Annotated in this window: 124 protein-coding genes, 1 pseudogene and 1 riboswitch (1 of these 126 cut by a window edge); of the genes and pseudogenes, 71 read left to right on the top strand and 54 right to left on the bottom strand. The window is 62.3% G+C overall.

Going from position 1 to position 108,661, the window contains the following annotated elements; translation table 11 throughout:
- The 5 genes in view from atzF to ACT6QG_RS05765 are tightly spaced (at most 32 nt apart) and all read right to left on the bottom strand, a layout consistent with a single transcriptional unit that may run on beyond the window.
- Window positions 1-1,213 carry the 5' portion of an allophanate hydrolase gene (gene atzF, locus ACT6QG_RS05785; RefSeq protein WP_444976623.1) on the bottom strand. Its footprint begins 614 nt before the window's first position, so the window shows 1,213 of its 1,827 coding nt (coding positions 1-1,213); its start codon is at window positions 1,211-1,213; its stop codon lies off the left edge, out of view.
- The gene (locus ACT6QG_RS05780; RefSeq protein ID WP_444976622.1) at window positions 1,203-2,834 is read right to left on the bottom strand and encodes a dipeptide ABC transporter ATP-binding protein; all 1,632 of its coding nucleotides are present in this window, start codon (window positions 2,832-2,834) and stop codon (window positions 1,203-1,205) included. The genes atzF and ACT6QG_RS05780 overlap by 11 nt, the downstream gene beginning before the upstream one ends.
- Before the next feature lie 2 nt (window positions 2,835-2,836).
- Window positions 2,837-3,748 carry an ABC transporter permease gene (locus tag ACT6QG_RS05775; protein ID WP_444976621.1) on the bottom strand — a complete coding sequence of 304 codons (912 nt, stop codon included), beginning with the start codon at window positions 3,746-3,748 and terminating at the stop codon, window positions 2,837-2,839.
- 32 nt (window positions 3,749-3,780) lie between these two features.
- Window positions 3,781-4,806 carry an ABC transporter permease gene (locus ACT6QG_RS05770; protein WP_444976620.1) on the bottom strand — a complete coding sequence of 342 codons (1,026 nt, stop codon included), beginning with the start codon at window positions 4,804-4,806 and terminating at the stop codon, window positions 3,781-3,783.
- Between the two features lie 2 nt (window positions 4,807-4,808).
- On the bottom strand, window positions 4,809-6,413 hold the full coding sequence (locus ACT6QG_RS05765) for an ABC transporter substrate-binding protein (RefSeq protein ID WP_444976619.1): 1,605 nt from the start codon (window positions 6,411-6,413) through the stop codon (window positions 4,809-4,811).
- 128 nt (window positions 6,414-6,541) lie between these two features.
- Between ACT6QG_RS05765 and ACT6QG_RS05760 the strand changes: the two genes are divergently transcribed.
- Window positions 6,542-7,453 (top strand): LysR family transcriptional regulator, encoded by a 912-nt coding sequence (locus ACT6QG_RS05760; RefSeq protein WP_444976618.1) that lies wholly within the window; start codon window positions 6,542-6,544, stop codon window positions 7,451-7,453.
- A gap of 4 nt (window positions 7,454-7,457) precedes the next feature.
- On the opposite strand, the gene ACT6QG_RS05755 is transcribed toward ACT6QG_RS05760, so the two are convergent.
- Window positions 7,458-8,681 (bottom strand): amidase, encoded by a 1,224-nt coding sequence (locus ACT6QG_RS05755; RefSeq protein WP_444976617.1) that lies wholly within the window; start codon window positions 8,679-8,681, stop codon window positions 7,458-7,460.
- Window positions 8,682-8,816: 135 nt separating this feature from the next.
- On the opposite strand from ACT6QG_RS05755, the gene ACT6QG_RS05750 reads away from it, so the two are divergent.
- On the top strand, window positions 8,817-9,488 hold the full coding sequence (locus tag ACT6QG_RS05750; protein WP_444976616.1) for a TetR/AcrR family transcriptional regulator: 672 nt from the start codon (window positions 8,817-8,819) through the stop codon (window positions 9,486-9,488).
- Window positions 9,489-9,504: 16 nt separating this feature from the next.
- Window positions 9,505-11,124, top strand: a complete 1,620-nt coding sequence (locus tag ACT6QG_RS05745; protein WP_444976615.1) for a gamma-glutamyltransferase family protein — start codon at window positions 9,505-9,507, stop codon at window positions 11,122-11,124.
- Between the two features lie 109 nt (window positions 11,125-11,233).
- On the opposite strand, the gene ACT6QG_RS05740 is transcribed toward ACT6QG_RS05745, so the two are convergent.
- Together ACT6QG_RS05740 and ACT6QG_RS05735 are read right to left on the bottom strand one after the other, a co-directional pair.
- Window positions 11,234-11,476 carry a hypothetical protein gene (locus ACT6QG_RS05740; RefSeq protein ID WP_444976614.1) on the bottom strand — a complete coding sequence of 81 codons (243 nt, stop codon included), beginning with the start codon at window positions 11,474-11,476 and terminating at the stop codon, window positions 11,234-11,236.
- A 189-nt stretch (window positions 11,477-11,665) separates the two neighbouring features.
- Window positions 11,666-12,160, bottom strand: a complete 495-nt coding sequence (locus tag ACT6QG_RS05735) for a MarR family winged helix-turn-helix transcriptional regulator (protein ID WP_444976613.1) — start codon at window positions 12,158-12,160, stop codon at window positions 11,666-11,668.
- 159 nt (window positions 12,161-12,319) lie between these two features.
- On the opposite strand from ACT6QG_RS05735, the gene ACT6QG_RS05730 reads away from it, so the two are divergent.
- The 3 genes from ACT6QG_RS05730 to ACT6QG_RS05720 all read left to right on the top strand — a co-directional run bounded on the left by ACT6QG_RS05730 (window position 12,320) and on the right by ACT6QG_RS05720 (window position 15,199).
- On the top strand, window positions 12,320-13,597 hold the full coding sequence (locus ACT6QG_RS05730; RefSeq protein ID WP_444976612.1) for an amidohydrolase/deacetylase family metallohydrolase: 1,278 nt from the start codon (window positions 12,320-12,322) through the stop codon (window positions 13,595-13,597).
- Window positions 13,594-14,451: an alpha/beta hydrolase gene (locus tag ACT6QG_RS05725; protein WP_444976611.1), complete on the top strand. Its 858-nt coding sequence runs from the start codon at window positions 13,594-13,596 to the stop codon at window positions 14,449-14,451. The genes ACT6QG_RS05730 and ACT6QG_RS05725 overlap by 4 nt, the downstream gene beginning before the upstream one ends.
- A 292-nt stretch (window positions 14,452-14,743) precedes the next feature.
- Window positions 14,744-15,199, top strand: a complete 456-nt coding sequence (locus tag ACT6QG_RS05720; protein ID WP_444976610.1) for a flavin reductase family protein — start codon at window positions 14,744-14,746, stop codon at window positions 15,197-15,199.
- A gap of 67 nt (window positions 15,200-15,266) precedes the next feature.
- Here the strand turns inward: ACT6QG_RS05720 and ACT6QG_RS05715 are convergent, their stop codons facing one another.
- Window positions 15,267-16,640, bottom strand: a complete 1,374-nt coding sequence (locus tag ACT6QG_RS05715) for a dicarboxylate/amino acid:cation symporter (protein WP_444976609.1) — start codon at window positions 16,638-16,640, stop codon at window positions 15,267-15,269.
- 281 nt (window positions 16,641-16,921) lie between these two features.
- Here ACT6QG_RS05715 and ACT6QG_RS05710 point away from each other — a divergent pair, with 281 nt between their 5' ends.
- The 5 genes from ACT6QG_RS05710 (at window position 16,922) to ACT6QG_RS05690 (ending at window position 26,832) form a co-directional block, all read left to right on the top strand.
- Window positions 16,922-18,772, top strand: coding sequence for a sensor histidine kinase (locus ACT6QG_RS05710; protein ID WP_444976608.1), 1,851 nt, complete (start codon window positions 16,922-16,924; stop codon window positions 18,770-18,772).
- Window positions 18,772-20,145, top strand: coding sequence for a sigma-54-dependent transcriptional regulator (locus ACT6QG_RS05705; RefSeq protein WP_444976891.1), 1,374 nt, complete (start codon window positions 18,772-18,774; stop codon window positions 20,143-20,145). The genes ACT6QG_RS05710 and ACT6QG_RS05705 overlap by 1 nt, the downstream gene beginning before the upstream one ends.
- A gap of 274 nt (window positions 20,146-20,419) precedes the next feature.
- Window positions 20,420-21,973, top strand: a complete 1,554-nt coding sequence (locus ACT6QG_RS05700) for a TerC family protein (protein ID WP_444976607.1) — start codon at window positions 20,420-20,422, stop codon at window positions 21,971-21,973.
- Between the two features lie 113 nt (window positions 21,974-22,086).
- Window positions 22,087-23,715 (top strand): benzoylformate decarboxylase, encoded by a 1,629-nt coding sequence (gene mdlC / locus ACT6QG_RS05695; protein ID WP_444976606.1) that lies wholly within the window; start codon window positions 22,087-22,089, stop codon window positions 23,713-23,715.
- Between the two features lie 189 nt (window positions 23,716-23,904).
- Entirely contained in the window at window positions 23,905-26,832 is a 2,928-nt protein-coding gene (locus ACT6QG_RS05690) for an HD domain-containing phosphohydrolase (protein ID WP_444976605.1), read from the top strand.
- A gap of 165 nt (window positions 26,833-26,997) precedes the next feature.
- Here ACT6QG_RS05690 and ACT6QG_RS05685 read toward each other — a convergent pair whose 3' ends face one another.
- From ACT6QG_RS05685 to ACT6QG_RS05650, 8 genes are all read right to left on the bottom strand, one after another.
- Window positions 26,998-27,201, bottom strand: coding sequence for a YbdD/YjiX family protein (locus ACT6QG_RS05685; RefSeq protein ID WP_444976890.1), 204 nt, complete (start codon window positions 27,199-27,201; stop codon window positions 26,998-27,000).
- Between the two features lie 212 nt (window positions 27,202-27,413).
- The gene (locus ACT6QG_RS05680; protein WP_444976604.1) at window positions 27,414-29,492 is read right to left on the bottom strand and encodes a carbon starvation CstA family protein; all 2,079 of its coding nucleotides are present in this window, start codon (window positions 29,490-29,492) and stop codon (window positions 27,414-27,416) included.
- A gap of 507 nt (window positions 29,493-29,999) precedes the next feature.
- Window positions 30,000-31,760, bottom strand: coding sequence for an ABC transporter ATP-binding protein (locus ACT6QG_RS05675; RefSeq protein WP_444976603.1), 1,761 nt, complete (start codon window positions 31,758-31,760; stop codon window positions 30,000-30,002).
- Window positions 31,747-32,826 carry an SIP domain-containing protein gene (locus ACT6QG_RS05670; RefSeq protein WP_444976602.1) on the bottom strand — a complete coding sequence of 360 codons (1,080 nt, stop codon included), beginning with the start codon at window positions 32,824-32,826 and terminating at the stop codon, window positions 31,747-31,749. Before ACT6QG_RS05670 ends, ACT6QG_RS05675 begins: the two co-directional genes overlap by 14 nt.
- A complete protein-coding gene (fhuB, locus tag ACT6QG_RS05665) occupies window positions 32,819-34,822 on the bottom strand; it encodes a Fe(3+)-hydroxamate ABC transporter permease FhuB (RefSeq protein WP_444976889.1) in 2,004 nt (667 codons plus the stop codon). The genes ACT6QG_RS05670 and fhuB overlap by 8 nt, the downstream gene beginning before the upstream one ends.
- Before the next feature lie 5 nt (window positions 34,823-34,827).
- Window positions 34,828-35,739: an iron-siderophore ABC transporter substrate-binding protein gene (locus ACT6QG_RS05660; protein ID WP_444976601.1), complete on the bottom strand. Its 912-nt coding sequence runs from the start codon at window positions 35,737-35,739 to the stop codon at window positions 34,828-34,830.
- Window positions 35,736-36,539, bottom strand: a complete 804-nt coding sequence (locus ACT6QG_RS05655) for an ABC transporter ATP-binding protein (protein WP_444976600.1) — start codon at window positions 36,537-36,539, stop codon at window positions 35,736-35,738. Before ACT6QG_RS05655 ends, ACT6QG_RS05660 begins: the two co-directional genes overlap by 4 nt.
- A complete protein-coding gene (locus ACT6QG_RS05650; RefSeq protein ID WP_444976599.1) occupies window positions 36,533-38,719 on the bottom strand; it encodes a TonB-dependent siderophore receptor in 2,187 nt (728 codons plus the stop codon). Before ACT6QG_RS05650 ends, ACT6QG_RS05655 begins: the two co-directional genes overlap by 7 nt.
- 268 nt (window positions 38,720-38,987) lie before the next feature.
- Here ACT6QG_RS05650 and ACT6QG_RS05645 point away from each other — a divergent pair, with 268 nt between their 5' ends.
- From ACT6QG_RS05645 to ACT6QG_RS05635, 3 genes are all read left to right on the top strand, one after another.
- A complete protein-coding gene (locus tag ACT6QG_RS05645) occupies window positions 38,988-39,869 on the top strand; it encodes a helix-turn-helix domain-containing protein (RefSeq protein ID WP_444976598.1) in 882 nt (293 codons plus the stop codon).
- Window positions 39,870-39,987: 118 nt separating this feature from the next.
- Window positions 39,988-40,102, top strand: a riboswitch (TPP riboswitch).
- A gap of 53 nt (window positions 40,103-40,155) precedes the next feature.
- Entirely contained in the window at window positions 40,156-40,803 is a 648-nt protein-coding gene (locus tag ACT6QG_RS05640; RefSeq protein WP_444976597.1) for a TenA family protein, read from the top strand.
- Window positions 40,804-40,805: 2 nt separating this feature from the next.
- Window positions 40,806-41,468: a TenA family protein gene (locus tag ACT6QG_RS05635; RefSeq protein WP_444976596.1), complete on the top strand. Its 663-nt coding sequence runs from the start codon at window positions 40,806-40,808 to the stop codon at window positions 41,466-41,468.
- A 79-nt stretch (window positions 41,469-41,547) separates the two neighbouring features.
- Here the strand turns inward: ACT6QG_RS05635 and ACT6QG_RS05630 are convergent, their stop codons facing one another.
- The 6 genes from ACT6QG_RS05630 to ACT6QG_RS05605 all read right to left on the bottom strand — a co-directional run bounded on the left by ACT6QG_RS05630 (window position 41,548) and on the right by ACT6QG_RS05605 (window position 47,906).
- Window positions 41,548-43,146 (bottom strand): GMC family oxidoreductase, encoded by a 1,599-nt coding sequence (locus tag ACT6QG_RS05630; protein ID WP_444976595.1) that lies wholly within the window; start codon window positions 43,144-43,146, stop codon window positions 41,548-41,550.
- Window positions 43,147-43,250: 104 nt separating this feature from the next.
- Complete coding sequence (locus ACT6QG_RS05625; RefSeq protein WP_444976888.1) at window positions 43,251-44,204, bottom strand: branched-chain amino acid ABC transporter permease; 954 nt, start codon at window positions 44,202-44,204, stop codon at window positions 43,251-43,253.
- 46 nt (window positions 44,205-44,250) lie between these two features.
- Window positions 44,251-45,138 (bottom strand): branched-chain amino acid ABC transporter permease, encoded by an 888-nt coding sequence (locus ACT6QG_RS05620; RefSeq protein WP_444976887.1) that lies wholly within the window; start codon window positions 45,136-45,138, stop codon window positions 44,251-44,253.
- 1 nt (window position 45,139) lies between these two features.
- Window positions 45,140-45,841, bottom strand: coding sequence for an ABC transporter ATP-binding protein (locus tag ACT6QG_RS05615; protein WP_444976594.1), 702 nt, complete (start codon window positions 45,839-45,841; stop codon window positions 45,140-45,142).
- Window positions 45,841-46,620, bottom strand: coding sequence for an ABC transporter ATP-binding protein (locus ACT6QG_RS05610; RefSeq protein WP_444976593.1), 780 nt, complete (start codon window positions 46,618-46,620; stop codon window positions 45,841-45,843). Before ACT6QG_RS05610 ends, ACT6QG_RS05615 begins: the two co-directional genes overlap by 1 nt.
- Before the next feature lie 86 nt (window positions 46,621-46,706).
- Window positions 46,707-47,906, bottom strand: a complete 1,200-nt coding sequence (locus tag ACT6QG_RS05605; RefSeq protein WP_444976592.1) for an ABC transporter substrate-binding protein — start codon at window positions 47,904-47,906, stop codon at window positions 46,707-46,709.
- A 222-nt stretch (window positions 47,907-48,128) separates the two neighbouring features.
- Between ACT6QG_RS05605 and ACT6QG_RS05600 the strand changes: the two genes are divergently transcribed.
- A complete protein-coding gene (locus ACT6QG_RS05600; RefSeq protein ID WP_444976591.1) occupies window positions 48,129-49,028 on the top strand; it encodes a LysR family transcriptional regulator in 900 nt (299 codons plus the stop codon).
- Window positions 49,029-49,119: 91 nt separating this feature from the next.
- Here ACT6QG_RS05600 and ACT6QG_RS05595 read toward each other — a convergent pair whose 3' ends face one another.
- Complete coding sequence (locus ACT6QG_RS05595; protein WP_444976590.1) at window positions 49,120-50,631, bottom strand: CoA-acylating methylmalonate-semialdehyde dehydrogenase; 1,512 nt, start codon at window positions 50,629-50,631, stop codon at window positions 49,120-49,122.
- A gap of 142 nt (window positions 50,632-50,773) precedes the next feature.
- Between ACT6QG_RS05595 and ACT6QG_RS05590 the strand changes: the two genes are divergently transcribed.
- On the top strand, window positions 50,774-51,766 hold the full coding sequence (locus tag ACT6QG_RS05590; protein WP_444976886.1) for a LysR family transcriptional regulator: 993 nt from the start codon (window positions 50,774-50,776) through the stop codon (window positions 51,764-51,766).
- Here ACT6QG_RS05590 and ACT6QG_RS05585 read toward each other — a convergent pair.
- From ACT6QG_RS05585 to ACT6QG_RS05575, 3 genes are read right to left on the bottom strand one after another with little or no spacing between them, the layout of a single operon-like run.
- The gene (locus ACT6QG_RS05585) at window positions 51,681-52,283 is read right to left on the bottom strand and encodes a TetR/AcrR family transcriptional regulator (RefSeq protein ID WP_444976589.1); all 603 of its coding nucleotides are present in this window, start codon (window positions 52,281-52,283) and stop codon (window positions 51,681-51,683) included. The two genes, ACT6QG_RS05590 and ACT6QG_RS05585, sit on opposite strands and share 86 nt — an antisense overlap.
- Window positions 52,284-52,286: 3 nt before the next feature.
- Window positions 52,287-55,412, bottom strand: coding sequence for a multidrug efflux RND transporter permease subunit (locus tag ACT6QG_RS05580; protein ID WP_444976588.1), 3,126 nt, complete (start codon window positions 55,410-55,412; stop codon window positions 52,287-52,289).
- A gap of 9 nt (window positions 55,413-55,421) precedes the next feature.
- Complete coding sequence (locus tag ACT6QG_RS05575) at window positions 55,422-56,627, bottom strand: efflux RND transporter periplasmic adaptor subunit (protein ID WP_444976885.1); 1,206 nt, start codon at window positions 56,625-56,627, stop codon at window positions 55,422-55,424.
- Between the two features lie 318 nt (window positions 56,628-56,945).
- On the opposite strand from ACT6QG_RS05575, the gene ACT6QG_RS05570 reads away from it, so the two are divergent.
- A complete protein-coding gene (locus ACT6QG_RS05570) occupies window positions 56,946-57,749 on the top strand; it encodes an alpha/beta fold hydrolase (protein ID WP_444976587.1) in 804 nt (267 codons plus the stop codon).
- 130 nt (window positions 57,750-57,879) lie between these two features.
- Here the strand turns inward: ACT6QG_RS05570 and ACT6QG_RS05565 are convergent, their stop codons facing one another.
- Window positions 57,880-58,431 carry a hypothetical protein gene (locus tag ACT6QG_RS05565; RefSeq protein WP_444976586.1) on the bottom strand — a complete coding sequence of 184 codons (552 nt, stop codon included), beginning with the start codon at window positions 58,429-58,431 and terminating at the stop codon, window positions 57,880-57,882.
- A 181-nt stretch (window positions 58,432-58,612) separates the two neighbouring features.
- On the opposite strand from ACT6QG_RS05565, the gene ACT6QG_RS05560 reads away from it, so the two are divergent.
- A complete protein-coding gene (locus tag ACT6QG_RS05560) occupies window positions 58,613-59,806 on the top strand; it encodes a BaiN/RdsA family NAD(P)/FAD-dependent oxidoreductase (RefSeq protein ID WP_444976585.1) in 1,194 nt (397 codons plus the stop codon).
- A gap of 6 nt (window positions 59,807-59,812) precedes the next feature.
- Here ACT6QG_RS05560 and ACT6QG_RS05555 read toward each other — a convergent pair whose 3' ends face one another.
- The 4 genes from ACT6QG_RS05555 to ACT6QG_RS05540 all read right to left on the bottom strand — a co-directional run bounded on the left by ACT6QG_RS05555 (window position 59,813) and on the right by ACT6QG_RS05540 (window position 63,486).
- A complete protein-coding gene (locus tag ACT6QG_RS05555; RefSeq protein WP_444976884.1) occupies window positions 59,813-60,805 on the bottom strand; it encodes an LLM class flavin-dependent oxidoreductase in 993 nt (330 codons plus the stop codon).
- Between the two features lie 322 nt (window positions 60,806-61,127).
- Window positions 61,128-61,337, bottom strand: coding sequence for a cold-shock protein (locus ACT6QG_RS05550; protein ID WP_444976584.1), 210 nt, complete (start codon window positions 61,335-61,337; stop codon window positions 61,128-61,130).
- Window positions 61,338-61,705: 368 nt separating this feature from the next.
- Window positions 61,706-62,296: a hypothetical protein gene (locus ACT6QG_RS05545; protein WP_444976583.1), complete on the bottom strand. Its 591-nt coding sequence runs from the start codon at window positions 62,294-62,296 to the stop codon at window positions 61,706-61,708.
- A 533-nt stretch (window positions 62,297-62,829) separates the two neighbouring features.
- A complete protein-coding gene (locus tag ACT6QG_RS05540) occupies window positions 62,830-63,486 on the bottom strand; it encodes a site-specific integrase (RefSeq protein WP_444976883.1) in 657 nt (218 codons plus the stop codon).
- 210 nt (window positions 63,487-63,696) lie between these two features.
- Between ACT6QG_RS05540 and ACT6QG_RS05535 the strand changes: the two genes are divergently transcribed.
- The gene (locus ACT6QG_RS05535; RefSeq protein WP_444976906.1) at window positions 63,697-64,146 is read left to right on the top strand and encodes a hypothetical protein; all 450 of its coding nucleotides are present in this window, start codon (window positions 63,697-63,699) and stop codon (window positions 64,144-64,146) included.
- A gap of 4 nt (window positions 64,147-64,150) precedes the next feature.
- Here the strand turns inward: ACT6QG_RS05535 and ACT6QG_RS05530 are convergent, their stop codons facing one another.
- From ACT6QG_RS05530 to ACT6QG_RS05435, 20 genes are all read right to left on the bottom strand, one after another.
- Window positions 64,151-64,414: a hypothetical protein gene (locus ACT6QG_RS05530; RefSeq protein ID WP_444976582.1), complete on the bottom strand. Its 264-nt coding sequence runs from the start codon at window positions 64,412-64,414 to the stop codon at window positions 64,151-64,153.
- Window positions 64,415-64,495: 81 nt separating this feature from the next.
- Window positions 64,496-65,056, bottom strand: coding sequence for a hypothetical protein (locus ACT6QG_RS05525; RefSeq protein ID WP_444976581.1), 561 nt, complete (start codon window positions 65,054-65,056; stop codon window positions 64,496-64,498).
- Window positions 65,053-65,232 (bottom strand): hypothetical protein, encoded by a 180-nt coding sequence (locus ACT6QG_RS05520; RefSeq protein ID WP_444976580.1) that lies wholly within the window; start codon window positions 65,230-65,232, stop codon window positions 65,053-65,055. The genes ACT6QG_RS05525 and ACT6QG_RS05520 overlap by 4 nt, the downstream gene beginning before the upstream one ends.
- A 156-nt stretch (window positions 65,233-65,388) precedes the next feature.
- Entirely contained in the window at window positions 65,389-65,607 is a 219-nt protein-coding gene (locus ACT6QG_RS05515) for an HNH endonuclease (RefSeq protein ID WP_444976579.1), read from the bottom strand.
- On the bottom strand, window positions 65,576-65,731 hold the full coding sequence (locus ACT6QG_RS05510; RefSeq protein ID WP_444976578.1) for an HNH endonuclease: 156 nt from the start codon (window positions 65,729-65,731) through the stop codon (window positions 65,576-65,578). The genes ACT6QG_RS05515 and ACT6QG_RS05510 overlap by 32 nt, the downstream gene beginning before the upstream one ends.
- The gene (locus ACT6QG_RS05505; RefSeq protein WP_444976577.1) at window positions 65,728-65,901 is read right to left on the bottom strand and encodes a hypothetical protein; all 174 of its coding nucleotides are present in this window, start codon (window positions 65,899-65,901) and stop codon (window positions 65,728-65,730) included. The genes ACT6QG_RS05510 and ACT6QG_RS05505 overlap by 4 nt, the downstream gene beginning before the upstream one ends.
- Before the next feature lie 85 nt (window positions 65,902-65,986).
- Window positions 65,987-66,526, bottom strand: a complete 540-nt coding sequence (locus ACT6QG_RS05500) for a hypothetical protein (RefSeq protein WP_444976576.1) — start codon at window positions 66,524-66,526, stop codon at window positions 65,987-65,989.
- A complete protein-coding gene (locus ACT6QG_RS05495) occupies window positions 66,519-66,833 on the bottom strand; it encodes a hypothetical protein (RefSeq protein WP_444976575.1) in 315 nt (104 codons plus the stop codon). The genes ACT6QG_RS05500 and ACT6QG_RS05495 overlap by 8 nt, the downstream gene beginning before the upstream one ends.
- The gene (locus ACT6QG_RS05490; RefSeq protein ID WP_444976574.1) at window positions 66,826-67,491 is read right to left on the bottom strand and encodes a hypothetical protein; all 666 of its coding nucleotides are present in this window, start codon (window positions 67,489-67,491) and stop codon (window positions 66,826-66,828) included. The genes ACT6QG_RS05495 and ACT6QG_RS05490 overlap by 8 nt, the downstream gene beginning before the upstream one ends.
- Window positions 67,488-67,670, bottom strand: coding sequence for a hypothetical protein (locus ACT6QG_RS05485; protein ID WP_444976573.1), 183 nt, complete (start codon window positions 67,668-67,670; stop codon window positions 67,488-67,490). Before ACT6QG_RS05485 ends, ACT6QG_RS05490 begins: the two co-directional genes overlap by 4 nt.
- On the bottom strand, window positions 67,670-68,341 hold the full coding sequence (locus ACT6QG_RS05480) for an ERF family protein (protein ID WP_444976572.1): 672 nt from the start codon (window positions 68,339-68,341) through the stop codon (window positions 67,670-67,672). Before ACT6QG_RS05480 ends, ACT6QG_RS05485 begins: the two co-directional genes overlap by 1 nt.
- Window positions 68,341-69,084 (bottom strand): hypothetical protein, encoded by a 744-nt coding sequence (locus ACT6QG_RS05475; protein WP_444976571.1) that lies wholly within the window; start codon window positions 69,082-69,084, stop codon window positions 68,341-68,343. Before ACT6QG_RS05475 ends, ACT6QG_RS05480 begins: the two co-directional genes overlap by 1 nt.
- On the bottom strand, window positions 69,081-69,245 hold the full coding sequence (locus ACT6QG_RS05470; RefSeq protein WP_444976570.1) for a hypothetical protein: 165 nt from the start codon (window positions 69,243-69,245) through the stop codon (window positions 69,081-69,083). Before ACT6QG_RS05470 ends, ACT6QG_RS05475 begins: the two co-directional genes overlap by 4 nt.
- On the bottom strand, window positions 69,238-69,555 hold the full coding sequence (locus tag ACT6QG_RS05465; protein WP_444976569.1) for a hypothetical protein: 318 nt from the start codon (window positions 69,553-69,555) through the stop codon (window positions 69,238-69,240). The genes ACT6QG_RS05470 and ACT6QG_RS05465 overlap by 8 nt, the downstream gene beginning before the upstream one ends.
- Entirely contained in the window at window positions 69,552-69,821 is a 270-nt protein-coding gene (locus tag ACT6QG_RS05460; protein WP_444976568.1) for a hypothetical protein, read from the bottom strand. The genes ACT6QG_RS05465 and ACT6QG_RS05460 overlap by 4 nt, the downstream gene beginning before the upstream one ends.
- 99 nt (window positions 69,822-69,920) lie before the next feature.
- Window positions 69,921-70,421 (bottom strand): hypothetical protein, encoded by a 501-nt coding sequence (locus tag ACT6QG_RS05455; RefSeq protein WP_444976567.1) that lies wholly within the window; start codon window positions 70,419-70,421, stop codon window positions 69,921-69,923.
- Entirely contained in the window at window positions 70,418-70,699 is a 282-nt protein-coding gene (locus ACT6QG_RS05450; protein WP_444976566.1) for a DUF6948 domain-containing protein, read from the bottom strand. The genes ACT6QG_RS05455 and ACT6QG_RS05450 overlap by 4 nt, the downstream gene beginning before the upstream one ends.
- 613 nt (window positions 70,700-71,312) lie before the next feature.
- On the bottom strand, window positions 71,313-71,807 hold the full coding sequence (locus ACT6QG_RS05445) for an ImmA/IrrE family metallo-endopeptidase (RefSeq protein ID WP_444976565.1): 495 nt from the start codon (window positions 71,805-71,807) through the stop codon (window positions 71,313-71,315).
- Window positions 71,776-72,147 (bottom strand): hypothetical protein, encoded by a 372-nt coding sequence (locus ACT6QG_RS05440; protein ID WP_444976564.1) that lies wholly within the window; start codon window positions 72,145-72,147, stop codon window positions 71,776-71,778. The genes ACT6QG_RS05445 and ACT6QG_RS05440 overlap by 32 nt, the downstream gene beginning before the upstream one ends.
- Window positions 72,148-72,198: 51 nt before the next feature.
- Window positions 72,199-73,002 carry an XRE family transcriptional regulator gene (locus ACT6QG_RS05435; RefSeq protein WP_444976563.1) on the bottom strand — a complete coding sequence of 268 codons (804 nt, stop codon included), beginning with the start codon at window positions 73,000-73,002 and terminating at the stop codon, window positions 72,199-72,201.
- 85 nt (window positions 73,003-73,087) lie between these two features.
- Here ACT6QG_RS05435 and ACT6QG_RS05430 point away from each other — a divergent pair, with 85 nt between their 5' ends.
- The 51 genes and pseudogenes from ACT6QG_RS05430 (at window position 73,088) to ACT6QG_RS05180 (ending at window position 106,341) form a co-directional block, all read left to right on the top strand.
- Entirely contained in the window at window positions 73,088-73,321 is a 234-nt protein-coding gene (locus tag ACT6QG_RS05430; protein WP_444976562.1) for a transcriptional regulator, read from the top strand.
- On the top strand, window positions 73,318-73,632 hold the full coding sequence (locus tag ACT6QG_RS05425) for a hypothetical protein (RefSeq protein ID WP_444976561.1): 315 nt from the start codon (window positions 73,318-73,320) through the stop codon (window positions 73,630-73,632). The genes ACT6QG_RS05430 and ACT6QG_RS05425 overlap by 4 nt, the downstream gene beginning before the upstream one ends.
- Window positions 73,633-73,926: 294 nt before the next feature.
- Window positions 73,927-74,340: a RusA family crossover junction endodeoxyribonuclease gene (locus ACT6QG_RS05420; protein WP_444976560.1), complete on the top strand. Its 414-nt coding sequence runs from the start codon at window positions 73,927-73,929 to the stop codon at window positions 74,338-74,340.
- Entirely contained in the window at window positions 74,337-74,555 is a 219-nt protein-coding gene (locus tag ACT6QG_RS05415; protein ID WP_444976559.1) for a hypothetical protein, read from the top strand. Before ACT6QG_RS05420 ends, ACT6QG_RS05415 begins: the two co-directional genes overlap by 4 nt.
- Complete coding sequence (locus ACT6QG_RS05410) at window positions 74,555-75,514, top strand: hypothetical protein (RefSeq protein ID WP_444976558.1); 960 nt, start codon at window positions 74,555-74,557, stop codon at window positions 75,512-75,514. The genes ACT6QG_RS05415 and ACT6QG_RS05410 overlap by 1 nt, the downstream gene beginning before the upstream one ends.
- Window positions 75,515-75,567: 53 nt before the next feature.
- Complete coding sequence (locus ACT6QG_RS05405) at window positions 75,568-75,783, top strand: hypothetical protein (RefSeq protein ID WP_444976557.1); 216 nt, start codon at window positions 75,568-75,570, stop codon at window positions 75,781-75,783.
- Window positions 75,771-76,229 (top strand): annotated as a pseudogene (locus tag ACT6QG_RS05400) (DEAD/DEAH box helicase); the annotation flags it as partial. The gene ACT6QG_RS05405 and the pseudogene ACT6QG_RS05400, both read left to right, overlap by 13 nt.
- A gap of 79 nt (window positions 76,230-76,308) precedes the next feature.
- The gene (locus ACT6QG_RS05395; RefSeq protein WP_444976882.1) at window positions 76,309-76,965 is read left to right on the top strand and encodes an endonuclease domain-containing protein; all 657 of its coding nucleotides are present in this window, start codon (window positions 76,309-76,311) and stop codon (window positions 76,963-76,965) included.
- Between the two features lie 95 nt (window positions 76,966-77,060).
- The gene (locus tag ACT6QG_RS05390) at window positions 77,061-78,155 is read left to right on the top strand and encodes a DEAD/DEAH box helicase (protein WP_507237416.1); all 1,095 of its coding nucleotides are present in this window, start codon (window positions 77,061-77,063) and stop codon (window positions 78,153-78,155) included.
- Complete coding sequence (locus ACT6QG_RS05385; RefSeq protein ID WP_444976556.1) at window positions 78,152-79,075, top strand: toprim domain-containing protein; 924 nt, start codon at window positions 78,152-78,154, stop codon at window positions 79,073-79,075. Before ACT6QG_RS05390 ends, ACT6QG_RS05385 begins: the two co-directional genes overlap by 4 nt.
- Window positions 79,076-79,443: 368 nt before the next feature.
- Entirely contained in the window at window positions 79,444-79,920 is a 477-nt protein-coding gene (gene ssb / locus ACT6QG_RS05380) for a single-stranded DNA-binding protein (RefSeq protein ID WP_444976555.1), read from the top strand.
- Entirely contained in the window at window positions 79,920-80,177 is a 258-nt protein-coding gene (locus ACT6QG_RS05375) for a hypothetical protein (RefSeq protein ID WP_444976554.1), read from the top strand. The genes ssb and ACT6QG_RS05375 overlap by 1 nt, the downstream gene beginning before the upstream one ends.
- A complete protein-coding gene (dcd, locus tag ACT6QG_RS05370; RefSeq protein ID WP_444976553.1) occupies window positions 80,174-80,629 on the top strand; it encodes a dCTP deaminase in 456 nt (151 codons plus the stop codon). The genes ACT6QG_RS05375 and dcd overlap by 4 nt, the downstream gene beginning before the upstream one ends.
- Entirely contained in the window at window positions 80,629-81,120 is a 492-nt protein-coding gene (locus tag ACT6QG_RS05365) for a hypothetical protein (RefSeq protein WP_444976552.1), read from the top strand. The genes dcd and ACT6QG_RS05365 overlap by 1 nt, the downstream gene beginning before the upstream one ends.
- Window positions 81,117-81,476 carry a DUF6378 domain-containing protein gene (locus tag ACT6QG_RS05360; protein ID WP_444976551.1) on the top strand — a complete coding sequence of 120 codons (360 nt, stop codon included), beginning with the start codon at window positions 81,117-81,119 and terminating at the stop codon, window positions 81,474-81,476. Before ACT6QG_RS05365 ends, ACT6QG_RS05360 begins: the two co-directional genes overlap by 4 nt.
- Before the next feature lie 278 nt (window positions 81,477-81,754).
- Complete coding sequence (locus ACT6QG_RS05355) at window positions 81,755-81,958, top strand: hypothetical protein (RefSeq protein ID WP_444976550.1); 204 nt, start codon at window positions 81,755-81,757, stop codon at window positions 81,956-81,958.
- Window positions 81,958-82,389, top strand: coding sequence for a hypothetical protein (locus ACT6QG_RS05350; protein ID WP_444976549.1), 432 nt, complete (start codon window positions 81,958-81,960; stop codon window positions 82,387-82,389). Before ACT6QG_RS05355 ends, ACT6QG_RS05350 begins: the two co-directional genes overlap by 1 nt.
- Complete coding sequence (locus ACT6QG_RS05345) at window positions 82,386-82,709, top strand: hypothetical protein (RefSeq protein WP_444976548.1); 324 nt, start codon at window positions 82,386-82,388, stop codon at window positions 82,707-82,709. The genes ACT6QG_RS05350 and ACT6QG_RS05345 overlap by 4 nt, the downstream gene beginning before the upstream one ends.
- 74 nt (window positions 82,710-82,783) lie before the next feature.
- Window positions 82,784-83,329, top strand: coding sequence for a hypothetical protein (locus ACT6QG_RS05340; RefSeq protein WP_444976547.1), 546 nt, complete (start codon window positions 82,784-82,786; stop codon window positions 83,327-83,329).
- Window positions 83,330-83,655: 326 nt separating this feature from the next.
- On the top strand, window positions 83,656-83,874 hold the full coding sequence (locus ACT6QG_RS05335) for an HNH endonuclease signature motif containing protein (protein ID WP_444976546.1): 219 nt from the start codon (window positions 83,656-83,658) through the stop codon (window positions 83,872-83,874).
- A gap of 467 nt (window positions 83,875-84,341) precedes the next feature.
- Entirely contained in the window at window positions 84,342-85,355 is a 1,014-nt protein-coding gene (locus ACT6QG_RS05330; protein ID WP_444976545.1) for a Rha family transcriptional regulator, read from the top strand.
- Window positions 85,356-85,480: 125 nt separating this feature from the next.
- A complete protein-coding gene (locus tag ACT6QG_RS05325; RefSeq protein WP_444976544.1) occupies window positions 85,481-85,750 on the top strand; it encodes a hypothetical protein in 270 nt (89 codons plus the stop codon).
- Window position 85,751: 1 nt separating this feature from the next.
- Complete coding sequence (locus tag ACT6QG_RS05320; RefSeq protein ID WP_444976543.1) at window positions 85,752-86,342, top strand: hypothetical protein; 591 nt, start codon at window positions 85,752-85,754, stop codon at window positions 86,340-86,342.
- A 296-nt stretch (window positions 86,343-86,638) separates the two neighbouring features.
- A complete protein-coding gene (locus tag ACT6QG_RS05315) occupies window positions 86,639-87,181 on the top strand; it encodes a DUF1441 family protein (RefSeq protein ID WP_444976542.1) in 543 nt (180 codons plus the stop codon).
- A complete protein-coding gene (locus ACT6QG_RS05310; protein ID WP_444976541.1) occupies window positions 87,099-89,111 on the top strand; it encodes a phage terminase large subunit family protein in 2,013 nt (670 codons plus the stop codon). Before ACT6QG_RS05315 ends, ACT6QG_RS05310 begins: the two co-directional genes overlap by 83 nt.
- Before the next feature lie 41 nt (window positions 89,112-89,152).
- Complete coding sequence (locus ACT6QG_RS05305; protein ID WP_444976540.1) at window positions 89,153-90,727, top strand: phage portal protein; 1,575 nt, start codon at window positions 89,153-89,155, stop codon at window positions 90,725-90,727.
- Window positions 90,727-90,957 carry a hypothetical protein gene (locus ACT6QG_RS05300; protein WP_444976539.1) on the top strand — a complete coding sequence of 77 codons (231 nt, stop codon included), beginning with the start codon at window positions 90,727-90,729 and terminating at the stop codon, window positions 90,955-90,957. Before ACT6QG_RS05305 ends, ACT6QG_RS05300 begins: the two co-directional genes overlap by 1 nt.
- A gap of 11 nt (window positions 90,958-90,968) precedes the next feature.
- Window positions 90,969-92,033 carry a head maturation protease, ClpP-related gene (locus ACT6QG_RS05295; RefSeq protein ID WP_444976538.1) on the top strand — a complete coding sequence of 355 codons (1,065 nt, stop codon included), beginning with the start codon at window positions 90,969-90,971 and terminating at the stop codon, window positions 92,031-92,033.
- Between the two features lie 8 nt (window positions 92,034-92,041).
- Window positions 92,042-92,416: a head decoration protein gene (locus ACT6QG_RS05290; RefSeq protein WP_444976537.1), complete on the top strand. Its 375-nt coding sequence runs from the start codon at window positions 92,042-92,044 to the stop codon at window positions 92,414-92,416.
- Window positions 92,417-92,427: 11 nt separating this feature from the next.
- Window positions 92,428-93,450: a major capsid protein gene (locus ACT6QG_RS05285; RefSeq protein WP_444976536.1), complete on the top strand. Its 1,023-nt coding sequence runs from the start codon at window positions 92,428-92,430 to the stop codon at window positions 93,448-93,450.
- On the top strand, window positions 93,450-93,608 hold the full coding sequence (locus ACT6QG_RS05280; RefSeq protein ID WP_444976535.1) for a hypothetical protein: 159 nt from the start codon (window positions 93,450-93,452) through the stop codon (window positions 93,606-93,608). Before ACT6QG_RS05285 ends, ACT6QG_RS05280 begins: the two co-directional genes overlap by 1 nt.
- On the top strand, window positions 93,595-93,975 hold the full coding sequence (locus ACT6QG_RS05275; RefSeq protein ID WP_444976534.1) for a hypothetical protein: 381 nt from the start codon (window positions 93,595-93,597) through the stop codon (window positions 93,973-93,975). Before ACT6QG_RS05280 ends, ACT6QG_RS05275 begins: the two co-directional genes overlap by 14 nt.
- Window position 93,976: 1 nt before the next feature.
- Window positions 93,977-94,735 carry a hypothetical protein gene (locus ACT6QG_RS05270; protein ID WP_444976533.1) on the top strand — a complete coding sequence of 253 codons (759 nt, stop codon included), beginning with the start codon at window positions 93,977-93,979 and terminating at the stop codon, window positions 94,733-94,735.
- Window positions 94,713-95,228, top strand: coding sequence for a phage baseplate assembly protein V (locus ACT6QG_RS05265; RefSeq protein WP_444976532.1), 516 nt, complete (start codon window positions 94,713-94,715; stop codon window positions 95,226-95,228). Before ACT6QG_RS05270 ends, ACT6QG_RS05265 begins: the two co-directional genes overlap by 23 nt.
- A complete protein-coding gene (locus ACT6QG_RS05260) occupies window positions 95,225-95,494 on the top strand; it encodes a PAAR domain-containing protein (protein WP_444976531.1) in 270 nt (89 codons plus the stop codon). Before ACT6QG_RS05265 ends, ACT6QG_RS05260 begins: the two co-directional genes overlap by 4 nt.
- A gap of 1 nt (window position 95,495) precedes the next feature.
- The gene (locus ACT6QG_RS05255) at window positions 95,496-95,678 is read left to right on the top strand and encodes a hypothetical protein (protein WP_444976530.1); all 183 of its coding nucleotides are present in this window, start codon (window positions 95,496-95,498) and stop codon (window positions 95,676-95,678) included.
- Window positions 95,678-96,049, top strand: a complete 372-nt coding sequence (locus tag ACT6QG_RS05250) for a GPW/gp25 family protein (protein WP_444976529.1) — start codon at window positions 95,678-95,680, stop codon at window positions 96,047-96,049. The genes ACT6QG_RS05255 and ACT6QG_RS05250 overlap by 1 nt, the downstream gene beginning before the upstream one ends.
- Before the next feature lie 11 nt (window positions 96,050-96,060).
- Window positions 96,061-96,966: a baseplate assembly protein gene (locus tag ACT6QG_RS05245; RefSeq protein WP_444976528.1), complete on the top strand. Its 906-nt coding sequence runs from the start codon at window positions 96,061-96,063 to the stop codon at window positions 96,964-96,966.
- On the top strand, window positions 96,963-97,601 hold the full coding sequence (locus tag ACT6QG_RS05240) for a phage tail protein I (protein ID WP_444976527.1): 639 nt from the start codon (window positions 96,963-96,965) through the stop codon (window positions 97,599-97,601). The genes ACT6QG_RS05245 and ACT6QG_RS05240 overlap by 4 nt, the downstream gene beginning before the upstream one ends.
- Entirely contained in the window at window positions 97,598-99,892 is a 2,295-nt protein-coding gene (locus ACT6QG_RS05235; RefSeq protein ID WP_444976526.1) for a hypothetical protein, read from the top strand. The genes ACT6QG_RS05240 and ACT6QG_RS05235 overlap by 4 nt, the downstream gene beginning before the upstream one ends.
- Before the next feature lie 10 nt (window positions 99,893-99,902).
- Window positions 99,903-100,094: a hypothetical protein gene (locus ACT6QG_RS05230; RefSeq protein ID WP_444976525.1), complete on the top strand. Its 192-nt coding sequence runs from the start codon at window positions 99,903-99,905 to the stop codon at window positions 100,092-100,094.
- Window positions 100,066-100,584, top strand: a complete 519-nt coding sequence (locus ACT6QG_RS05225) for a hypothetical protein (protein WP_444976524.1) — start codon at window positions 100,066-100,068, stop codon at window positions 100,582-100,584. Before ACT6QG_RS05230 ends, ACT6QG_RS05225 begins: the two co-directional genes overlap by 29 nt.
- On the top strand, window positions 100,581-100,976 hold the full coding sequence (locus ACT6QG_RS05220) for a hypothetical protein (protein WP_444976523.1): 396 nt from the start codon (window positions 100,581-100,583) through the stop codon (window positions 100,974-100,976). The genes ACT6QG_RS05225 and ACT6QG_RS05220 overlap by 4 nt, the downstream gene beginning before the upstream one ends.
- A complete protein-coding gene (locus ACT6QG_RS05215) occupies window positions 100,973-101,158 on the top strand; it encodes a hypothetical protein (RefSeq protein WP_444976522.1) in 186 nt (61 codons plus the stop codon). Before ACT6QG_RS05220 ends, ACT6QG_RS05215 begins: the two co-directional genes overlap by 4 nt.
- Entirely contained in the window at window positions 101,158-102,192 is a 1,035-nt protein-coding gene (locus ACT6QG_RS05210; protein WP_444976521.1) for a hypothetical protein, read from the top strand. The genes ACT6QG_RS05215 and ACT6QG_RS05210 overlap by 1 nt, the downstream gene beginning before the upstream one ends.
- 2 nt (window positions 102,193-102,194) lie before the next feature.
- A complete protein-coding gene (locus ACT6QG_RS05205) occupies window positions 102,195-103,085 on the top strand; it encodes a hypothetical protein (RefSeq protein WP_444976520.1) in 891 nt (296 codons plus the stop codon).
- The gene (locus ACT6QG_RS05200; protein WP_444976519.1) at window positions 103,082-103,636 is read left to right on the top strand and encodes a DUF4376 domain-containing protein; all 555 of its coding nucleotides are present in this window, start codon (window positions 103,082-103,084) and stop codon (window positions 103,634-103,636) included. The genes ACT6QG_RS05205 and ACT6QG_RS05200 overlap by 4 nt, the downstream gene beginning before the upstream one ends.
- 240 nt (window positions 103,637-103,876) lie before the next feature.
- Complete coding sequence (locus ACT6QG_RS05195; RefSeq protein WP_444976518.1) at window positions 103,877-105,319, top strand: phage tail sheath family protein; 1,443 nt, start codon at window positions 103,877-103,879, stop codon at window positions 105,317-105,319.
- Between the two features lie 65 nt (window positions 105,320-105,384).
- Complete coding sequence (locus ACT6QG_RS05190; RefSeq protein WP_444976517.1) at window positions 105,385-105,900, top strand: phage major tail tube protein; 516 nt, start codon at window positions 105,385-105,387, stop codon at window positions 105,898-105,900.
- A 7-nt stretch (window positions 105,901-105,907) separates the two neighbouring features.
- On the top strand, window positions 105,908-106,213 hold the full coding sequence (locus ACT6QG_RS05185; protein WP_444976516.1) for a phage tail assembly protein: 306 nt from the start codon (window positions 105,908-105,910) through the stop codon (window positions 106,211-106,213).
- A complete protein-coding gene (locus ACT6QG_RS05180; protein ID WP_444976515.1) occupies window positions 106,213-106,341 on the top strand; it encodes a hypothetical protein in 129 nt (42 codons plus the stop codon). Before ACT6QG_RS05185 ends, ACT6QG_RS05180 begins: the two co-directional genes overlap by 1 nt.
- Before the next feature lie 1,027 nt (window positions 106,342-107,368).
- Here ACT6QG_RS05180 and ACT6QG_RS05175 read toward each other — a convergent pair.
- Complete coding sequence (locus ACT6QG_RS05175) at window positions 107,369-107,902, bottom strand: YccF domain-containing protein (protein WP_444976514.1); 534 nt, start codon at window positions 107,900-107,902, stop codon at window positions 107,369-107,371.
- A gap of 8 nt (window positions 107,903-107,910) precedes the next feature.
- On the bottom strand, window positions 107,911-108,309 hold the full coding sequence (locus ACT6QG_RS05170; RefSeq protein ID WP_444976513.1) for a hypothetical protein: 399 nt from the start codon (window positions 108,307-108,309) through the stop codon (window positions 107,911-107,913).
- Here ACT6QG_RS05170 and ACT6QG_RS05165 point away from each other — a divergent pair.
- On the top strand, window positions 108,284-108,661 hold a 378-nt coding region (locus ACT6QG_RS05165; RefSeq protein WP_444976512.1), incomplete at its 3' end, for a phage tail tape measure protein. The genes ACT6QG_RS05170 and ACT6QG_RS05165 overlap by 26 nt on opposite strands.

The following is a 108,661-nucleotide window of genomic DNA, read 5'->3' as shown; positions in this document are numbered from 1 at the left end:
AATTCGGCCCGATGGGGTCTGCCTCCACCTCGGCGCAGGTGACGAAACGGGGAATGGTGGGCACGCAGATGAAATGCGCATCCGCCATTTCCTCCTCACACCGCGCGCGCAGCTCCGCCAGCCTGTATTGCGCCCTGAAGGCATCCACGGCGGTGAAATGCAGCCCGCCTTCCAGAATGGCCCGGGTGGTGGGGTGGAGAGTCTCCGGCTTTTCCTGCAGGCGCGCGCCCACGGCGGCGATGCGCTCGGCCACCCATGGGCCGTTATAGAGCATGGCCGCAATGTCATGGAACGGCGTGAAGTCGATCTCCATCACCACTGCACCGGACGTACGCAGGCGGGCAATGGTGGTGCGGAAATGCTCGGCCTGCACCGCATCGCCGAAAGTGCGCAGGCTGGCCTCATCCGGCACGGCAATGCGCACGGAGGGCGGCAGGTGGGAAAGGCGCTGCGGCGGCAGTTCGCGCGAATAGGCATCCTTCGGATCATGCGCCGCACATATGCCGAACACCTCCCACGCATCCGCCACGCTTTGTGCGAAGATCGAGATGGTATCCAGCGAACGGCAGGCCGGCACAACGCCGGTCGCGGAAAATGCACCCAGCGTGGGCTTGAGGCCCACAATGTCATTCAGCGCGGCCGGCACCCGGCCGGAGCCGGCCGTATCCGTTCCCAGCGAAAAGACAGCAATGCCCTGCGCCACGGCCACCGCCGAGCCGGAAGACGAGCCCCCCGGCACGATGGCCGGGTCCACCGCATTGCGTGGCGCGGGATAGGGCGTGCGCAGGCCCACAAGGCCGGTGGCGAACTGGTCCAGATTGGCCTTGCCCAGAATGATGGCCCCGGCCGCCCGCAAACGCGCCACGACAAACGCATCCTGCTGGGGTGTATGGGCAAAATCCGGACATGCGGCAGTGGTGGGCATGCCGGCCACATCGATATTGTCCTTCACCGCAAAGGGAATGCCCCAGAGCGGGCGTCCATCCGGCCGCCCCAGGGCCCGGGCGGCGGCCAGTGCTGTCTCGCGCGCCTCATGAATGAAGATGCCGGGATCATCCACCGCATCGAGCCGGCGAAAGGCCTCGGCCACCACATCCTCGGGGCGCGTACCCGCGGCATAGGCCGCACGCAGGGCCGCAAGGGTGAAGGGCAGCTGCGCCAGCGCCGGGGATGCTTCGCGCAAGGCGGCGGAAAGGGAGGGATCACGCTGCATTTTGGCGCTCCGGAGGCTGGGGGGCGGCGGAAAGGAGTTCTCTTGTGTAGGGGTGGCGGGGATGGTCCATCACCTCCGGGGTCGGGCCGGCCTCGACGATCTCGCCACCCTTCATCACGATCACCCGGTCGCACAGCAGCCGCACCACATTGAGATCATGGCTGACGAACAGATAGCTCATGCCAAGCTGGGCCCGCAGGTCTGCCAGCAGGTTGAGCACCACCGCCTGGATGGAGACATCGAGCGCCGCCGTGGGTTCATCCAGCACCAGAAAGTCGGGCTCGGGGGCGATGGCGCGGGCGATGCCGACACGCGCCTTCTGTCCGCCCGAAAGCTGGTGCGGGAAGCGGTCCAGCAGATGGGGCGGCAGGCCGGTGAGATGGGCCAGCTCCTCCACCCGCGCTTCCAGCGCCTTCCCGCGCAACGTGCCCATGCGCTTGAGCGGCTCGGCGATGGACTGGCGGGCCGTGTGGCGCGGGTTCAGGCTGTCGGTGGCATCCTGAAACACCATCTGGATACGCCCGCGCAGGGGGTTGCGGGCAAAGCCCGCGGCCGGCATCTCGGCAATGTCCTGCCCCTTGAACAGGATCTGTCCGGAGGTGGGATCGAGCAACCGCACCAGCATGGCAGAGGTGGTGGACTTGCCGCAGCCGCTCTCGCCCACAAGGCCCACGCTCTCGCCCTGATGCACGGTGAAGCTCACCCCCTTCACCGCATGCACGGGGCCGGATTTGCCCTGATAGGTCTTGCGCAGATTGTTCACCTCCAGCAGGGGCGTCGCGCTGACGGTGTGGGGCGCGAGCGGGCGGCGCTCATCCTCCGGCAACAGGGCGCGCAGGGTGGCGTCGCGCCGGGGCGTGGCGTCCACCAGCTTGCGGGTATAGGGATGCTCGGGCCGGGTGAAGAGCACCTCTGGCGCCCCCTCCTCCACGATCAGCCCGTCCTTCATCACAACGATGCGGTCGCAGTAATCGGAGGCGAGGCCCAGATCATGGGTGATGAGGATGGAGGACATGCCGCGCGCCCGCACCAGATCATCCACCAGATCCATCACTACCTTCTGGGTGGTGATGTCGAGGCCGGTGGTCGGCTCGTCGGCGATCAGCAGCTTGGGGTTGCAGGCCAGCGCGATGGCGATGACGATGCGCTGGCACATGCCGCCGGAAAGCTCGAACGGATAGGCGTCATAGCGCTTTTCCGCATCATTGATCTTCACCGCCTCCAGCGCGGCAATGGCCTTTTCACGCGCATCATGGCTGCTGGCCTGATTGTGCCGGCGCAGCACATCCTCGATCTGGTGCCCCACCTTGCGGATGGGGTTGAGCGCGGCGCGCGGGTTCTGGAAGATCATGCTGATCTCCCGGCCGCGAATGTCCCGCATCTCGCTTTCGCTGGCCCGGCGCAGGTCGATGCCGGAATAGACCGCATCGCCCGCCTTGATCCGCCCGTTCGCATCCAGAATGCGCATCAGCGCATAGGAGGTGACGGACTTGCCCGAGCCGCTCTCCCCCACAATGCCCAGCCGCTCTCCCTTGGCCAGCTCGAAGCTGATGCCCTTGACCGCGTTGACCTCACCCCTCCGCGTGCGGAAGGAAACCGAGAAATCCTTGACCGAGAGCATGTTCAGGTCCTCCGGCGCGGATCGACGATGTCACGCAGACCATCGCCCATCAGGTTGAAGGTGAAGACGGCCAGCATCAGCCACAGGCCGGGGAAGAAGGCGAGCCACCACTCGCCGGAGACGATATAGTTCGCCCCCTCGGCCACCATGATCCCCCATTCCGGGGTGGGCGGGCGCACGCCAAGACCGATGAAGGACAGGCCCGCCGCATTCAGGATGGCCCAGCCGAGATTCAGCGACACCTGCACCATCATCGGCGGCAGGGCATTGGGGAAGATGTGGAAGGCCAGCACCCGGGCATCCGAGTTTCCGGCGATCTTGGCGGCCTGGGTGAAGCCGGCCTCGCGGCGGATATTCACCTCGGCGCGCACCACCCGGGCATAGAAGGGAACATTGATGATGGCGGTGGCATAGATGATGTTGGCCACCGAATTGCCCAGCGCCGCCACGATGCCCATGGCCAGCACGAACAGCGGAAAGGCCATGATGATGTCGAGCCCGCGGTTCAGCACCGTATCCAGCCAGCCGCCGCGATAGCCCGCCACCGCCCCGATGAGGGAGCCGATGACGAAGGACAGCGCCACCGCCGCCACCGAGATGACCAGATCCAGCCGTGTCGCCACGATCACCCGGCTGAACACGTCCCGCCCCAGATTGTCCGTACCGAACCAGTGGGCCGCGGAAGGCGGCTGGAGGGACATCGCCGAATTGGTCGCCAGAGGATCATAGGGCACGAGATATGGCCCCACCACCGCCGAGGCGATGAAGAAGGCGCACAGGCCGAAGGAGAGCGCGGTGACCGGGTTTTCGCGCAGGACATAAAGGGTATGCGCCAGCACGCCGGACTTCACCGCAACAGGGGCCGCCTTGGGCGGTTGCGCGGAGGCCGCGGGGGCGTCGATCAGTGTCGCCATGGGGCCTTTCCTTTCCGTGACGGGTTGCGCGTTCATCGGGCACCCGTGCCGAAGCGCGGGTCGATGGCCGAATAGGCAAGGTCGATGATGAGATTGAGGGCCACGAACAGCAGCGCCATGGTGAGCACGAAGCCCTGCACCGCCGCATAATCGGAGGCCACCAGCGCCTCCACGGCATAGGAGCCGATGCCGGGCCAGGCGAACACCTTCTCCACCAGCACATTGGCGCCGAGCACGAAGGAGAACACCATGCCGAGCGTGGTCACCACCGGCAGCAGGGCATTGCGGAAGGCATAGGTGAACAGCACCTGCCGCGTGCCCAGCCCCGCCGCCTTCGCTGTGCGCACATAATCTGCCGAGAGGGCGGAGAGCATGGCCGCGCGGGTCATGCGGGCGATGGGGGCCAGCGTGAACAGCATCAGCGTGACGGCGGGCAGGATGAGCTGCTTGAGCGCGCCCGTCCATGTTTCCCCGTCGCCCGCAAGAGCGGCATCAATGAGGAAGAAGCCCGTGACCCGTTCCGGCTCGATATAGACGAAATCCAGCCGGCCAAGGGGGGAAGGCGCCCAGCCCAGAAGATAATAGAAGACATAGACCAGCACGAGGCCGGTAAAGAAGGTGGGCAGGGAGACACCCGCCGTCACCAGCAGCCGGCAAAGCTGGTCCACCCAGCTTCCCGGCCGGGTGGCGGCCAGTACCCCCAGCGGAATGGCGATGAGGCAGGAGAGCGCCAGCGCCACCAGGGTGAGTTCGAGCGAGGCCGGAAGCCGGCTGGCCAGATCCTCCGCCACCGGCCTGCCGGTGGCGACGGATTGCCCAAGATCACCCTGCGCCAGTTGCCCCACATAGATGAGGAACTGCTCCGGCAGGGGCTTGTCGAGGCCAAGCTTGACCCGCACCTGCTCGATGGATTCGGGCGTTGCGGCCAGCCCTGCAAACTGCACCGCCGGGTCTCCCGGCAGGGCGCGGGTGAGGATGAAGGAGATCACCACCACCCCGATGATGACCGGCACCGCCTGCGCGATGCGCCCGAGAATTGCCGCGGAACGCCCTGCCATGCTCAGTCCTCCAGCTTCAGCGTGCGCAGGTCGAGCTGGCGGTGGAACCAGAACTCGTACCCGCTGGCCCCGTTGAGCGCGACATTGAGCGCCGGCTGCCAGAGCGGGATGCGCGGCAGATCCTCGAACACGATGTCGATGATGCGCTCGATCTTCGGGGCATATTCGGGATCGCTCATGGACATGTGCAGGGTCTCGTCCACCAGCCTGTTCACCTCCGGATTGTCATAGTTGGAGGAGTTGAACAGGTGGCCGGCCTGATAGGCCCAGAAGAAGTAGTAATCCGGCGTGTTCAGCCAGCCGCCGAAGTTTTCCAGATGCAGCGGCAGGCGCTTTTCCACCAGCGAGGCGGTACGCCAGTTCGCGCCCGGAATCTTCTCGATGGTCGTCTTGATGCCGATCTTGGCCAGCGCCTCCTGAATGAGCAGCGCGGTCGGCTCCATCCATGCCGAAAGATCGGTGGCGATGGAAAGGGTGGTCTCGAAACCATTGGCAAAGCCGGACTTCGCCATGAACGCCTTCGCCTTCTCAAGGTCCGTGTCATAAGGCGACTTCTGCGGCCAGGCGATGCTCTTCACCTCACCGGCCCCGCCCCACATGGGCGCGCCCCGCTCGAAGGCGGCGGTCTTGAAAATCGCCTCGTAAGGCACGGCATAGGCCACGGCCTTGCGCACATTGGCGTCCCGGAAGGGCTCGAACTTCGTGTTCAGCGCCAGCACATGCAGACAGTTCTCGATGGGGGTGGAATAGACGGTGACCTTGCTGGCCAGCTCGGCGGCGTCCTTGTCGGGAATGTCAAAGGCGACCTGCACATCGCCCCGCTCGATCAGCGCGCGGCTGGTGGCGGTGGAAGGCACCTCCCGCATGATGACCCGGCGCACGGAGGGCAAGGGCCCGCCAACCCACTTGTCATTGCGCTCCAGCACGATCTGCTGGCCATTGTCCCAGCGCGTCACCTTGAACGCACCGGAGCCGATGGTGTTCTTGTGCAGATATTCGGTCGCCCACGGGTCTTCCGCCGTCGCATGCTGCCTGGCGAGCCGGGAGTTGATGACGAAGGGCACCGGCACGGCCAGATCCGGCAGGGCGAGCTTCGAGGCGCGATCGAGCGTGATCTGGAAGGTCTCGTCATCCAGCGCCTTGAACTGGTCGGGGCGCTCGAAGCCGCCGGCCTTCATCTGTGTGGTGGGAAAGCCGCCAACCGAAACGGCGCGATCGAACGACCATTTCACATCATGGGCGGTGACGGGCGTGCCATCGAAGAACACCGCATTCTTCTTCAGCTTGAAGGTGAGCACCTTGCCGTCATCGGAGATGGTCCAGCTTTCGGCCAGTTCCGGCTCGATCTTCGCATAGTCATAGGAGAGCTCGCCGCTCGGCAATGTCTTGCTGCCGAAGGTCACAAGGCGGTCATAGCAGTTCACCGCCACCTGATAGCTGGCGCGATTGGTGCCCACGCGGTGCAGATCGAGACTGTTGATGGTCTGGCTGATGACTGCCACCAGCGTGTCACGCGGGGCTGCGGAGGCGGGAATGGCACGGGCCAGAGGCAGCGCGCCGAGCAGAACGCCAGTGGTCTTCAGGAAATCACGCCGGGAGAAAGACATGCCGTGCCTCATCTGAGCAAAGGGAAGTGGTGTTGACCTAACCCTGCGCCCGGACACGCGTTCGATAAATTGCTATCATTTCACCGACCCGTTGCATTTTATGCAACGCCTCCATAAAATCACACATCATGAAGCACTTGCAGACCTTCCGCCTGATTGAGGCTGTCGCCCGAGCGGGCTCCATGCGGCGTGCGGCGGAGGATATGAACATCACCGCATCGGCCCTGAACCGGCGGATTCGCGGCTTTGAGGAAGAGTTCGGCTCGGAACTGTTCGAGCGTCTGCCCGGCGGTGTGCGGCTGAACCCGGCGGGCGAGCTGCTGCTGCACCATTATCGCGCCACCCTTTCAGACCTGGCCCGGGTGCAGGGGCAGGTGGCGGACCTGACCGGAGAGCGGCGCGGCCATGTCTCCCTGGCCTGTTCGCAGGCGCTGCTGCCCTATTTCCTGCCCGAGCAGATCGCCGCCTATCGCGCCGAACATCCGCGCGTGACCTTCTCCGTGAAGGTGCGGGACAGGGCCGAGGCCGAGCAGGAACTGGCAACCTATGACAGTGATCTGGCGCTGGTGTTCGAGCCCATCTATCTGGTGGATTTTGAGGTGATCCAGATCGTGCCGCAGACCGTGCATGCGGTGATGGCGGCCAGCCATCCACTGGCACAGAAGGCCGAGCTGCGCCTGCGGGATTGTCTGGATACACCCCATATCGCCCCATCCGCGCGCTATGGGGTGCGCCACCTTCTCGATTTTGCGGCCCGCAAGGGATCGCGGCAGGTCTCTCCGGTCATCGAGACGGAGAGCTTCGAATATATGCGCAATTATGTGCTGCATGAGCAGCTTCTGGGGTTTCAGATTCCCATTGGCCTGCAGGCCCCCGGCGATGGCTCTCTCGTTTTCCGGCCCATTTCGGCGCGCGACGTGCCGGCAGGCAGCCTCATTCTGGGCCAGCGGCGCGGGCGCTCCCTGCCCGTGGCTTCAGCCCGCTTCGCCCTGAGCCTTGCGGCGGCGCTGAAAGCCAGATACGGGCCGGAAATCGTCTGAGCCCTCAGGGGGTGGTGCAGATGCGTGTGGCCAGCGCCAGAAGCTCCAGATCGCTTCCCCGCCCCCCAACGATGGACAGGCCGAACGGAGCGCCATCGAGCATGGCCAGCGGCATGGAGATCTGCGGCAGGCCGGCCAGCCCGGCAATGCACAGCAGGTTTATGGCCAGATGGCGATATGTCACCTCTGTTTCCGCCGCTGCCGACCCCCGCAGGGGGGCGATGCGCGGCGTGGAGGGCAGCAGCATGAATGTGTCCGTGGGCAGAAGGGCATCCATGCGCGCCCGCACGGCCTGCCGCACCATTTGCGCCGCCGCGATCGCCGCGGGGTCCTGATGCGCCGCCGCCTCGAAACGCTCCCGGACACCGGGGCCGAACTGCGGCTTCACCTCCTCCACCCATGCCCCCACACTCGCCCAGATTTCCGCGGCCTGAAGCGTGCGGAAAGCGGCGGACCACAGGGCCAGCCCGTCCGGTGAGACCACCAGCGGCCCGGCCTGCCCGGCCAGCGCCTCCACGCGCGCCAGCGCCGGGCGCAGGGCTGCCCGCGCATCATCCGTCAGCAGATTGAAGGCATCTGTCGCAAGGATCAGGCGGGGAGCGGCAGGGAGCGTCATTTTCCCGCCCAGCAAAACCTCACCAACCGCGGCGAAGACATCCGCCTTCCGGGCAAACCAGCCCACGCAATCGAAACTCGGGGCGAAAGGGGCGATCCCCTCTTCCGGTACCCGGCCATGGGTGGGGCGCATGCCCAGCAGGCCACAATAGCTGGCCGGCACCCGCACGGAGCCGCCACAGTCAGACCCCAGCGCGAAATCCACCAGCCCGGCTGCAACCGCCGCCGCCGAGCCACTGGAAGAGCCCCCCGGCACCCGTTCCGGCGCGGCGCTGTTCAGGGGCGTGCCATAATGGGCATTCTCCCCTGTCAGCGAATAGGCCAGCTCATCCGATATGGTCTTGCCCACCACATCGGCTCCCGCCGCCAGAACCCGTGCCACAGAGGCGGCATGCCGGGTGGCGGGCGCATGGGTGCGGGCCCATTGCGGATTGCCGTTTCCGGTCACCGTGCCAGCCACATCCAGAACATCCTTCACCGCGCAGCGAAGCCCGGACAGGGGACCGCCCGGCACGCCCGCCACATGCACGCGCGGCCCCGGCACGAAAGCGCCGACACCATCTTCAACGCCGCTGGCAGGGGAGGAGGCCGTGGGGCCGAGTGGTGCGGACATGGCGGTTCCAATCTCTGGCTGAAGAGGAAAACGGGCTATTCCCTGATCGCAATATCATGTAAGTAAATTTTTGCATACTGAAAACGCCGCACCAGATCCACCCCTTCCGCGCCTGCAGAACATTGAGCATTCCCGGTGAAAACAACCGCAACGCCCCCCTCTTCCGCACGCAGGCGTGATGCCGCCGCCACCCGCACCCATATTCTGGATGCCGCCCGCGCCTCCTTCGCCAGAGACGGCTTTTCCGGCGCAAGGGTGGAGCGCATCGCCGCCAATGCCGGCACCAATGTGCAGATGCTCTACCGCTATTTCGGCAACAAGAACGGCCTGTATCGCGCGGTTCTGGAAGACACCTACACGCATATCCGCACGCTGGAACAGGGGCTGGACCTGACCGCCGCCCCCCCGCTGGAAGGATTGAGGCGGCTGGTGGAATTCACCTTCGATTATATGAACGATACGCCGGAATTCGTCGCCATCATCCGCAACGAGAACATGTCGGGCGCAACATTTGCGCGCGACATGCCGGAAATCCGCACCCGCGCGCAACCGCTCATGGACATGATCGAAGCGCTCTTGGAGCGTGGCGTGGCGGCGGGGATATTCACCATTCGCCCGCCTGCGATGGATCTCTATCTCACCATTCTGGCGCTGTGCATCACCCATGTCGCCCAGCGCGAGACGCTTTCGGTGCTGTTCGCGCAGGATCTTGGCGATGCCGCATGGCTCACCGGCCGCCGCGCGCAGGTGGCGGATGTGGTGTGCACCTGGCTCACCGCTCCGCGCAACTCCTCCTCTTTGCCCTGAAGCCCTGGATCCTCACATGCCCTCCCTTGACTGGACTGCCGGTTATGCCTCCCGCCGCCTGCCGGTATTCGGCAATAATGGCGTGAGCACCTCTCACCCGCTGGGCAGCCAGGCAGGGCTGCGCATGCTGCTGAAAGGGGGCAATGCGGTGGATGCCGCCATTGCCGCCGCCGCTGCCATGACCATTCTGGAGCCGAACAATAACGGCCTCGGCTCGGATGCCTTCTGCATTCTGTGGGATGGCCGGCAGCTGCATGGCCTCAATGCCTCTGGCCGCGCCCCGGCGGCATGGACGCCGGACTATTTCAAAAGCCGCTATGGCGCCGATGCCCGGCGCCCGCCCCAGCGCGGCTGGGATGCGGTGAGCGTGCCGGGCGCGGTTGGCGGCTGGGTCGCCCTCTGGGAGCGTTTCGGCCGCCTGCCCTTTGCCGATCTGCTGGAGCCGGCCATGGAGATTGCGGAGCACGGCTCGGCCGTGCCTCCTGTCATTCAGGCCAAATGGGCGGCGGCGGCCCGCCAGCCGGCCATTGCCGGCCAGCCCGGTTTTGCCGAAACCTTCCTGCCCCATGGCCGCGCCCCGGATGTGGGAGAGCGCTTCCGCCTGCCGGGCGCCGCGCGCACGCTGCGCGCCATTGCGGAAACAAAAGGGGAGGCTTTCTACCGGGGCGAGATTGCCGCCGCGCTGGAGGCGGCCGCCCGCACCCATGGGGCAGCGCTCACGGCCACGGATATGGCCGCCTGCGCCCCGGAATGGGTGCAGCCCGTCTCCCGCACCTATCGCGGCTATACCCTCCACGAGATTCCGCCGAACGGGCAAGGGCTCACCGCCCTCATGGCCCTTGGCATTCTCGGGCAGTTCGATCTTACCGCCCATGAGATGGATGGCGCGGATGCCCATCATCTGATGATCGAGGCGGTGAAGCTCGCCTTTGCCGATGTCTATCGCTATGTGGCCGATCCCGCATCCATGGAGCTGGATGCGGCAGACCTGCTGGATGACGCCTATCTCGCCCGGCGCGCCCGCCTGATCGACATGCGCCATGCCCGGCCCTTCGCCCCCGGAAACCCGGTGAAAGGCGGCACCATCTATATCTCCGCGGCCGATGCCTCTGGCATGATGGTGAGTTTCATCCAGAGCAATTTCAATGGCTTCGGCTCCGGCGTGGTGCTGCCGGAATGGGGGCTCTCGCTCCAGAACCGGGGCCATGGCTTCGTGCTGGACCCCGCCAGCCCCAATGTGGTGGCGCCGCGCAAGCGCCCCTTCCACACCATCATTCCCGGCTTCCTCACCCGCGCCGGCGCACCGGTGATGAGCTTTGGCGTGGTGGGCGCCAACATGCAGCCGCAGGGGCAGGTGCAGGTGCTCTCGCGCATGCTGGACCACGGGCTGAACCCGCAGGCCGCCTGCGATGCCCCGCGCTGGCGCTTCAATGCCGGGCTGGATCTGGATATCGAGGCCACCATGCCCCGCGCCACCCTCAGCGCCCTTGCCGCGCGCGGCCATGTGCTGAATGTGGATGCAAACCCTTATGAGAATTTCGGCGCCGGCCAGTTCATCTGGCGTCAGCCGGGTGATGATGCAGCCTATGTGCTGGCCAGCGACCCGCGCCGGGATGGACAGGCGGCAGCGTTCTGACCCACCCCTGATGCCAGACATGAAGAAGGCGCGCGGAACACTCACGCGCGCCTTCTTCATGCTGGATGCGGCCTACCGGCAGAGCGGATCAGCCATCAGACAGGTGATCTCACTTCAGCTCGTCCAGCAGCTTGTCGTAAAACTTGCAGGCGCCTTCAAGATCGCTGGTCATATTGGCCTGCGCTTCCTGGAGCTTGCTGGTCAGCTCGGCCATGCGGGAGGGGTCCTTCATCGCGATCTCCTGCACCTTCTGGGAGACTGCGGTCATCTTTTCCTCCAGCTCATCCTCCGTGCAGGCCAGTGCGGGGGTGGCGAAGGAAAACAGAAGGGCCACTGCAAGAATCTTCTTCACGAGATCACTCCTCTTTGGGGCAGACATATCCAGACGGACACTCCGCCTGAACATCGGGGCATGACACCCACAAACAAAGGCATGCCTGTGACTCCGCCCAAAAACCATGGGGATGCAGCCCGCCCCTGTGGACAGCGCCGGCGGACAAGAGCAGGCCGCCTGACAAAACATGAAGCATACTGCGCAATTTTAGAGCATGTTCAGGCTGGCGTCGCGCCCCTCATGAAAGGACACGATTTTCTTCATGGCCTCAATGAGTTGGGCCTGCTCTTGCGGGGAAAGCATCTCGACAGTCGCCCGATGGGCGCGCCGGGCGGCCTCCTCCATCCCGGCCAGAATGGCGCGCCCCTCATCCGTCAGACGGCAGCTCTGGGCGCGGCGATCCTCGGACGATGGGGCACGCCGCACGAAGCCGCGCGATTCCAGCCGTTTCAATGCCCCGGTGGTGGTGGTGCGGTCCAGCGCCACGGTGCGGGCAAGGGTGGTCTGGTCTGCCTCTTCCAGCGTATCGAGGGCCGATAGAAGACTGTATTGCACCGGCGTCACCGCGAAACTGCCGCACAGCTCAGAAAACAGGCTGACATGAATCTGGTGCACCCGCCGCGCCAGAAAGCCGGGGCGCTCAAAAAGCCCCCATGCCTCCCCTTCCCCACAATCCGGGGAAACAGCGCATCCTTTTGACATCTCGTCACTTTCCATCTGCTCTCCCCATCCACACCAGCGGTTCAGCGCGTCTTTCCCGTGAGCCGGAGCGCATTCTGGCACGCCATCTGCATCAGCAAATACGAAGCATACTTCGCATTTCCCGCAATGGAAATCGCACACAGCAGGATGGAGAGCCTTATGGCTGAACATGCAGGTTACGATACCCTCCTGAAAGGCGGGCGCCTTCTTTGCCCCGCCACGGATCTGGACGGCATTTACGATATTGCCGTACGGGACGGGCAGATCGCGGCGATAGAAAGGGATATTCCCCCCTCCGCCGCGCTGGAGACACTGGATGTGACCGGCAAGCTGGTGCTGCCGGGCATGATCGATACCCATGGCCACATCTACCAGTATGTCACCGGCCGTTTCGGCATGAACCCGGACATGGTGGGCGTGCATTCCGCTGTCACCACTGTGGTGGATCAGGGCGGGGCATCGTGCATGACCCTGCCCGGTTTCCGCAAGTTCATGGTGGAGCCCTCCCGGACCCGGGTCTATTCCTTCCTTTCCGCCTATCTGGTCGGCGGGCTGGAGGGCCACTATTACCCCAATCTCTACAGCCCCGAATGCGTGGATGTGGATGCAACCGTGCGCTCCGCCATCGCCAACCGTGATCTGGTGCGCGGCATCAAGGGCCATGCCGAAATCGGCGGGTTCGCGCGCTGGGGCATTGCCGTGATGGTGATGGCGGCGGAAATCGCCCGCCGTGCCGAAATCCCGCTCTATGTGCATTTCGGCACATTGTGGGGCCTGCCGGAGAGCGGGGCCAATGGCGAGGATGCCGATACCATTCTGGAGCGCGTCATTCCGCTGCTGAAGGAGGGGGACATTCTCGCCCACCCCTTCACCCGCCACCCCGGCGGCTTCATCAATCGTGATGGGGAAATCCATGATGTGATCAAGGCGGCGCTGGACCGGGGGCTGAAGATCGATGTGGGCCATGGCAGCCACTTTTCCTACCGTATCGCCAGAAAAGGCATCGCCGCCGGCGTTGTGCCCCACACTCTGGGCGCGGACATGCATGGCTACAACACCCATGTGCCCGCCCCCGCCGGCACCCCGGCAGAACATCCCGATGATGAGAACCACCCCTTTCTCGGCCAGGCGCGCTTCAGCCTCACCCAGGCCATGAGCTCCATGATGGCGCTGGGCCTGCCGCTGAGACAGGTGGTGGAGATGGTGACCGCCAATCCCGCGCGGATGCTGGGCCTGTCAGACCGTCTCGGGGCGCTGAAGGTGGGGTACACCGCCGACATCTCGGTGCTGGATGAAAACCATGGCCGCTTCATCCTGCGCGACAATGAGGACACAAGGGTGGAAACGGACAATCTGCTGACCCCCGCCTTCTGCCTGCGGGCCGGCACATATTACAGGGCGGATGCCCCCATCCTGCCCGCACCGGTGCCGGCATGAGCGCCGTCATCCCCCTGCCCCCGCAACGGGTCTGGGAGAAGCTCTCCCCGGACCAGCGGGATGGCGCCTATAACAACACTGCCGCGGTGGCCAACAGCGCGGCATGGGCTGCAACGCGCGATGCGGCGGCGGCGGCCTTCCGCAAGGCCCATCCCAAGGGGCTGGACGTGGCCTATGGCCCCGCCGAACGCCAGAAGATGGATATCTACCCGGCAGCAGACCCCGCCGCCCCCTGTCTCGTCTTCATTCATGGCGGCTATTGGCAGAAGAACAGCCGGGAGGTGTTCGCCCATTATGCCGCGGGGCTTCTGGCCCATGGCTGGTCGGTGGTCATGCCCGGCCATACGCTGGCGCCCGAGGCCCGGCTGACGGACATCGTCGCCGAGATCGGCAGCGCGCTGGATTTTCTGGCAATCAAAGGGCCGGCCCATGGGGTGGCGGGACCGCTGGTGGTGGGGGGCTGGTCTGCCGGCGCCCTGCTGGCGGTGCAGCATCTGCACCATCCGGCGGTGAGGGCCGGGCTGGCCATATCCGGCATCTATGAGCTGGGACCGCTGCGCGACACCTTTCTCAATGATGCCCTGAAGCTGGACAGCGCGGAAATTGCGGCCTTCTCACCCCTGCGTCAGGCCCCCTGCCAGAAACCGCTGCTGGTGAGCTATGGCGCCCTGGAGCTGCCCGCCCTGGTGCATGAATCGCGCACCCTTTCCGCCCACCGCACCACAGCCCGCGCGCCCGGCCGGCTGCTGCCGATTGCACAGGCCGACCATTTCTCCATTCTGGAAGAGCTGCGGCGGGCAGACGGGCAGATCACCCGCGCATTATGTGCGCTCCTGCCCGCGGGCGCGGCCTGACAGCTCCGGCATGGGCCTTGAGATGGTGGCGGGAGCCGCCATTTCATTAATATATAAATTCAGTAGAATTTATTGACTTAACAAAATCCGTGCTTTAATATTTTCATACATTTTAATTGTGTTAATTGGCATGGCGTGGGCAGGAAAGTTACAGCCACGGCATGGCCGTCTTCCCAGGTGCAGTATGAACGCGCATTCACCCCTTACCGCTTCTGAAACCGCGTCCTCATCCGCCCGGTCGCCCTCCTCCCCCGCACCCCTTTCCCCGTCCGCGCTTGCCTACCGGGCTGCCATGCGCAAGCTTGCCGGTGCCGTGAGCATTCTCACCGTCGGCACCGGGGAGCACCGCACGGGGCTGACAGCGACATCCCTCTCCTCGCTCTCGGTTGAGCCGCCGACCCTGATCATCGCGGTCAACCGCACCGCCTCGGCGCTCGAGGCTCTGGCCACGCACCGGCATTTCGCGATCAATGTGCTGCGCGCCCATCACCAGCCCCTTGCCGACCAGTTTGCCGGAAAGGATGGGCTGAAGGGACACCACCGCTATCAGGGTGCGGAATGGACACGGCTGGAAACCGGCGCGCCGGTGCTGGCCGATGCGCTCGCCTCCTTTGATTGCGAACTGGAAGAGGCCATTACCCGCCACTCCCATGTCATCGTTCTGGGGCGCGTTGTCGCCACCCGCGTCACGGAATCCGCGGAGCCCCTGCTCTATTGGGCGGGCGCCTATCGCAATCTCGTCGCCTGACAAGGGCAGACATCACCGGATACAGAAAAGGCGGGAACAATCCCGCCTTTTCCATGTCAGCTCATTATCAGGCCGCCGGGCGGTGGGGTGCAAGGCCGGCCTGCGCCTCGTCAATATTCACCACCAGATCCTCCAGCTCATCCTCCACCGGGATCTTGCCGGAGAGCACGTCCGCAAGGCGCGTTTCATCCAGCTCCCCTTCCCAGCGCGCCACGACGATGGTGGCGACGGCATTGCCGATGAAGTTGGTGAGCGCACGGCATTCGGACATGAAACGGTCAATGCCGAGAATGAGCGCCATGCCCGCCACCGGCACGGCAGGCACCACGGAGAGCGTCGCCGCCAGCGTGATGAAGCCCGCCCCGGTAATGCCCGCCGCACCCTTGGAAGAGAGCATCGCCACCAGCAGCAGCAGGATCTGGTCCCAGATGCTCAGATCGATGCCCGTGGCCTGCGCGATGAACAGCGCCGCCATGGTCATATAGATGTTGGTGCCATCCAGATTGAAGGAATAGCCGGTGGGAATGACAAGACCCACGACGGATTTGGAGCAGCCCGCCAGCTCCATCTTTTCCATCAGGCTGGGCAGGGCGGATTCGGAAGACGAGGTGCCCAGCACCAGCAGCAGCTCTTCCTTGATGTAGCGGATGAGCGCGATGATGGAAAAGCCATTGTAGCGCGCCACGGCCCCCAGAACGATCAGGATGAACAGCAGCGCCGTGACATAGAAGGTGACGATCAACAGCGCCAGATTGGCCACCGAGCTGATGCCATATTTGCCGATGGTGAAAGCCATGGCGCCGAATGCGCCGATGGGCGCGGCCTTCATCAGGATGGCGACAAGGCGGAACACGCCCTGGGCCAGGGAATCCAGCACCTTCATCAGCGGGTCGGCCTTCTCGCCCACGCCGGCCAGCGCAATGCCCAGCATCACCGAGAAGAACAGCACCTGAAGAATATCGCCGCTGGCGAAAGCCTCGGTCGGGGTCGAGGGAATGATGTGCATCAGGAAGCCGACGAGCGTCTGCTCATGTGCCTTGCTGGTGTAGTTGGCCACCGCCTGCGGGTCCAGCGTCGCCGGGTCGATGTTCAGACCCGCGCCCGGCTGCACCACATTGGCAACAATCATGCCGATGACGAGGGCGAAGGAGGAGAAAACGAAGAAATACAGCAGCGCCTTGCCCGCCACGCGCCCGACCTTGCCGAGATCGCGCATGCCGGCAATGCCGGAAACAACCGTGAGGAAGATGACCGGTGCGATGATCATCTTCACCAGCTTGATGAAGGCATCACCCAGCGGCTTCATGTCCGTGCCGACATCGGGGTAAAAATGTCCAAGCGCAATGCCTGCTATGATGGCGACGATGACCTGGAAATAGAGATGCTGCCACAGCTTGCGTGGCTTGCGGGGCACGGCGGCGACAGGAATGGAGGTTGCCATTGACGTTTCCTTCCTCCGGGACGCCGCGCCTCATTTGAGCGGGCAACGCGTCGACACCCGGATGGGTTGGGTGGATCAGAACCCGAGCTTGCACAGCGGGCCTCCACCCTGCGCAAGATCCATGCCAGACCCGGCGCCCATCACGTAATTTTTTAATGAACTGGAAAGCTTTCACTATTCCGAAGGCGGGCCGATCATGATCTCGACAAATTGTGTGGGATTTCGCACAATGCCACCACAGGTCGTGCGAGATTTCGCCCATTTTCCGCCAAGGTTGCTCCGTGCCTACACGCGCTTTGCCGCTCCGGCTTCGTCTTCTGGCCATGCTGCCGCGCCGCTGGCGCCAGCACATGGTGCTGGCCGGAACGGTGACGGCGATGCTTCTGGCCATTGCCACCATCGACCAGATCAGCATCCAGGTGACCCGCGCGCTGGTGCTGGACAAGATCAGGGCTGAAGCCTCGGCGGCCGCGGACCTGCGGGTGGCGATGCTGCGCAGCGAGATCGAGAAGCAGCGCTCCCTGCCCGTGGTGCTGGCGCAGGACCCGGACCTGCGCAGTGCCCTGACGGACCCGAACAGCACTGCGGTGGCCGCCCTCAACGCCAAGCTGGAAACACTCGCCAGGGCCACCCGCGCCAGCGTGATCTATCTGATGACCCCGGATGGCGACACCATCGCCGCCTCCAACTATCGACAGCCGGACAGCTTCATCGGCAACAGCTACAGCTTCCGCCCCTATTTCCAGCAGGCCCTTCACAAGGGCGAGGCCGAGCATTTCGCCCTTGGCACGGTGAGCCACCAGCCCGGCCTCTATCTGGCGCAGAGGGTGAACCGTGGCAAGAAGGTGCTGGGCGTCATCGTGGTCAAGACCGAGTTCGACGGCGTGGAGGCGGACTGGCGGCGGCAGAGCGAGCCCACCTTCATCACCGATGCCCGCGATATCGTGCTGGTGAGCAGCATTCCCCAATGGCTGTTCCACACCACGCACCCCATCCATGAGACGCTCAAGGCGGCCCTGCGCACCAGCCTGCAGTTTGGCAATGCGCCGCTGGACCTGCTGCCCATCACCCCGGCGGCCGATGGTGCGGTCGAGGCCATCGTGCCGCCCTCGAACAGGAAGCAGATGTTCATGGATGTGGTCGCGCCGGTGCCCACCACCGGCTGGAGCATGCATGTGCTGGCGCCTGTCTCCCCCACCCTGCACCTTGCCGAGGCCACCATTCATGCCCTTGTCCTTCTGGGCAGCGCGCTGGTGGTTGGCGGGGGCACCTTCCTGCTCTCGCGCCGCCAGAGGCTGGCCCATGAGCGCCGGCGCGAGCAACAGGTCATGCGGCATCTGGAGGCCCGTGTCGCGGAGCGCACGGCGGAGCTTCAGATCGCCAATGCACAGCTCCGCACGGAAATGGCCGCCCGCCGCCGCGCCCGTGAAGCGGCGGATGCGCTGCAGGATGAGCTGGTGCAGGCCAGCAAGCTGGCCATGCTGGGCCAGATCGCCGCCGGTGTCGCCCATGAGGTGAACCAGCCGGTGGCCGCCATCCGCGCCTTCTCGGACAATGCGCAAACCTTTCTGGAGCGCGGACAGGCGCAGGCGGCCCATGAGAACCTGAAAACCATTGGCGCGCTGACCGAGCGCATCGGCTCCATCACCAGCGAATTGCGGGCCTTCTCGCGCAAGGCGCCGCGGGAAGCCAGCAGCGTGAGCGTGCAGGATGTGATGGAGGGCGCGCTCCTGCTGGTGGGCCACCGCCTGCGCCTGCAGGGGGTGGATCTGCAGATGGACCTGCCCGCCGGGGCGGTGATGGTCAAATCGGACCGCATCCGGCTGGAACAGGTGGTGATCAATCTCTTCCAGAACGCCATGGAGGTTCTGGCGGACCGGAAGGATGCCCGCATCACCATCTCGGTTCAGGCGGCGGGAGAGCAGGTGCACATCACCTTTGCCGATAACGGGCCCGGCCTGCCGCCTGCCGTGATGGAAACGCTGTTCACCCCCTTCACCACCACCAAGCCCCACGGCCTCGGCCTCGGGCTGGTGATCTGCCATGACATCATCGCCGAATGCGGCGGCACCCTTGCCGTGCGCAATGAGGGCGGTGCCGTCTTCACCATCACCCTTCCGGGAGCCCCATGATGGATGTCGCCTTTATCGATGATGACCCGATCCTGCGCGCCGCCAATGTGCAGGCGCTGATGCTGGCGGGCCTGGATGTCGCCTCCTTTGGCTCGGCTGGCGCCGCGCTGGAGCGGCTCGACTCCGGCTTTCCCGGCGTGGTGGTCAGCGATGTGCGCATGCCCGGCATGGACGGGCTGACCCTGTTCCGCCATCTGAAAAGCATCGATCCCGGCCTGCCGGTGGTGCTCATCACCGGCCATGGGGACATTGCCATGGCGGTGGATGCCATGCGCGAGGGTGCCTATGATTTCCTTGCCAAGCCCTATCCCATGGAACGGCTTCTGGGCACGGTGCGCCATGCGCTGGAAAAGCGCCGTCTGGTGCTGGAAAACCGCGCCCTGCGCCAGCAGGCTGAAAATGCCGGGGAAAAGATGCCGCTCATCGGCGCCGCTCCGGTGATGGAGCGCCTCCGGCAGAGCATACGCCAGCTTGCCGATGCCGAGATCGATGTCCTCATCCAGGGCGAGACCGGCAGCGGCAAGGAGGTGGTGGCCAATGCCCTGCACCGCTGGAGCCCGCGCGCCAGCCACCCTCTGGTGGTGGTCAATTGCGGCGCCCTGCCGGAAACCATGATTGAAAGCGAGCTTTTCGGCCATGAGGCCGGGGCCTTCACCAGCGCCCAGAAGAGGCGCATCGGCCGTATCGAGCATGCCAATGGCGGCACGCTGTTTCTGGATGAGATCGAGGCCATGCCCATGGCCCTGCAGGTGAAGCTGCTGCGGGTACTGGAGGCGCGGGAGGTGATGCCGCTCGGAACCAATGAGGTGCGGCGGGTGGATATCCGCGTCGTCGCCGCGGCCAAGGTGGACCTGCATGAACTGGTGCGGCGGGGGGATTTCCGTGAGGATCTCTATTATCGCCTGCATGTGGCAACGCTCCACATCCCGCCCCTGCGGGAGCGGCGGGAGGATATTCCCCTGCTGTTCGGCCATTTTCTCACCGAGGCCGCCCGCCGCTTCCGTCGTGAGCCGCCCCTGCTCCCGCAGCAGGTGCGCCATCGCCTCGAAACCCATGAATGGCCGGGCAATGTGCGCGAGCTGGCCCATTTTGCCGAGCGTGTGGCCCTCGGTCTGGTGAGCGATCAGGACCGGGTGGACGGCCAGATGGCCACGCCCTCCCCCCTCTGCCTGCCGGAACGGATGGATGCCTTCGAGGCCGGGGAGATCCGCGCCGCCCTGGCCATGACCCAGGGTGATGTTCAGGCCGCAGTCCAGGCTCTCGGCATTCCCCGCAAGACCTTTTATGACAAGCTGCGCCGCCATAATATCGACCAGAATGCCTATCGGGCCGCAGCGAAAGTCAATGCCCCCACCTCCCCGTCCGGGATATAGAAAAGAGTTGCGAAACCCTCGGCCTGTGTTCTTTCACATGACACGCAGATGTGATACGCACCTGTGCGCTATTATCATCCTAGCTTGGGAAAAGACCTGCGACCATGCCGGACGAAGGCGACAGTACAAGCGATAGTCGAGACCGATTCTGGCTGACCTCTCCCTTTGGATGTCAGCCTGCCCCTTCCCTTTTCATTGATATGACGCAGATGCGCGCCTCGGATCCGTTCCGGGGCTTTTTGCGTTCGCTAGTTTCACTCTGACAGGCTGTCCCATGGAATTTCTTGCAGATCCGAACATCTGGGTCGGTCTTGTCACCCTGATCGTTCTTGAGGTTGTCCTTGGTATCGACAACCTCGTCTTCATCGCGATTCTGGCAGACAAGCTGCCCCCCCACCAGCGCAACAAGGCGCGCATTATCGGCCTGTCCTGCGCGCTTGTCATGCGCATCGCGCTGCTGTTCTCGATCTCATGGATCGTGACCCTCACCCAGCCGCTGTTCTCCGTCGCCGACATGTCCTTCTCGGGGCGCGATCTCATTCTCATCGTCGGTGGCGTGTTCCTTCTGGCCAAGGGCACGATGGAACTGCATGAGAGGCTGGAAGGCGCCCAGAAGCCGAAGGGCGGGCGCGTGGTCCATGCCGTTTTCTGGCAGGTGGTGGTCCAGATCGTCGTGCTCGACGCCGTGTTCTCGCTCGACAGCGTGATCACTGCCGTTGGCATGGTGAAGGAACTCTGGGTCATGATCGCGGCCGTCTGCATTGCCATGGCGGTGATGATGATGGCTTCCAAGCCGCTGATGACCTTCGTCTCGCGGCACCCCACCGTCATCATATTGTGCCTCGGCTTCCTGCTGATGATCGGCTTCTCGCTGGTGGTGGAAGGCTTCGGCTTCCATATCCCGAAGGGCTATCTCTATGCCGCCATCGGCTTCTCGGTGCTGATCGAGGCCGCCAACCAGTTCGGCCGGCACAATCGCGAGAAATACATCACCACCGGCGATCTGCGCGAGCGCACCTCGGAGGCGGTTCTGCGCCTGCTGGGCGGGCGCGTGGGCAGCGAGCCGTTGGGCGAAACGGTGGATGTGATCGCCGAACAGGCGGCCCAGGGCGACCTGTTCAACCCCAAGGAAAAGGAAATGATCCGCGGGGTGCTGGATCTGGGCGAGCGCCCTGTCAGCTCCATCATGTCGCCCCGCAACGAGGTGGAATGGCTGGACCTGAACGAAAGCCCGGAAGAGCTTCTGGCCGAAATCCGCACCCTCAATCACAGCCGGGTCGTTCTGGCGCGTGAACATGTGGACGAGTTCGTCGGTGTCGCCATCACCAAGGAGCTGCTCAACCTGATGATCGACGGCAAGCCGATCGACTGGGCCAAGGTGACCCGCCAGCCTGTGATCGTGCATGAGACCACCGATGTGCTGAAGGTGATGGAGCAGCTGCGCCGCTCACCCGTGCAGATGGCGATGATCGTGGACGAGCATGGCTCCCTGGAAGGCATCGCCACGCCGACCGACATTCTCGAAGCCATTGCCGGCGACTTCCCGGACGAGGACGAGGATGCCGCCCAGTTCCTGCAACAGGCAGATGGCACATGGCTGGTGGACGGCTTCATGGATGTGCGCCAGCTCTCCGGCCTGATCGAACACGATCTCGTTGATGATGCGGATCGCTATTCCACCCTTGGCGGCTATATCCTGACCGAGCTTGGCCACCTGCCGACGGAAGGGGAAACCTTCGAGGCGGATGGCCTGCGCTTCGAGATCCTCTCTCTGGACAAGCGCAGCGTGGGCAAGGTCCGCATTTCCGCTCTGGAAAGCCTTTTCTGAGGAGCGGGAGTGACAGGGCCGGTACATCTGCTTTCAACCGCCATGAAAGACCAGTTGTACCGGCCACACATATCGGGCAAATGAAACCTTGCCCATTCTGCAAGGAGATGGCCATGGCTGGTCAGTCCATTCGTGATGTCACGTTCCAGTTGCTTCGCGAACTCGGTGTCACCACGGTCTTTGGCAATCCGGGATCGACCGAGGAAACCTTCCTCAAGGACTTTCCCGCCGATTTCACCTATATCCAGACCTTGCAGGAGGCCTCCGCCGTGGCGGCGGCAGATGGCTATGCACAGGCCACCCGCAAGCCCGCTTTGGTGAATGTCCATACCTCCGCCGGCCTGTGCAACGGCATGAGCGGCATTCTCACCGCCGCCATGAACAGGACCCCGCTCATCATCACCGCCGGCAACCAGACCCGCGAGATGCTGCTGATGGAACCCTGGCTCACCAATGTGAAGCCCGCCCATCTGCCCGAGCCCTGGGCAAAATGGGCTTATGAGCCGGTGCGGGCGGAAGATGTGCCGGCCGCCTTCATGCGCGCCTATGCCATGGCGCTGCAGCCCCCGGCCGGGCCGGTCTTCCTCTCCATTCCGCTGGATGACTGGGACAAGCCAGCCACCGGCCCCGCCGTTGTGCGCACCGTGGCCTCACGCATCGGGCCTGATCCGGCGCGGATACAGGAATTTGCGGACGCCCTCTCGCAGGCGAAGAACCCGGCCCTCATCTATGGCGGCGCAATCGCCCGCGGGCAGGGCTGGAAACAGGCGATCGCACTGGCGGAAAAGCTGAATGCGGATGTCTGGTCGGCACCCGCCTGCGAGCGCCCGCCCATGCCGGAAACCCATCCGCTCTATATTGGCGGCCTGCCCTTCGCCACCGGCCCTCTGGCCGAGAAGCTCGAAGGCTATGATGTCGCCATCGTCATCGGCGCGCCGGTCTTCCGCTATTATCCCTATGTGCCCGGTCCCTATGTGCCGGAGGGCCTGCGCCTGCTGCACATTACCGATGACGCCGCCGAGGCCGGCCGCGCCCCGGTGGGAGAGAGCCTGCTGTGCGATGCCATTCTGGCGCTTGAGGAACTCACCAGCCGGGTTTCCGCGCGCCCGGCCAATCCCGGCCGCAAGGCGCGGATCGCGCACCGCATGGCGCCCCACCCGGCCTCCCATCCCGTCACGGAAGGCGAAGGCATTTCCGCGCTTGAGCTGTTCCAGACCCTGCGCCAGGCCCTGCCGCAAGAGACCGTTCTGGTGGAGGAATCCCCGTCCAATCTGGGAGACCTGCATACCGCATGGCCGGTGGAGCATGAGGATTCCTTCTACACCTTTGCCAGCGGCAGCCTCGGCTGGGGCTTGCCCGCCGCTGTCGGCATCGCCCTTGCGGAGCGCGAGAGCGGGCGCAACCGTCCGGTGCTCGCCATCATAGGCGATGGCTCGTTCCAGTATTCGATACAGGCGCTCTATACGGCGGCACGGCACAAGCTGCCCATCCTGTTCGTCGTGCCCTGCAATGGCGAATATGGAATCCTCAAATCCTTCGCCCTTCTGGAAAAGACCCCCGGCGTGCCGGGGCTCGACATTCCCGGTCTGGACATTGCGGCGCTGGGGCGTGGCTATGGATGCACCTCGCTGCGCGTGGACACGCTCGAAGGCGTGCAGGCGGCCTGCGCTGATGCCATCCGGCGCGAGGGGCCAACGGTGCTGGAAGTGCCCATCCTGCCTTCCATTCCCCCGCTGATCTGACCCCGGGCCTGCCCCGGTGATCTGACGCATCTCCCGCATTTGCGCCAGATCATACCATCAGATGCAAAGCGGACCTTTCCTTCCAATCATCACCCATAGCCGGGATGCAGATCCGGCAGAACATGTCCGGGAGTCTGCCCGGAACCGGATGGACTGATCTGCGCCATCCCGCACGAAAGGGAAAACCGCGTGACCGATTCCGCCAAGGCGCGCCCTCACCTTTCGGGCAAGACGACGCAGATTTCGCTTCCCGTCCTGTTTGCCAGCCTCATGGTGGCGGCCCTGTTCCTCTCCAGCTCCCTGCTCATCTGGCAGGGCTGGCAGGCATCGCAGCGCGCTCTGGTCCATTCGGCAGAGGCCATGACCCACAGCATGGGCCAGCTGGTGGATGAGCGTGCCCGCCATTTCCTGTCCACCGCCAGCAACACCCTGCACCGGCTGACGCATGATCCGCCACGGATCGGGCCGGATCTGGAACGGCGCAATCTGCGGGTGATGCATCTCATCAACGCCCTCAGAAGCACGCCGCTGATCTCGACGGTGTATGTGGCCTATGAGAATGGCGATTTCATCATCGCGCGCCAGCTTTCCGGCAAGGCGGCGCGAGAGAAGTATGGCGCCCCGCCACGGGCCGATTATCTCCTCAGCGTCCACACCCATTGGCCGGATGGAGAGGGGAAGCTGCTGCATTATTACTATGATGCTCAGATCCACTTTCTGGCCAAGAACACCGCCATCAGCGACAATTATGACCCGCGCGAGCGGGAGTGGTACCGGCAGGCCATGGTGCGCCCGGGCCAGTATCTGAGCAACCCCTACAGTTTCTTCAGCAACAACCAGATCGGCATCACCCTGAGCGAGAGGTCGAACCATGAGAATATCGTGGTCGGCCTTGACGCCAATCTCTCGGATCTGGATGCCCAGTTGCGGGACCTGCGCCCGACACCGCATGCCGAGTTCGCCATCGTGGCCGATGGCGCCGGGCTCATCGCCCGTACCATCGCCCTGCGCATGCCCGATCAGGGCGACCATGCCCCCGGCGCGTATCACAGCCCCTCCACGGGGCTGGAGGCGCTCTCCATACTCGACAAACACAATCCACCGCTCAACCAGGTCGTGCCTTTCGAGATGAATGGCGAGACATGGTTCGGCTCGCGCATTTCGCTCACCTCTCTGGGCCAGCGCAAGCTCAACATGCTCATCGCCATCCCGGATGATGACCTGACCTCCCAGATCCGCGACGACCTCTCGCAGATGACGATCAGCGCCATCATCATCACCATCTGCCTGATGGTTGCGAGCTGGTTCATCGGCAAATGGGTGGGCGGCAGCGTGGAACGTGTCACCCGCTATGCCCATCGCCTTTCAGGCTTCGACTTCTCGCCCTCGAACGATGCGCCGAGCCGGATCGCCGAATTCCAGCAGATGAACGAGGTTCTGGCAAAGATGAGTCAGGCGGTCCGCGCCTTTCTCTCCACCATGAACGCCATCGGCAGCGAACCGCGCACGGATCTGATGCTGGAAAAGGTGCTGCAGGAAACCGTGATGGCGACGGGCGGCATCTATGGCGCGGTCTATCTGCTGAACGAACAGGGAGACCAGCTGGAACTCAGCGCGGCGACGCAGGGTGCTGTCGCACCGGGGAGCCCGGTTCATTTTTCATATCCCCGCCTGCCCCGTGATGTGCTTCGCGCACCCCATCCCCTGATCGGCGAGCGGCTGGCCGGTGTCGCCCAGCTGTCGGTGCCGCTCAATGACCGGGAAGGCAAGCCCCTCGGCCTGCTGCTGCTGAACTACCCCTCCAACCAGCAGCACCGGCATGGAGAGTTCCGCGCCTTTGTCACCCAGCTCTCCGGCGCGCTGTCCGCGGCCATTGAAACCCGCAACCTGCTGGAAACACGCCGCCGCCTGTTTGATGGCTTCGTGCATTTGATTGCCGATGCGATTGACGCCAAGAGCCCCTATACCGGCAGCCATTGCCGCCGCGTGCCGGAACTCGCCATCATGATGGCGGACAGGATGAGCGCCGAGGGCCACAGCCCCTATGGCCCCTATCACCTCAGTGAGGCGGAGCGTTACGCCTTCCGGCTCGGCGCATGGCTGCACGATTGCGGCAAGATCACCAGCCCCGACCATATCATCGACAAGGCCACCAAGCTCGAAAGCGTTCATAACCGCATCCACGATATCCGCACCCGCTTCGAGGTGCTCTGGCGCGATGCAGAGATTGCCCATCTGCGGCGCATGATGGATGGCGCCAATCAGGCCGCCTCGCTGGAGCAGCGCGATGAGGAACAGGCCGCCCTTCAGGAGGATTTTGCCTTCATCGCCCGCTGCAATATTGGCGGCGAGTTCATGGAGGACGCGGATATCGAGCGCCTTTCGCAGATTGCCGAACGCGAGTGGATGCGCCACTTCAGCGATCGCATCGGCCTTTCACGCGAGGAGGAGGCGCGGCTCGGCAGCAGCCCCGAAATGCCGCTTCCCGCCCCCGAGCGTCTGCTGGCCGACAAGCCGGAGCACAGGATTGCATGGGACAGGAACCGCCCGCCCGTGGAGAAGAACGACCCGGACAATCATCTCGGCTTCGACATGGCGCTGCCGGCACTGGCCGAGAACCGGGGAGAACTGCACAATCTCACCATCCGGCGGGGCACCCTTGCACCCGAAGACCGCTTCCGCATCAATGACCATGTGGTGCAGACCTTCATCATGCTCAACACCCTGCCCTGGCCGGATGATCTGCGCCGGGTGCCGGAGATTGCCGCAACCCACCATGAGCGCATGGATGGCACCGGCTATCCCAGACGTCTGGATGCCAGCCGGCTGACGCTGGAGGACCGGGTGATGGCGATCGCCGATGTGTTTGAGGCGCTGACAGCCGCAGACAGGCCCTACAAACCGGCAAAACCGCTGACAGCCACCCTCGCCATCATGACCGGCATGGCCTGTGAGGGACATCTGGACCCGTTGCTGATGCGCTACTTCCTCGAAGCACGCATGTGGGAGAATTACGGAGCCCACTATCTGCGGCCGGAGCAGCGTGACGAGGTGGATATCGCAGCCCTTGTCAGCCGGCTTCCGCAGACCGCCCCACCTCCTCCGCAGCCCCAATAGGAGGGCGGATTTCCGGCCGACCAGAACAATGCGCCTGAAAATGCCCAGGTATTTTCAGGCGCAGAGCCGTATCAGGGGGAATGACGGCTGCCATGCAAAAGGCCGAAGCCCCTACCCGCAATAGGCCCCCACTGAAGCGGGGCAGCGCGGCCAGCGGCCAGCACCCTAGCAGCAGCGGAAGCCGCCCTTCCCGCTCTCGCCGAAACGGGCATTCTGCCGCTCGCGAAAGAATTCCTTGTAGGTCATCGGCTCCTGATCAGGATGCGTGCGCCGGATATGGGCGACATAGGTATCGTAATCAGGAATACCGACCATGAGTCGCGCGCCCTGACACACACATTTGCTGAAGGCGGCGATCCGCTCCCGCAGGGACGCCGGCGCCTCTTCCGTGAGAGATGGCTCAACCGTCTCCTGAGAGGGCTCAAGGCTGGCCGCGCCACCAAATGATTTCAGAACGGACATGGCATGTCTCCGGTCCCTGTTCGGCCAGACTATTTCGCCCGGCACCAAGCGGCAAGACATATGAGACCCGCCCGGCCTTCCGCCGGGCGGGTTCGTGATGATGATCAGCCGGGCAGCCTTCAGGCCGCGCGACCCGCCGGGGAGGAACCGGCCGCAGGTCCGTCAACCTCATGGGCTGTCCACCTGCGCGCCTTCAGCGCATTCCACGAACTGACGACGCCATAGATCATGATGCTGATAACCACGAGGACGAAGAAGCCCGCCAGTGCCGCATCGATGATGTCATTCCTGACGATCTGGTGCATCTGGTCCATCGTCTTGGCGGGGGCCAGAATCTCTCCACGGGCAATCGCGTCGCCAAACCGCTCCGCATGGGAGAGGAAGCCGATACGCGGATTGGGATGGAAGATCTTCTGCAGGCCAGCCGTCATGGTGCAGATGACGAGCCACACCATGGGCACGATGGTCACCCACGCATAACGCTCACGCTTCATGCGGAAGATGACGACCGTGCAGAGCATGAGCGCAATGGCGGCCAGCATCTGGTTGGCGATACCGAACAGCGGCCACAGCGTGTTCACGCCGCCGAGCGGATCGGTCACACCCTGGTACAGGAAGAAGCCCCACAGCGCCACGCACAGGCCGGTGGCCACGATATTGCTGGCCCATGAGGTGGTATCGCGCATCTTCGGCACCACAAGGCCCAGCAGGTCCTGCAGCATGAAGCGGCCCGCACGGGTACCCGCATCCACGGCGGTGAGGATGAAGAGTGCCTCGAACAGAATGGCGAAGTGGTACCAGAAAGCCATCATGGCCTTGCCACCCACCGCATTGGCGAAGATCTGCGCCATGCCGACAGCAAGGGTCGGTGCGCCGCCGGTGCGGGAGATGATGGTATGCTCGCCCACATCCGCCGCCACTTCGCGAATGGTGTCGGGTGTGATCGGGAAGCCCATGGCGGTTACCGCCGCGGCCGCGCTCTCCGGCGTGGTGCCGATGACGGCGCCCGGGCTGTTCATGGTGAAATACACGCCGGGATCAATGATGGAGGCGGCAATCAGCGCCATGATCGCGACGAAGGACTCCATCAGCATGCCGCCATAGCCGATATAGCGCACATCGACTTCATTCTCGATCAGCTTCGGCGTGGTGCCGGAGGAGATGAGCGAGTGGAAGCCGGAGACCGCGCCACAGGCAATGGTGATGAACAGGAACGGGAAGAGCGAACCCGACCACACCGGGCCGGTGCCATCCACGAACTTGGTCAGCGCCGGCATCTGCATCTGCGGCGCCACCGCGACAATGCCGAGCGCGAGGCAGATGATCGCGCCGATCTTCAGGAAGGTGGAGAGATAGTCACGCGGGGCCAGCAGCAGCCAGACCGGCAGGATGGAGGCGACGAAACCGTAGCCGATCAGCATCCATGTGAGTTCCACGCCCGTGAAGGTGAAGATGGCCGACCAGGTGGGGTCCTCGGCGACATTGCGGCCATAGACGATGGCCAGAATGAGCAGCACGAAGCCGATGACAGACACTTCCGAAATCGCGCCAGGCCGGAAATAGCGCGTGTACAACCCCATGAAGATCGCGATCGGAATGGTGCAGGCCACGGTGAAGGTGCCCCACGGGCTTTCCGCCAGCGCCTTGACCACGATCAGCGCGAGCACGGCCAGAATGATGACCATGATCATGAAGGCACCGATGAGCGCGATCACCCCCGGAACCGGCCCGAGCTCGGAGCGGATCAGCTCGCCCAGCGAGCGCCCGTCGCGCCGCATGGAGACGAACAGGACCATCGAGTCCTGCACCGCTCCGGCAATGACCACGCCGGCCAGAATCCACAAGGTGCCGGGCAGATAGCCCATCTGGGCCGCAAGCACCGGGCCGACCAGGGGGCCCGCGCCCGCAATGGCCGCGAAATGATGGCCGAACAGCACATGCCGCTGGGTGGGCACATAATCAAGGCCATCATTATGCCGCACCGCCGGAGTTGCGCGCCTGGCATCAAGCTGCATCACATTGCGGGCGATGAAAAGGCTATAGTAACGATATGCAATGAGGTAGACTGCGACAGCTACCGCAAGAATCCACAAGGCATTCACATTTTCGCCGCGTTGTGTTGCAATAACAGCGAAAGCGATAGCACCGAAGATACCAAGGACCGCCCACGGTCCGTGTCGGCGTATTGCGCCTGTCATGAGACATACTCCCTGAACGGATGGCGCACGCTTTTTTCTTCAGGCTGTTCCGCGCGCCAGAGCTGCCTTCCTAACGGAAAGCGCCAAACTCTCCGACACCTTTAAAGAACCGTCAACAACTTCTCTGGACTTATACTTTAGTCACATCTTGAATGCAGTGCATTCACTTGCGTTGTTGCATGGCAAAATATGCCGAGTGGCGGCCACATGATACCGCCATCTTTTTTCTCCGGCTGAATATTTCATAATGGATACAAGAGCTAACAATAATCACCAAAAAATGATACATTGCATCTCATATAAATACTTACCCTAGGTAATATGAAGCCCCCGCAGTACTGTTCGCGGTCGCAACACTGAGGACAACGGGCCGGGCATGTGCGGAGACGGGCCGTAAAACGGCCTCCATTCCGGCTCGAATCTCCGCGATGCCCCCGTTTCAGGATCGCGCCTGCGCATGTTCCGGCGCCACGGCGGCGCCGGAACAGCAGATGGCCGGCTCGCCCCTCACACCGCCAGCTGGGTATGCACCAGTTGCGCATAAAGCCCGCCGGCGGAAACCAGATCCTGATGCGCGCCCTGCTCGGCCACCCCCTCCGGGGTCACCACCACAATCCGGTCGGCACTGCGCACGGTGGAGAGGCGATGGGCGATAACCAGCGTTGTCCGCCCCCGGGCCAGCGCGGCCAGTGCCTGCTGGATTTCCCATTCCGTCGCCGCATCCAGTGCGGATGTGGCTTCATCCAGAATGAGAATGGCCGGGTCCTTCAGAAACATGCGCGCGATGGAAAGGCGCTGCTTCTGCCCGCCTGAAAGCTTCACACCCCGCTCGCCAATCACCGTATCGAGGCCCATCGGGAGGGATACGATCAAATCATCCAGCCGTGCCCGATGCGCCGCCGCGCGGATCTGCTCATCCGTTGCATCGAGGCAGCCATAGGCGATATTCTCGCGAATGGTGCCCGCGAACAGGAACACATCCTGCTGCACAATGCCGATGGCCTTGCGCAGGGAGGCCAGCGTCACATCACGCACATCCATGCCATCAATGGTGATGCGCCCGGAACTGACCTCATAGAAGCGCGGCAGAAGCGAGCACAGCGTGGTCTTCCCCGCACCGGAGGGGCCGACAAAGGCCACAGTCTCCCCTGCGGGAATATGCAGGGAGAAATTGCGCAGCACCGGCTTTTCGGCGCTATAGCCGAAGCTCACATTCTCATAGCATATCTCGCCGCGCACATGCCCGCTCTCCCCGCCAAGCACTCTTGCGCCGGGGCGGTCGGCAATATCCGGGTCCGTATTCAGGAATTCGAGATAGGAGCGGAACCCCGCCAGCCCCTTGGGATAGATCTCCACCACCGCGGCGATCTTCTCCAGCGGGCGGAAGAACACCCCCACCAGCAGCAGGAAGCTGACAAAGCCGCCATTCGAGAGTTCGCCACGAATGACGAACCAGGTGCCGGCAATCATCACCACCACCTGCGTGAAGCGCATGCCGATATAGCCCAGGGACATGTGGGCCGCCATCAGCTTGTAGGCCTCCAGCTTGGTTTGGCGATAACTGGCGTTCTCGCTGGCGAAGAGGGTGCGCTCATGGTCTTCATTGGCGAAGGCCTGCACCACGCGCATGCCGCCCACATTCTCCTCTATCCGCGCATTGAAAGCGCCGATGCGCTGGAACAGGGCCCGGAAATTCCGGGTCATGGCCGCGCCATAATAGGCGGTGGTCCAGCCCACGGCCGGCACGATGATGCAGGCGATGAGCGCCAGCGGCACATTGATATAGAGCATCAGCGCAAAGGCGCCGAGGAAGGTCATCACCGCCAGAAACACATCCTCCGGCCCGTGATGGGCCACCTCGCCCACCTCTTCCAGATTGCTGGTGAGGCGCGCCACCAGATGGCCTGTCTTATTGTTGTCGAAGAAGGAGAAGGAGAGTTTCTGCAGATGCTCGAAGGCCCGGGCGCGCATATCCGTTTCGATATTGATGCCCAGCATGTGGCCCCAATAGGTGACCACCACCATGAGGATGGTATTGAGAACATAGATGGCCAGCAGCACCAGCGCGGCCAGAAAAATATAGTTCCAGTCCTGTGCCGGCAGCAGATGGTCCACAAAGGCGGCCACCGCCATGGGAAAGCCCAGCTCCAGCAGGCCCGCAAGAATAGCGCAGGAAAAATCCAGAATGAAAAGCCCCTTATAGGGGGCATAATAGGCAAAGAACTGCTTCAGGGTATTCATCTCGGGCTGCTCATCATTCCCCGACATCCACGCCTTCATGACCAAGACGCCAATAGGCCGCGATGGAGGTGTTTTTCTTTTCAATGCCAAGGGTTTTTGTGGCGTGCTGGCGAAGACGGCGGGCGGTCGCCTGCTCACATCCGGCAAAGATTTGAGCAGACGCCATATCATCCGGGAACGTCACCTGCCGCAAGGCCTCTTCCAGCAGGGAGGAAAGGCCGGCAGGGGTATCGCCACGATGCAGCCAGCGCAAATCGAGCGTGGCGGCCGTGGGCAGATGCTGTTCCTCTTTCGGGCTGTCCACCTCGATACGCACCACGGCATGCGCATCCTTCGGCAGCTTTTCCAGCAGACGCGCGATTGCGGGCAGCGCGGTTTCATCGCCCATATAGAGTTGCCACGACCCCGGCTCAGGCGCGCCGCCGCCGGGGCCAAGCAGGCCCACAATATCGCCCGCCCGCGCATTGCGCGCCCATGTCGCACCCGGTGTGGATGCGCCGTCATGCAGGGCGACATCAATCCCCACCTCACCGCATGCCAGATCGACCGTGCGTACCGTATAGACCCGGGCGATGAGCGCATCCTCGCCCTTCGGCATCACCATCCGCCCGCCTTCATCGGCATGCGGCCATACGGGCGCGCGACCCTGCGGGGGAATGAGCACGCGCGCATGCAGGCCGGGTCCCTCGAAATGGGCGGCATCCCCCTTCAGCACCACACGTCGCATCAGCGGCGTCACATTCCATGCGCGCACCACCTGCATCTCGCGGAAGAAGGGCAGGCTGCGGGCGCCGGCATCATCGCCCTGCCAGATCAGGCCGGCGGGGGCCTTCCCGCCCATCCCCGCCAGCGCTTCGGCCAGCGCCATCTTGCCAAGGCTGAGCGCGGTGGAGGTCGGGGCCATGCAGGTCATCGCCAGACCATCCGCCCTGGGGCTGAGCGAAATGACACCGAACCGGGCATGGGTGAACTGCACATCCCCTGCCCGCTCCGTCACCTCGGCATAATCCGTGAAACGGGTGCGCAGGGCATCCAGGGCCTCTGCCGGATTGGGCAGGGACACGCTCGCCTCCGCCTTCAAGGATTCAGCCACGTGATGTTCCTCCCCTTTGCAGCAGCCAGATGAGATAGGGCCCGCCCACCAGTGCCGCGAAAAAGCCGACCGGAATCTGGTAGGGAAATGTCACCGTGCGGCCCAGCCAGTCCGCAAGCATCAGCAGGTCTGCGCCAATGATGGCGGAGGCGAACAGGAAAACGGGACCGCCCGAAAACCCTGCCAGCCGGGCCATGTGTGGGGCCAGCAGGCCCGCAAGGCTGAGAGGGCCGACGAAAAGGGTCGCCGCAGCTGTCATCAGGGCCGCGAGCACCGAGAGCACCAGGCGGCTCAGGCGCACCGGCACACCCAGGGCGCTGGCCACCGCCGGGCCAAGGGCGAGAAGATCGATCCACCGCCCCAGCCATGGCAATGGGGCAAGCAGCACCAGCACGCACAGGGTCAGCAACACGGCATCGGAGGCCACCACCCGGTCTGTGGAGCCGCTGAGCCAGCCCAGCAGGAGAAAGGTGTTCCAGCCCCCGGCGGCGTAAACGGCGGAGAGAAGGGCAAGGCACATGCAGCCCAGCGCCACGCCGGCCAGCAGCATCCTTTCCGGGCCAAAGCCGGTGCGCGCGCCCATGGCGAGAATGAACAGCAGCGCACCCAGCGCCCCCACGCCACTGGCCGCCATACGGATGCCCGTATCCGGCATATCAAAGAAGATGAGCGCGGCGGCAATGCCAACACCAGCCCCCGCCCCCACGCCCAGCACCTCCGGCCCCGCCAGCGGATTGCCCGTGAGGCGCTGCATCAGTGCGCCGGCAACCCCGAGCAGGGCCCCGGCCGCGGCCGCCACCACCGTGCGGGGCGCACGAAACGGCATCAGCTCGGCCAGGATCCGCCCGGTGGCGAACGACCATCCATCCGGCCCCGCACCCAGAGAAAGCACGACAAAACCCAGCACCACCCCTGCCCCGGCCAGCATGACGAGCGCCCGCCATGGATGCCCGAGCCGCCGGGCATGAGAGGCGGAAACCGGGGCGGGCGGGGTGATGGACTTCACACGGGGCAACAGCCACAGCAACAAGGGCCCACCCAGCAGGCCGACCATTGCGCCGGTGGGAATCAGGTCTCCGCTTTCACCCGCGCTCACCTGCACCAGTCCATCCGCAACCGCCAGCAGAACCGCGCCAATCAGCGGCGCCTTCAGCAGCATCTCCTTCGGCGTGCGTGCACCGGAAAGGCGGGCAAAGGCCGGCGCGGCAAGGCCGATGAAGCCGATGACGCCCACCTCCGCGATCACGCTCGCGGCCAGCCACACGCCAATGGCAATGATGCCAGAGCGCAGCGCCAGCAGCGCCACGCCGAGGCTGCGCGCGCCCACATCATCCAGCGCCAGCATGGCCAGCGGGCGAAGCAGAAATGCCGCAAGGCCGGCGCAGATCACAAGACGCGTGCCGATGGTGATCGCGCCCTGCCAGTTCTGCTGATGGAGGGAACCGCCACCCCAGATGAAAACGGAAAGCACATATTCGCCCTGCGCCAGCACAATGGCCGCGCTGGCTGCCCCGGCCATGAGCGAGACTGTCATGCCCGCCACCACCACCGTGACGGGATCAAGCCCCCGTCTCCAGCTCAGGGCCAGCACGATGAGCACCGCCGCCGCGCCACCGGCCAGCGCCACGCCTTCGCGCGACCATGCCAACAGCGCCGGTGCGAAAGCCAGTGCCACGGTGAGCGCAAGCTGGGCGCCGGCCGCAATGCCAAGGGTGGAAGGGTCTGCAATCGGGTTGCGCAGAACGCGCTGCAACAAAGCCCCGGAAAGCCCCAGCGCCGCACCGGCCAGAATGGCTGTCACCATGCGCGGCAACAGCCCGTGCCACAGCAGGGCCGCCTCCAGCGCGCGCATGGTTTCCGCATCACCGGAAAGGGCCGGCTGCCGCAGCAGGGCCGTGAGGAACAGCACCAGCGCGAAGATGCCCAGCGCCCACCACAGGCCATTCGTGCCACGCCGTGTATCGGGGGAGGATTGCGGGGCAGAAGGCAGGCTCATCTCACTCACAATCCGCCTCCAGGCCCACCCAGCAATGCGGTGCTGACAAGCCGTGCGCATCGCATTGCTGTCGGCAATCCACCAAACGGATTCATCGCGCCGATGAGATACACCCGCCCCTCGCGCACATTCGGCAGCGCCCGCCAGAGCGCGCTTTGCGGCAGCACGCGGCCGGCATCCGGAGGCACCGGCGGCACGATGATGATGTCCGCCTCGGCAAAGCGCGCCAGCATCTCCAGCCCCACCGGAGCGGAGGCAGAATAGGAGGTGCCGTCTGTCCAGGCATTCTTCAGGCCGATGCGTTCAAGAACCTCGCCGAACATGCTGTCTGGACCGAAGACGCGGAAATGGCGGGCATCACCCAGATTGATGATGAGGACAGGGCGCGTGCCATGCCCGGCCAGTTCACCGCGTGTATGCGCCAGCAGGGCATCGGTGCGCGCGATCAGTTCCGGCCCGGCCTGCGGCTGCCCCACAGCCTGTGCGAGCAGCTCGGCCGCCTTCTGCGCCATGACAAATGGCATCTGCCCGTTCTTGTAGATGGAGATGGTCTTCACCGGGGCGATCAGGCGCAGGTTCGGGTCTGCGGCGACATAATAGCTGGAATTGAAGATGAGGCTGGGGCGGGCCCGCAGGATGGCCTCGAAATTCGGGGTGCCGCGCAGGCCGATATCCACCACCTGTGGCGGCACCGCCGGCTCCACCACCACCTGCCGGTACAGCACCAGTTCCGGGGCGGCGACCGGGATGACACCCATGGCCAGCAGGGTTTCCAGCAGGCCCCAGTCCATGGTCGCCACACGCGGCAGGGTGAAGCCGCCTTGCATGGGAAAGCGTGTTTCGCTCGCCTCCAAAGCCCCGCCCGCCGCCAGCATGGCCCCGCCCGCGAGAAATGCACGGCGCGAAAGCCCCCTCATAGAACGAACCCCATCGGCTCGCCGCTGAGGGGATGGGGCACCACCCCCATCTCGATGCCATAAATGGCCTTCAGCGTTTCCGGCGTCATCATCTCGCGCGAGGGACCATGCGCCACCAGATGCCCGGCCCGGATCGCCACCAGCGCATCACAGGTGCGCGCGGCGAGATTGATGTCATGCAGCACCACCAGCACGGTCATGTCGCCGCCATCGGCGGCCAGTTCGCGCACGATGTTGAGAACCTCGATCTGGTGCGCGATGTCGAGGGCGGAGGTCGGCTCATCGAGCAACAGGCAGCGTGTGCCCTGCGCCAGCATCAGGGCCAGCCATGCCCGCTGGCGCTCGCCGCCGGAAAGGCTGTCCACCATCCGGCTCTCATAGGTCTTCAGGCCGGTGCGCTGGATGGCGGCTTCCACCGCGGCCTCATCCTCCCCGCCGAAACGGCCCAGCGCGCCATGCCAGGGATAGCGCCCCAGAGCCACCAGCTCGCGCACCGTCATCGCCTCGGCTGGCGGGGTGAACTGGGGCATATAGGCCACCTTGCGCGAGAAGGCGCGCCCACCCCATTCCCCGAGCGGCACCCCCTCGAAACGCACAACGCCCTTGCCCGGCATCAACTGCCGGGCCAGGATTTTCAGCAGCGTGCTCTTGCCGGACCCGTTCGGCCCGATGAGCCCATAGACCTGCCCGGCGGCGAGCGAGAGGGTGAGCGGCGCGAGAATTTCGCGCGTGCCGATATGCACGCCCAGATCCTCGATCTCCCACAGCGCACCACCGCCCTTTATGCCAGGGCTCACCATTTATAGATGACCTGTGCGAGCAGGCTGCGGCCATCACCATAATAGCAGCCAAAGGAACCGCAGCCGGAAACATAGGTTTCGTCCGCAATATTGTTGATATTCAGCTGGGCCTTGAAGGGGCCCTTCTCATAGCTGACCATCGCATCGAACAGTGTATTGGCCCCAAGGAACAGGTTGTTGTTGTCCAGCGTATAGCGCGAGCCCATGTAGCGCATGCCACCACCCAGGGCGAAGCCGGCAAGCGGACCATTCCTGAAGGTGTAGTTGAGCCAGAGATTGGCCATGTTCTGAGGCACACCGCCGGGGCGGTTTCCGGCATACTGGCCTTCCATGATCTCGGCATTCATGTAGGTGTAATTGGCGAGGAGATCGAGACCTTCAGCAAGACTGGCCGTGGCCGCAAGCTCCAGCCCCCTCACCCGCACCTCGCCCATCTGGGTCTGGTAGTCGACACCGCCGATCAGCTGGTTGGTGAGCACGTTTTTCTGCCGCAGATCATAGACGGCCGCCGTGAGGAAGCCTCTCCAGTCCAGGGGCTGGTACTTGACGCCGGCTTCCCACTGCTCGCCCTTGGAAGGCTGGAACGGCGCGCCGCCAAGCACCACCGGCATGGTGCCGATGACCGGATCGAAGGAAGTGGAATAGCTGACATAAGGCGCAATGCCATTATCGAACAGATAGGTGAGCCCCAGACGCCCGGTCAGCGCCTCATCATCCTGATCCTGTTCCGTGATGCCGAAATTGGTCACATTGGTGGTATCGACCGAGGCCCAGTCCTGCCGCAGACCGGCAGTGAGCACCCATTTGTCGAGCTTCACCTGGTCCTGCACATACAGGCCCATCTGGCTCATGTCACCGCTGAGGTGCGACATGTACCAAGGCTGGTGCATGATCGGCATGCCGGTATTGGGGAACAGCAGGCTGATATTCGGCGCGGTGCCGAATTCGACAGTCCGCGTCTGGTCGAAATAGCGATAATCAAAGCCCACCAGCAAGGTGTGAGACAGCGGGCCGGTCTCGAACCGGCCCTCAAGCTGGTTATCGATGGAAATCGTGTCCTGGTTCTCATAGTTGGGCGAGGTTCCGCGCGCCACCTGGGTCGGGGCGCCCGGCACAAGAGAACTGTAATAGATGTTCTTATAATCCCAGGTCAGCTTCATATACTGGGCGTTCTGGCGCACTTCCCAGTTGTCGTTCAGCTTGTGGCTGAACTCATAGCCGATGGTGGCCATGGTGCGGTGCGAGCTGTCATAGTTGGTGTCGCCCAGAAACATGCTGCGCGGCAGCAGGTTGCGGAACGGCTTGACCGTATATTCCACCGGCAGCCCCACCGGCGTGCCGGCCTCATCATACTGGATGTTCGCCAACACCGTGAAGGAGGTCTGGTCATTCGGCCGCCAGGTGAATGTGGGCGCGAAGAACAGACGATTGTCGCTCACATCATCCGTCTGCATGCCGCTGGAACGCGCCAGACCGGTCAGGCGGTAGGAGAATTCCGGCGACAGCAGCCCGCCCACATCGAACGCCCCGACATAACGCTCAAAACTGCCGATTTCCCCGCGCACCTCGGCAAAATTCGTGAAGGTGGCGCGCTTGGACACCAGATCAATCAGGCCGCCGGGGTTCCCCTGCCCGTACAGCACCGATGCCGGACCGAGCAGAATATCAATACGCTCAAGACCATAAGGCTCGAATGCAATGGCCCCGAAATCCCGCATGAACTTGAGACTGTTGAGATACACGCTCTTGGAAGCTGAAAACCCTCTGATGAGTGGCGAATCGAACCGCGGGTCCGTGCCAAGCGTATGGCCCACCACACCCACGGAATAATCCAGCGCCTGACCGATATTCTGCACGCCGCGCACGTCCATCTGATCCCGCGTGACCACGGAAACGGACTGCGGAATTTCAATCAGCGGCGTTTCGGTCTTGGAGCCGGCCTGCGTGATGCGCGCGACAAAGCCATCGACAGGGCCGGTCGCGGTTTCGCCCGCGCCCTCCACATCGACCTGCTGAAGCTCGATGACATTGCCATTCTGATCGACCGCCTGCCCGGCAGACTGCGCCATGGCCGGCCCGGATATCATCGCCGCGCCCACAACTGCCCCCATGGCAACGCCACAGAACAGCACAGACCTGTGCAGCAAGTGCCTGTCTAGCGGATCGCCGATCTTGTTCATGTCATCACCTGCACGCCATTGCGCTCAATTAAGAACTATTAAAAAGTAACAGTCTGGTCTTGCAGACGTCGACTACTGCCCTCATAGCAATGGCTTGTGCGAACGGATTGTCTGTTCCTCTTGCGCTTTGACAATTTTTGTCATGATATTGCATCGGATTTCCATATTGAACAGGCCTTGTGCCTGAAATGGACCGCTTCAAAACTACTCTGGGCAGGACACGGCACGCGCAACCGGATGGAGGCGCGCAACGCAGAGAATGCAGCACATGACCTTTCAACCGCGCATGACCTCCTCGATTGAAGGCATCACAATCCTTGAGGATTTGCGCTGGCGGCGCTGGAACGGCGTGGTTGCGGATGTGTGGCATGTACACTGCGCGGCCGGTGCGCGCGGGGAATATATCTCGCACGATGCCCGCCTGTTTGTCGTGCTCGACCAGAGCGAAACGGGCACCCAGGTACGACTGACCGGGCCGGATACCAATCTCAGCGCCAGCCGCGCGCCCCGCCACATGAGCTTCGTGCCCGCCGGCATGCCGCTCTGGTCCCGCATCGAGAAACCGGGCCAGTTGCGCCATCTCGACCTGCATTTCGATATTGACACCCTCTCCCGCCGCCTTGGCGAGGATCTCGATGAGGATGTGCTCTCCACTCCCCGGCTCGATTTCACTGACAACCGCATCCATGGCCTTGCCCGCCTGATCGCGCAGGAGTGCATGGAGCCGGACAGCCGCCATGACCTGTATGGTGACGGGCTGATGCTGGCCCTGTTCATTGACCTTATGAAACTGGGCCCCACCCCGTCCTCGCGCCGTTCCGCTCTCTCCCCCCGGCAGCTCAAGCGGGTACAGGGCTTCATCGAGGACAACTGCATGCGCAACATCCGCATGCAGGAACTGGCGGAACTGACAGAGCTGTCGCAGTCCTATTTCAGCCATGCCTTCAAGGCCGCCACCGGCCTGCCGCCGCACCAGTGGCACATGAAAGTGCGGATGAAGCGCGTGCAGGACATGTTGACGCGCGAAGAGCTTTCGCTGGCAGATATCGCGGCATCCGCCGGCTTTGCCGATCAGGCCCACTTCACCCGCGCCTTCCGCCGCGCCTGCGGCATAACGCCGGCGGCATGGCGGCGGACCCACCGGGGCTGACCCGTCCTTCAGCTTGCGAATGGCCGGGAATCCCAGAAAAATCAGCATTCTGGAACCATTCTCCAAAGCCCGGGTCAAACGTGCGGCGGGTGACAAAGCCCGGGCGATTGCCTACAACAGCCAGACCAAGGGGAGCCCTGCCAAGGGGCTGAGAGACCGCTGGCCCTGCAGCGCGGTGACCCTTCGCACCTGATCCGGATCATGCCGGCGAAGGGATGGGGTTTTTCAGCCAGCCCGGCTTTCTCCCGCCTTCTCGTCGGCCTCACCTTGCTGAGGAAGGAAAACCATGAGCGCGCGCTTCACCGAAACCCTGAGACAGGACAATGCGCAGCTGTGGGCGCAGGCGGTGGACCACCGCTTCGTGCGGGAACTGCTCGACGGCTCCATCGCCAACCCTGTCATGGCACGCTATCTGGTGCAGGATCACCGCTTTCTGGACAGTTTCCTCACCCTGCTGGGCGCCGCCATGGCAACGGCGGACAGTTTCGAGGCGCGGCTGCGCTTTGGCCGCTTTGCCGGCATGGTTTCCAGTGAGGAAAACACCTATTTCCTGCGCGCGTTCGAGGCGCTGGGCGTGGATGAGGCCACCCGGAACAACACACCCGACACCGCACCCACCGCCGGTTTCAAGGCCATCATGCAGGAAGCCGCCACCACCCGCTCCTATGCTGCGGTGCTCTCCGTCCTGAATGTGGCGGAAGGGCTGTATCTGGACTGGGCGGTGAAGGCGAAGCAGCCCCTGCCCGCCAGCTTTGTACATGCCGAATGGATCATCCTGCATGACAACCCGGACTTCCGCGCTTTCGTCGCCTTCCTGCGCGATGAGCTGGACCGGGTGGGGCCGGCGGAGGCTGATGTGAGCCACGATTTCTTCCGCCGTGCTGTCCGTCTGGAGCGTGATTTCTTCGATGCAGCCTATGAGGGCGAGAACTAGACATGGACATTTTCGACCGTCTGAAAGCCGCGGCGGCGGATGACTGGCGCAGCTATGTGGACCATTCCTTCGTCCGCCAATTGGGTGCGGGCACCCTGCCGCAGGACGCCTTCCGCACATATCTGGTGCAGGACTATCTGTTCCTCATCCAGTTCTCCCGCGCCTGGGCGCTGGCGGCCTACAAGAGCCGCACGCTTGAGGATATCCGCGCGGCGCAGGCGGCCCTTGAAGGCATATTGAACGAAACGGAGCTGCATGTGCGCCTGTGCGGGCGCTGGGGGCTTTCCCCGGCCGATATTGCCGCTGCGCCCGAGCATCAGGCCACCATTGCCTATACCCGCTATGTGCTGGATTGCGGGGCGGCCGGAGACCTGCTCGAACTGCATGTGGCGCTGGCTCCCTGCGTCATCGGCTATGCCGAGATTGGCAATGCGCTCACCGCCAATGGACGCGAATTGCCGGGAGATCATCCCTATCGGGAATGGATTCTTGAATATGCGGGTGAGGCCTATCAGGGTGTGGCCTCTGCCGCGCGCCGCCATCTGGATCAACTGGCCGCCCGCTCCATGACAGAACAGCGCTTCAGCGAACTGGCCGCGATCTTCGCCAAGGCCACGCGACTGGAGGCGGACTTCTGGCAAATGGGGCTGGATCTGGGCCGCTGACAACGACGGACCACTGAAAACAGAAAGGCCACACCGGGGCAACGGCGCGGCCTTTTTCTTCATCCACCTGCCCCATGCCTCAGCTTCTGGCATCCTCCAGAATCATCTGCGCGGCCTTTTCGGCAATCATCAGGGTGGGGGAGTTGGTGTTGCCGGAGGTGATGGTCGGCATCACGGAAGCATCGGCAATACGCAAGCCCCCCAGCGCCTTCATCCGCAGGCGGGCATCCACCACCGCGCCGTCATCGGCCCCCATCCGGCAGGTGCCGACAGGATGGAAGATGGTGGTGCCGATATCCCCGGCCGCCTTCACCAGATCCGCATCGGTCTGATACTCCGGTCCCGGACGATATTCTTCCGGCTGGAACTTGCGGAAGGCCGGCTGCGCGGCAATGTGACGGGTGAGGCGAATGGCCCGCACCGCGACCTCCTGATCGCTCCTCGCCGACAGATAATTGGGACGGATGGAAGGTCCATTGCGGAAATCCGCATTGCGCAGATGAATGGAGCCCCGGCTGTCCGGCCGCAGATTGCACACGCTGGCCGTCATCGCCGGGAAGGGATGAACCCCGCCACCAAACTTGTCGAGGCTCACCGGCTGCACATGATATTGCAGATCCGGCGTGGCCTTCTCCGGGCCGGAGCGGGTGAAGATGCCCACCTGGCTCGGCGCCATCGCCATCGGCCCGGAACGGTTGAACAGATATTCAAGACCGATGGAGGCCTTGCCGATCAGGCTGGAGGCCTTCTCATTCAGGGTGGCCACCCCCTGCACCTTGTAGATCAGGCGCAGTTGCAGATGGTCCTGAAGGTTCTCGCCAATGGAGGGCACATTCACCCGTGGCGTGATGCCGGCTGCCTGCAACACATCCGCCTGCCCCACGCCGGACAGTTCCAGCACATGGGGTGAATTCACCGCGCCGGCCGAAAGCACCACCTCCCGGGCGGCCCGCACCTCGCGCGGCTGCCCGTTGTGATGGTAGCGCACGCCCACCACCTCACCATTCTCGATCAGCAGCCGCTCCACCTGCGCATGGGTGCGCACCTCCAGGTTCGGCCGCTTCATGGCGGGGCGCAGGAAGGCCTTGGTGGCGTTCCAGCGAATGCCATGACGCTGGTTCACATCGAAATAGCCGCCACCTTCATTGGTCCCGGTATTGAAATCCGGCGTGCGCGGAATGCCGGCCTCCACTGCCGCCTCAAGGAAGGCATCCAGCACATCCCAGCGCACACGGGCCTTTTCCACCCGCCACTCGCCGCGCGCGCCATGCAGCTCGCTTTCACCGAGATGGAAGTCCTCCTGCCGGCGGAACAGCGGCAGCACATCATCCCAGCCCCAGCCGGTGCAGCCCAGCTGCCGCCAGTGGTCATAATCCGCCGCCTGCCCCCGCATGTAGATCATGCCATTGATGGAGGAGCAGCCGCCCAGAACCTTGCCGCGCGGATAGGCCAGTGAACGGTTGTTCAGCCCCGGCTCCTCCTCGGTGGAGAAGCACCAGTCCGTACGCGGATTGCCGATGCAGTAGAGATAGCCCACCGGAATATGGATCCAGTGGTAATTGTCATTCCCACCTGCCTCAAGCACCAGCACCCGGTTGCGCGGATTTTCAGAGAGGCGGTTGGCCAGCACGCATCCGGCGCTGCCCGCGCCGATGATGATGTAATCAAAGTTTTCCATACTGGATATCTCTAATGCCCGCCATGATGCCGGGCGCAGGCCACGGACATCAGCATGGGTGACAGGGGGCCGGGAGGGAGGCTGCGGGCCGCCCTCCCGACTTTTCAGCGATCCAGCCTGAAGCCGAACTTCTGTCCCAGTTTCGAGGCGTAAAACTCGCCGACAATGCCTTTGCGGAACAGCAGCACGCAGACCATGAAGACAATGCCGGTGATGATGGTGACCGGGAAATCGGACGTGGCGAAGTAGTTCTGCAACGATACCACAAGTCCTGCGCCCACCAGCGGCCCGGCCAGTGTGCCAATGCCACCCAGAAGGGTCATCAGCACCACCTCACCGGACATCTGCCAGCCCACATCGGTCAGGGTGGCGAACTGGAACACCAGGGCCTTCAGCCCGCCCGCCAGCCCGGCCAGGGCCGCCGACATGACGAATGCGCCAAGCCGGTAGCCATGCACGGAGTAACCCAGCGAAATGGCACGGCTTTCATTCTCGCGAATGGACTTCAGGATCATGCCGAAGGGCGAGTTGACGAACCGCCAGATGATGAGCAGGCCGACCACGAACACGAACGCCACGAAATAGTACATGTTGATCGTGTTGTTGAGATCGATCATGCCCAGAACATAGCCGCGCGGAACGGACTGGATACCATCCTCACCATGGGTGAACTTGGCCTGCAGGCAGAAGAAGAAGAACATCTGCGCCAGAGCCAGCGTGATCATGGTGAAATAGATGCCCTGCCGGCGCAGCGCGATGAGGCCGATGATGAGCCCCAGAACGGATGCACCCGCAACACCCACCAGAAGCCCCAGCTCGGTCGGCAGGCCCCACACCTTCACCGCATGGGCGGTGAAATAGGCCGCGCCCCCGAAAAAGGCGGCATGGCCGAAGCTGAGCAGGCCGGTATAGCCCAGCAGCAGGTTGAAGGCCGCCGCGAACAGGGCAAAGCACAGGATCTTCATCAGGAAGATGGGATAGATGAAGAAGGGGGCCACCAGCAGAAACACAAGGCAGACCAGAAGCAGGCCGCTGCGCACGACAGAGGCGTTCTGCATGGCGGGCGTGCCCGCATTGACAGTGGTTTCGGTCTTTCCGGACATGTCAGGCATCCTTTCCGAAGAGACCCGCAGGACGCAGGATGAGCACGATCGCCATGATGACGAAGATGACGATATTGGAGGCTTCCGGGTAGAACACCTTGGTCAGCCCCTCGGCGATACCCAGCATGTAGCCGGTGAAGATGGCCCCCATGATGGACCCCATGCCACCCACGACCACCACGGCGAACACGATGATGATCAGGTTGGTGCCCATGAGCGGGCTCACCTGATAGATCGGCGCCGCCAGCACACCGGCAAGGCCGGCCAGTGCCGCACCCAGCCCGTAGGTCAGGGTCAGCAGCAGGGGCACATTGATGCCGAAGCTCTGCACCAGCGTGGCGTTTTCCGTCGCCGCGCGCAGATAGGCGCCAAGCCGCGTCTTCTCGATGAGGAACCACACGCCCACGCACACCACGAGCGAGGCGATGACCACCCAGCCACGATAGATGGGCAGGAACATGAAGCCCAGATTGGTGCCCCCCTGCAGCGCCGGGGGAACGGCATAAGGCTGGCCGGACGCACCGAAGAAATAGCGGAACGTGCCTTCAATGGTCAGCGCCAGGCCGAAGGTGAACAGCAGGCCATAGAGATGGTCCAGCTTGTAGAGGCGCGAGAGCATCGTGCGCTCCACCACCATGCCGAACAGCGCGACGATGAGCGGCGCCAGAACCAGCGCGAACCAGTAGCTGATGCCCAGATGGGAGAACAGCAGAAGCGCGGTGAACGCGCCCAGCATGTACAGCGCCCCATGGGCGAAGTTGATGACGCGCAACAGCCCGAAAATGACCGCCAGCCCAAGGGAGAGCAGCGCATAGAAGGAGCCGTTGATGAGGCCGACCAGAAGCTGGCCGAGCAATGCCTGAAGCGGCACGCCGAGGATCATGATCATGTCAGACACCCAGCTCCTTGTTCAGGAATTCCATGCGTGAAGGCAGGTCCGACACGGGGAACTCCGCGACCATCTGGCCGTGATCCATCAGATAGAAGCGATCGGCGATCTTCGAGGCGAAGCGGAAATTCTGTTCCACCAGCACCACGGTCATGCCGCGCTTCTTGAGTTCCACCAGCACTTCGCCAATGCGCTGGATGATGACCGGGGCGAGCCCCTCGGTCGGCTCATCCAGCAGGATGCAGTTGGCCCCCGTGCGCAGGATGCGCGCCATGGCCAGCATCTGCTGCTCGCCACCGGAAAGCTTGGTGCCGGGGCTGTTGCGCCGCTCCTTCAGATTGGGGAAAAGCGTGTAGATTTCCTCCAGCTCCATCCCGCCGGGTGCAACCACCGGGGGCAGCATCATGTTCTCCTCCACCGAGAGGGTGGCGAAGATGCCCCGCTCTTCCGGCACGAAGCCAAGGCCGGCATGGGCGGTGCGATGCAGGGGCATGGTCATGAGATTCCTGCCGCGCAGGGTCATCTCACCCGTACGCTTGCGCAGAAGGCCCATGATGGTGCGCAAGGTGGTGGTCTTGCCCATGCCGTTGCGGCCGAGAATGCAGATCATCTCGCCTTCATCGACATGAAGATTCACCCCGTGAAGGATGTGGCTTTCGCCATACCAGGCATGCAGCCCGGAAACGTTGAGAAGTGGCGCCATCAGTCCTCGGTCCCCATATAGGCGGTGCGCACGCGGCTGTCCTGGGAGACGGTTGCGTAATCGCCCGAAGCGATGATTTCACCGCGCTGGAGCACGGTGACCTGGTGACAGATATCGGAGACGACCGAGAGATTGTGCTCCACCATCAGCACGGCGCGGTCCTTGCCCACGGTGCGGATGATGTCGGCCACGATCTGCACATCCTCCAGGCCCATGCCGGCCATGGGCTCGTCCAGCAGCAGCACTTCCGGGTCCAGCGCCAGTGTCGTGGCGATTTCCAGGGCGCGCTTGCGGCCATAGGACAGATCGGTCGCGCGGGTATCGCGATATTGCATGAGGCCGATATTTTCCAGCAGTTCCTCCGCCCGCCCGTTCAGCCGGTCGAGCACGGAAACGGGCATCCAGAACTGGGTGGCCAGATTGGCGGGACGCTGCAACGCCACGCGCACATTCTCCAGCACGGTGAGATGGGGAAACACGGCCGAGATCTGGAAAGAGCGGACCATGCCCATGCGCGCCACCCGGTCCGGCTTCATATGGGTGATATCGGTACCCAGCAGGTTGATGGTGCCGCGCGTGGGGGGCAAAAACTTGGTGAGCAGGTTGAAGACGGTGGTCTTGCCGGCGCCGTTCGGACCAATCAGGGCATGGATGCGGGCGTGGCGAATGTCGAGATCGACATTGTTAACCGCCGTGAAGCCCGAAAAGTCCCTGCCCAGCCCGCGTGCGGACAGCACAACCCGCCCATCCTCAACTGCTTTCGCAGGAGTGGTGTTCATTTGTCATCCGCCTTGTGCGAATTCTGACCTGTGCGAATTCAGAAGCTGCGGGCGGACAGAGCCATGCCATCCGCCCCGCGCCCACGTCACTTGACGAGCGGGCAACCCGACTTGGCCGGGTCCATATAGGCTTCATCACCGGGAATGGTCGCCAGAACGGTGAAGTAATCCCACGGGATGTTGCTTTCGCCGGGCTTCTTCACTTCCAGCAGATACACGTCAGAGATCATGCGACCGTTCGGCGCAACCTTGCCACCCTTGGCGAACACATCGTTCACCGGCAGCTCATGCAGCTTCTTGGCGACAGCATCGGTATCATCGGTACCGGCGGCCTCGATCGCCTTCAGATAGGACAACACGGCCGAATAGGTGCCGGCATGCACCATGTTCGGATAGGCGCCGGTGCGCTCGAAGAAGCGCTTGCCGAATTCCGCTGTCTCCGGGGTGCGGTTCCAGTAGAAGCTTTCGGTCAGGGTCAGGCCCTGCGCATTCTCAAGGCCGATACCGTTCACTTCCGCGAGGGTGAACAGAAGGGCGGCAAGGCGCTGGCCACCCTGGGTGATGCCGAATTCAGAGGCCTGCTTGATGGCGTTCTGCGTATCCATGCCGGCATTGGCAAGGCCGATCACCTTTGCACCGGAAGACTGCGCCTGAAGAAGGAAGGAGGAGTAATCCGTCGTGGCGAGCGGATGGCGGACCGAGCCGACGACCTTGCCGCCATTTTCCTTCACGACATTACCGGTGCTGTTTTCCAGCGAATGGCCGAAGGCATAGTCCGCCGTGAGGAAGTACCAGGTATCGCCGCCTTCCTTCACCAGCGCACCGCCGGTGCCGCGGGCCAGGGCGTTGGTGTCATAGGCCCAGTGGAAACCATAGGGAGAGCACTGCTTGCCGGTCAGCTCATCGGTTGCGGCGCCGGTATTGATGGTGATCTTCTTCTTGTCCTTGCTCAGCGCCTGCACGGCGAGCCCGACGGAAGAAGAAGTCAGTTCCATGATGGCGTCAACGCCGTCAATGTCATACCACTGGCGGGCAATATTGGCGGCAATATCGGCCTTGTTCTGGTGGTCGGCGGTGATGACCTCGATCGGCGCACCCAGAACCTTGCCGCCGAAATCCTCCGCCGCCATTTTCGCGGCTTCATAGCTGTACTTGCCGCCGAAGTCGGCATACACGCCGGACTGGTCGTTCAGAATGCCGATCTTGACCTTGCCGTTGGACACTTCCGCCATGGCTGGTGATGCAAAGGTTGCAGCAGCAGCGAGAGCAACCACAGACGCAGTCATGAAAAATTTGTTCATATGTTCCTCCCAAGAACCCCTGCCGATCTTTCATTTCGCGGGCTTCGCGCCGGGCTGCATGATTATGCAGCCGATACTTATGCAGGTTCGACGACGCTGTTTGCGTCATTCGCCCTATACGATCTACGCATATCAGCATTGATGCAAGAGCATGCTTCGCCTTATTTTGGAACAGCATCTGTACAAAAATGAACATGAAGGGTGGGAATGACAAACTTCGCCTGGGACGATTTGCAGTTTTTTCTAGCTGTTGCGCGCGCTGGCCAGCTCTCGCGCGCCGCGCGGCAGCTGCGTACCAGCCATGTCACCGTTTCACGACGCGTGGACAGATTGGAACAGTCATTGAAACTGAGGTTGTTCGAGCGGAACCCGCGCGGGTATGAACTCACCTCTCACGGGCGGCGCCTGCTGGCTTCGGCGGAGCGAATCGAGGCGGAAACCCGGCGTCTGGAAGAATCGATTTCAGGAGATGCGCAGATTCAGCGCGGCATTGTGCGGATCGCCATGCCGGAGGGATTTGCCAGTTTTTTCACCACTGGCCTTCTGGTGCGCTTTGCCACCCAGTTCCCCAATCTCCAACCCGAGCTGGTGGCCCTGCCGCAGATCACCTCCCTCTCCCGGCGCGAGACCGACATCTCGGTGACGCTCGACCCCATTCGCGCCAGTCCCTATCACCACGAGAAGCTCTCCGATTACACGCTGCGGGTCTATGGCGCGCGGGAATATCTGGCCCGCCACCCTCCCATTACAGACAGGGAGATGCTGCCGGGGCACCGTTTCATCGGCTATATTGAGGAGATGATCTTCTCATCCGGGCTGGACTATCTTGAGGAGGTGCATTCGGCCGTACGGGCACAGATCAAATGCTCCAGCCTGTTCAACCAGCTCAGCGCGGTGCGCGATGGCCTCGGCCTTGGCGTGCTGCCCAGCTATATGGCGCGGCGCTATGATGATCTTGTCGAAGTGCTCGGGGCAGATCTCCAGATCCACCGCTCCTACTGGCTGAACTGCCATCGCGACAATATCCAGTCCCCGCGCGAAAGGGCTGTCATGGCCTTTCTGCGTGATGGCATGGCCCGGCTTGGGCATCTGCTCGTCGCCGCCTGAGCGCGCCAGCATGGCATATGCCCCTGCCCGCGCCATGGAAAAAGGCGGATGCCGCAGCACCCGCCTTATCCGGCTCACAAGGGCGTGAACATCACTTCATGGTCGGCATGACGAATTCCGCACCGGCGCGGATGCCTGTCGGCCAGCGGCTGGTGATGGTCTTCAGGCGCGTATAGAAGCGCACGCCTTCCGGCCCGTGCATGTGGTGATCGCCAAACAGCGAGGCCTTCCAGCCACCGAAGGAGTGGAACGCCATCGGCACCGGGATCGGCACATTGATGCCCACCATGCCCACCTTGATGGCATGGGCGAACTCGCGCGCCGCATCACCATCGCGGGTGAAGATGGCGGTGCCATTGCCGAACTCGTGCTCATTGATCATCCGGGCGGCGGTTTCATAATTGTCGGCGCGCACCACGGCCAGAACCGGGCCGAAGATCTCTTCCTTGTAGATGCGCATGTCCGGCGTCACATGGTCAAACAGCGTGCCGCCAATGAAGAAGCCATCCTCATAACCCTGCAGTTTCAGGCCGCGCCCGTCCACCACCAGCTCTGCGCCCTCGGCGACACCGGCATCCACATAGCCCGACACCTTGTCGAGATGCGCGCGGGTCACCAGCGGGCCCATTTCCGCCTCGGGGTCCGTGCCGGGGCCGACCTTCAGTGCGCGCACGCGCGGCTCCAGCTTGGCCATCAGCGCATTGGCGGTTTCCTCGCCCACCGGCACCGCGACCGAAATCGCCATGCAGCGCTCGCCCGCCGAGCCATAGGCCGCCCCCATCAGCGCATCCACCGCCTGATCGAGATCGGCATCCGGCATGATGATCATGTGGTTCTTGGCCCCGCCCAGAGCCTGGCAGCGCTTGCCGGTGCGGGCGGCGGTCTCGTAGATATAGCGGGCGATGGGCGTGGAGCCGACAAAGCTGATGGCGGAGATATCCGGATCTTCCAGCAGTGCATCCACCGCCAGCTTGTCACCATGCACCACATTGAACACGCCATCCGGCAGACCGGCTTCCTTGAGCCATTCGGCCAGAAGAACAGCGGCGGAGGGATCGCGCTCGGACGGCTTCAGAATGAAGGTGTTGCCGCAGGCCAGCGCCACCGGGAACATCCACATGGGCACCATGGCCGGGAAGTTGAACGGCGTGATGCCGGCGACCACGCCCAGCGGCTGGCGCACGGCGTGGCTGTCCACCCGGGTGCCCACATCCTCGGTGATCTCGCCCTTCAGGAGCTGCGGCGCGCCGGTGGCGAACTCCACCACTTCCATGCCGCGCTGCACCTCGCCCTTGGCATCGGAGAACACCTTGCCATGTTCGGCGGAGATCAGCTCTGCCAGCGTATCGACCCGCTCTTCCAGAATGCGCAGGAAAGCATTGAGAATGCGCGCGCGACGCAGCGGCGTGGTGGCGGCCCAGCCGGGGGCTGCGGCATTGGCGGCGGCCACTGCCTCTTTCACATCCTGCGCCGAGGCCAGAACCACCCGGCCGCTTTCCTTGCCGGTGGCCGGGTTGAAGACAGGCGCCGTACGCTCCCCCGTGCCTGTGACACGCTGGCCATTGATGAAATGGGGAATGGTGGCGGGGCTCGTCTGCGTCATGGCGTATTTCCTTCACCCTGGGATCTGTATCACCCGGCCCTTGTGGGCCAGGCTATGCGCACAGCTTCGCCCTTCACTTCCTGCACAGCAACGCCTAAACTTCCATATTCGTTGTGCGGAAATCATAGTCATGAACCATGCGCTGGATTGGGATCATCTGCGTGTCTTCCTCGCCGTGGCGCGGCAGGGGCAGCTGCTGGCGGCAGCGCGACATCTGCGGCTCAACCATGCCACCATTGCCCGGCGGCTGGATGCGCTGGAAGCCGCCCTCGGCGCACCCCTGTTTGACCGTCGCCCGACAGGCACGGTGCTGACAGCGGCGGGCGAACGCCTCCTGCCGGTGGCGGAACGCATCGAGACCGATGTGCTCGGCATTGCCGAAAGCTTTCGTGATGAGGAGCAGGATGTTTCCGGCACGGTCCGCATCGGCGCGCCGGATGGTCTGGGCAACTATGTTCTGGCGGCGGAGCTGGGCGCGCTCGCGGCCCGTCATCCGGGGCTGACCATAGAGCTGGTGCCGCTCCCGCGCACTTTCTCGCTCTCCCGGCGCGAGGCAGATCTTGCCATTGTGCTCGACAGGCCCACACAGGGCCGGCTCGTCACCACCCGTCTCACCGATTACACGCTTGGCATCTATGCCGCCCCTTCCTATCTCGCCCGGCACGGCACGCCCACCTGCGAGGAGGATCTGGCAAACCATATCGTGGTGGGCGGGGTGGAGGATCTGTCCTATGCCTCGGCACTGGACTATGCCGCCGTTCTGCTGCGCCATGCCGGGCAAAGCTTCCGCTGCGCCAGCGTGATGGGACAGATGGAGGCGGTGCGGGCGGGCACGGGGATCGGCGTGCTGCATGATTTCGCCGTTCCGGCGCAGCAGGGCCATGGCGCCGGCCAGCCGGCCCTGGTGCGGATCATGCCTGATCTGCACTTCCGCCGCAGCTATCACCTGCTGGCCCATGCCGATACATATGCGGTGCGCCGCATCGCTGTCGTGCGCGAGTTCCTGTTGCGCCGCTTCCGCGAGGAGCGGCAGCGTTTCTGCCCGGAACCTATTTCCGCGTCATCTCTTCCAGAACCTCAAGCACCCGCTCCCGGTTCGGATGAACCGCCACACCGGGGCAGGCCAGATCACTGAAGAACAGACCATCCGCCGCCAGACGGACGATTTCCATTTCCACACTCCGCTCATGCGGAGGCAATTCGGCAAGGCGCTGGTTCAGCCATTCGGACCAGCGCGGGCGAGACCATTTCTCCCCCATCATCAGCATCACAAGGCTGTTCCAGCACTCCACCCCATCATCTTCCGCCTTGCACAGATTGGCGTGGAGATAGGCGCGGGTGAAGCGGCCACGGGGTTCCGGGTCCGCCTCGAGAAGCGCGTTGAACTGCCTCTCGAAGCGGCCCAGCAATTCATCATGCAAGGCTTCCAGCAAAGCCTGCTTGGTGGGAAAATGGTGCAGCAGCCCGCCCTTGCTGACGCCCGCCTCACGCGCGACAGCATCGAGGGTGAGGGCGTGCAGCCCCTTCTCGACGGACAGGCGGGCCGCAACGCAGATGAGCTGGCTGCGGACCACCAGGGGCCGCTTCTTGCGATGCAGCCCCTGGCCCTTGCCCTGTTTTGGTTCCTGCCGGATGCCCCCGTTATCCGTCACACCTTATCCCCCCTGCCCCTGGTCAGCCTGACCTCCAGCCTTTGAGCCGGAGAACAGGCGCGTCACCACCACATAAAAGACCGGCACGAAAATCACCGCCAGAATGGTTGCCGATATCATACCCCCCATCACCCCGGTGCCGATAGCATTCTGGCTGCCGGCGCTGGCGCCCACCGCGATGGCCAGCGGCAGAACCCCCAGAATGAAGGCCAGAGAGGTCATGATGATCGGGCGGAAGCGCAGGAACGCCGCCTCCAGCGCAGCCTCGCGTATGGACTTGCCTTCCTTGCGCAGGTCCTTGGCGAACTCCACGATCAAGATCGCATTCTTCGCCGACAGACCGATGATGGCAATGAGACCGACCTTGAAATAGATGTCGTTCGGCATATCCCGCAAGGTGACGGCCACCACCGAGCCGATGACGCCGAGCGGCACCACCAGCATCACCGAGAGGGGAATGCTCCAGCTCTCGTAAAGCGCCGCCAGCAGCAGGAAGACGAACAGCACGCTCAGGGCCAGCAGGAAGGGGGCCTGGGAGCCGGACTGGATCTCCTGCAGGGACTGGCCCGCCCACTCGAAGCCGAAGCCCGGAGGCAGCTGGCCGGCCAGCCGCTCCATCTCGGCGATCGCGTCACCGGAGGACTTCCCCGGCCCCGCATCACCGGCCAGACGGATGGCGGGGTAACCATTGAACCCGACGATCTGCGCCGGCCCCTTGGCCCATGCCACCTGCGCCACGGCAGAGAGGGGCACCATGCCGCCCTCATTGTTGCGCACATTCAGCTTCAGCAGGTCATCGGCCTGCATGCGCCGCTCGGCATCAGCCTGCACGGTCACCCGCTGCATGCGCCCGGCATTGGGGAAGTCATTCACATAGGCGGAACCAAGGCTCGCCGAAATGGCGGAGTTGATGTCCGCGAACGCCACCCCGAAGGCGTTGGCCTTCTCACGGTCGATCAGCAGATTGAGCTGCGCGGTATCGGACAGGCCCTCGATACGCGGGCCAGCCAGCGCCGCACTGCCGCGCGCCGCATTCAGCATCTGCCCTCCGGCCGCCGCCAGCGCCGCATGGCCACGGGCCGAACGGTCCTGAAGGCGGAAGGTGAAGCCCGCCGAGGTGCCCAGCCCCTCGATCGGCGGCGGGGACAGGGAGAAGCTCATCGCATCGCGGATGCCGAAAAGCTGCATGTTCGCGCGGTCGGCAATGGCCTGCGCGCTGTCCTCGGGCCCACGCTCTTTCCAGTCCTTCAGCACCACGAAGGCAATGGCGGCATTCTGCCCGTTGCCGGAGAAGCTGAAGCCCTGGATGGCGAAGATGTCCTTCACCGCCTTTTCCTTGGCGAAGACGGCTTCCACCTGCTTCACCGCCTCAAGCGTACGCGTGCCCGATGCCTCCGGCGGAGCCTGGATATCGACGATGAGATAGCCCTGATCCTCCGAGGGAACGAAGGCGGACGGCAGGCGCACGAAGGTCCAGCCCAGCGCCAGCAGGATGGCGGCATAGACCAGCATCATCCGCCCGCCACGATCAATGGCCCAGCCGACAACGCCGCGATAGCCCTTCGCCGTGCGATCGAACTTGCGGTTGAACCAGCCGAAGAAGCCCTTCTTCTCATGGTGCCCCTCCGGCACCGGCTTGAGGAAGCTGGCGCACATGGCCGGGGTGAGCGACAGCGCCAGAAAGCCGGAGAACAGGATGGACACCACCATGGTGAGGCTGAACTGGCGATAGATGATGCCGGTGGCGCCGGGGAAGAAGGCCATGGGCACGAACACCGCGGTGAGCACCAGCGTGATGCCCACAATGGCCCCGGTGATCTGCCCCATGGCCTTTTTCGTCGCCTCCTTGGGGGAGAGGCCCTCGGTGGCCATCAGGCGCTCGACATTTTCCACCACCACGATGGCATCATCGACCAGAATGCCGATCGCCAGCACCATGGCGAACATGGTGAGCACATTGATGGAAAAGCCCGCCGCCAGCATCACCGCACAGGTGCCCAGCAGGGCCACCGGCACCACGATGGTGGGAATGAGCGTGTAGCGCACATTCTGCAGGAACAGGAACATCACCACGAAGACGAGGCCGACTGCTTCCAGCAGCGTCATCAGCACCTTCTTGATCGAGACCTCGACAAAGGGCGTGGTGTCATAGGGAATGGACTGCTGGACACCCTCGGGGAAGAAGCGCTCCAGCTCCACCATCTTCTCGTTCACGGCCCTGGACACGGCAAGGGCGTTGCCGGTGGCGGAAAGCTGCACGCCCACGGAGGCGCTGGGCTTGCCATTGAGGCGGCTGGTGAAATTGTAATCCTCACCGCCGATCTCGACCCGCGCCACATCGCGCAGGCGCACGGTGGAGCCATCCGGGTTGGCGCGCAGCACAATGGCCCCGAACTCTTCCGGCGAGCCGAGCTGGCCCTTCACCATGATGGGCGCGGAGGTCTCCTGGCTGATGGGATTGGGCAGGGCGCCGATGCGGCCCGCCGCCACCTGCGCATTCTGCGCCTGAATGGCATTGGTGATGTCATCTGCGGTGAGTTGCAGCCCCACCATCTTGTCCGGGTCCACCCAGATGCGCATGGCGCGCTGGGTGGCGAAAAGCTGGGCCTTGCCCACACCCGGCAGGCGGCGCAGCTCGCTCAACACGTTCCTGGTGAGATAGTCACCCAGGGCGATGTCATCCAGCGCCCCATCCTGCGAGATGAGCGAGACGACCAGCAGGAAGGAGGAAGCGGCTTCCTCGACCAGAATGCCCTGCTGCACCACCGGGCGCGGCAGGCGCGATTCCACCCGCCGGATGCGGTTCTGCACATCCACAGAAGCCTGCGCCACGGATGTTCCGGGCGCAAAGGTGGCATTGATGGACACCGCGCCGGACGTATCCGAGGTGGACTCGAAATACATCAGCCCGGGAATGCCGTTCAGCTCTTCCTCGATGAGACGCGTGACGCCCTGATACAGCTCCTCCGGCGAGGCACCGGGATAGGAGGTGGAGATGGAGATCTGCGGCGGGGCGATGTTGGGATATTGCGCCACCGGCATGAAGGGGATGGAAAGTACACCCGCAATCATGATGAAGATGGCGACAACCCATGCGAAAATGGGACGGTCAATAAAAAATCCGGGCATGGCGCGCACTCACTTCCCGGCCGGGGTTTCAGCGGTGGAGGCGGCTTCCTTCACCGGCGTGCCGGCAGGAGCATGGCCTTCTTCACCACCTTGCCCCTCAGCCTTGGCCGCCTGCCATGGATGCGCGGTGACCTGCGCTCCGGGGGCAAGCATCTGGAAACCCTCGACGACCACGCGGGCGCCCGGCTCCAGTCCTTCCTCGATCACCCAGAGATTATCCATGATGCGACCGGTACGGACCTGACGCAGCTCTGCCTTGTTGTCCTTGCCGACAACGAAGACCTGCGCGGCGCCGCCAGCATCGCGCTGCACGGCGCGCTCCGGCACGGCAATGGCATCACGCTGCTCGCCCTGCACGATCTGCACGCGCACATACATGCCCGGCAGAAGGTCCCCGTTCGGATTGGGGAACTCACCACGCAGGATGATCTGGCCGGTGGAGGCATCCACCGCCGCCTCGGAGAAGAGGAAGCGGCCGGGATGGGCATACTGGTCGCCATTGTCGAACTTCAGGATGACGCGGGCAGCATCGGCGTCCGCGCTGTCACGCCCCTCGGAGGCGACGCGCTGCTCGGCACTGCGCTTGAGCGCCAGCAGCTCATTGGCAGACTGGGTGAAATCGGCATAGGCCGGATCAATCTGCTGGATGGTGGCAAGGCTGCGTGCATCGGTTGCGCTCACCAGCGCTCCCTCGGTCACGAGGGCGCGACCGATACGCCCTGAAATGGGCGCGCGCACGGAGGTATAGTCGAGATCCAGCTCGGCGGCATCCAGCCCGGCCTTTGCGGCGGCCACATCGGCCTCGGCCTGCGCGAGTTCAGCCACGGCAATGTCGTGGCTCTGGTCACTGGCGATCTTGCGCTCAAGCAGATGGGTCTGGCGATCCGCCTTCTGCTTGGCCAGAACCCGCGCGGCCTCGGCGCGGGCAAGGGCGGCCTTCGCACTCTCCACCTTCACCCGGAAGGGGGCAGGATCGATGCGATAGAGCACGTCACCCTCTTTCACCAGACTGCCCTGCTCGAACACGCGCTCCACCAGAATGCCGGAGACGCGCGGACGCACCTCGGCAATGCGGGTGGGCGCGATGCGGCCCGGCAGCTCATTGAGAATGGGCAGGGTCTTGGGCTCTACGGTGATGACACCGACCTGGGCCGGAGGCATACCACCCTGCCCCTGCTGGTCTGCCCCATCCCCACAAGCCGTGAGGGTGAGCATGGCAAGCGCGGGCAGCGCAAAGCGGGTGAGGGGCGAATGAAACACTTTAAGGAGCTGATGCACGGCAATCACATCCGGGGCAGAACAGATTGCCCTTTCGATAACACCGGACAAACAAACCGTCCAGATGGTTTTTATTGCGATGCGACATTTTCCGCAGCATGGACGCCCTTATATCCCTTGCGCCCCTGCCCTCGCGCACCCCGGCGCGCGCCCTGTACGGTTGACCTTCCCCCTGTTTTCAATGAGATGAAACCTGCCCGGCCATTGCCGGAAGCTGCCGGCAGGCGGCAGAAGCGAGCGCCGGAGGGGGACAGGATGAGCGTGTTCAACCATCGCGACGGACGGCATATCGAGATTGACGGTGCGCAGATCTATGTCGAGGAAAAGGGGCGCGCGGATGGCAAGCCACTGGTTTTCCTCCATGGCGGCCTTGGCAGCATCATGGATTTCGCGCCCATTCTGCCCGCTCTGGCGCATGATTTCCGCCTCATCGGCATCGACAGCCGCGGGCAAGGCCGCTCCAGCGCTGGCACAGCACCCCTCACCTATGAGCGCATGAGCCGGGATGTCGACGCGATTCTGCGCCATCTTTCCCTCGGCCCCGCCACTCTCATCGGCCACAGCGACGGGGGAATCATTGCCCTGCGGCTGGCGGCCACCGGCTCAGCGCCGCTTTCCGGCATCGTGCCCATTGGCGCGCACTGGCATCTGGCAGCGGATGACCCCTGCCGGGAGATTCTGTCCTCGGTCACGCCCGAGAGCTGGAAAAACATGTTTCCGGCCAGCTATCAGAGCTATCTGGCCGGCAATCCGCAGCCGGATTTCGAGAAGATCACCCGGGATGTGGTGGCGCTGTGGCTGAATGACGGGCCGGAGGGCTACCCCGGAGAGAGCGTGCGCAACATCACCTGCCCCCTGCTCATCGTGCGCGGGGATGAGGACCCCTTCGTCTCGCGCATCAATGCGGCGGAACTGGCGGACAGGGTGCCCGGCGCGCACCTGCTGAACCTGCCCTTCTGCGGCCATTCCGTGCAGGATGACCAGCCCGCCCAGCTCATCTGGGCGGTGCGCACCTTTGTTGAAACCACGGCCCGCACCCCGCCAGCCAGCCGCGGATGACACAGGGCGCATGAGCGCCCGCCCTGAGCATCCCGCCCTTCGGGGCCGCATCCGCATCATGCACCCCATGCCCGCACGGAAGGCGGGCATGGGACGTGGGAAGAGGGAGCGGAAGAGGGAGCGGTAGCCCTCAATGCCCCTGCTCATAGGCGATAAGATCCACCGCCCATTCCCATTCTCCGGCCGGCAACTGGCATTCGGGCAGTTCCACGGCGTCATCCGGCACCTCGCACTTGCCTTCCGGCGGCTCGGCGGAAATGGAATAGATGACCGTGCGCTTGCCCTTGGTGAACCCCATGCGGGTGCTGCCCGGCCCATCGGCGGAAAGGTCCAGCAGCGGCTTCCAGCCCTTGAAATGGGCGGAAAGAGCCGTGCTCACATCGCCAAACTGGTGTGTGGCCCCCGTGCCTTCGCCAGAAATGACACAGGCCAGCCCGTCCTGCTCCAGCGCGAAAAGCTCGTCATCCGGGTCCAGCTCCGCCATGGAGAGCTTCAGGCCGGAGATTTTCTCCACAAACTGTTTCAGCGCGGCGCATTCCGCCGGGGGCACCGGCTTGATGTGATCCGCCCTTGCCGCAACCGGCCATGCGGCCAGCAGCATGAACCCCGCCACGGCGCACAGGCGAACCTGCGCAGACCGGCTGAAATGCAACGCGACCCGACATCCATCGAACGGCGACATGGCCCCTCCCGCCTCTGATCAGGCTTTGGCTGACATGATGCTACATGATCCGTTTCACCTCTCCCAGCGGCATTTGCAGAGGATGCAGCCGCAGAAGTGCCGTTTCGCCCTTGCGCATGACCCCATGCACAATATCGTGCGCGGCAGTTGAAAAGCGGCATGTCATTTCGGGAGTCTGGCCTTGGGCAGCGCGGTACAGGATAGCGTCGATGTGGTCGTGCTGGGCGCGGGCGCGGCCGGCATGATGTGCGCAATCGAGGCCGCAAAACGCGGACGCTCGGTGCTGGTGCTGGACCATGCCCGCGCCCCGGGCGAGAAGATCCGCATTTCCGGCGGGGGGCGCTGCAATTTCACCAATCTGCATGCGGGCCCGAAGAACTATATGTCCCGCAACCCGCATTTCTGCATCTCCGCCCTCAGCCGCTACACCCAGCAAGACTTCATCAAGCTGGTGAGGGCCCATGGCATCGCCTTTCATGAAAAAACGCTGGGCCAGCTGTTCTGCGATGGCCCCTCCACGCAGATCGTGACCATGCTGCTGGACGAGATGAAGGCCCATGGCGCGCGGCTCCGGCTTTCAACGCCTGTCACCGCCGTGGAGAAAAGCGCTGATGGCTTTGAGCTGCGCCATGCGGGTGGGGTCACGACATGCCGGTCGCTTGTCATCGCCACGGGCGGCAAGTCCATTCCGAAGATGGGCGCGAGCGGCTTTGGCTATGACATCGCCACCCGGTTCGGCCTGCGCCTTGTGGAAACCCGCCCCGGCCTTGTGCCGCTCACCCTTGAGCCCAACCTGCTGGAGCGGCTGAGGCCCCTTGCCGGCGTGGCGGTGGATGCAACGATTGCCTGCGGCAAGACCCGGTTTGCGGAAGCAATGCTGTTCACCCATCGCGGGCTGAGCGGCCCCGTCATTCTGCAAATCTCATCCTACTGGCGCGAGGGGCAGGAACTGCTCATCGACATGCTGCCGGGCACGGACCTTCTGGCCGCCCTGCGCACCCAGCGCCGCGATAATGGAAGGCAGGCCCTGCAAACGGCGCTTGCCGCCCATCTGCCGCGCAAGCTGGCACAGCTCATCGCAGCCGATTTCCCAACGCCCCACAATCTGGCGGATTTCCCAGACAAGGCCCTGCAACGCATCGTGGCCGCGGTGAGCCAATGGCGCCTGAAGCCCGCCAGCTCGGAAGGCTACCGCACGGCCGAGGTGACTCTGGGCGGTGTGGATACGCGTGATCTGGATTCCCGCACGATGGAGGCCCGGAACGTGCCGGGCCTCTATTTCATCGGCGAGGTGGTGGATGTCACCGGCTGGCTGGGCGGCTACAATTTCCAGTGGGCCTGGTCATCCGGCTGGTGCGCCGGCCAGGCGGCCTGAGAGGGCTCAGGCCGGTTTCAGCCCCACCGCCTCCGCAATGAGGCGGATGGAGTGCAGCCGCTCCTCATGGTGGTAGACATCGGAAACGATGATCAGCTCATCGGCCCCGGTTTCCTGCACCAGCGCCTCCAGCCCGGCGCGCACCGTTTCCGGCGAGCCGATCACCGAACGGGCCAGCATGCGCATGGCCTGCGCCTTTTCCATCGGGGTCCAGTAGGTCTCGATATCGTCGATCGGCGGCTGGCTGAGACCGCGATTGCCCCGGAACATGTTGGTGAAGGACATCTGCTGCGTGGTGGCGAGACGATGCGCCTGCGCATCGGTTTCCGCCGCAATCACATTCACGCCCACCATCGTATAGGGCCGGGCCTGCTGGTGGGAGGGCTTGAAGCGGTGGCGATAGATCTCCAGCGCCTGCAACAGCATGTCCGGCGCGAAGTGCGAGGCGAAGGCATAGGGCAGCCCCAGTTCGGCCGCGAGCATCGCCCCGAAATTGCTTGAGCCGAGAATCCACAGCGGCACATTGGTGCCCGCCGCCGGCACCGCCTGAATGCGCTGTTCCCGCCCCGCCGGCGCCAGATAGGCCTGAAGCTCCAGCACATCCTGCGGGAAGCTGTCTGAAGCCTCGGGCGAGCGGCGCAAGGCGCGCAGGGTCATCTGGTCTGTGCCCGGCGCACGGCCAAGCCCCAGATCGATCCGCCCCGGAAACAGGCGCTCAAGCGTGCCGAACTGCTCGGCAATGATATAGGGCGCATGGTTGGGCAGCATGATGCCACCGGCCCCCACGCGAATGGTGCTGGTGCCGCCGGCAATGTGCGCCAGAACGATGGATGTCGCCGCGCTGGCGATGCCCGGCATGTTGTGGTGCTCCGCCACCCAGATGCGGTGATAGCCGAGCTTTTCCGCATGGCCGGCCAGATCACGGGCATTGTTGATGGCCTGGCCCGGCCCCACATCTTCCGTAACCCGCGCCAGTTCGAGAATGGACAAGGGAATCATCATGTTCTCCCGGACATCGCACGGGAAAATGCGCGCCGCGCATATCCGGCATTCCAGTGTGTTGCTGTTCAGGAGATATGGCGCGCGGACCGGATATCAAGGGAACCACATGCGGGCACGGCGTCCGGCACCCTGCCCGCAGCGCGCCTTTATCATGCGGCGGGCGGGCGGCAACAGGGCGGGAAACAACGGAAACACGCCTTTCCTCACGCCCCGCAGCTGTGTGCAAAAACAAAAAAGGCCGGGCACGGCCCGACCTTTCCAAACGCTGTCATGTCAGATGCCAGTACATCCGTGGTCAAACGACACAAGCGCTATTTGATCACTGAGCCTGAAGGTTCTCAGCGGCGGTCTTGCCGTTACGCTGGTTGGTGACGGCTTCGAAGCCGACCTTCTGGCCTTCGTGGAGAGACTGCATGCCAGCGCGCTCGACAGCCGAAATGTGAACGAACACATCCGGGGAGCCATCTTCAGGCTGGATGAAGCCAAAACCCTTGGTGGTGTTGAAAAACTTAACAGTACCGATAGTCATGACGATTCCTTTCAAACCGACATACTTTGCTGTCGCCTGACCACGTGCCAGACGCTCAACATTTCGAATTTGAGAGGGGAAAATCGTTCGTGCACTAATCGTGCGGTACAAAGTTCGTCAGCAAGTTCGATGTCTCCCTTATGGAAGGAGATTGTGTTCGTAGAAAGGCAGGAATATTTTTATTATTTCCAGTTTAGCGGGATCAAATCTTAACCTTTGAACTCCGGGAAGCCTGCACGGGCGCCTTTTCTCCCATTTTTCCTCCGCCGATGAAAATGAAACGGGCACCATATGGTGCCCGGATTGAGATCATGGGAATTGCCCGCGTGATGAAGAGGCGGCGATCCGCACAAGCCGCGCCACGCGCCCTATTGCACGAACAGCCCCAGCAGACTGCTCAATGACAGCAGAACAATGATGAAATACTGAAACTTCCGGCCCTTTATCAACATGGCAATGGCAATCAGCGCCAGCCCGATAGAGTCATAAAGGGCACTCAGCTTGGCATCCTCCCAGTTTCCCTGCTGCACATCATCGAGAATGTCACCAACCATATCAACGGATGCAAGGAAGAAGATGACAGAGAGCAGGAAGATCCGTCTTTGGATCAGATATTTCTCATAACTGCCATCCTCCCCCACATCATCGGGCGTGAGGGTGACACAGATGAAGAAGAGACCGAACACATATAAAAGATCAAGAATATAGGCCGAGACATTGAGAGTGCGCGTATGGGAATTCATCAGATATTCCCACCAGAACTCGATCAGCCACAGGAATATGACGATAATCCAGCCCGCATGTATCGCCGAGAATTTGTATTTCTTGGGGCTCTGCACAAATCTGGCAGCAAAGATCAGCAGCCGGGACAGGCACAGGCTGATGCCCATGCCATTGATAATGCGCATATGCGTGAAGGACTCAGCAGCGCTGATGGTGGAACTGGCCTCGGCAAGCAAGATTCACCTCTAAATTTGCGTTCGACCTTCCATGACCCATATGCGCATGACCTTCGGGAACGGCCCGGCCTGCGAAGATGAGCGCTCTTTTTGCTATATCACTCCACTGGCAAATTGCATCTGCCGGCCGGTCGCAAAACCCCATTTTGGCAGAACCAACCCATATCAACGCACAGAAATCGCCTGAATGAGCGCGCAGTCAGACCGAGCCTTGGCGGGTGCGGCCGCATGGCAGGGCCGGCGCTGTGAAGAGTGAGACATAAAGGAAGCACGACCCGTCTTCTTCGCGGATCAGCAATCTTATTTCATATTGATGAGCTTGATTTTTGAGTTCACCGGCAAGACCCGGCGAAACCATACATTTCCAATTCTGGAAATGGTGGGCGATACTGGGATTGAACCAGTGACCCCTCCCGTGTGAAGGGAGTGCCGATCATCAAAATCTATAAAAATCAGCCCCTTATTGGGCGGTCCGGACATTAATGTTCTGAATATGTCCACATCAATCTGTCCGGTTTCTGTCCGGTGGGCAGTTATCTTCTGCCGATTCTGTCCGCCACATTTTTCTGGAAATCTGGATGATGATGCCCATACACCCGCCACAATATCTCTGGGCTCATGCCGAGAAACCCCGCTGTCTCCCATTGGTCAATGCCCGCCTGCATCATCCATGTAGCACATGTGTGCCGAAGAATGTGGGGGGTCACATCCGGCCCTAACCCAGCCTTTATCCGGGCCCAAGACCATGACCTCCGCTGCTTTTCTACAGGCAGTCCTGCATAATGCACGATGTGGGTAACTCTGCGTTTTGCCCCGTCCGGCGTAGGAACTCCTTGCGCGTCTATATCCCGCCACCTGCGCAAATGTCCCAGCAGCCGAACCGGTATCCGTATCGGGGGCTTCCTTTTGGTTGAAGCTCTTTCCCCTGCCGTCTTGCGGTGCATAACGCCAGCTTCCAGATCAACCCATCCCGATATCGTATTAGGCATCCATTGTAGTGCCCTGATAACCCCGGAGCGGCTGCCCGTATAAAGGCCAATGAGGATAAAGCGTATTAGGCTGTCACGAGCTCGAGAATCAGGGTTTTTTCTTGCTGCGGCGATCAGCGCAGCCGCCTCGTTTCTGGTCAGCCATCGCTCGCGTGGCGGGGACGCCTCGGGCAATGTCACGACCGGTACACTATTTAGCATGTGCTCTGCGTGGTAGGCATTGATGGCTGCGCGCAACACCGTCAGTTCGCGCCGTGCGGTCTCTGCCGAGATTTTCCTCAGCTTGGCCTTCTCTGTTCGGGCCTGCGGAACAGGCTGGCTCGTGCGATGCTCTACATAAGCCGCGCATGTAGATCGTTTTACGTCCGTGAGGGGCTTTGTGCCCCACCACTCTAGCAGGCGGTCTGCGGCATGGGCCGTGGTGCTTTTAGACCGATGGCTGGGGGCAATATGCTCCAGATAATAGGCCAGCACGTCAGCGACGATCAGGCGATCTGGACGACTGTCGCTGACTGGCTCGTATTTTTCAGCGATGTATTGCGCGAGGGCTTCCTCAGCGCGCTGGACCTCACCTTCACCGCAGCCAGTGCGGCGTTTGCGCGCTCCGTCGCGGATAAGCCAGACTCGCTCTTTTGGGTCGAGATAGAGCCTTGGCCCTTTGGATCGACGCGGCATTTCTCTCTCATCTCCCTGATGGCGCGGGGTGTAACGAAGTCCCGCCGGCCGATCCTCTCAATAACCAGATTGCCCCTCGCTGCCTCTGCCCGCAACGTGGATGGCGCGATGACCCCTCGAAATATCGTCTCGCATGCCTCTGCCAGTGTGATCGGGGTGTCGTCGTCAATGGACGGGGGGATATGATGATTCATTCTCCACCTCCCGCCTTCTGGGGCTGAAGGGCCTCCAACATTCTCAGGATGATCCGGCGCTCGCCCCTCGCTTCAGCTATTGACGTAGCCCAGCCAAGGGCAAGCCCTATGACGACATAGGCGCTCAGCGCCACCCAGCCGTCACCAGTGCGGCCGGACACGGCGGCCAAGGCAACGCCGATGGCAATCACGAGCGCCGGGCCAATCGTTGCGAGGGTGAAGCGCCCAAAATCCAGTGCCTTTTCTGCCCAATGATTCATGTTCTGTTCCCTCCCATCTGCCTTGGGGCGGATGGCGGCGACGCGAAGTCGGGCGCGATGCAGGCCCATGCGTATTCAGGCTCACTCATCCTCGCCTCCCTCGATATCGCTCAGGATGCGGCGTTCGCAGTCGGCTTGGGCAGCGGCCTTTAATTCTTCAATGGTTCCGGCCGCAATAAACGACGTTTCATATGAGATATGGTTCAGGATTGGGCTGCCCAGAGTGTTCAGCGAGATCTCATATCTGCCGACCGCGCACGTAGCGATGACAGCAGCGTATGGGGGGTCGTTTACCCACACCAGCGCCTTCACCTTCGGCTTGATGGTCGCAACAGATTGATTTTGTTCCGTTATGGGATTTCCCATAGCGGGCGCATGGCTGGCAGCAAGGGCGGCGCGTGCTTCGCTCTCAATCTTGCTGGCCTGTATCCCCGTCATAGGAACGCCGCTCACGATCATAAGCAGGTTCCCAACGTGCTTCCGCAACCGCGCGATTTCCTCGCTTTCTTGAGCGCGTGCATGGGCGAGGCCCCATTCGAAACCAATCCCCGTATGGTCTTTGGGGTGGTGCAGCGCCTCGTGCGGGTGATCCGCCCACAGATCTTCAAATGCCTTCCGGTCGGCTTCGGTCATGTCAGTCATTTCGCATCCTCTCGCATCTGTTTCAGCAGCGCAGAGCGCGCGTATTGGCTCACTGATGTTCCCGACTTTTCGGCCGCTATCACAACAAACGGCATCGTTTCAGGCGAGACCTTGAACTTGATGGAGAGGCGCGCATCACGTCTTTGCCGGTGGTTTTTTGGCTTCCGCTCATCCATTTCGGCGCTCCTGCTGTATGCGCATCTGAACAGCGCGTTTGATGTACTGGCTCACTGTTTCGCCGGTGCGCCGGGCCTCTGCGTAGAGGGCCTCAAGCAGGCCGCGGGGAACACGGTGTGTGAGCTTTGGGCGCGGGTTGGCTTGGGCTGTTGTGTTCATCTCAGTTCCACGCTCCCATCCATCTTGTGTTTCCATTTGCTGGCCTTGCTCCCCGGCATGGGCGGGCCTTTCCGGCGCTTGATGCCGATGTTCCGGTCCCGAATGCGCTTGGCCTTTGCAATGGTCGGTACGTCTTTTTTGAATGTCTTTTCGCCATGACATGCACGGCAAAGCACTTGGCAATTATCCAGCGTCGGCTCGCCCCCCAAGTGCATCGGGGATGATATGGTCGTAATGGAAGTCGCCGGTCAGCAGCTTGCGTGAGCAGCATTCGCAGAGGCCGTCTGCGCGAATAGCGGCATCGCGCATGACCTTTTTGGAGAACTCGCGCCGGCTCATGCCAGCCTCCAAGACTGTGATGTGTCTGGCAGCAGGCCGTCTCTCTGCTCCACAATCCGCCGCTTCAGGACAAGCTCATCAAAATCCAGTTCCGTCATTCGGCGACCGGATGGAATAATTGTGAGGCGGCGTCCTGTTGTGGCGCGTTCATCGGAAATGAATTCAGCCATCAATACCCCCCCTGTAGCCATTTGAGAGATCTTGCTGCGGACTTTGACAGACGGTCCGGGTCCTGCCTGATTGGTAGGCGCTTAGTCATGCCGCCTCTCCCATGCGCTGGAGGTCTGCCGTGGAAACGCTCAGGATGTCGGCGATCCATTCCATGATGGCTTGCTTCGCCTGCTGAAACCGCGCCCTGTCCATGTGTTTTTTCGACATGCTTTCCGGCGTCCATATCTGCACGATAGGTCCGCGCACCATCCCAATGGCGTAGCCGTGAAGCTTGGTTTCTGCGGCTTGCAGGGCATCCCGCACCCTGATCGCGGGGGCCTTCGCCCCAATGTCCAGTATTGTGGTGTGGTGGAACCCGCACTTGATGAGCGCGTGCTTTCTCAGCGTTTCAGGCGTTTCCGCCCAGCGCTCATCGCCATAGCATTCCGGCAGGCTATGCCACGCGGGCTCAAGCCACGCGAACAGGTGGTTATGGCTGGCCACGGACCGTCCATATTCCGGGGCCATCGGGTATTTATCCCCGACGACATAATGCTTATCGGCCTCACGCGCCCAATATGGAGACACCGGGCGCAGGGCCTCGCCATCCCATTGCATGGGGATCGGGGGGATGCGGTCAGTCATGGGATGCCTCCCATTCCGCCATTTCACGCTCTTCACGCCGCGCTTCTATTTTGCGCTGTTCCGCGAAAAATCGGTGCTGGGCCTCCAGATCGGCATCAGGCCAAAACTGCTCAGCATCGCGCAGTGGGACGGGCACCTCTGTAGGATTAGAATGGAACTCACGTCCGCCGCGCGCGCGGGTGCAGATCCACAGCGCCTCATCCCGTGTATATCGGCCTGCGTGCGTTAGGTGCGTGTTATAGCCCCGCCGATCAGGCCCCCACCACGCGCTGTGTTCGTTTGACCAGACGACATAGATCTCACCCATTGTGCGCCTCCCATTCAGAGAGGGCGGCTTCCGCCCGCTTCCCAACTTCAATGCGGAAATCAACGTGGCTTAGCGCGAAACGCAGCGCCTCCACCAGCTTCCCGACCATCTCCTGCTGGCGCTCGTGCGCCTCGCGAAGTTCCGCAATCTGAGAATTACGAACGCTTATCTCGTCTTGCCACTTCGAATGATCTTCCTTGTTCTCAGCCGCAAGGCGCATGAATTCGGAGGCGTCTTTCAGGCTTGCAACCGTGCGGGGAAGTTCGGCTCTGAGGTCAAGAGCCTCTAATGTTGTGAGGGCCGATTGAAGATCATGCACAGTCGCACTGCAATAATTGAGCAGTTGCGCGTTACGCTCCCGCAGCTTCAGAAGCTCGGCGGCTAGGTCGGGCAGATGGGCGATAAGTTGGGCATTGGCGAGTTCCGTCGCGCGAGGGTAGCGTTGCGGCACCAACCCCTCTTGCCCAACCGGTGCAGGATCATGGCCGGGCTGGCAGACGGCAAAACCTTCCAATTCCGGCCCAAACACGACGCCGCGATATCCGCATGAGCAACCCTCGTCATTCTCCTTGGATCGGAGGTGATGGCACAGGCTCCAAGGCCCCGGCGTTGCCGCATCAAGGAGCTTGCGCAGTTCTTCGTTCGTGATCTTGCTCATGCCCAAGCCCCTTCCTCAAATAGTTCTGCCCACATGTCCCGCAGGCTCAGCGCTTCAGACCGGCCACGCTTGTTGCGCCGGCTGCGATCCGGCCACGGGCGAGCGCGGCTGCGCATGGATTTGATTTCGCGACGGATGATGATGGCGACGTCGCGCCAATAGGTGGCGGGAGTGGGCATCAGACGGCCTCCTGCTCTGTCTGCTGGCGAACGGCCTTGCGACGTGCGGCCCATGAGGCACGAACATCTGCGAAGTCACCTTCGGCCAGACCGCTCATGGCCCGCTTCGTGGCGTCGTCCTGATACCAGGCGTTCAGTTCGGCCTCGCTCTCGCACAAGCCGATGGCATGCAAGAGGGCTGCCGTTGCGCCCTTGTCTCCGGGCTTCGGCTCGTTGCGCTGCTGCGGGGGCTTCCGGGCGGGCGCATCATTCGCCCTTCCCCGGGCGACGGGAGGTGCAGCTTCCTGCGCATCCGTATCTTCCTCAGAGGCAATGCCAAGCAGGGATGAGACGGCATAGCGCCGGGCGTAGGTAAGAGCGCCCCCCATCTTCTGGTGATCCCCGGCCCGCACATCACATACCGGGTAAACGCTTTCGACCCACTGCCCCGATGCGTGCGCCAGCCTTGTACGAAGCAGGATCGCGCCACCATCCATATCGGTGGCCTGAACCAGAGCCAATTTGTGCTTTGACAGGACGGGGAGCGCCATCGCCAGCACGTCAGCAATATCGCTGTACTTGTATGAATAGGCCCCAGCCTTTGCCGTCTTGTCTTTGGCAACGGCCTTGAACTCCCCCTGCGCGGCGGCAAGAGCGGCGGCGATTTCGTTGATCTGTTCGGAATGTTGCATCACACGCTCCTTTCCTCGCGCACGGACACGCCAGACGGGGGCTTGCCATGCTCTTTGTGGTATGCCCGCGCTGCCTTGATGATCTCGGCGCGGATGCCATCGGTCAGCGGCAAATCGATCAACGCACCAACCGGGTCCGTCACCTCAAACACCAGAGTGGTGCGCAGGCTCATGGCGCGGGCGTTACCGGCCTTCATGCGGACATGGGCATCACGTTCAGCGCGGGCAGCTTCACGGGCTGCAAGCTGGGCAGCTCGGCCAGCAGCTTCTGCTTCCAGCATGACCTCTCCCATATCGACCACCTCACCGACAGCGGCATTCTCGGCGGCCTCGGCTTCGCGCTCGGCGGCTTCACGGGCAATCCGGGCCGCTTCCTCGGCGGCTTTGCGGGCGGCCTCAGCTTCCTTACGGCGGCGGTCTTCCTCCGCACGGGCATATGCCGTTGCTCGAGATTTCAGTTCGATAGACAACTTTTCCAAGGGGCTGATCGCCTCCTTGTATTCAGCATTGATGCCCTTCACCTCATCATTGAGGGGCTTCACAAGCCTCTTCCGCTCATCTTCCAGATCGGCGATATGCTTGCGGATTCTATCCAGATGTGCGGCCGACTTGGATGCCGTGGGCTGGTCCAGAAAGATCGGGTTATCTGCCAGCCAGTCGGAAATGCTGGCGATGATCGGCTTCACAATCTCGATGGGTGCAGGCGGGTTATTGTGGCCCATTGTGGCCAGTGCGGTTCTCATGCCTTCCTCCTTGTGAGGGGCGCCGCAATGTCTGAACGACGGCGACGGTTGCGGATGAGAGCGGAGGCGTTGTGCAGGATCAGGCCGAAGACGACCGAAAAGCCCGCCACAACCGCCAGACCGCCAAGGACAGTGGCGAGGGTGCGGAGAGCGTCAGCCATTTGCCGCCTCCCGCATCATCTCGCGCTTGTTGTCGGCGGCTTCGTCCCGCTCGTACTGGCGCAGGTCACGCGCCCAAACCAGAATGGCCGTGTCCAATTTCGGGTTGTCGAGGATCGACGCTTCGGCATCGCTGGGGAGGTCAAACGGCTTGCCGGTTTTTGACCGCCTCGCCATCACCCCCAGAAACTCGATCTCCGGCGCGTCATCGCCGATCACATCTGTGACACGGACGTGGATGCTCAAATCCAGATCAACGGACCGACCGTCGACCTCCACGAGCGCGCCCCACGGCATGGAGAAATCCATCACGCGGCCCTCCGCGCTTCTTCGCGGGCGGCTTCCAGCACTTTGATTTGTGCATCAACCGTGCGGTCAAAGGCCCGCTCCACATCGCGGATGTACTCCAGCGCCAGCTCCATATCCTCGACAAGGCTGGTCGCGCCGAGGCCGTGCTCTTTCGCATCGCCCAGAAGCCGGTCAACCAGGCACCGCGCCTCGATGGCCCAGGGCTTCCCGTATCGGCCGTATTCGCGAAGAAGGACGATCTGTCCGGTCAGAAGGAAATAGTCGCTCATGCCACCACTCCCACGAGGGAGGCGAGCACGTCAGCCCAGAGATAGAGCGATGTGATGAGAACGGTGAATGCGATGCCCGCAGGCAGTTCGCGGATGGCGTCAATCATTTGAGTATCCTCCGTCGCCGTCGCCGTCGCCGTTGCCGTAGCCGTTGCCGTCGCCGTCGCCGTAGCCGTAGCCGTTGCCGTAGCCGTTGCCGTAGCCGTTGCCGTAGCCGTAGCCGTTGCCGTAGCCGTAGCCGTCGCCGTAGCCGTAGCCGTTGCCGTTGCCGTAGCCGTAGCCGTTGCCGTTGCCGTTGCCGTCGCCGTTGCCGTTGCCGTTGCCGTAGCCGTAGCCGTCGCCGTAGCCGTCGCCGTCGCCGTAGCCGTAGCCGTAGCCGTCGCCGTCGCCGTCGCCGTAGCCGTAGCCGTTGCCGTCCAACGCCAAGGATCTCCTGACGAGATCGGCCATATTTCTGGATCTGGCTTCGACCATTGCCGCCTTCAATGTGAAGGCGGCAGGCCACTTTTCGGATGCAGAGGCCATGACGCCGTCGTAACAAGCGCCACCCCTGATGAGATCATCAGCAGTGATGATCCTCTTGAGCGGGTCCGCGCTCATGCAGATACCCACTTGTTCCAAGCTTCCGGTGTGATCTCGAAAATAGAAGTGATGTCGTGCAAAACCGGAATGTCTGCCTTTGCGCTGATCCTGCTCTTGGAGGTGGGGCCGGTTTCAGCGAGCTCCATCACACCGCGTGTGGTTCCCCAATAAATCGCCATGCGGGCGTCTTTCAGAGACAGGGTGCGCTGGGACATGTCGGTATCCTCGGGCACGAGGCCGGCGAAAACGCCGCGGTGCTGGGTGCAGACGAGGATGGGCTTCAGAGGGGTAGTCATTGGTGGTCTCCCGTGGTGATGGGGAGACACTACCGATTTATCGGTTATCGTGTCAACCGAATTGTCGGTTCATACCGAAAAAACATTCAGGCACTACCGAAACCGTGTATAGTGGCTGCGTCGGGTTCACGCCCGGCAACAAAAAGGGGCCAGCTTGCGCCAGCCCCTTCCTGTCATGTGAGGAGATAGATGGTCCCCGCGACCGCAGTTATGCATGCCGCGAGGTTTATCTTCACAGTGACAACGAGTCGGAAAGACTTCCGCATTGGATGTCCTCCGGCCCGCCACGTGGCGAGACCGTAAGGTTTCGCTCTAACGCGACTGTTTGAGCGGATATCCCGCCGCTCACAGAAGTGCCGGGCCGCTTTGAATTGTGCGCACAATCCTGAGCGGGCCCGCGTGGCACCCCTAATGCGGAGGTTCCTTACGGATTATCTCCGCCTTAAGGCACAGGCGCTCGTGCGTGTATTGTCTCAATTTGCCAGTTGAGGTTACACGCACGAGTTGCCATTGTGCATTGGCGCAATCTGAGAGTCGATAGCTGGCGAGCTATGGGCAGGTGCCGGAGATGGCGGGTTAGGCATTAAAAAGCCCCGCCGGAGCGGGGCTGGGGTCAGAAGGGAGGGATAAAGCGGAGCTCTCGCATACGGATCCGGGCGACCTCGGTTGAGACGCCGAATATCCTTGCCATATCCTCCGGCTCTGTCGCCCCTTGCTGGTAATGCTGCCGGACAAGCCGGGCGGGCATCAGAATTGTTGCCGCATAGCTGTTCGCCTGCCGCTCGATAACGCTGCCCTTCGTGCTGCGATATAGGCCGTCATCAACGATCCCATCGCCAATTAGGCTGCGGTGCAGCGCATAATGAGCCAGCTCGTGGGCAATGGTGAATCGCTGGCGGTTCTTGCCATGACGTCCATTGACCGTGATGCGGTACCTGTCATCAAAAATACCAGGGCGCTCAATCTTGCCTGAAATATCGTCAGGCAGTGAAGGATCGAACACGACATCAATCCCAAGCGCCGCAGCAATGCCCTCGACATCAACGGGGGCTGAATGGTGGAAGGCTCCGATCACTTCAACTGCCGGAGCTAGCGGGTCCGTCACCATTCGGGCCGGCCGCGCCTCTTGCATATTCATCGCCGCCTCCCTGACCATCTTCCTGATCGCTCAATTCCCGAATTGCGCGAGTTGCGACTTCCTCGGCTGCGGTTTTTGCGACATCCTTGGCCGCTTGCACGGCGATGTCCCGAATATGAAAATACCCTAGAATGGCGGCGATTCCGAGGAATATCGTCACGATAGCCAGCATGACGGCTAAGCCGCCCAGCATGGCCGTTACTGCGTCAATGGGCTTCCAGTCTGGCGGTGCCGCAAAGATGCGGAGGGATATATCCATAGCCAGAAGCAGGCATAAGACACATAGGGCGGTCAGAATGGCCCACTTCAATTTCACCCCTCACCCCCGCCTCTTATAGCTCCCGACCACACGGTGGCAGGGTCACTCCACCACGCCGAACCGCCGCACTACGCGGCCGATAATCCGAACATCTGAAAGCAGCCGCTCTTTAGGGGCGTGCTTCGTGTTGTCAGATATGATGCGGATGGCAATGTCTTCGCCGGGGTTGGAAATCACCTCCAGGCGCTTGACGATCAGCCCCCCGAAATCGTCCGTCAGGCAATACAGTCCATCCGGCGAAGGCCAGCGGTGGCGGGTGTCCACAAAGACATAATCGCCTTCCGTGAGCGTGTCTGACATACTGTCGCCCTGCACCGGTACGATGATGACATCGTGCGCGCGCATGCCGAGCGCTGCCAGAATCTCATGCGGCAGCCGCCAATAATCCCGCACATGCTCGGCAGCGAAGGTCATGCCGGATTTTCCGGGCACCCCATCGGCAACGATTGTCAGCCCGCCGCCGCCCATGCCCGCCGTCACATCAAGTTGAGCAGACGCATCATTTGGGACGCCGCGTCGGCCCGTCTCGCTGCCAACAGTCATCTGGCCATCGTCGCAGGCGTCAACTGATGGATCGTCGGGATCGTAGGACGGGATAAGAGGAGGGACATTGTTTTGCCCCCCTTCATCCTCGCCCAAAAGCCATTCCTGCGAAACGCCAAGAGCCCTCGCGATCTCTCTCAGCTTGCGAGGTCGCTGAACCTCACCAGATTCGATAGAGCCAATCCCGGTCTGCTTCATGCCCACGCGTTCAGCCAGATCGGCTTGCGAAATACCGGCTGCCTCGCGGGCGCTTTTCACGCGGGTGGCTAAGACGGGGGATGAATCGGGGCGCGGCTTGTTCATATTTAACGGTTTATCGGTGAATTAAACGAGGGTCATCGCCGAAAAATCGGTTGCATCCATAACGATAAATCGGTATATCGGTGACATGAGCACACAAGCCTTGCACCGAGCCTGTACGATAGTGGGAAGTCAGTCCGCTCTTGCGGATAAGATCGGCGTTCGCCAGTCCACGCTCTGGCATTGGCTCAACCGCGCGAAGCGGGGAGCGCCTGCCGAGTATGTTGCTGCAATTGAAAGCGCGACAGACGGAGTGGTCTCCCGCCATGATCTGCGCCCCGACATCTACGGCCCCGCCCCCGAACAGCGGAGGGCGTCATGATCTCATGCCGGAACCTCGATCATTCCCCGAACCTCTCGCACCAGCTCTCGGATCATGGCCGCAATACCTGGCTCGCTCTGTCGGCGGTATGCGGCCTCGCGCTCCATCAGGTGGAGGGCGGCATCAAGGTTTCCGGGATGTGCGTAGACCGCCGCGAACATGATCGCGAGCACGCTGCTGTTTCCAACAAACACCATATGGCCCTCCCGGCCAAACTGGGCCGCACCATGCGCGCCCCTCTTTCTTTGTCCGCGCTGGACAAGGTGACCCCCAGCGGCCGACCCGCCAAAGTTGTCCGCTGGGGTTTCTGACCACGAGAGCCCTTCGACCCTCGATATTCAAGATACGAGGGCCGGAGATGAAATTTTCACAATTCTCATGTGAGCGCAAAATGGCCGCCTTAACTGCAACCGACGAAATGAGTGTTGGCCTCCGCCGCCTCGCGGAGCCGGTGCGGGCTGGTGAAAGCATCAAGCTTCTTATCGCGCGTGCCGCACGCCGGGCCGGGATGACTTACAGCCGCGCCTACGAATGCTGGTATGGGCGGGCCCCGTCCGCCCGCGAGCAGTTACAAGCCCGTTTTCCATCACGGGGAGCCATTTCTGATGGCCGCCCCAGTCGTCATCAATCTGCCGGGCGTCCCGCGTGGAAAAGCCCGTCCCCGTCTGAGCGGGCGCGGCGTCTATTCTGACAAGAAGTCCGCTGCATTTGAGACTGACCTTGGCTGGGCAGCCAAGGCTGCGATGGCTGGCAGGGACATGCTCGAAGGCCCGCTGCATGTGGACATCGCCGCATACATGCCGGTGCCCGTGTCATGGTCGAAGAAAAAGAAGGCCGATGCCTTGGCGTGGAAAATTTTCCCGACCGGAAAGCCTGACCTCGACAACATAATCAAGGGCATCGACGGGCTGAACAAGATCGTGTTCCGCGACGACGCGCAGATCGTCTCCACGACAGCACGCAAGGTCTATGCCGCAGATCCGTCCCTCACAATCGTTGTCAGCGAGATCGCGACATGAGCAAGCCCAGCATCAAACAGCAGGCGGAAGCCGTTGAGGTCGTGGCGCAAGGGCATCGCAACCAGACCGAAGACCGGCGTGACAAATACCTCCCGCAGCTTCTCGCTGTTCGCGATGACCGCCAGATCGCACTGGATGCCGCCGTGACCACCCTGAAATGGCTGGTGCTCAAGGAAGCCGAGATCAAGGCTGCGCTGAAGAAGGATGCCGCGTGATGGAAAGTCGTGGGCACAATGAAAATGCCGTGCGCCTTGCTGCCCTCGCGGGTGATGCGCAGATCGCGCTGGACCGCGTTGCGCGTGGTGAGCAGGACACCCTTGAGGGCTGGATTGCCTATGGCGCGGCGCTGAATGAAGGGCGGGCGCTGTTTCCCGGCGATCTGGAATTCGGGCAGTGGGTGGCGGCAAACTCGCTGTGTCAACTTGGCACAGCGGAGGTGGACCGACACGAACGCGCCGCCGCCATGTGGGCCGCTGCCAATCTCGACCAGTTCCATGAAGCCCGTGCCGCTGGCAATGCCCGCACCGTGCGCGGCATCCATGCAAAATGGAAAGAGATCGAAGCCGAGCGGGAGAAAGCGCGCCTTGAAGCCGAGCGCAAGGCAGAGTCTGAAAGGCAGAAGGCTGAACAGGTTGTGCAGCCTGATGATGAGCCTGATCGTGAAGCTTCGGAGCCATCTGCGCTCGAAAAGGTGAGCGCCACGGATGACGCGGTCAAGCGCGCTCCCGCTCCCGCTCCCGCGCCGAACGAAAGCGCCGGTGAGCCGGACGCGCCTGGTGTCACGCCGGAAGATGTGCAGCCCGCGCCAGCCACTGCACCGGATGATGACGAGATCGACGCCGAAGCCCGTCGCGAATTCCGCTCCCTGACCAAAGACGGGCGCGAAGATATGTGGGTCGAGAAGTGCCGCATCATCGTTGAACTGCACGATGAACTGAGCGCAGCCAAGCAAGAGCGTGACGCGCTGAAAGCAACGCTCGCTGACATGCAGTGCGATGACAAGGATCGGCTCATTCGCAAGCTGAATGAGGAACTGTCAGCGGCAAAGTACCGCCGCGATCAGGCGATGGGCGATTGCAAGGTTGAGGAAGCCAAGCGCAAGCGCGCCGAGCGGGAAAAGGCTGCGCTCCAGAAGCGCGTGGACGAACTCCAGAACATGGAGATCGCGCTGTGAGCATCCTATCCCGCATTGAGGCAAACGGCGGCAGCGTAACGCGTGACAGGTGGATGCCGCGCTTGCGCCCCGGCGACATGTCGCCAGCGGCCATCGAGTGGGTGAAAGCCCATAAAGACGACCTCATGCGGGAAATCTGGCCTCTCTATGACGACTGGCTGGAGCGGGCAGCAATCCGTGAATTCGATGGTGGCCAATCGCGCGAAGAAGCCGACGCCGCTGCATATGATGAGATTGTGGAACGGGAGACCGCGCCATGCTGCAACTGACCCCGAAGAAAGAAATCAAGCTGCGACCCTACCAGCTTCAGGCTGTTGAGGGGCTGCGAGAAGGTATTCGCGCTGGTATCAACCGGCAAATCCTCGTCGCCCCGACAGGTGCCGGCAAGACCGTTATCGCATCGCATCTTCTGCGGCAGGCAGACCAGAAGGGGAAATATGCGCTCTTCCTGGTGGACCGTGTGGCTCTGGTGAAGCAGACCAGCGGCACACTGGATGATTACGGCATTCCGCACGGTATCGTGCAGGGGATCAATGAGCGCTGGCACCCATATGAGAATGTGCAGGTCTGCTCAATCCAGACGCTGGCGCGTCGTTCGATGCCGCGCAGACCTGAGCTGATTATCTATGATGAAGCGCATTGCTTCGTCGCTGGAACCCTCGTTGAGACGCCGAACGGCCCGCGCCCGATTGAGGAAGTCGCTGTTGGCGATGAGGTCTATACCGCCATTGGCGTCGGCTGTGTTCGTCATACGTTCTGCAATCCCGCCAATGAGCTAGTGAGGGTCAACTTTGATGACGGCACTTCGGTCGTATGCACCCCTGACCATCGATTCCTTACCGGCGACGCATGGGTGCAAGCCCGGCTCATGGATGGACAGAGCGCGTTCGGCGTCGAAGACATGTCCGGCCTGTGGAAGTGCCTTTCGTCCGAGGATATCCAAGACAGCGGCGGGCAGCTGGCTGGCAGAACACGAGGGGTACTGGACCAAGCGCCGATGTTGCTCGCAAAGCTGTGCGAAGAGGTTGAAGAACCCGATGCACCGAGCAGCATCGCGGGAGCGCATGGCGACGACCCTTCGCAGCACTGGTCACAGACCCAGCGTTATGGGCGGCAACGGACGCGGGATGACCGAGCCGCAGCGGCTGCTATTGCAGAAACTTGGCGGCGGCTGGATTGCGGAGTTGACGGTGAGCACGGGCGTCCGCCCGGGCAACGGGATCCCGGGGCACTGGAAAATCGACATAGCCAATCCCGAACTGATGATAGCCGTGGAAGTGGATGGCAGCAGTCACGCCAGCACGAAGGTGCGGGAGAGGGACGCACGCAAGGACGAGTTTCTGGCCTCAAAAGGGTGGTCAGTGTTCAGGGTGTCGAATGCGCGGGCGGTCGAGCTGTCTACAACCTCGAAGTCAGCGGACACCCTTCTTACTTCGCTGATGGCGTCCTAGTTCATAATTGCCAGTACAAGGCAACGCTCGATTTTATTGCCAATCATCCTGACGCGACAACTATTGGCCTGACAGCAACCCCATTCACCGCCGGCATGGCTGAGCACTGGGGCGGAATGGTCAATGTCACGACCACGCGCGCCCTGATCGACGAGAAGTTCCTTGTCGAGCCAAAGATCTATGTTGCCAAAAGCCCGGATGACAAAGAGTTCAGCCTGTCAGGATTTGGCGAGTTTACCGATGAAAGTGCTTCGGCTGCTGGCATCCGCATCGTTGGTGATGTGGTGCAGGAGTGGATTGGCAAGACCTTCGAGCATTTCGGCGGCCCAGCTAAAACCATTGTGTTTTCTCCCACCGTCGAGCACGGGCGCGAACTGTGCGCGGCCTTCAGCGCGGCTGGATATAATTTTCAGCAGATCAGCTATCTGGACCGCAGCGAAGAAGAGCGCGCGGCGAAGATTGCAGAGTTCCGTCGCCCTGACAGCATCATCCATGGGCTCGTCTCTTGCGGCGTTCTGACAAAGGGCTTCGACGTTGCGGATGTGCGCATCGGCATCTCCTGCAAGCCATATCGCAAGAGCCTGTCTAGCCACATACAGGAAATCGGCCGCGTCATGCGCCCCATGGAGGGGGAAGACAAGGTCTGCCTGTGGCTCGACCATAGCGGCAATATCGAGCGCTTTGCTCTGGATATGTTCGATATCTGGGATAATGGCGTCGGGGATCTGCCATCGGCCACGAAGAAAGACACGGTTGCACGCAAGCGCGAGCCGCAGGAGCGGGAAAAGGTGGTTTGCCCGGAATGCTCAGGCGCGCTGCGTGGGTACACATGCACGGCATGTGGCTGGGAAAAGCCCGCCCGTTCGGAAATCAATGAGGTTGCCGGCGAACTGCGTGAGTTCAATGCCCCGCGCAATCTCATGGAGCCACGCAAGGGCCTGCGGGCCAAGTGCGTAGACGATCCGCGCGCTGTCTGGAATGCGGCCCTCAATTACTGCATGGAGCACAGCCGTGATGCCGTAAAGGCGCGCAAGTGGGCGTATGGCGCGTTCCGAGGGATATATCCCGGAAGCAAACTGCCATTCGGCTGGTACGACATGGCACCTGTTGCACCGATGCCGGACGCCTATGCGCTGATTGAGCGTGAGGTAAAGAGGTATCGCAAGAACAACCATAGGAGTGCAGCATGAGCCAGTCTCTGCACTCCGCAATGGTTGCCGCCTGCGATGCTGTGCGCGTCACCCCACCAAGCCGTGCGCTTGTGCCGGGCCGCTGGACGCAGACCGATACCTATGAGCGCAATGGCAAAGGCGACGGGCGCGTCCTGCTGTTCGATGACGGCATGGGGGGCATTGTCTGGAACCACCAGACGCAGACCAGCCAGAACTTCTCCATTCGCGACCAGGGCGGCGATGCAGTCAGCCACGCGCCAAAGCCTGATCCGATGCGGGAAAAGCGGCGGCGTGAGGAAGCCTCAATCGTCGAAAGTATTTGCGCAAGCATCGTGCGCTCATGCCGGAACGACATGCACCCCTATCTAGAGCGCAAGGGCTTCCCGGATGAGTGTGGGCTTGTCCATGATGACCCGCGCCAGCTCATGCCTCGCACACGATTTGGCGATGTGCTGCGCTCTGCCATGCCGGAGACGGACGGGCCTGTCCTGATCGTTCCCGGACGAATTGGGAAGGTCATCACGACAGTCCAGTTCATCACGGCTGATGGCGACAAAAAAAACATCTTCCGGGGCCGGATGGGCGGTGCATCGCACAGGATCGCCACAGGCAGGCGCACAATCGTTTGCGAGGGGATTGCCACGGCATTGTCTGTCCGGGCCGCCCTGCGCCTGCTGGGGCAAAACTGGACGGTTTTGTCTGCTTATTCCGCATCCAATGCCGCCAAGGTCGCTGCATCTATCCCCGATGCTGTGGTCGCGGCGGACCATGACAAGCCTGTGCCGGTTTTTAATGGATTGGGCACTGGAGAACACTTCGCGCGCCAGTCTGGCTGCGTGTGGACCATGCCTCCCGAGATGGGTGATTTCAACGACATGCATATGGCGCACGGGCTGCGGGCCGTGGCCCTGCATCTGCGCGAGGTGATGGTCTTGTGACCGCACATGGCGTGACCTCGCGCACGTTCTGCGAGGCTGGTTTGGCGGACGGTCCAACGAACATAACGGTGGCACCAAACACAGAGCGCCTACCACGGGATGGGGCCACAGGCACAGCGCAGTCCGAAAGAGCGAAGCGCGGCCCCCGGCAGAGTGACAAAGCTGTCGCAAGTAGCGCTCGACGATCCGGGAGTAGTCACCTCACCAGATCGGCCCAAGGCGGCGGCCCGGCTCCGGCCAGCAAGATCGCTCAGGGATAGGGACCACCCCAGCAGATTGCCGGGGATGGTCGTCCTATGCCCTGAACAACAACCCTTTCCAACCAGCAACTACTTAAAAGATAACAATTGTTATAGGAGAAGAACAGTATGGCTGGCAGCGTCAACAAGTGCATTCTGGTCGGCAATCTTGGCCGTGACCCGGAAATCAGAACATTCCAGAATGGCAACAAGGTCTGCAACCTGTCGGTGGCTACGTCCGAAAGCTGGAAGGACAAGAACTCCGGTGAGTGGCGTGATCGCACCGAGTGGCACCGTGTGGTGGTTTTCAACGAAACCATGATCGGCCGCGCTGAGCGCTCCCTGCGCAAGGGCTCAAAGGTCTACGTTGAGGGTCAGCTCGAAACCCGCAAGTTTGAGAGCAATGGCCGCGAGCAGTACACGACCGAGATCGTGCTGCGCCCCTATCGGGGTGAGCTGACGCTACTTGATGGCAAGCAGGATGGCGAGGGCGGCGATTACGAGCGCTCTGGCACATCGGGCGGTCGCGGGTCGGAGCGCCAGTCTGCGGGCTCCGCTGGCGGTTACATCGATGATGAAATCCCATTCGCTCCGGAGTTCCGCTGATGCAGATCACCATCATTGACATGCTCGACCTGATCTCTGTCGGCACACCGACATCATGGGGTGATGTCCAGAAATACACGGGAGAGGCATCAAAAACGATCAGATCTCTCTACGGCGATCTGGATGAGGTCATGGGCGCATTGCAGGCGGCGAATGCCGAGATTGCGGTGCTCAAGGCGCAGAACGAATACCTGCGGGGGGTGTGCGAGCGAGAGCATATCGCCAGCGCTGTGGCTGCATTGGAGGCCGCAGAATGATCCTCGCAGCACAACACGTCCGTGAGCGCGATGGAATCATCACGCCATTCTACGAGCGCACCGTCGCCCACGGCATGACATTTGGCCTGGGCCCAGCGGGTTATGACGTGCGGATCGCCGAAACGCTGATCTTGGAGCCCGGCGGATTCTCGCTGGCCTCCACGATTGAGCATTTCGACATACCGGCGGATCTGATCGCCTTTGTGCATGACAAGAGCACGTGGGCCCGGCTTGGCCTTGCGCTCCAGAACACCGTTGCCGAACCGGGTTGGCATGGATTCCTGACGCTGGAGCTGACCAACCACAGCGCAGCACCCATCCAGATTCTTGCCGGGATGCCGATTGCCCAGATCATATTCCATGAGCTGACGGGCGTAACGGCATTTCCATATGCCGGGAAATATCAGGATCAGGCACCGGGTGCGCAGCCGGCGATTTTGGAGGCAATCTGATGACCGACCGTCAGCTTATTGAGCTGCTGTGGCCGCTCACCGCCATGAAGTGGATGTTGCTGGATGGCGTGGAGGCCCGGAACAAGGCCGATCCCGTCTATGTGCAGACGATGGCCGATATCAGCCTTGCGCAGGAAGAACTGCTGGAAACGGCGGGCAAGACACGCCAGGGGCCGAAGCTGGCACGGCGCATCTGCCGTGTTCTGGAGGCTGTCATCAACCCCTATTCCAAGGATTGCCAAGAGGTCGGGAAGGTCGCGCTGATCGTGTTTTACGTGATCCAGCGGCTGGTTGAGACGGGATACATCGCATTTAGCGATGGCACGGCCACCGACCGCGCGGTGACGGCCTTCATGGCCGCGATTGAACACCATGCGGAATGCGAGCCCAAGCGCCGGTCTGCGGAAAAGCAGGCCCGGAAGATGCTGGCCGCCCTTCAGGGCATGGGGCTTTACCGGGGTGTGGAGATGGATGGGAGGGCAGCGGCATGACCGAGACCATGAACGAAATGTCAGAGCGCCTCGGGAAATTGCAGGACAAGTGGAGCAAAAACGCCCGCAACGCCACATCCCGCACAGGCATTCTGGACGAGGCCAAGGCCGCATATGCCGAGCGTGCCCAGACCTATGGCGGGCCGGAAGACGCGTTTGCGCGCATCGCCGGGCATTGGAACTGGTGGCTGGGTGACAAGCTCTCCCGCCCCATCACGGCCTATGACGTGGCGCAGATGATGGTGGGCTTCAAGCAGGCCCGCGCCATGAACAACCACGCCTACCGGGACAACCATGTGGACGGGGCGGGGTATTTCGCGATTGCCGGTGAGATCGGCGAGAGGGAGGCGGGGTGATGGCGGGCAGATCTATACCCGATGCCATCAGCTATCACGCCACACGAAGGGCTTGCGGCTACCGGGCGGATGAACCTCTGTGTGACCCTCCGGAAGTTCTTGGTTGGACGAGGGAAGAATGGGATTCCACCTCTCCTGGCTGCAAGCGTGAGATCGAGCGTGACCTTCGTCGTAGAGGATTAATCCCAGACCTGTGTTCGCCTCCGCCAGAGAAGAAAAGCTTAAGGGAGATCAAGGGAGATCAAGGCGGAGGTGGAGTACGCCGGGAGGAAGCGCCTGTGACCCCCGCCGTCCACTTTGTCGGCTTCCGTGGCGAGGAATACAGGTCAGCGGTGAAGGTCTGGGGCCTTCCCGATTTCATTCACCGCTGGTGGGACCGGCGAGCGCGACGGGAGATCGCCGCGCATGACACCGTGATTTTCGCGCAGGGGGACTGGTGGCAGGAGCCGCGCCGGTTCAATGCGCAGGATTTGGAGGGGTGATGAACCATATTGTTGATGCCAACAAAAAGGTTGGTACGGACCATCCCGAGCGTGGCCTCGATATGGTCAAGAGCATGGCGAAGGCAATGGAGGCCAAGCGCGCCGAAATGATCGCAAGGCCGCTACGTGATTGCTACGAGGCTATGGCGCAGGCAGCTTATGAAGTGAGCCAAGATACCACAAAAATGGATGGGGAGACGCGCATCTGGTACCCCGACGACAACCCGAACTGGCGTGAGCACACGCCGGGAGCCCCGATGCCGTGTGAAGGGGATCAGCGAATAGCCATCCTGACCGCAGGATTACGCAAGAAAGCGATTGAGCCCCTCACCATCGTTACAGAACGTGGTGTCGCAAGACGGTTTGTGTGGCGTGAAGATTGGGGTGACGGGACCATAGTTGCATGGCGACCAGCGGAGGAAGGGGAATGACCAAAGCGGCCTTTGACAAAATCGCGGAAGGGCTGAAAGAAGCAAAAGAGCATGCGCAATCCAGCATGGTCGAGCGCATCGCAGAGGCTATTTACATGGGCCGGAACGGATATGGTGCCAAGCCATTCCGCTCCCAGCCCAAGGCGCACCGGGGGCCGTATCTAAAGGATGCAACGGCTGCGCTCACGGCCATGCGCGATCCAACGCTGGCGATGCTCGAAGGCCCGTTGAACAATCCCAGCCGAGAGCCGTCGCTGTACACAGCGATATGGCGGGCAATGGTGGATGCGGCTCTTGCCTCCCAACCTGAACAAAAGTAGAATCTGACAGTCAGCACCTTTTCGTGGTGGTCAAGGCGCTGACACCGGGAGGGCATGTCTCAACAGGAGAGAGCATGTCCAGGAAGTCGAAGAAGAAGTCTGGTTCTGCGGCGCGTTTCCCGAATGGGCAGCTTCGCCCCGGATACCGCAAGCGTGAGACTGAACAAGAGGCGACGGCAATCGCTCGCGCCTATCGTTCCCGCCTTGTCGGGGCGACAAATGCTATGCGGCCAGAGGCTGGGTATTCCCTTGGTCGAGTTTATCTACAGGGCCTAATCACCTCGCCGCTTCACGAGGCAGGGTTGCAATATGCGGCTCTGGTGGAGGCATGGCAGCGCGTTCAGGGCCTTCCCTCCCCATTCCCCGCCGCAATGGACTTGTCAGGCGTGCGCGGTCTGACTCTGTATTCATCTCCGGCTGATGCGGCAATCAAGCGGATAACGAACGACTACATGAAGATGCAGACGGCACTTTCGGATGCCGGGCGCAAAGCAATTGGGACCGTGAGAGAGGTTTGCCTGTACGACGGGGACTGCGCCGACATTGAAAGCCTGAAGCTGGGCCTCACATCTCTTGCGAAATTCTTCAAAACAGGTGTTGACATGCGCGCGTGCGCGTGAGAAAAGTCACGGGTGATAGGGGCGCAGCAGGTTTCGGCCAAGGCTGCGCCCTTTTCGATTCCAGCTTGAGCATCTCCCGTCTCGCTGGATCAACCGGCCCCTCTGCACTCTCGGGTGTATGGGCCGGTTTTCAATTTCAACCATTGAGTTTAGCTCAATAGTTCAACTGTCAAGGATTGCTTGACACCTCAACTCCCCGGAAATGCCGGATAGCTCGCCCCCACATTCCCCGGAGGCCCCATGCTTCCAGATGCGCCTGTCATGGCTGCAATCATTGGCCTGTGCCTTCTGGCGTGGGCCTTTTCTGCATTAAGGCCACCGCGGGCATGAAATTCCCCTTCGAGCCACGGCAGCCCAAGCCCGCACCTGTCACCCCATTGGATCGCTACCTCTGCACTCACCCTGTGTGCGAGCGCTGTGGCGCGCCTTCTGTGCTGGTGGATCATGTGATCCCACACCATGGCGATGATGGATTGATCTTCATGCGTGAGAACATGCGGGCCGTGTGCCGGGCGTGTCATTCGCTGCTGCAGGCTGGTGAATAGGCTTTGTTCTAGGTTTTGCTCGGGTCGTTCTTGTCGGCCCAATTAATCAAATCCAGCGCGGCTTCGGTGAGCGTGCGCACGGCTTCTGATCTCGACGGGATTGGGCGCTGTGCCGCGCGCCATTCATCCACGCGCGCCAATAGAGCATCAGACACGCGGATTTGAAGCCGCTCATTGTGTTCAGACCCCCTTGGTCTGCCTATTGGCTTTTTGTGATCCACGGTGTACAAAAACCCTGACAGTTTGCCGCCCACGCGGCTCCGTTCGACCCCATCACGAACGCAGGAGCGTGATGGTTGAGGCGGGAAGGCAACGGATTGGTCCCCTGAGCCCTCCCGCCTCACTCTTGCCCGGCCCTGCGGCCACGACCGGACCTAACTATCATGAATGCTCTTTCGAGTCCTGCCCGCATCGGTGCGGGTGAAAGCCATATCGCTGCCGTAACGGGCCGCCCCGGCCCCCTCACCATGTCCAGCCGGGAGATTGCCGAGCTTCTCGGGAACCGGCATGACAATGTGAAGGTGACGATTGAGCGCCTTGTAGAACGTGGAACTATCGTCCAACCTGCAATGCAGGATGAACCCGGCGTAGACAGTATGGGCCGTCCGCGCCCTGTGAAGGTCTACCTTCTCGACAAACGATCCTCCCTGATCGTCGTCGCCCAGCTTTCTCCCGAGTTCACCGCCCGTGTGGTGGACCGCTGGCAGGAACTGGAAGCGGCGGTGGCAGCCCCTCCCGCCTTGCCGTCTGACATTGTTGATATGATCCGCCGCACAGACGGTATTGTCCGCATGCTGGCCCACAAGGTCACGGAAGCGGACAAGAAGGCGGCAGAGCAGAGCAAGGCACTTGCCGTTCTGCAAGAGAAGGTCGCGCCCTCTGTCCCCGGCGTGTTCCACGCGGGCAAATCACCCGGCTACATCCTCAAGGCTGCCGGATATACGGGCCTTCCTGTCAATTTTGCGCAGTGGGTTGGCAACCGACTTGCGGACAAGGGCTTTCAGATCACTGCCGCAGGAGAGGATGGTGGGCGGTTGTTCGACTATGCTCCCTCGCTGGCGTGGATCAAGAAAGAGGGCAAAGCCACCATTGAGCGCCATCTGGCCGAACGGAAGGGCCAAGGCTCTCTGGCTATTCCGGGCTGGGATATGCGGCATATTCCCCGCGCTCAACCTGATGGCAAGGGCCTGTTCGTCATCGGCGGTGAGGTCATCACGTTCGACGCGATGGATACAGACCTAAGGCGAGGCGATTTTATCCTTGTCGCGCTGACCAATGGCAATATCGAGATCAATGAGTTTGGCGGCGATGGCGGGGCGTCTGTCTCGGAACGGCAGGAACTCGGCCCTCGGATGATCCTGTCCTCGTGGCGGGCTCTGAACGCCTCTCATCAAGGTATGCCCAGATACAAGCCCCATCGTTATGGCGGGATACTCATTGGCAAAGTGATTGATCGCAGGCCAGCACAGCAGGCCGCATGAACATCGGGGTCGCCTTAGCTGGCGGCCCTTTTTATTTGGAGACGCCCCATGCTGATGCTCTGCGGCTGGTACGCCATATGGATGGGCATGATGGGCGCTTATGCCAAGCCGTGGTGGGAGGTTGAATGACTGAGGCATCCAACGTCATTGCCCTACATGGTGGCATCGCTCACCCATCTGCACGGGCAGAGCCAAGCCCGGAAGTCATCGCTGGCCTCGAAGAGATGCTGGAGCGCGCCAAGGCAGGCCGCCTGTCAGGCTTCACCATCATCGGTGAGGATGCGGAGCAAGGGGCCTTCCATGCGTCAGTCGGCTTTGTCGGCTCATTCGCAATGATAGGCGCACTCGAAGGCGCAAAGCTGTTCCTGCTCGATATGCAGGATGACGAGGGCTGACATGCTGAAGGTCCAGATCAAAGGCAATGGCCTCGAGCGCTTCGAGCAGGCCGTGAAGACCCTCGGCGAAGGTAAGGCCAAGCGCGCATTCCGCATGGCCATCAATCAAGCTGGACGCGATACCCGCAAGCCGACATACGACGCCCTAGCAGACCAGACCGGCCTGAAGAAGAGGGTCACGCGCAAGGCTCTCAAGGCCAAGACGGCATCTGCCAACAACCTCTCCTACACCCTGACAGGGCGAGGTGGTGACATCGGTCTGAAGCACTTCGGCGGCAGAGAGACGCGCAAGGGCGTCAGCGCAGCGCCGTGGAACAAGCGGCAAGTGTTCGACGGCACCTTTATGAAGGGCGGCCTGTTTCCCAAGAGGAAGACACTTAACCTGAACGGCCACGCATACGAGCCGAACACTGCCACGAACAAGTGGGGCCGAAAGTTCACCAAGGCCAAATCCGGCCTGACAATCCCTCAGGAGATGGTCAAGGATATCACAGCCGAGACATTCGAGCGGGTGGGTCAGGCCAAGCTGGGAGAACACATCCCGAAGGTGATCGCCAAGGTGACGAATGGCGTCATCACGGGTGGACGGTGACCCGGCTGCGGATGCGAGTGGCTCGCAGGAGCGGGAGGGCGTGACATTTTGGCCCCGCCCCTACCTTGGTAGGTGTTGCAAAAATGCACCACCCCCCCGGTTCAGGGACCGTTTCAGGGGGTGTGGCGGCCCCTTCGGGCGAGGACTCCCGAGATTTGGCTAGGTCCAGACCTCCGAAATCGCATCTTGCTATCCCGAATCCCTTACAAATCAATGGGTTGCGAAAGTCTTGATCTGGCCTCGCTTTAGGCCGGGCCGGCAGGGCTGTGAAAATGCCCGAAACCGCGAAGGTCGCCATGTCTGGACAGCTCGTGAATCAGGCGCAGTTGGCGGCGCTCTTTGGGGTGCAGCCGATCACTATTCGGGCATGGGTCCGCAAGGGCTGCCCAGAGGAAGTGAAGGGCGGGGGCGGTAAGCGAGCGGCCTACAACACAGCGGCAGTCATCCGGTGGCGCGAGGAGCAAGCGGCGTTGGCCGCGACCGGAGACGCCAGTGCTCTTGATGAGGCGGAGCTGAAGAAGCGAAAGCTGGCGGCTGAGATGGGCCTTGCCGAGCTGGAACTTTCCGTGAGGCGCGGTGAGTACGTCGAGATCGAGCAGGTGGGCGCACTGGTTGCGGATGAATATGCGACGGTGCGGGCCAACTTCACCGCCATGCCGGGAGACATCGCCCCTGATCTGGAAGGCTGCACAGCGGCTGAAATCCAAGAGCTGATGATGGCGAAGGTGACGGAAATTCTCCATGGGCTTTCGGCAGATGACCTATATGCGCCTGAGGCAGAGGCTTCAGAAGGCGCGGGCGGAAGCACTGAAGCCGCCACCGAAGCTGAATCTGATTGAGTGGGCTGATACCTATCGGCAGGTCTCGAAGAAGAATTCAGCCAACCCCGGCCAATGGAAAACGTCGCGCGTGCCGTCTGCCTATGGCCCATATCTGGCTGTGACTGAGCGGGACACGCACACGGTCACGGTGATGGCGTCCACGCAGATGCTGAAGACTGAGTTTCTGCTGAATGTGGCTGGTTACTTCATCCATCAGGACCCCGGCAGCATCCTGTTCGTGCAGCCGACGCAGAAGCTGGCAGAGGATTTCTCGAAGGAGCGGTTCGCCCCGACGCGCGACACAACGCCGGTTCTGCGCGAGCTGATACCGGATGCAAAGAGCAGGGATTCTGGCTCGACCATAAGCCACAAAGAATATCCGGGTGGCACGTTAGATTTCGTGGGCGCGAACAGCCCGGTTGATCTGGCCTCCCGTCCTAAACGCATCGTGCTGGCTGACGAAATCGACAAATATCCCGCTTCTGCCGGATCTGAAGGCGACCCTCTGGCGCTGGCAGAAGAGCGCGCATCGACGTTCTGGAACCGCAAAAAGGTCCGCGCCTGCTCCCCCACGGATGAGCTTTCGTCCCGGATTTATAGGGAGTTCCAGCAATCTGACCAGCGCAAATGCTTCGTCGCCTGTCCGCACTGCGGGCATGAACAGACACTACACTGGTCAAAAGAAACCGTGATGTGGGACAAGGATGAAGCCGGGAATCACCTGCCGGAGACAGCGCGCTATTACTGCGTGGGCTGTGGTGCCGGGTGGTCTGAGGCTGAGAGGGTGCGTGCGCTGCGCGATCTGGTCAACGCGCCGGATCATGGATGGCGACAGACCCGCAAGTTCATGTGCTGCGGTCAGGAGCATGTACCGAGCATCTGGGATGACAGGGGCCGCTCGCGTTGCCCGACATGCTCCAGGCCGTCGCATTATAGCGGCCACGCCGGGTTTCAGGTCTCAAAGCTCTATTCGACGCGGCACAAGCTCAAGGATGTGGTTCAGGAATGGCTCACGTCTCACAAGGATCGCGAGAAGCTCCGCAAGTTCATTAACACCGCCTTGGCCGAGGTCTGGAAAGATAAGGTCGAGCGGTTGGACCCGGAGGCTTTGGCCGCCCGGTGCGAGCCGTATTCAGCCGACAGCGTGCCGGAGCCGGTGCAGCTCGTCGTGTTCGGAGCGGATACGCAGGATGACCGTATCGAGGTGACGTTCTTTGGTTATGGTCCGGATGAGGAATGCTGGGTTCTGCGCCATGACGTAATCCATGGCGACACTGCCAAAAAGCGTGTGTGGGATGAGCTGGATAAGGTGCTGAAAGGCGCGTTCCAAACGGTTGATGGCCGCAAGCTCTATGTGCAGGCGGGCTGCATAGACTCCCAAGGTCATCGTGGCGAAATGGTTCACGCTTTCTGTCGGGCGCGCAAGCATCGGCGGATTTATGCGATCAAAGGTCAGGCAAACGACCCACGCGGTTCCAAGCTTATCTGGCCGAAAACACCCAGCAGAACCAAGAACAGCGGTGATCGCCTGTATCTGGTTGGGGTGGATACTGCGAAGGATGCGGTGTCATCGCGTCTGATGACGTTACCGGATGAGGATGGCCGTCCCGTTCCATTCTGCGTCCACTTTCCGCAGACAGGGTTGAGTGCGGATTACTTCGAGCAACTGACATCAGAGCAGGCTGTCACAGCTGTTTCCAACGGCATTACGTATCGCCGGTGGCAGCAGAAGGTTGAGGGGAGCCGAAATGAGGCGTGGGATTGCATGGTCTATGGCCTCGCTGCGCGTCTCTCACTGCCGAACAGGCTGAAGGCCCGCGCGCCAGTGAGGGTGGCCCGAACTGAGGATGTACCCAAGCTCACGCCAGGCCCGGAACCAGAGCCCGTGTCTGAACTGCCCGCAAAACGGCCTGTCAGACGCCGATCCTCATGGGGAATATATCGATGAGCACTGAAAAGCCGCGTCATCGCGTCCCTGCGGGGAGGCGTATGGCTCAAGCCAAATATCTGCGCGATACCAGCGGCGGCCTGCTCTCCATGCGCCGGGCCATCACCCGCGATGCGAAATGGGATGTGTACGAGGCGGCCCAGCGTGCGGCGGCTCTGGCTCTGGATTTTATTCAGAATAACGGCTGGATTGCAGGCGCTGCGCAGCAGGTCTTGTGTGACACTGTTGGCGAGGAGCTGCGGCTGAACTGCCGGGCGCAGCTCCAGTCATTGGGCTGGTCTGCGGAAGATGAAAGCGCGTGGTGCCGCGAAACCGAGACGGCATGGCGACAGTGGGCCTACGATGCGCGCGAGTGCGATCTGGCCGGCAAGATGACCGTGCCGGAGATGACGGACGCCGCTCTGCGCTCCTATCTCGCCACAGGTGAAGCTCTTGGCGTGGTGGATCGGCTGGGTGTTCGGCAGCGCCGCGCCCTTGGTGTGCAGACCGGTGTAAAGGTCTCCCTTGTCCCGTCCCATCGCCTCCCGCGCGTGACGCAGGAAATGGTGGGTATGGATGGCGGCATCTTCCATGACGCCTATGGTCGGGCAAGAGTCTATCGCTTCCGCCTGCGTGAGGATGGCATTGAGCGCGACCGGGATATTCCGGCGGCCAATGTGATCCACGTCATGGATCGCGGGGAGCATCTGGGCAGTCCGCGCGGCATCACGCCGATGGCCCCTGCGCTCAAGGCTGCCGCACAGGGCGACCAGCTTGCTGATGCGACACTTGCGGTTGCCCTGATGCAGCAGGCGTTTGCAGCGGTTATCAAGTCGCCTGAGCCGAGCGATGCCGCATTCGAGGCCTTACAGACGCTGAGTGGGCTGGACGCGCCAGAAGGTGTCGATTCTGAGACTTGGGGCGATCTTGTTGGCGGCATTCAGGCCGATCTGGTAGAGGCTTGGGGCGCTCGTATTGACGCCATGAAGAAAGGGTCGCTGTCGATGACAGACCCCGCCCGAATAGCTCATCTTGGGCCGGGCGAAGAATTCCAGATGGTGACGGCGCACGCCAGCGCGAATAATTACGTTGCGCACTGGCAGAACTTGGCTCGCGAAATCGCGCGCTGCATCGGTGTGACCTATGAATCCTTCACTGGAGACCATAGCAACGCGACCTATTCCAGCGTGCGCATGGCCGGCTCTTCGATCTGGCCTGTTGTCCTGCGTCGCCGCGCCCGGATCGCCGCCCCCTTCGTGCAGGGCATCTATGAGCGCTGGCTGGATGAGAGCATCGCTGAAGGGCGGATCGGGTTCCGGGGCGGCTATGCAGCGTTCGCGGCCAACCGGGAGAAGGTCTTTCAGGCCGAATTCCAAGGGCCATCACAGCCCACGGCGGACGATTACAAGTCAGCCATGGCTGTGAAAGTCCGGCTGGAGACATACCAGTCCTCAATTGAGGATGAGCTGGCGGCGGCGGGCAAAAACCCGTCTGAAACCCTAGCCCAGATCGCCCGTGAAAAGGCGTGGCTCGAAAGCAACGAACTGTCTGTGCCGTTTGGCCGGTCTGTTGGTGGCGCTGGGCCAATGGGCGCGGCGGCTGATGGCAACCGAGAGCCGGCAAGGGAGGATGCGTGATGGCAGATGTCGATTGGTGCCAGCGCGCGAAAGACCTGCGGGAAATCGAGTTTGCCCGCGTATCCGGGCAACAGGTGGCGGAAAGCCGCTTCGGGCAGGACATGGTGAAATTCGTGTCCGCCAATGCCGAGGATCTGGCGGCAGCCATCCGATATGCCGAGGACCAATGCGCCAAGGCCAGCGGCAAGCGCAGTCGGTTCGCGATGGCGGCCCGCGCCCGGCCTTACTGAGGAATCCTGATATGGCATGTGTTTTAAGCGACGGGCGGCTAACGCTGTCCGGCGATGTGGGTGGCTATTGGGGGGACGACGCATTCAGCTACGGTGATGTGTTTGCCGCTCTTTCCGCCCATGATGATGACGCACCGCTTTTGGTGGTGCTGAACTCCGGCGGCGGTATCGCCACGGAAGGCGCGGCTATCCACGCCATGCTTGCCCGGCGCAAGGGCAAAACTGAAGTGCTGGTGGATGGCATTGCCGCCTCTGCCGCTAGCTTGATCGCGATGGCCGGGCAGACCGTCACCATGTCGCCCGGCTCCACCATGATGATCCACGACCCCGCAGGGGTGACATTCGGTGATGCGGCTGCTCATGCCAAGAGCATTGAAGCACTCGACGCGCTCTCTGCCGGTTATGCGGCCCTCTACGCTGAGAAGTCCGGCAAGACCGCCGCCGAATGCCGCGAAATCATGCGCAAAGAAACCTGGCTGACGGCTGATGAAGCTGTTGCCCAAGGATTTGCCGACAAGATCGATGGCGCTGCCGCTCCAGCAGTCGCGGCCTTCCCCTACCAGATTTATGCCCGCGCACCGCAGCCCCTCGTGGCTATGGCGAAAGCGCAGCATTGGAACCCGAAGCCGGTGGCGTCCGCCTCGGCACCAACTGCCCCTCAATCGGAGACGAATATGGGTGACAAGACCACGGCGGATGCAATTGCCGCTGAAAATGTAGAACTGAAGCGCCAGCTTGCAGCATTGCAGGCCGCACAGGCCAAGGCCGATGATGACGGCATGCGCGCCGAGCTGGAAGCCCTGAAGGCTGAGAAGGCTGACCGTGAGCGTACCGACGCCATCATGGCGCTGGATGAGGCCAAGGGCCGAGAGGATCTGGCAAGGGCGCTGGCATCCGGCGGCATGACTGTAGCCGCAGCCAAGACGGCCCTTGTCGCTGCGCCCACCGCATCCGCCCCTGACGCCCCGGTTTATGGAGCGGGCCTTGGCATTGGCTCCGCCAGCGCGTCCGCCCCCAAGAAGGGCGACCCCGCCATTCTGGCCGCCGCTGTGGCCGCCACCAACAAGCGCCGCTGAGGTGATCCATGACCATTCTTGAGAAAGAGCTGCGCACTGGCGCAGCGCATTACATCGTATCCGAGGCCAATGGCTACCGCTCGCGTGGCACTGGCGTGATCGCCTCCGGCTCCGGCGTCCTGAAGGCAGGCACGGTGCTGGGAAAGATCACCGCGTCCGGCAAGTACACTCTGCTCGATCCGGATGGCGAGGACGGCAGTGAGACCGCAGCGGCTATCCTTTGGGAGGGCTGTGATGCGACTGACACTGACGTCACCCGTACCCTGACCCTGCGCGACACTGAAGTGCATGCCGATGTGCTGCACTGGAAGGCCGGGACCACGGACGTTCAGAAAACCGCCGCCCTAGCCGCCCTGGCCGGCGCTGGCATCATCGCTCGCTGAGGAGACGGCACATGGCACTCGTTACCGATATTTTCAACCAGAACGCTTGGGGCGTTGTCGACTTCCACGAACAGCTCGTGGAACGTGTCGATTTTCACCCCAGCCTTCTTGGTTCTCTGGGCATCTTCGAGCCGGTCTATTCCCGCTCCCGCACCATTGCGATTGCGGCGAAGGGCGGCACCATGTCCCTGATCCCCACCTCTGAAATGGGTGAAGCGCCGGTGGAACTGGTCCCGGAGGGCGCGAACCTGCGCACTTTCCAGACCGTCCGCCTTGCCAAGGGATCCACCGTCTATGCTGCCGAGCTGGCCGCTGTGACGGCGCTCCCCTTCGATGTGCAGACCCGCGACGTGACGCAAGAGATTGCGGACCGGACGGCAGACATCAAGGCCGACCTTGAGCTGACGTGGGAGCACATGCGCTTCGGGGCCATTCAGGGGAAGGTGCTGGACTCTGATGGCGCCGAGCTGATCGATTGGTACGACTTCTGGGGTGTTTCCGCGCCTTCCGAGGTGACATTCGCCCTCGGCACAGCAGACACGGACGTGCGCAAGAAGTGCCGCGACCTGAAGCGTGCCATGATGAAGGCCGCCAAGGGCGCATGGGCCCCCGGTGCCAGCATCGTTGCCCTGTGCGGCGACAATTTCTTTGACCTGTTGGTGAACCACAAGCAGATCAAGGAAACCAAGCTGGGAACTGAGCGCGCCGCCGCTCTGGAAAATATCGAGGGTTATTCCTCGATTGAGATCGAAGGCATCACCTTCATCAACTTCCGCGGCTCCGATGATGGCAGTACTATTGCTATCGGCAGCGACAATGTTCGCTTTTTCCCGCGTGGCATCCGTGGACTGTTCAAGGCAGCTTTCAGCCCGGCGAATGAGTTCAAGCCCTATCTCAACCAGCGCGCGCGCGACCATTATGGCCTGCTGCTGGCTGACAACTCGGGCCGCGACGCATGGGATCGGATTGAGATTTACTCCTATCCCATGTTTGTCTGCACTCGCCCTGAAGTCCTCTTTAAGGGCAAGGTGTGATGACGGGAATCGCGACCCAGCCCACCTTCGTGGACGGTCGTTTGGTGAAGCCGGGGCAGCCTGTTCCTGCCCCGGTGGAGCCGGATGACGACAAGCCCCGCGCCAAACGCCACGCCCGGAAGGCCGATGAGGCCGAAAAGCCCGATGGCGGCGAATGATGAACGGTTCCGCGCTCTTGCCAAAGCAGGGCGCGGGCCAATCTGGGATGAAACGCTACGCCTTTTCCCTCAAAAGAAGGGCGCGGTTGACCCATCCCGGCCACAGCATGAGTTCAAGGCCGCCGTCCGGCAAGGCGATGAATGGGCAACAAACGCCTCTGGTGGCGGTGCGCGCGACTGGTCTGTGAAGATCAGTGCCGGGACCGCGAAAGTCTTCATCACCCGCGCCACATATGGCGGCCCGAATATCGCCGTTGGCGACCGCGTCCGGCGCTTGGATCGTGCAAATCAGCCATTCTACGAGGTCGCGACGGTCAATGACCGTGATGAAGGCGATCTGGTCCTAGTCCTCAATCAGGCAGGGTGAAATGTCCGCAATCCGCTTTGCGCTCCGGGTTTCCGCTGAGGAAGCCCTGAAGGGCCGCACACTTGCCGGTGAGAACGTCCGTGACAGCGCCATTGCCGCCATTGATCTGGCGGCGGATGGCAGGCTGGATGTGGACCCGGAGGCCCGCGCTCCATTCATCGCCATTTATACGGACGCCAGCTCTGCTGAGAGCATTGACACGCGCAACCTTAGGCAGAATGGCGCTCTGGAGGTGGTTTTTGAGAGCGGCGTGACCGCGCAAATGGTCGAAATCGACCCGGAAACGGGCACAGATGTGATCGTGGACATGGATATTCCAGCCACCGACCCCGGCCTTGAGGCCGCGCTGGACGTGATTGATACGCAAATTCAGCGCGCTCTCACCGATCCGGGCAACGAATGGGCGGAGGTCTGGCGCAAACTGTCAGATGGAGCCCTGAAGCTGGAGCGCAGTCGTGTGGCCCGCGCTGATGACGGGGTTCGCCGCGCCGCCCGCCAGATGCGCGTGACAGTGGAAGCCAAACCCGATCCGGTCTATTGCGAACCGCTGGCAGATACCCATGCGCTGATGCGCTTCCGTCGCCTTGTGCAGCGTGACCGCCCCGAATTGCTGTCCACTCTGGATATGATGCTGGGCACGCGCGGGGAAGAGACCGTGGACACGATCCGTCAGGCGTTCGGCCAAACCGCAGCTGAGGCCGCCGCGCTCGGCTACGCGGTACGGGAGGGCGATAACGATGAGCCAGCTTCCACCGGATGATTTCCTTGAAATGATTTCTTGGCTTGGCCGGCAGAAGGCGGAGCAAGAGCGCCGCAATCGCAACCGGCGGCGTGAGGGGAGGATCATCGAGGCCAACCCCGAAAAGGGGCTGTATCGGGTCCGGTTGCGGGAAGAGAATGGCAGCCAGAAGGCTTTCGACAGCCCTTGGCTCCAGGTGAAGGCTCTGGCGTCAGGCGCTCTCAAAATCCAGGCGGAGCCAACCGTAGGCCAATGGGTTGAGGTGGTGTCCGAGAGCGGCGACCTGACAGACGGCGTGATCGAGATGAGCGCCTATACCGAGGATAACGCCCGCCCGCACAACAGGGCTGGTGAATTGGCGGTAACGGTCGGCGGGTATCGCGGAGTGATCGACAAAGACGGGGCTGAAACCACGGCAGCCAAGGCGCGCACCCACAAGACGGAGGGTGACGTGGCTCACGATGTGGGCGGCGACGTGACATTCAGGACCGGCGGCGTGGTGCGCTTCACGTGAGCAAGCCTGTCGCCACGCTGGGGGATACCAGCAATCATGGCGGCACAATCATTTCAGCCTGTGACCGCCACTACGCGAATAACGGGCGGCGCATCGCCAGATTGGGCGACCTGCATAGCTGCCCCATACCCGGACACGGCGTGACACCGATTGTGGCTCAAGTGTCCGCAGTTCTTGAAATCGAAGGAAAGATGGTCGCGCTCCACGGCTCAGTCTGTGGGTGCGGGGCCGTGATTATTGCATCAGCGACAAGCCCGGAGGCATGACATGGCTGACCCTGTGAAAGACTACACGATCCTGACGAGCGGCTTTCTGTTTGGTGACTGGCATGAGGCTGGCGGCACGATCAAGCTCACCGAAAAGCAGGCGCGCATGTTCGTGAACGAAGGTCGCCTCGCTGAGCCGAAGCCGGAAGTGAAGCGCGCGCCCTCCAAGGCAAAGGCCGAATAATGTCGGCGGTCGGCATTGACCGGCGCACCGGCAAAATCCTCAGGGGCTGGGATCACGTCCAGCAAAGTATTACCGTGATCCTCACCACCATGGTGGGCGAGCGTGTCATGCGCCGGGATTTTGGGAGCGAGGTTCCGGCACTGGTCGATCGGCCGATGACCACGCGGGTGATCCTCGCTGTTTATGCGGCCACGGCCAACGCCCTGCGTCGCTGGGAGCCCCGATTCCGCCTCACCAAATGCGAGATCGTCCAGGCGTCCGTTGACGGCACACTGCACCTGATGATGGGCGGTGATTACATGCCTCGCGGTCACCTGGGGGATAGCACCGTCGATAGCAGACGGGAATTTACGGTAGCTCTGGCTGCCTGATCGGAGGTCATATGATCGACCTTTCCCGCCTGCCTGCCCCTTTGATTATCGAAGCGCTGGACTATGAGGGGCTTCAATCCTCATTTATCTCGCGGTTTCTGGCCTCGTGGGCCGATCTGCGCGCCATCTACCCGGACCTTCCGGCCTATGATGTGGAGGTGCTGGAGACTGACCCTGTCGTGATCGTCTCGCAGGCGTGGTCCTATCTGCGACTGCTGGACCGGGCGCGGGTGAATGACGCCATCAAGGCGGTTCTGGCCCCACTGGCAACAGGCTCTGATCTCGATAATGTGGCTGCGCGCGTTGGGGTTGAGCGGCTTGTTGTGGCCCCCGCTACCGGCAGCGCCCCCGCCGTACTGGAGAGTGATGCCAGACTGCTGACCCGCTATCTTTTGGCGATGACCCGCCCGGCTGCGGGCTCCCGTGATCGTTACAGGCTGGAGGCACTGACGGCATGGCCGGGGCTCCATGATGTGGCGGTGCGCGGTCATGCGGTGCATGGGCGCGCTGGCGACGTGGATATTGTCATCGCTGGACCCGAAGGGCGCGACTCCACAGACGACGAATTGGCCGTGGTCCGCGCGGCCTGCACCGCTGACGATGTGGTGCCGGAGGCGACCGGCGCTTATGTGCGGCGGGCGGATCGACGGGTGTACGCGGTTACAGGGCACGTGGTCGTGCCATCTGGACCGGACGCGGAGACGATACGGCAGGAGGTGGTCTCGCGCATTCGTGCCGCAGCAACCGAACGCCTCCAGATAGGTGCTGAGGTGCCGCGCTCCCTGCTGTCCGGCGCAGCCTATGGCGCGTCGATAGTCCGCGTGGATCTGGTTCATCCGGTCTCAGACATTGCCCCGGATCCCTACACCATTCCTGTTTTGGGTGATGTGACGATCACCGTGCAGGTGCAGGCATGACCAGCGCATCGCGGCTGTTGCCGCCTAACGCCGGGCCTTTTGAGCTGGCGCTGGCTGATGCCATGAGTGACCATTTGCCTGTGCCGTTGGCGCAGGCGCTGGACCCGATGCAAACGCCAGCCGATCTGCTGCCATGGCTGGCCGTGCATGAGGGTGTGCATCTCTGGTGGTCAGACTGGCCCGAGGAACGCAAGCGGCGGCTCATTGCGCAGTGGCCGCGCCTTGCATGGCTGATCGGCACGCGGGCAGCAGCGGAACCGTTTCTGGCATTTGTGGACGCGACTATCGTCCACAAAGTGGCGCACCCCGCCCGCTACCCGGTGGGGCGGCTGGCCGCGGGTATTCACCCGGTGAACCACAGGCCATTCGTAGCGCGGTACCTGCTCAAAACGGCATTGCGCGCACCAGCCCGCGCGATCTGTGTAGGCCGCACTGCTGTGGGCCGCTCAGCCCTGCGCACCATTGATCGCGAGCCCCTGCGGCGCGCTATGACCGCCATTTCCACGGCCAAGGGCCCGGCCCCGGCCTACACGGTGACGTTTGCGCACCGCCTTCCAACAACCCTTGATCAGGGACTGCCGCTTGATGAGGCGGGCAGCGTCCTTGGTCAGTATCAGGACCGCATCCGGCTATGAGCAAAATCGTACAGGTTGGCGAGGCCGAATATCTGGAGCCCGCCGATTACAACCGCATGGGGGAATATCCCCGCGCCGCGCTGGATGATGTGGTGGGTGACGCCATCGGCTATCCCGCGCATTGGGCCGGGTTCACGGTATCGGTCAAATCTGCGCAGGAAGTGGAGATTTCCGCCGGGCGGTATTTCGAGGGGCGGATCGTGTGGGCGTCCGACGCCCCGATCACGCTCAACCTCATCACATACTTCCCCATGGCCGCGAGTGACGAGAAATGGCTGGCGCTGGTGTTGCGTGGTGAGGATGTCCAGATCCACGAGGCGCGCGCATTCGAGACCGCGACTGATCCGGAAACATCCGAGCCGGTCTCCATCTCCACGCCCGTGGTGCTGCACCGTGACCTGCGCGTGGTGGTCCAGCAGGGCTCTGCCGTTCCGCCTCCGGCCAGCCAGCCGGTGATTGCCGAGACGGACGCCTGCATCGCTTTTGTCCGCGTCAAGACCACGGGCATTCAGGAGATCGTGCCGGGCGGGCAATGGCGCGTGAAATCCCTGTCCGAGGTCGAGGGGCGGGTCACGGCGCTGGAACTGTGGGCACGGGAGATTGCCGAGTCCGTGGCGTCTCTGCGCACCGATCTGTCGGCCCTTGCCGCTGCCCAGCGCGATGCCGTGCGCAAGGATGTGTTCGAGCAGGCGATCCGGGATATCTCCGGTATGCGCCGCGCCCTGCGCGTGTTCGAACAGGACCCGCGCGCCTATTTCTATGACCCGGCTCTCACGCTGGACATGTGGGATACGGAGCACTCACTGTGGCTGGCGCGGGTCAATGAGGGCATCCGGTTTGCATTCGCCCATCAGCGCAGCGACCGCCTCACGCTGCGCAACCGCGCTGATCCGGCCATCATGGTCCAGGGCGATATCCTGTTGCCAGCCTATGATGAGGTTGTCCGTCTGTCGGTGAGCGGGGGCAAATCGTCCAAGCTGATCTCCCAGCTGACCCATACCGAGGTTACGGCGACCAAGCGCACCGTGTCGCGCACCAGTATTGAACTTGGGCCGACGGTCACGGTTTGTGAAAACCAGAAAGACTGGGCAACCGTTGGGGAGGCCGCCCGTACCGGCTCGAAGCTGACGGTGGCGGGAGAGACATTTCAGGTTGTCGGGCTGAGCACCAATGCAAAATCCGCCAACTGGAATGCGGACCCGAACTCGGTCGGCCACAAGAATTATGATGTCCAGAAGGTGAGCGTGAATACCTACACGTCGACCTACTGGTCCTACAAAACCACCACGGTGGGCCTGAACGGTTCTGTGTACGGGCAGACATGGCTCAACAGCCAGACGCAGATCCTGACCGGTATTCGCCTGCGCTTTACCTCTGTTGGCAATGATGGTGATGTGCATCTGCTCACCAGCGAGTGTGACGATTCCGGCCGCCCCGAGATCGCCGCGACCATCAGCAATGCCACGGTTGAGCATCGCCTTCTCAAGCCCGGTCAGGTCCAGTTCGATCTGGGGCCGGGCCTGTATGAGGCGGGTGAGCGCTATGGCTGGTATGCGATCACGGTCGGCAAGCACTCGATCCGCTACGTCACCGGCAACAAATTCGCCGAGGGCAGCATGTTCCAGCTGTCGGACGGGGCATGGGCCGTGCCCAGCCTGACCGACGATTTCGAATTCGAGCTGGTCGGCCCCAAATTCCGCTCAACCCGCACCGTGGTGGATTTCCAGCCAATCACCCTGGAAAACGGGATCGACTATCTGCGCATTCTGGCGGCGGGCTGGGCTCCTGACGGGACATTGGCCACATGGGAGTTCAAGCCCTCCGACTCCAACACATGGCGCGAATTCAGCCCGGACGGGGCGGATGCTCTCTACGGTCTGCCCGCGTCGCTGGATCTGCGGCTGACCATGGTTGGCACGACCGATCTCGCTCCATCCATTGTGCTGGATGAGTATGCGCGGGTTGAGGTCGGGCGTCATCGCGGCGATCTGCGCGCGATCACCAAGCCGCTGGCGCTCGGGGTCACGGCCACATCGATCACGGTCGATCTGACCATCGACCAGTGGGTTGAGGGTGAGCACACCGCCAGCGTCAAGCTGATGGCGGGCGCCACCACCTACACACCGACAAACACCAGTATCTGGCAGGACCCTGACAAGCCCAAGCGCCGTCGCCTCACCTGCACGTTTACGGCGCTGCCGAACGTGACCTCCGTGCGGGTGCTCATTGAGGGCACGAAATCCGGTGTGGATGCGTGGTTCGGGGAAAACCTGTTCCTGATGGTTAATTGAGGAGGCCGAAATGGCTGATGAAACGCCGGGCTCCCAGCCCTATGACCCCGCCACGGACTATGTGTTCCGCCTGATGCAGTCCGTGCGGGTGGACGGCGTCCGCCTGAGCCGCGCAGAAGAACACCAGGCACGGGGCGAGTTCCTCAATCGTATCGTTGCGCAGGAGGGCCGTGATGTCATCGACAGCGCCCGGCCCCGATAACGATTACCAGTTCCCGCCCGCGCCCAACCGGGCGGTGCTGGACCGGGCCACATGGTCTGCCGTGATGCTGTCTGTGGGCTCCCGTTTGCGGGGGCTGGAGGCGCAGCGCGAGACACTCTCGGATGTGATCGACGAGCTCAAGCTGTTTGGCCTGGAGCGCCTCGACACGGCCATCGGCCCGGTTATCGCGCAGGCAGAGACCCGCCTGTCTCAGCTGGCGGCGGACATTGCGCAGACCGCCGCTGAAAACGCCGTGTTGCTGGACGACTTTAAGGCCGTCACTGCCGTCAATCTCGAAGCCCTTCGCGATGCCATTGATCAGGCCGAGGCCGATCTTGTCGGTGTACAGGATGAGATCAACCAGATGCTGGATGGCGGCGTTTCTGCATCGAAGGTGGCGGAGACAACAGCACGTGTGTTTGTCACGCCTGCCCAGCGCGCGCGGATTGAGGCCATTCTGACCGGTGGCCTGTCGGGAGGGGCATTATGAGCCGTGCCGCGCTCCCGAACGCCGTCACCACCATCACGCCCGGCTACAGCTGGGAACTGGTGCTGGACGTGCAGTTTGCCGGGGAGCGGCCCGACGACTGGCCGGACTGGGGTGTGCGCATGCACATCTGGCACGATACCGCAGGGATGAGATTGACGCTGGCGCAGGGCGACGGGGTCAGCATCGAACCAGTGGAGGTTGCTGATGGCATCACGGCCCCGGTGCCGGTGATCCGCATGACGGCGGAACAGACCGAGGCGCTGCGCCCGGCCGGGCTGGTGCATTACGTCATCGACCTGACCGCACCGGGGGGTGAGCCGGAAGACTATCTGGCTGGCACGCTGACGCGGATCTACGCCCCTCCTGCCGAAATGCTGGGAGGGACCCCATGACCGTCTCTGTCACCGTCGTGCGCCGTCAGGTCACAGCCACAGCGCAGGTGCGTCACACCGTATCGGTCCATGTCTCCACCCGCCGCGGCCCCAAGGGCAAGGATGGACGGGACGGCGATCAGGGGCCGCCCGGTCCCGCTCTGGGTGAGGGGCGCGTATATATCTCCGGAGGATTTTTCTGATGGCGGTCAACATTACCGCAGACGTTTCCATTGCCCGCCGCCCCTCAGGCGGTGCGCCCGGTGCGCCTGCCGCCCTGCGCTCAGGCCAGCCGGCCTATAATGAGCAGGACAATGTGCTCTATATCGGTGTTGGCGATGATGGCTCGGGCAACGCTACATCGATCATCGGCATTGGCGGGCCGGGGCTGTTTGTCACGCGTGCTGCACTGGATGCGGCACTGGAAGACACCGGTGCTGGCGACATGCTCCGGAGCGTGTACGACGCCGATAATGACGGCAAGGTGGATGCAGCCGAGGCTGCCGACACTGTGCCGTGGACCGGCGTACAGGATCGCCCGGCCAGTTATCCGCCCTCTCCACATGCTCATGATGTGGCGACAGCGGAAGCGGCTGGGTTTATGAGCGCGACCGACAAGGCCAAGCTCAATGGCATTGCTGCCGGTGCCAATGCCTATGTCCACCCCACAGGGGACGGCAACCGGCATGTGCCAGCCACGGCGGCCGGGGATGGCGGCAAGGTGCTGCGTGCGGGCGCATCTGCTGGCGAGGCCCCGGCGTGGTCCAGCCTCACCAAGGGAGATGTCGGCCTCTCCAATGTGGCCAATCTCGCCCCAGCTGATCTGCCCGTGTCGTCTGCCCAGCAATCCGCGCTGGACACCAAGGCCAATCTGGCCTCCCCGGTGTTTACCGGCGCGCCCAAGGCCCCGACCGCGCCCGCAGGCACCAGCACCACACAGATTGCCACCACGGCATTTGTGAGCGGGGCCATTGCAGCGCTCGTCGGCGGAGCCCCCGGCGCGCTCGACACACTCAACGAACTGGCGGCCGCACTGGGGGACGATCCGGATTTTGCCGCGACGATCACCACCAATCTGGCGAGCAAACTGAGCAAATCGGCCAATCTGGCAGACCTGACGGATGATGCCGCCGCCCGGGCCAATCTGGGGCTACGCAGCATGGCAGAGCAGGCCGCAGATAATGTCAACATTACCGGTGGCACGATTGTCGCCCGGATCAGCGGCGGGGAGGTCTGAGCATGGCGGTACGCAATACAGGCGCGGGCCTGCGACCCTCCACAGCCACGCGGGCCCGGCTCAATGCCGTGGCGGCAGCGGGGGAGCTGGTCGCCGGGGAGCTGATCTGGATCACCAATGAGAGCCGCATGGTGCAAGCGACCTCCACCACGGAATGGCGAGAAATCGCACATGCGGGGCAGATCCCGACAGTGCCGGAGTTTGCCACACCGGCAGAGGCCGTTGCCGGTGTGGCTACTGGCAAGATCATGGACCCGGCTAATGTGGCGCTGGCTATCGCGGCGCTGGCTGGTGGCACGACTGTGGTTCTTAATGAGTTTACCCAAAGCGGGACGTTTACGAAGGACGCAGATGATGCCCTCTATTTTGTAGTGACTGTGGACGGCGGCGGTGGCGGTGGCGGTGGCGGTGGCGGACGTAATGGCGGGTCCATCACAAACGCTAACGGCAATGGCGGCAAGGGCGGCGGCGCGAATGGAGCGTCCGGGGCATCTGGATCTAAAGATACGGGCGGTAATGGCGGCGGCGGCGGGTCGGGATCTGCGGTATTGGGTATAATCCCGGCCGCCTGGTTGCCTGCAACCGTGAATGTCATTGTTGGGGCTGGCGGTGCCGGTGGAGCCGGTGGCGCGAAGGCGTCTGGCGGTGGCTCTGCTGGCACCGCCGGTACCGCTGGGGGCGCATCGTCGTTTAGCGATGCACTATTAGTGCTCAAAACAGTTACCGGGGCAGGCAGCGGCATGGTGGGGGGTACTATTGATCTGCCATTTTTGCCGCAGATTGGTGTCGGATTTGGCGGTAACGGTGGTGCCGGAGGCGGAAATTATACCGATGGCAGTCGTGGCACAGACGGTGCCGGTGGCGCGGTATTTGTGTGGAGGCTCAAGGCATGAATTATGCTATCATTGATGCCTCTGGCGTCGCCACCAACATCATCGTTGCCGGTCCCGATTTTGAGTTCCCCGGCCATACGCTAGTCCCCGCTGATGGCGCGCAGATCGGTTGGCTGTGGGATGGGGAGACGTTCACACCTCCGTCACCAGAGCCGGTTGATCTGGATGCTCTGAAGGGCGAACTGTGCGCAGGCGTGGATGCCGAGCGCGACCGCCGCACGGACGCCGGCTTCGAGTTCCAGTCCGTGCGCTACCAGTCCCGCCCGTCAGATCGTGAGAATATCGCCGGGGCGGCAGTGGCCGCTCTGGGTGCCATGGTCGCCGGTGCCCAGCCGGGCGACCTGCGCTGGCATGGGGCGGGGAGCGACTTCACCTGGATCGCCGAGGATAACAGCCTGATCCCGATGGACGCCCAGACGGTCTACGCGTTCGGCCAGGCGGCCATGGCGCACAAGCAGGGGCTAATCTTTGAGGCGCGAGCGATCAAGGATGCGGTGGCGGCGGCAGAAGCTGAGGCCGCCGCGCGGGCGGCTGCTGTCTGGGCTGATTGAGCGCCTCCTCTGCCGCCATTTCGAGCAGATAGGCGAGGTCGGTCATACCGTTCTGGCGGGCCTGCTCTGCCAATTCTCTGGCTTGGGAATATGCGTATTCGCTGAAGTCTGACATCGGCGCAGGCTGGCATTCCCCTGCGTCATAATCAACCCAACAAAAGCACCAGCCCCTTCGAGGGGCTTTTTTCATGCCCGGTCGCCCTCGCGAGCCGGGTTTTTTCATGCCCAAAGGAGGGCCGCATGGCCTCTATCGAAAGTCACCACGGCACTCGGGTATTCCAGAGCGCCGAAGAAGCGACCATTGCGCGCTTTCGCAATACCAGCACTGGCGGTATGGTCATCCCCATTGCCGAGGCTGATCTGCCGAGCGGATACAGCTTCGACAAGCCGTTTTTGGTTTCCAAAGCTTCTGACGCGGCCAAGCTGCCGGAAGAGGTCAAGGAAGAGATTGACAGCTTCTACGACCAGACGCTGAATTCCATCGTCATTTCGCTGGTCAAGAAGGGCGCGACCCCGGCTGAAACCACGGCGGCAATGGTGGGCGATTTCAGTCGCAAGACCGGCGTCCACTCTCTGCTCAAGGCGACCAGCGAGGGGCTGCCCCGGCCCAAGCTGATCTCGATGGCTGGCTATGCCACAGTCGCGGCGCTTGACGGCATCGCGGCTGTGGCCGTCACGGTGCCGGGCGGGGGATATTCCGCCGAAACCACGATCACGGTGGCGGGCACGACCGGACAGGGCGCAGTGCTCACGCCGGTTATCGGTGATGAGGGCGCGATCACTGCCGTCGCAGTCGCCAAGCCCGGCTGGGGCTATACTGGCGATCTGGTGTTCACGGTCAATGACCCCGATGGCAAGGGCACAGGCGCAACATTCACCGGCACCATTGGCCAGACGCTCAATCCGATCCTCGCGGAGATGATCGGCGTGGCTGAGAAGCTGCGGGCCATGATCTACACCGACGGGCCGGACAGCACCAATCAGGCTGCGGTGCAGTCGCGCCAGCTCATCGGTTCCAAGCGTGTGGCCTATTGTGATCCGCGCTCGCTGAAGAGCGTCAATGGCATCAACTATCCCCGACCTTCCAGCACCATCTTCGCGGGCCTTCAGGCCAAGATGGACAAGGAACAGGGGCCGCATTACGCAGGGTCGAACATCGTCATCAATGGCATCGCCGGCGTGAACCGGCCCATCGAGTATGGCGAAGAGGCGAACTACCTCAACTTCAACCGCGTCAACACCATCGTCAACCGGGCCAATATCGACGGCGCGGGCGGGTTTCGGGCATGGGGCGTGTGGACCTGCGCGGATCATCCCCTCTGGCAGTTCGTTCCTGTCGTGCGCGTGGCCGATCTGGTCAATGAGGCGATTGAGGAAGCCTTCCTCACCTTCATCGACCGCCCCCAAAGCAAGGCTCAGATTGACTTGATGCTGATGTCTGGCCGGAACACGCTCAAGCGGCTGGAAGATGAAGGTGTGATCCTCACCGGCTCCGACTTCTGGCTGCTGGACGGGCAGACGGCGGACGATGGCGTGCAGGGCATCCTGAAATTCGGGATGAAGTACGAGCCACCCGCCCCCATCGTTGATTTGCGAGTGGACGCCTATCGCAATCACACGCTGGCCTATGAGCTGCTCTACAACTCCATCCGTGGTGTTGTCGAGATCAGCGAGATGGCCTGATCATCCCCATCATTCCCATGCAACAGGGCTGCCATTTGGCGGCCCTTTCTTTTTGAGAGGCCGATATGGCTGGCAATCGCAAACCCGCGTACATCCTGAAGAATTGCTCGCTCGCCATTGATGGCGACGTGCGCATCGGACAGTGCAATTCCATCACTATCCCAGTGCTGGAACGCACGATGGAAGAATTCCGCAACGCCGGGATGATTAAGCCCCGCGAAGTGGCGATGGGATATGAAGTCACCACCACCACTTTCAAGGAAACCGCTTTCGACCCGGCGGTGATGAACCTCTACGGCATCGGCACCGGCTCGAACCGCAACATAATCGCCTATGGGTATCTCGAAAGCGAAGATGGCCGGGAGCACGAAGCTCGCTTCGAAATGGTTGCGGATTTCAAGAAGATCGACGGAGGCGAATGGGCCACCGGCGAGAAGTCCGAAAGCGAATACGAGCTGGCCGTGCATGAAGGCCGGCTCGTTGTCGATGGCAACGAAGTGTTCGCCTTCGATGATTTCACCATCACCATCAACGGCAAGACCCAGCAGCCCGGCAAGGCCGCGGCTCTGCGCATGATCTGAGGATGCCATGAGCGACAATGTTTTTACCCTGTCCGAGCCCGTCGCCTTTGAAGGCAAGACCTATACCGTCCTCAATCTGCGCAAGCTGAAGGGGAAAGACCTGGTGGCCATGGATTCCGTCAAAGGCGAGGTCCGCAAGAGCATGGCAATGTTCGCCAGTGTCTGCGGCGTGCCTCTGCCGGTGATTGAGGAGCTGCCCGTGGATGACTTTGAAGCACTTGGGGAGGCTATGCAGCCTTTTTTGGGGCGTTCGGCTCGCGCTCGGATCAAGGCGGCGGCGGACGCGGAGAAGGCAAAGGAACCTTCCGACTGATGGCCGTGCAAATGTCCCGTCATCTGCATCAATCATTCACTGAGATCATGGAGTGGTGGGCAGAGGACTTCTTTGCCAACCATTCGGCCATGATTGAGATGCTGGAGGCGGAAGCGCCGAAGGGGTGAGCCTCGGCGCTTTCATTCACTTCTTAGGCGGTTTTGGTGGTGGTGGCGGGGCCGGCCTAGGCTTGGGTGGCGGCTGCGGTCTATCACGCGTAGTGTTGTTGATCGGCCCTTTGGTTCCAGTAGGCGGCTTCGCAGGGAGGACAAAGCCTGCGACGACGCCAGTTCGTGTGCCTAATGAGACCATAGCCACCCTAGACGCATTGATAGCCGCTCAGCCAGAGCCGAAGCCCACAAGGCTAGAGGCAATCAGACAGTTGATGGCGAAGGCGCTGGCCACCAAAGGATGACTCGACCTTGGGTTGCGTCTCATGTCATTGTCGCCGCAAAAAGGGCGTCATATGGCAGAGTTGGTTCTGGTCGCGCTTTTCGCGTACCTAGTTTGGCGACTTTTCATCAGAAACTGGCTCGCCAAAAGGCGGGCCGATCAAAGACCGTCTCAAGCTGAGCCGCCCGCAGCTCCCGCTAAGCTATCTGGTGCGGCATGGGATACCAGCAAAAACAAATCTGACAGCAGTGCGGGATGGAATACCGTCTCATACTCTAAACGCCCTATTGGGGGCGGCCTATCTGTTTCTGTCGGGGCCTATACACGAGAGTATGACCATAACAAGTATCGCTTTGACGGCACCGCCTACCCTCAATTCCGCATAAAGTATATGGATGAAGATGGCTCTACAACGACGCGAGATATTTACGTCGATAGATGGCGGAAAAGCGGGGGTGTAACGCGGTATGAATGCTGGTGTTTCCTTCGTGATGAGAAACGGACTTTCCGGTCTGATCGGATGCTTGAGATCGTGAATTTAGATACAAATCGGAAAATCAAAGATATATCGACATATCGTACCAGGTACTAATTGTCCCGCGCATGATCTATTCTGCGTGGCGCGTATTGACCAGTTCACATCGCGGCGAGCCTCGCTATGTCCCGCATCGGTATGGCGGGCTGGTGATCGGCAAGGTCATCAGTCGCAAGCCAATACACTGAACAACAGAGCCGCCTAAGGGCGGCTCTGTTTGTTTTGGGCTATCTTGGCGGCAGGTATTGTGTCTCACGAACTTCAATTTGAACCGCGCGATCCGCCCCCGGCTCCTCATTTCGATATTTACTCAGCCTGTCCTGAGCGTTCCTGACGCGCGCGGCATGAGCGAGCTCCTTTGGAACGACGCGCCTGCCAACTGGCCAGAAGCTGATACCCGCCAGCTTGAACGACTGGATCCCGAACGGAATGCCAATAATCGTGATACAGTTAATTACGCCGGCTACGAGATAGGACAAGAACAGCACCCATCCAAAGCTAAATGCCCACACTATGTTGGCAATAAAGCCGATGGTCCCGGTTACTGCTGTCGTGGCGGTAATACCTTTCCCATCAAGCTCGCGAATATGAACCACATCCTTCCCAAATGGGAAGGCAGTCATCTTCGCCATCTCGAAGGCCGCCCTGCTCACAGGAAGCCCGACGATGCTGACGGCAAATATAACTGCGCCAATCAGCCAGATAAGGGCAATGACCGCCCCGCCAAATACAAACCAGATGACATTGCCCGCGAACCGCATTTCTCGCCTCAAAATTTGAATTTGGAATTATCGTTTTTCTGCTTGGAGGCGAACTCCATATCGATGCACTGCTCTAGCAGTACATAGGAGCCGCGCCCGCCGCTTGTGGCAACCTGATTGCACCAAGAGCGCGTTTTCTTCGGAACCGTGCCCCATTGAGGTTTCAGCTTGTCATAGGCGGCCTGCTCTTGCTCAAGGCAAGCATCCTTCAGCCACTCGCTGGAGCCTCCGCCGCTTTCCGCCACTCGCTTGCACCAGCCTTCAGGATCGTAGCGCGGGACTTCCTGCGCCGAAGAAGGGGCGGTCGCGCCTGCTAGAGCGCACCCAATAGTACCCAGACCCAAAGCAACGCGCCTCATGCGGTCGCGAAAGGACACCCCTATGGCCACGATGACCTCCCAGCTCATCCTGTCTCTTGTTGACCGCGTCACCGGGCCATCTAAGGCTGTAACTGCGGGCATCAACAACCTGCAACGCAAGCTGAAGGAAAACAATCGTCAGTTAGACGAAATGCGCGGAAGGGTTGTGGAAGCCGCCGCAGTCGGCATCACTCTCTACAAGGCGCTACAGGCCCCGACCAAGGCCGCGATGGAGTTTGAAAGCGCGCTGGCTGACGTATCCAAGGTGGTGGATTTTGCCGCCGGTGCAGATGGGGTGAAGCAGTTTGGCCGCGACCTGATGGCTCTCTCCGAGCGCATCCCCGTGGCCGCTGAGGATCTGACAAAGGTTGCCGTTGCGGCAGGCCAGTTCGGTCTGAAG

The organism is Haloleucobacter ellipsoideus (assembly GCF_052491725.1).
The sequence above is the reverse complement of the archived record's forward strand: the minus strand, read 5'-3'. Positions and strand labels throughout refer to the sequence as shown.

Excerpts from the sequence above, each read along its gene's own strand:
- ACT6QG_RS05755 (WP_444976617.1), bottom strand. The coding sequence starts at position 8,681 with ATGTCCGCACCACTCGGCCCCACGGCCTCCTCCCCTGCCAGCGGCGTT.
- ACT6QG_RS05530 (WP_444976582.1), bottom strand. The coding sequence starts at position 64,414 with ATGAATCATTGGGCAGAAAAGGCACTGGATTTTGGGCGCTTCACCCTC.
- ACT6QG_RS05305 (WP_444976540.1), top strand. The coding sequence starts at position 89,153 with ATGGCTCAAGCCAAATATCTGCGCGATACCAGCGGCGGCCTGCTCTCC.
- ACT6QG_RS05575 (WP_444976885.1), bottom strand. The coding sequence starts at position 56,627 with ATGCTCACCCTCACGGCTTGTGGGGATGGGGCAGACCAGCAGGGGCAG.
- ACT6QG_RS05245 (WP_444976528.1), top strand. The coding sequence starts at position 96,061 with ATGATCGACCTTTCCCGCCTGCCTGCCCCTTTGATTATCGAAGCGCTG.
- ACT6QG_RS05450 (WP_444976566.1), bottom strand. The coding sequence starts at position 70,699 with ATGACTACCCCTCTGAAGCCCATCCTCGTCTGCACCCAGCACCGCGGC.
- ACT6QG_RS05500 (WP_444976576.1), bottom strand. The coding sequence starts at position 66,526 with ATGACTGACCGCATCCCCCCGATCCCCATGCAATGGGATGGCGAGGCC.
- ACT6QG_RS05700 (WP_444976607.1), top strand. The coding sequence starts at position 20,420 with ATGGAATTTCTTGCAGATCCGAACATCTGGGTCGGTCTTGTCACCCTG.
- dcd (WP_444976553.1), top strand. The coding sequence starts at position 80,174 with ATGATCCTCGCAGCACAACACGTCCGTGAGCGCGATGGAATCATCACG.
- ACT6QG_RS05485 (WP_444976573.1), bottom strand. The coding sequence starts at position 67,670 with ATGCCCACTCCCGCCACCTATTGGCGCGACGTCGCCATCATCATCCGT.
- ACT6QG_RS05420 (WP_444976560.1), top strand. The coding sequence starts at position 73,927 with ATGGCCGCCCCAGTCGTCATCAATCTGCCGGGCGTCCCGCGTGGAAAA.
- ACT6QG_RS05645 (WP_444976598.1), top strand. The coding sequence starts at position 38,988 with ATGACCTTTCAACCGCGCATGACCTCCTCGATTGAAGGCATCACAATC.
- ACT6QG_RS05705 (WP_444976891.1), top strand. The coding sequence starts at position 18,772 with ATGGATGTCGCCTTTATCGATGATGACCCGATCCTGCGCGCCGCCAAT.
- ACT6QG_RS05290 (WP_444976537.1), top strand. The coding sequence starts at position 92,042 with ATGACCATTCTTGAGAAAGAGCTGCGCACTGGCGCAGCGCATTACATC.
- ACT6QG_RS05470 (WP_444976570.1), bottom strand. The coding sequence starts at position 69,245 with ATGGCTGACGCTCTCCGCACCCTCGCCACTGTCCTTGGCGGTCTGGCG.
- ACT6QG_RS05215 (WP_444976522.1), top strand. The coding sequence starts at position 100,973 with ATGACCGTCTCTGTCACCGTCGTGCGCCGTCAGGTCACAGCCACAGCG.
- ACT6QG_RS05660 (WP_444976601.1), bottom strand. The coding sequence starts at position 35,739 with ATGAGGGGGCTTTCGCGCCGTGCATTTCTCGCGGGCGGGGCCATGCTG.
- ACT6QG_RS05180 (WP_444976515.1), top strand. The coding sequence starts at position 106,213 with ATGGCCGTGCAAATGTCCCGTCATCTGCATCAATCATTCACTGAGATC.
- ACT6QG_RS05715 (WP_444976609.1), bottom strand. The coding sequence starts at position 16,640 with ATGGCAACCTCCATTCCTGTCGCCGCCGTGCCCCGCAAGCCACGCAAG.
- ACT6QG_RS05225 (WP_444976524.1), top strand. The coding sequence starts at position 100,066 with ATGTCATCGACAGCGCCCGGCCCCGATAACGATTACCAGTTCCCGCCC.
- ACT6QG_RS05365 (WP_444976552.1), top strand. The coding sequence starts at position 80,629 with ATGACCGACCGTCAGCTTATTGAGCTGCTGTGGCCGCTCACCGCCATG.
- ACT6QG_RS05270 (WP_444976533.1), top strand. The coding sequence starts at position 93,977 with ATGTCCGCAATCCGCTTTGCGCTCCGGGTTTCCGCTGAGGAAGCCCTG.
- ACT6QG_RS05265 (WP_444976532.1), top strand. The coding sequence starts at position 94,713 with ATGAGCCAGCTTCCACCGGATGATTTCCTTGAAATGATTTCTTGGCTT.
- fhuB (WP_444976889.1), bottom strand. The coding sequence starts at position 34,822 with ATGAGCCTGCCTTCTGCCCCGCAATCCTCCCCCGATACACGGCGTGGC.
- ACT6QG_RS05405 (WP_444976557.1), top strand. The coding sequence starts at position 75,568 with ATGCCGCGCTTGCGCCCCGGCGACATGTCGCCAGCGGCCATCGAGTGG.
- ACT6QG_RS05635 (WP_444976596.1), top strand. The coding sequence starts at position 40,806 with ATGGACATTTTCGACCGTCTGAAAGCCGCGGCGGCGGATGACTGGCGC.
- ACT6QG_RS05555 (WP_444976884.1), bottom strand. The coding sequence starts at position 60,805 with ATGATTCCCTTGTCCATTCTCGAACTGGCGCGGGTTACGGAAGATGTG.
- ACT6QG_RS05315 (WP_444976542.1), top strand. The coding sequence starts at position 86,639 with ATGTCTGGACAGCTCGTGAATCAGGCGCAGTTGGCGGCGCTCTTTGGG.
- ACT6QG_RS05605 (WP_444976592.1), bottom strand. The coding sequence starts at position 47,906 with ATGACTGCGTCTGTGGTTGCTCTCGCTGCTGCTGCAACCTTTGCATCA.
- ACT6QG_RS05460 (WP_444976568.1), bottom strand. The coding sequence starts at position 69,821 with ATGAGCGACTATTTCCTTCTGACCGGACAGATCGTCCTTCTTCGCGAA.
- ACT6QG_RS05610 (WP_444976593.1), bottom strand. The coding sequence starts at position 46,620 with ATGAACACCACTCCTGCGAAAGCAGTTGAGGATGGGCGGGTTGTGCTG.
- ACT6QG_RS05310 (WP_444976541.1), top strand. The coding sequence starts at position 87,099 with ATGACCTATATGCGCCTGAGGCAGAGGCTTCAGAAGGCGCGGGCGGAA.
- ACT6QG_RS05210 (WP_444976521.1), top strand. The coding sequence starts at position 101,158 with ATGGCGGTCAACATTACCGCAGACGTTTCCATTGCCCGCCGCCCCTCA.
- ACT6QG_RS05540 (WP_444976883.1), bottom strand. The coding sequence starts at position 63,486 with ATGCTAAATAGTGTACCGGTCGTGACATTGCCCGAGGCGTCCCCGCCA.
- ACT6QG_RS05335 (WP_444976546.1), top strand. The coding sequence starts at position 83,656 with ATGAAATTCCCCTTCGAGCCACGGCAGCCCAAGCCCGCACCTGTCACC.
- ACT6QG_RS05320 (WP_444976543.1), top strand. The coding sequence starts at position 85,752 with ATGCTGAAGGTCCAGATCAAAGGCAATGGCCTCGAGCGCTTCGAGCAG.
- ACT6QG_RS05640 (WP_444976597.1), top strand. The coding sequence starts at position 40,156 with ATGAGCGCGCGCTTCACCGAAACCCTGAGACAGGACAATGCGCAGCTG.
- ACT6QG_RS05495 (WP_444976575.1), bottom strand. The coding sequence starts at position 66,833 with ATGGGTGAGATCTATGTCGTCTGGTCAAACGAACACAGCGCGTGGTGG.
- ACT6QG_RS05395 (WP_444976882.1), top strand. The coding sequence starts at position 76,309 with ATGACGGCACTTCGGTCGTATGCACCCCTGACCATCGATTCCTTACCG.
- ACT6QG_RS05300 (WP_444976539.1), top strand. The coding sequence starts at position 90,727 with ATGGCAGATGTCGATTGGTGCCAGCGCGCGAAAGACCTGCGGGAAATC.
- ACT6QG_RS05515 (WP_444976579.1), bottom strand. The coding sequence starts at position 65,607 with ATGCACTTGGGGGGCGAGCCGACGCTGGATAATTGCCAAGTGCTTTGC.
- ACT6QG_RS05735 (WP_444976613.1), bottom strand. The coding sequence starts at position 12,160 with ATGTCAAAAGGATGCGCTGTTTCCCCGGATTGTGGGGAAGGGGAGGCA.
- ACT6QG_RS05295 (WP_444976538.1), top strand. The coding sequence starts at position 90,969 with ATGGCATGTGTTTTAAGCGACGGGCGGCTAACGCTGTCCGGCGATGTG.
- ACT6QG_RS05620 (WP_444976887.1), bottom strand. The coding sequence starts at position 45,138 with ATGATCATGATCCTCGGCGTGCCGCTTCAGGCATTGCTCGGCCAGCTT.
- ACT6QG_RS05425 (WP_444976561.1), top strand. The coding sequence starts at position 73,318 with ATGATCTCATGCCGGAACCTCGATCATTCCCCGAACCTCTCGCACCAG.
- ACT6QG_RS05230 (WP_444976525.1), top strand. The coding sequence starts at position 99,903 with ATGGCTGATGAAACGCCGGGCTCCCAGCCCTATGACCCCGCCACGGAC.
- ACT6QG_RS05775 (WP_444976621.1), bottom strand. The coding sequence starts at position 3,748 with ATGGCGACACTGATCGACGCCCCCGCGGCCTCCGCGCAACCGCCCAAG.
- ACT6QG_RS05445 (WP_444976565.1), bottom strand. The coding sequence starts at position 71,807 with ATGGTGACGGACCCGCTAGCTCCGGCAGTTGAAGTGATCGGAGCCTTC.
- ACT6QG_RS05520 (WP_444976580.1), bottom strand. The coding sequence starts at position 65,232 with ATGGATGAGCGGAAGCCAAAAAACCACCGGCAAAGACGTGATGCGCGC.
- ACT6QG_RS05730 (WP_444976612.1), top strand. The coding sequence starts at position 12,320 with ATGGCTGAACATGCAGGTTACGATACCCTCCTGAAAGGCGGGCGCCTT.
- ACT6QG_RS05205 (WP_444976520.1), top strand. The coding sequence starts at position 102,195 with ATGGCGGTACGCAATACAGGCGCGGGCCTGCGACCCTCCACAGCCACG.
- ACT6QG_RS05430 (WP_444976562.1), top strand. The coding sequence starts at position 73,088 with ATGAGCACACAAGCCTTGCACCGAGCCTGTACGATAGTGGGAAGTCAG.
- ACT6QG_RS05490 (WP_444976574.1), bottom strand. The coding sequence starts at position 67,491 with ATGAGCAAGATCACGAACGAAGAACTGCGCAAGCTCCTTGATGCGGCA.
- ACT6QG_RS05410 (WP_444976558.1), top strand. The coding sequence starts at position 74,555 with ATGGAAAGTCGTGGGCACAATGAAAATGCCGTGCGCCTTGCTGCCCTC.
- ACT6QG_RS05340 (WP_444976547.1), top strand. The coding sequence starts at position 82,784 with ATGTCCAGGAAGTCGAAGAAGAAGTCTGGTTCTGCGGCGCGTTTCCCG.
- ACT6QG_RS05250 (WP_444976529.1), top strand. The coding sequence starts at position 95,678 with ATGTCGGCGGTCGGCATTGACCGGCGCACCGGCAAAATCCTCAGGGGC.
- ACT6QG_RS05600 (WP_444976591.1), top strand. The coding sequence starts at position 48,129 with ATGACAAACTTCGCCTGGGACGATTTGCAGTTTTTTCTAGCTGTTGCG.
- ACT6QG_RS05280 (WP_444976535.1), top strand. The coding sequence starts at position 93,450 with ATGACGGGAATCGCGACCCAGCCCACCTTCGTGGACGGTCGTTTGGTG.
- ACT6QG_RS05720 (WP_444976610.1), top strand. The coding sequence starts at position 14,744 with ATGCGCAAGCTTGCCGGTGCCGTGAGCATTCTCACCGTCGGCACCGGG.
- ACT6QG_RS05550 (WP_444976584.1), bottom strand. The coding sequence starts at position 61,337 with ATGACTATCGGTACTGTTAAGTTTTTCAACACCACCAAGGGTTTTGGC.
- ACT6QG_RS05375 (WP_444976554.1), top strand. The coding sequence starts at position 79,920 with ATGCAGATCACCATCATTGACATGCTCGACCTGATCTCTGTCGGCACA.
- mdlC (WP_444976606.1), top strand. The coding sequence starts at position 22,087 with ATGGCTGGTCAGTCCATTCGTGATGTCACGTTCCAGTTGCTTCGCGAA.
- ACT6QG_RS05255 (WP_444976530.1), top strand. The coding sequence starts at position 95,496 with ATGGCTGACCCTGTGAAAGACTACACGATCCTGACGAGCGGCTTTCTG.
- ACT6QG_RS05175 (WP_444976514.1), bottom strand. The coding sequence starts at position 107,902 with ATGCGGTTCGCGGGCAATGTCATCTGGTTTGTATTTGGCGGGGCGGTC.
- ACT6QG_RS05345 (WP_444976548.1), top strand. The coding sequence starts at position 82,386 with ATGACCAAAGCGGCCTTTGACAAAATCGCGGAAGGGCTGAAAGAAGCA.
- ACT6QG_RS05195 (WP_444976518.1), top strand. The coding sequence starts at position 103,877 with ATGGCCTCTATCGAAAGTCACCACGGCACTCGGGTATTCCAGAGCGCC.
- ACT6QG_RS05385 (WP_444976556.1), top strand. The coding sequence starts at position 78,152 with ATGAGCCAGTCTCTGCACTCCGCAATGGTTGCCGCCTGCGATGCTGTG.
- ACT6QG_RS05390 (WP_507237416.1), top strand. The coding sequence starts at position 77,061 with ATGGCTGAGCACTGGGGCGGAATGGTCAATGTCACGACCACGCGCGCC.
- ACT6QG_RS05455 (WP_444976567.1), bottom strand. The coding sequence starts at position 70,421 with ATGAGCGCGGACCCGCTCAAGAGGATCATCACTGCTGATGATCTCATC.
- ACT6QG_RS05745 (WP_444976615.1), top strand. The coding sequence starts at position 9,505 with ATGCCCTCCCTTGACTGGACTGCCGGTTATGCCTCCCGCCGCCTGCCG.
- ACT6QG_RS05595 (WP_444976590.1), bottom strand. The coding sequence starts at position 50,631 with ATGACGCAGACGAGCCCCGCCACCATTCCCCATTTCATCAATGGCCAG.
- ACT6QG_RS05770 (WP_444976620.1), bottom strand. The coding sequence starts at position 4,806 with ATGGCAGGGCGTTCCGCGGCAATTCTCGGGCGCATCGCGCAGGCGGTG.
- ACT6QG_RS05760 (WP_444976618.1), top strand. The coding sequence starts at position 6,542 with ATGAAGCACTTGCAGACCTTCCGCCTGATTGAGGCTGTCGCCCGAGCG.
- ACT6QG_RS05570 (WP_444976587.1), top strand. The coding sequence starts at position 56,946 with ATGAGCGTGTTCAACCATCGCGACGGACGGCATATCGAGATTGACGGT.
- ACT6QG_RS05480 (WP_444976572.1), bottom strand. The coding sequence starts at position 68,341 with ATGCAACATTCCGAACAGATCAACGAAATCGCCGCCGCTCTTGCCGCC.
- ACT6QG_RS05535 (WP_444976906.1), top strand. The coding sequence starts at position 63,697 with ATGGGCCGTGGTGCTTTTAGACCGATGGCTGGGGGCAATATGCTCCAG.
- ACT6QG_RS05415 (WP_444976559.1), top strand. The coding sequence starts at position 74,337 with ATGAGCAAGCCCAGCATCAAACAGCAGGCGGAAGCCGTTGAGGTCGTG.
- ssb (WP_444976555.1), top strand. The coding sequence starts at position 79,444 with ATGGCTGGCAGCGTCAACAAGTGCATTCTGGTCGGCAATCTTGGCCGT.
- ACT6QG_RS05615 (WP_444976594.1), bottom strand. The coding sequence starts at position 45,841 with ATGGCGCCACTTCTCAACGTTTCCGGGCTGCATGCCTGGTATGGCGAA.
- ACT6QG_RS05725 (WP_444976611.1), top strand. The coding sequence starts at position 13,594 with ATGAGCGCCGTCATCCCCCTGCCCCCGCAACGGGTCTGGGAGAAGCTC.
- ACT6QG_RS05185 (WP_444976516.1), top strand. The coding sequence starts at position 105,908 with ATGAGCGACAATGTTTTTACCCTGTCCGAGCCCGTCGCCTTTGAAGGC.
- ACT6QG_RS05675 (WP_444976603.1), bottom strand. The coding sequence starts at position 31,760 with ATGTCGGGGAATGATGAGCAGCCCGAGATGAATACCCTGAAGCAGTTC.
- ACT6QG_RS05275 (WP_444976534.1), top strand. The coding sequence starts at position 93,595 with ATGGCGGCGAATGATGAACGGTTCCGCGCTCTTGCCAAAGCAGGGCGC.
- ACT6QG_RS05350 (WP_444976549.1), top strand. The coding sequence starts at position 81,958 with ATGAACCATATTGTTGATGCCAACAAAAAGGTTGGTACGGACCATCCC.
- ACT6QG_RS05580 (WP_444976588.1), bottom strand. The coding sequence starts at position 55,412 with ATGCCCGGATTTTTTATTGACCGTCCCATTTTCGCATGGGTTGTCGCC.
- ACT6QG_RS05780 (WP_444976622.1), bottom strand. The coding sequence starts at position 2,834 with ATGCTCTCGGTCAAGGATTTCTCGGTTTCCTTCCGCACGCGGAGGGGT.
- ACT6QG_RS05170 (WP_444976513.1), bottom strand. The coding sequence starts at position 108,309 with ATGAGCTGGGAGGTCATCGTGGCCATAGGGGTGTCCTTTCGCGACCGC.
- ACT6QG_RS05325 (WP_444976544.1), top strand. The coding sequence starts at position 85,481 with ATGACTGAGGCATCCAACGTCATTGCCCTACATGGTGGCATCGCTCAC.
- ACT6QG_RS05650 (WP_444976599.1), bottom strand. The coding sequence starts at position 38,719 with ATGAACAAGATCGGCGATCCGCTAGACAGGCACTTGCTGCACAGGTCT.
- ACT6QG_RS05435 (WP_444976563.1), bottom strand. The coding sequence starts at position 73,002 with ATGAACAAGCCGCGCCCCGATTCATCCCCCGTCTTAGCCACCCGCGTG.
- ACT6QG_RS05505 (WP_444976577.1), bottom strand. The coding sequence starts at position 65,901 with ATGGCTGAATTCATTTCCGATGAACGCGCCACAACAGGACGCCGCCTC.
- ACT6QG_RS05680 (WP_444976604.1), bottom strand. The coding sequence starts at position 29,492 with ATGACAGGCGCAATACGCCGACACGGACCGTGGGCGGTCCTTGGTATC.
- ACT6QG_RS05765 (WP_444976619.1), bottom strand. The coding sequence starts at position 6,413 with ATGTCTTTCTCCCGGCGTGATTTCCTGAAGACCACTGGCGTTCTGCTC.
- ACT6QG_RS05630 (WP_444976595.1), bottom strand. The coding sequence starts at position 43,146 with ATGGAAAACTTTGATTACATCATCATCGGCGCGGGCAGCGCCGGATGC.
- ACT6QG_RS05625 (WP_444976888.1), bottom strand. The coding sequence starts at position 44,204 with ATGCAGAACGCCTCTGTCGTGCGCAGCGGCCTGCTTCTGGTCTGCCTT.
- ACT6QG_RS05360 (WP_444976551.1), top strand. The coding sequence starts at position 81,117 with ATGACCGAGACCATGAACGAAATGTCAGAGCGCCTCGGGAAATTGCAG.
- ACT6QG_RS05190 (WP_444976517.1), top strand. The coding sequence starts at position 105,385 with ATGGCTGGCAATCGCAAACCCGCGTACATCCTGAAGAATTGCTCGCTC.
- ACT6QG_RS05655 (WP_444976600.1), bottom strand. The coding sequence starts at position 36,539 with ATGGTGAGCCCTGGCATAAAGGGCGGTGGTGCGCTGTGGGAGATCGAG.
- ACT6QG_RS05220 (WP_444976523.1), top strand. The coding sequence starts at position 100,581 with ATGAGCCGTGCCGCGCTCCCGAACGCCGTCACCACCATCACGCCCGGC.
- ACT6QG_RS05510 (WP_444976578.1), bottom strand. The coding sequence starts at position 65,731 with ATGAGCCGGCGCGAGTTCTCCAAAAAGGTCATGCGCGATGCCGCTATT.
- ACT6QG_RS05240 (WP_444976527.1), top strand. The coding sequence starts at position 96,963 with ATGACCAGCGCATCGCGGCTGTTGCCGCCTAACGCCGGGCCTTTTGAG.
- ACT6QG_RS05285 (WP_444976536.1), top strand. The coding sequence starts at position 92,428 with ATGGCACTCGTTACCGATATTTTCAACCAGAACGCTTGGGGCGTTGTC.
- ACT6QG_RS05200 (WP_444976519.1), top strand. The coding sequence starts at position 103,082 with ATGAATTATGCTATCATTGATGCCTCTGGCGTCGCCACCAACATCATC.
- ACT6QG_RS05525 (WP_444976581.1), bottom strand. The coding sequence starts at position 65,056 with ATGACTGACATGACCGAAGCCGACCGGAAGGCATTTGAAGATCTGTGG.
- ACT6QG_RS05330 (WP_444976545.1), top strand. The coding sequence starts at position 84,342 with ATGTCCAGCCGGGAGATTGCCGAGCTTCTCGGGAACCGGCATGACAAT.
- ACT6QG_RS05565 (WP_444976586.1), bottom strand. The coding sequence starts at position 58,431 with ATGTCGCCGTTCGATGGATGTCGGGTCGCGTTGCATTTCAGCCGGTCT.
- ACT6QG_RS05475 (WP_444976571.1), bottom strand. The coding sequence starts at position 69,084 with ATGAGAACCGCACTGGCCACAATGGGCCACAATAACCCGCCTGCACCC.
- ACT6QG_RS05235 (WP_444976526.1), top strand. The coding sequence starts at position 97,598 with ATGAGCAAAATCGTACAGGTTGGCGAGGCCGAATATCTGGAGCCCGCC.